Source organism: Roseateles sp. PN1, assembly GCF_038419725.1.
Taxonomy (GTDB): Bacteria; Pseudomonadota; Gammaproteobacteria; order Burkholderiales; family Burkholderiaceae_C; genus Paucibacter_A.
Genome location: NZ_JBCARA010000018.1, coordinates 1 through 91,281, shown reverse-complemented (window position 1 = coordinate 91,281; position 91,281 = coordinate 1). Strand labels below are relative to the sequence as shown.

The window sequence follows — 91,281 nt, the reverse complement described above, 5'->3', positions numbered from 1 at the left end:
AGCGTTTTAAGCCTCACCATGAATGTCACCCCCACCGCTTTGCCCGAAGTCCTGATCATCGAACCGCGCGTGTTCGGCGATGCCCGCGGCTTCTTCACTGAAAGCTGGAACGAGCAAACGTTCAACAAAGCGGTCGGCCACGAAATCCGCTTCGTGCAAGACAACCACTCGCGCTCGGCGCGCGGAGTACTGCGCGGCCTGCACTTCCAACTGCCCCCGCACACCCAGGGCAAGCTGGTGCGGGTGGTCAGCGGCGCGGTGTTTGATGTGGCCGTGGACATGCGCCGTAGCAGCGCCAACTTCGGCCGCTGGGTCGGCGTAGAACTGAGCGCCGATAACCATCGCCAACTCTGGGTGCCACCGGGCTTCGCGCACGGCTTCTTGGTGGTGAGCGAGACGGCTGACTTCCTCTACAAAACCACCGACTTCTACGCGCCGCAAGCCGAAGGCTGTGTGCGCTGGGATGACCCGACGATTGGCATTCAGTGGCCGGAGACGGGCGTGGCGCCGGTGCTGGCGGAGAAGGATGCCAAGGCTCCTTTGTTGACTGACTCGAAGAATTTCGACTAATTTCTGTTTGCCAAAATCGAAAACGCGTCTAAGCTCGTGAGTCGCTCCGAAGTTGAACTGGCCCCAAGAAGTTGGACGGGCTTCGAACGGGCCTATGGGGAGGTAAGAAACAGAGTTCAAGCTCAAGGTCGTTAAGAGCTCTCTGGCTGGGTCGGCGATGGCAAGTGCCGGAAGAGTAGTTATGCTCCTGGGTCAACAACCACCGATTGTCCGATGCAATATTGAAGTCAGGCCGTGAGCACTAGCTATCAAACGTTCTACGTCTTTGGGTCAGTTCAACTCGGGACGATTCACTTTTGCTACGGCCCCTGCATGCGAGCAATCATTTCCGCGTTGACGACATTCGCAGCACGGAATTCAGGAACAAGATAACTCAGCTGACGCAGAATTCCATCCCGGTCATTTTGCATGCAGGCGACCCGAAGTGAGTCCAGCATCTTTTCCAAAAGCGACGGCTCAATGTGGCGCTCTCGTGCGCACATCACCCGAGGGTGGCCACTACGGATGATGTCGTCACCGATTAACAGTTCTTCATACAGCTTTTCGCCAGGGCGAAGGCCAACTGCCTTAATCTCGATGTCGCCTTCGGGGTGTTGCTCGGTGCGCTCAGTCAGCCCTGACAGGCGGATCATAGATCGAGCCAAGTCGGCTATGCGCACGGGCTCACCCATGTCTAGAACGAACACTTCGCCTCCGGTCGTCATCGCACCTGCCTGGATCACAAGTTGTGCGGCCTCGGGGATAAGCATGAAGTACCGGATGATGTCTGGGTGCGTAATCGTAATTGGCCCCCCGTTCATGATCTGTTGGCGGAACAAAGGCACGACCGAACCGGAAGATCCCAACACATTGCCGAAGCGCACCATTGCAAACCGCGTTCGCGTACTAGTCAGGGCGGCGGCTTGGAAGATTAGCTCCGCGACACGTTTGGATGCACCCATAGCATTTGTCGGGCGCACTGCTTTGTCTGTCGAAATGAGGATGCAGGTCTCGACGCCTGCACGCGCGCAAGCTTGCGCGACTTGCAAGGATCCAAAAACGTTATTCTGAACACCTTGCTGGACGTTTTCCTCAACGATTGGTACGTGTTTGTAGGCCGCTGCGTGGTATACCGTTTGTACCCCCTCTAAATGGAGGATATGGTCCATCAGATCCGCGCTTAGGACAGAGCCCAGACGTGCCTGAATTTTGATGTCGTTACCGGAAACTTTACGCTTGAGCTCTTGCTCAATGCTGTATAGCGCGAACTCCGAGTGGTCTAGAAGCACTAGGCTGCTTGGCTTCTGTGCCAGCACTTGGCGGCAAAGTTCACTTCCGATTGAGCCACCTGCACCGGTGATCAGGACGACCTTGTCGGTTACGTTTAGACTGATTAGGCGAGGGTCGGGTGGAACGGCGTCGCGGCCGAGCAAGTCGGCCACGTCTAGGTCTCTGATGTTGACTAGGCTGTCGCCGCCGACCCAACCGTTAAGGCTTGGAAGTATCTTTACGGGTAAGCCGGTTTTGCCTGCCCGTTCAGCCATTTCGCGCTTCTGCTTGGGCGTAGCGGAGGGTACCGCGATTACGATTTCTTCTATGTCGTATCGGGCGGCAACTTCTAGGATGTCCTCCGGCGAATGCACTGGCAAGGCGCTCACTGATTTTCGCTTTAGTGACCGGGCGTCGTCGAAGAAGCAGACTGGGCGGTACTCTGTGCTGAATTGCATCGCGCGGGCGAGTTGAACACCGGCCTGACCCGCGCCGTAAATTGCTGAATTAACGCGGCGGCGACCGGCCAGATTGCGCCGTAGCATCGCGCGCACGATGAATCGCGAGCTCACTACGTAAGTGAACGCCACGAACCAGAAGCTAGGGAGCACTGAGCGCGGGAGGATCCTGAAGTCGCAAGCGAACGCCAAGCCGTAGGCGATCAGCACCGCGGATGCCAGTGCGACGCTGGCGGCCAGTAGGACCTTCAGATCGATATAGCGGACCACGGTTCTGTAGAGTCCTGCCACTGCTAGGATTGGGATTGCAAGCCAGGCTACGCCGATCTGCAGGGGCAACGCTGTTTCCAGGGCGGTTTCGAATGAGCCGAGACGCATGGTCATCGACAGCACCATACAGATGGGAAGGAAGACGGCATCTCCTCCGACCATCAGCGCGAATTTCGCATTGGATGGTAGTTCCAGGAATTTCGTGATGGTTTTGCTGGTCATTCGAAGCGTGGCGTAAGGTCAACTAACGCCGATAAGTGAGGTACTGTCCGAGCCGGATCACATTTGGTGGTGGGTCCAAGAGTGTCGCACGATAGACAGCCATGTCCATTCCTACTAACTCGTGGGGCGGAGTTCGCCAAGCATCTATTCATGATGTACAGGTTCGTATGCCTCGCATCGGTAAAATTTCGCCTTGAGGTAGCACTGCACCTTTCGTTACACGAGCGCCACCGCCCAGGCTAGCTGCGATGCCGACATGAGCAAAGCTATCAACTTGGCTGTCGTGGTCTAGTACCGCCCCAGCGTTGATCAGTGCGCCTTCGCCGATACGGCAGCCGTGGCTGACTATCACGCCCGCCATCAAAATGGCGCCTTCGCCGATCTCCACGTTGCCAGCAATGAAAGCATTTGGATGGATCACTGCGGGCAGTGCAAAACCGGCGGACCGGGCGCGGTCGAATATAGCCTCGCGCACTGCATTGTTTCCAATGGCTACTACGACGGCATCGGCGAGTGTTCGTAGGTCGGAAAGACAACTGACCGTGGCTAGTACAGGCCATGGTCCGGCTGTGGCCAAATCTGGCCAGCTGTCATCCACTAGGCCTACGATCTGCCAACGACACGTGGCCTCGAGCGCATCCGCTACCGCCAGCCCGAAGCCTCCTGCTCCTACGACAACGATCCGGCTGCAGCGTTCTATGGCGCCATTGCCCGTAAGTTGTATGGGGTGGGGCATTTGGTCAGAGCTCTTGAGCGGAGCGATCACCCGCCTTAAAGCGAAATGTCAACCCGACAATCGGCGCATAGGCGATGACCACACCTAATAGACCGTCCAGGTGACCGAAGGCTACGGCGGCCGCGATTGGCAGCAACCATACGGTATTTATGGCAACGACCCCGAGGGTTACCGGTCGATGCGATCGCAGCTTGCGCGATGCGTACTGGTAGGCGTGACTGCGATGTGCCTCCGAGAATCGTTCGCCGCGTCGCACGCGTCGCACGAGCGTTGTGGTGGCGTCGACCATGAAGCAACCTACGAGGATGAACCAACTCCAGAACATTTCCGGATGCGCCCGTCCGCACCACAGTGCAACCGCCGCAACGGTCAGGCCCAGAAAGCCGCTTCCGGCGTCACCCATGAAGATTCGCGCGGGCGGGAAATTCCACACCAAAAATCCGGTCACGCTGCAAGCAAGCAGTACGGCCGCAGCCCAGTCGCCGCCTGGGTCGCGCAGAGCCCACAACAGAGCGCCGAAGCCGGTCACTGTTACTGCTTCCATGCTAGCCAGTCCGTCGATTCCGTCCATAAAGTTGAATAGGTTGATCATCCAGACCAGAAAGAGTGCTGCCAAGGCAAAGCCGGTCAAACCCAGATTGACGGTGACGCCGAAGATCGGCACTGGTGGCACCGTATCTAGGAAGTATAGAAACCAGCAGGCCGCCAGAAGGTGCCCGACGAAGCGCGTGCGAGCCTTTAATCCACGTCGGTCGTCGATGAATCCGAGTACAGCAACCACCACAGCTGCACCTGTGCAACCCCACGTGAAGCTCGGCCCGATGCCCAGCATTGAATGCAAACTGACCAAGCCGATGAGGTAGGTCATCACGAAGGCGACACCGCCGCCGCGCGGCGTTGGCACCTTGTGGGAACTGCGCTCGTTGGGCTGGTCCATAAGGTTGACGGACAGCGCGTAGACGATCATGGCCCTAGTTAGGGCAATGGAGAGCAGCAGACAGCTTAGGGATGCGAAGAGAAGGATCATGGTTTTGAGGTGTCGGGCCAGTCTCGGAGGGTTTCAGCGATCGCTTGGGCCGTGGCTCGTGCCGGGATCCAGCCTGTGGCAACCTGGAATCCAGAACTGTCGACACGCAACGGGGCGAGTAGCTTGTCGACTTTTTTGCCATGACCAGTGAGGATGCCCAGCGCGCGCAATAGTGTTTCGGGAATAGCGAGGATTCGCCAACGTTCGCGCGCGAAACTCCTGGCGGCGATCCGTACGATCTCAGCGACTGAGGTGTCGCATCCATCGGCGACGACGAAGGCGCGCCGGGAAGCCGCTGGATGGGTCGCTGCGATGACGAGGGCTTCAACGAGGTGATCGATGTGGATGAAGGTGCGCGGAGCTCGGATACCGGCCAACGGAATTAGCGGTGCTTTGGCCGCGATAGTAACGAGACTGGCGAAATTTCCCGGGCTGCCTGGGCCATAGACTAGCGGCGGGCGCACGATGCAGTAATCGCAGCTGCCGTCTACCAGCACTTCCTTCACGCGCAGTTCGGCCCGTGCTTTGCTCACGGCGTAGGGGTCTAATGGAGCCAAGGAAGAGGCATCAGAAAAGGCTGTGTCGTCCGTGCGGTTGCCTAGCACGCCGATGGAGCTAACCATCACGAAACGCGCCACACCGTTCGAGGTGCACGCGCGCGCTACGGCCTCGGTCGGCGTTACGTTTGCGGCATGAAAGAGTGCCGCGTCGTCCGGGCCTACGCTGCGTTGATGAGCTCTTGCAGCGAGGTGAAAAACAGCCTGAGCGCCGCTTAGCGTCCGCCTAAGCAGAACTTCATCGGTGTAATCTCCCACGGCCACCTCGCTGTAGCCGACCTTTACCTTGCAGCCCGTGTCACCACGTGAAAGGCCTACAACCTCGTGGCCTTCTGCCACTAGGCGGTCTATTAATCGACGTGCCACATAGCCCCGGGCACCGGTTACGACGAACTTGCTCATGCGACTTCGGGGATCGGGGCTGCTGGCATAAGGACGAAAATAAGGCGCAGGGCCAGAACCTCGGGCAGGCTCCGGCGGAATTGGCTAGCGTGACCAATGAGCCAAAGCCTGTCTAACCAGCTCAGCCTTCGTAAGGCTCGTGCGCAGACGGGGTTGGCGCCGGTCAGCTCTGCAATGATCACGATGTCGTGGCGGTAGCGGCCTTCTTTCACCACTGCCAGGCGACGCTGAATGGCCTTTAGGCCGAAGTTCACGCCAATCTCATTTGATTGGTGCTGGCGGTAGCGCATGGTGGGCACGCCATCGATTATCCAGCGGTGGCCATGCGCGCGGGCGTAGGCATACAAAATCCAGTCGTGCACCCAGAGGCTCGAAAGCGTGGAGAAGTTCGCCGTAACCCACTCGCGAATCTCCAGGAAAAGTGCGCGTGTGAACACGAAAGTGCACCCAGGACCAGGCGAGCCGAACAAATGGTCGAACTGTTTTTGGGCGTGGGACTTTTTGATAATCCGCTTCCGACCGTCGGGCCAGAATGCTTCAACATCACTCGAGTAGGCGGCAGCTCCGTCTTCGCGCAGCCGTTCTATGGCACGCGACAGCTTGTCCGAGTGCCAAATGTCGTCCTGGTCCGCAAGCGCGACGAACTCAGCATTGCCTATGTCTGCGTCGCGGACTAGGCGCAGGAAGTTGCGGTTTGCGCTGCCAAAGCGCTCAGCTTGGGCCGGAAGAATTGAAAGCGGAAGCGTCGATGCATGTTCGAGCAAGACGCGCGTCGTGCCATCCGAGGATTGATCATCGCTGACGATGACGCGTAGGTCGACTCCTCGCTGAGCGTTTAGGCTGAAAAGTTGCTCGGGTAACCAGTGCTCGCCGTTGTAGGAAGCCAGTAGGACGGCGCAGGTGGGAAGCTTGTAGGTCATAAGGGGTGCGCTCGAAGCAGTGTGGCAGACATCCGGGTGGTCACAGTCGCAGTTTGCTGTTTCGACCCTCGACGTTGGCCCAGCCGTGAACCACCGCCTGTAGGACTAGGCGTGTGCGAAAGAGTTTTCGATCCTCGAATGCCGCGATCCCTACCAAGCGACGCAAAGAGCGAATGGTTTCTCTCAGCAGCGCAGACCTTCTGCGCTCGACGTGCCTGTGGATCAGCTTGAACTTATTGCGAATCTCGTAGTAAGAACGTTCCGGGCCGATGCCACTGCGCCAGGAACTCAATCCCAGCATTTGTATTCGTGCGAGACGCAGAAGCGGCTCAATCTTGCGGACAATAACGGTCGCCGGGGCGCGGAGTATAGTGTAGCCGGCCTTACGGATGCGCAGGCCATAGTCCCAGTCATCTCCATCCATATAGAAGTTTCGATAGGGTAGCCCGACGTCTTGCAATACCTCAATGGGCAGCAGGCAGCCCTCGAAGGTGATGGTGTCTACTGGTACTGGTTGGACTGTGACGGGTACATGCGCGGTTACCCGCGTGATGTCGGCTGCTGAGATTGTCGGCGCCCATGGAAACTCATTGCCGGACAGATAGCGGCGGCCGCCCAGAAGGACCGCCCTGGGCTGCTCCAGGGCCACTTCGAGAAGTCGATCCATACAATCGTCGGTTAACTCGATGTCGTCGTCGCAACAAAAAAAGTGGGATACCGGTTCGTCTAGGGCTGCGGCGAACAGGCTATTGAATCCACCGGAACTGCCAAAGTTGGAGTCGGTCTTTAAGTAGCGGAGTTGTGCAGTTGGCACGCACTCTCGCGCAATAGCCTCGGCCGAGCCGGCTGGATCGTTGTCGTAGACAATAATTCGATATGTCTGTGCGTCGGATTGGCGCATGAAGCTGTGCAGCAAGTCACGCAGCAACTCCGGCCGGCGATAGGTCAGTACTCCCATTGCGATGGAGATGTCATTCATGTTAGGTCCGGCCTTCTAGTTGTTGGAGATGTGCGGCGGCGTCAAAGTTGGTGAGGCGGTCGCCCGGTGCTGGCCGTGGTTCTCGCAGCGGTAAATCGAAGACAGGTGCTGCCTCTTCGCGATGGATGCGAACGCGCTGATTCGCGCCGTAAACTGAGCTCACACCGGGCCAGTTGGTGCTCAGTACTTGGCAGCCGCACAGGGCCGCTTCGGTCATGACATTGCTGAAGGTCTCGTAGCTTGAGGTGGAGATCAGAAGATCTGCCTGTTGATAGTACGCGCGCAGGTTGCCGACGTGTCCGGCGATGGTCGCGGGTAGATTCTGTTCGTCGATTCGGGCTTGTAGCTCCCCCCTCATAGGGCCCTCGCCACATAGCAGCAGATGGGCGCCGAGCCCGCGATTTGCGGTGACCCAGTCGAGTGCTAGGTGAGGCTGTTTTTCCGGACTTAGCGCGCCAACGAAGACCGTCCGTAGCGCGGTGCCCGCAGGCCAGTCTACTGGGAGAGATAGGGTGGTTGCGGGTGCTAGCACGATTGGGTTGGCGATTTGATCGATCGTCGTGCAGATATCCCCGAAATGGCGTTCAAGGTCTGAGCCGATGACAGAGCTCGGCGCTACCACTGCATCAGCCATGCGCAGCATGCCTGCGTACAGTGCTCGGATTAGTTGCCGACTCAGGCCGCTGCGACGCTCGTAATGCGTGTGTGGGACGCAGTGCTCCCACAAGATTAGGCGGGTGCGCGGACGGCCGAACAAGGCGCGCAAACGAGCTAGCGCAAAGGCCGCAAACGGAACCGCCATGTGTCCATTGACGTAGCATAGCGTCACGGATTGGCCGGCAGCTTGGCCTCGCGCGATCTCTACCAGCGCGGCCGAGATGGCTTCAGCTTTACTTTGGACGCAGCGCTCGTTAAGGCGCTCGCCCGTCACGTCAAAGGCTTTGCCCATCGAAACTACGGACAACCAATTGTCTGACGGTGCGTCGGTCAGAAGGTTACGCACAGCGCGCTCCGCGCCGCGCGGCCCGTCCCCGTGAGTGATGAAGATGATCATGAACGTGCGTACGCGTGATTGAAGTGCTCTGCCAGTTGGCGGCAGTCAGTTGCAACAAAGAACGGGTAGCCGGTGGGTAGTTCTATACCTTCGACAGCCTTTTCGGTGAGAAACAGCGGGACGCCATACTCCAGCGCGTTCAGGACCTTAATTTTTACGCCGGCGCCGTAGTTCAATGGCGCGACGAAGACGTCAATACCGTCGAAGAAGTCACCTAGATCGTCGACGAAGCCGAGCTTTTCGATCGACGGACCATCGGGTAGATGCTCTGAGCCAGGACCGGCTACACGTATGAGCAAACCATTGCGGACATCGGGTTCTAGCGCGCCTAGGAATGCCTGAGCTCCGCTGCTGTTCTCAGGGCGATTCCATGCGCCGAGCAGGCCGACGCGAACACCGGGTGCCAGCATGAGCGTTTGGCGTTCTGGCGTGCGGCGCTGGGCCGTGCTGCTTGCTAGTAGGGCGGGTAGATCTATTACACGGGTCTGGCACCGCACGCCTCGTGCCAGCATATCCCGGTCCTTCTCGGACAAGAAGACCAACGTTGAGTTGGCGGGGAGCCAGCACACGAAGCGTCGCTCCCAGAAACGGACGAGGCGCCAGAATGGTCGACGTAGCCCGGCATGAGAGCGCCACATATCATGCATCACATCGTGAACCACAATCTCGGAGATAAGCTCACGAGCCAGCAGTGGATAGATGAGTAACTGGTTGTAGTTGAAGACCACCTTCTGTCGCCCGAGCGAGCGTAGATACCTAAGCAGGCCGATCGAGAAGCGCGAGAAAAAGTCGAAGGGCAGCACGGGCAGGGCCAACTGCAGCAAAGCGAGTTTGAGCAGGCCAATCGACCGGAAGTGGCGTGTAGCTCTGGACGAAGGCTGACCACGATGGATCTCTATTACCTCCGAAGTCCCCGCTGCATGCTCCTTGCGCAGTAATGCCAGCATTACTGCGCCGCCACCATGGCGCTCATCGATTGGCTGGGGTGACAGGAAAAGACTTTTCATAGAGACGGACTATCAGTGCGGACATCATCAGATTAAGCGCGAACGAAGACATGTAGATGGTGTTCCAACCTCCCAACAAGGGGAGTCCGCCAGCTGCCGGCAGAATTCGGGCATAGAGAAATAGACGCCCGCGTGTCATGTGCCCCCGGTTATCAATCACCTTGTAGAGCACGCCTAACAAGAACAGGAAGGCTACGCCGAAGACTAGCATCAGGTCTGAAGACATCATCTCGGCCACGATGCCGACGATTCGGGTGATGTTCTCTTCGTCGAAGCCTGGTCCTGCTAATGCGGTGGCCTGGGTGTCCGACGAGTAGAGCTTGTCGACGAAAAGTCCGCGAGGTAGTAGGTTGTAGAGAAAGGGGATTGGCGGCAGCTGTAGTTGGTATAGGCTTGTTTCTGCGGCCTGCATCACGTCCAGGTAGTCCAACCGCTGAAGGATTAGGTCAAGCAACAGGCCGCTGACGTTGATGAGGTCCGGCGCTGCCCCGATGATCTCTTCCAGCGACTTTCCCGTCTGTGAGCTTAGCCTGACTACGCCTAGCGCGGCGATTAGAAGCAGGGCCACTGCCGCGAAGGTTAGAGCTGCCAGCGGGCTGAAGCCGCGTCGGCCGACCAGAAAACACTTGATCACGATAACGGTTAGCACGAAGTCCACCAGCGGCGCGCGGATCGACAACAGCGGAAACCAAGCCAAGCTAATCACCACTGCCAAGAGTCGATGGGCCAGTGGGGCCGGTGCAAAGAAGATATAAATAGAGGTGACTATAAGGACGTTGGTCCATAGTGTCTGAAGTAGGATGTTTCCACCGTTGCCGAGGGCCCAACGTGCCGAGATGGGATCAGCGATCGCGGAGATCGGCGTTTGCCCCACGAGTGCAAGATGCAGTGTCACCAGCGCCACCCCTGCCAGAGCAGGTAGATAGACGTTCGGCATCATCACCACTACCTCGGGCGGAGGGGGGGGAGCGACCAGCTCGTCACAGAGCAGTCTACCCAGCAGCGTGCCCAGCAGAAACACACAGAAGGCTCCAATCGCGTACTGCGGAACTTGCGTCCCTGACTGGAAGTACTCTGAGATGATGACTGGCTTTAGAAATGCGTACAGTGCGAAGTTCGCGCAAGCCAAGAAGGATAAAGTGAACGCGCGGCGCGTACCCAGCACCAGTCCGACTAGAAGCGCCAGTCCCACCAGTCGGTAAAGGTCTACGAAGTCCATTGCTAGTTCACGATTCCCTGGACAGGGCTTCGTAGCCGCTAATCAGGCTCTGGTTGCTCCAGAAGTAGTCCCATTCGCCGAATCGACCGCGGCTAAGGATGTTCTGGGCCTCGACGTGTTTCCGGACGATGTCGCGATCATCCTCCATGCCGCGATCAAATATCACATTGCCGTACGGTAGGCGCCTGTGGTCATAGAAGCGCACGGCGGCTGGATCGCAAAGTCCGAGCCGTTTAATCGTCAGGCGGGCGTTCTCGATCAGCGCTTCCTTCGTGTAACGCGGTTCGGTACCGCGCGAGTACACCTCGAGTTGTAGCGAGCTGCAGCCGGCTGGCACGTTGTCGGGCGACTTTTTCGACGGCGAGTAGATACGGCTTGCCAGCAGGTCTTCATCGTAGATGTAGAGCCAAAGCGGGAAGTCGACGGGGCTGTCAATGCCGACCGAGATCAGGTCGATGCTGGTCGCCTTCAGACGAGCTGCGGCTTCAAGCACTGTTGTGGGCGCATCCGTCAGACTCGCGAGCACTGGCAGTGGCAGCGTGCTGACCAGCCTGTCATAGCCAACGCAACTGCCGTCGCGGAATCTAACGATGCGTTCGACGGGATCCACGTTTACCGCTTCGTGGCCAGTGCGAATGTCCGATTCGTCGATCAGACCTTGTATGAAGGCTTTATAACCACCCTTTTGGGGATAGCGCATTTCCTTCGTGTAGTAAGTGTTGGGTGTTTCGTCAGTGAACGCGCCGAAGAGAATTTCGCCGAGCTCCGCGCGACGCATGCGGTTGCCTATCCATGTGGTCGATAGCCCGTCTGCTGGTGTGGCCCAATACTTGGCCGTGTACTTGATCGGGAATCTTTCTGCAATGGCGTCACCGTACTGATGTCGCAACCAGTGCTCGTAGTCTTCGCCGTCTAACTCGGCGGGCCGGGCCAGAAACGACTGAATCAAGTCCACCTTTTGCTGCGGTGGCAGGGGGTGCAAATTGTTCTGAACTGGGTGCTTCAGCCAGCGCCCGTCCTCAAAGCACGTGCTGTCAGCTGGATGGGTCAGGTACGGGGTGCGGTCGAAGATCTCTCGAACCCGCGGTTCGCTGGCGAAGCTCAGGTGCACCGCATGGTCAAAGCGGAAGCCGTCCACTTCGAAGTTGTCTAGCAACCCGCCAGCGCGATGTCGGGCTTCGAAGAGAACGGCGCGACGGCCTTGCTGTCGTGCGGCCAGCGCGGCGCCTAGGCCGGCGATTCCGGCACCGAGGATTACGATGTCAATATGTTCCATAGCGAGTTCAGCTAAGTGAAAGCAGTGTGACGACGTAGCGGTTCAGGCTGGTCTTCCAGTGCGGCATTGGGGCATAGCCCAATGCGTCAAAGCGCCAGTTCCACGCGCTTTCGTTCTGCGACACGCGGGCTACTCGCTTGAAGTCGCCAGTGGCCGGCACAGCTTTTAGGGCTAAGTTTGCTGCCTCGAAGATGGCCTGAACGTATTCGAGTCTGCTCGCATTACCAGCGTTCACGGCGTTGAAAACTCCAGACTCGTCGCGATCTAGCGCAACGAGTAGGCGGTCGGCAACATCCTGGGTACAGCTTGGATTTCCTCGTTGCAGTGGGTTCGCAGGCATTTCTGTGCGCCCCGCCCGCAGTGTCGCAGATGCCTCCTCAAGCCGACGTGCGACGAAGTTCTTGGGTTTCTGTGGACTACCGCCAAAGAGCCATCCGGTACGTAGCACCAGGTTTCGGCGCGAAAACGAAAGTACAGATTGTTCAGCTAGATATTTGGCTCGGTGGTGGTGTGTCGGGGGATCTGCCGCATCGTACTCAGCGTAAGGGTGTTCTTGGCGGGCGCCATAGACGCCGGTGCTGGAGATGAAAACCAGTTTGCGTGCTTCCAGTTGGCACGCCTCGGCTACCTTTTCACTGAGCAGTAAGTTGTCGCGGTAGCAGGTCGCCGGATCGAGTTCGCAGGTTTCGACGTTAGTGTTTGCGGCGGCATGGATCACGGCGTCCAGCCCGGCGACAGCTGCCCGCAGGCTAGTGCGGTCGCCGAGCAACTGCTCGCGCGTGATAGGGACAATCTGGTGACCGGCAGCGACCGCACGCGCAACTAAGGCCTCGCCGAGGATGCCAGACGCGCCAGTGAGAGCAATTCGCATGTCAGTCTGCCTCGTTGATGGGATAGGTTGCCAGTTCGACGTTGATTGCCTCGTCAGGGTCATGCTCGATGCTGGCGAGATTCAGGACTAGGCTGGGTTCATCGTCCCGCCCCCCGAACGCCATCCACAGGCCCGGTGGCACATGGAGCCGGCCATAGATGCCTGCGTCAGTTCCCAGCACGAAGGTCTCGGTGACGCCGCTCTTGTCGTTATGCACGTGGAATGCCACTTCGCCTTGGATGACCACTAGGTTCATATGCATTCGGCGATGCATCTTCCAGCCCTTGGTATGGTTGGGCAGAATCGTCGTGAAGTAGGCTTCGCCGAAACCATGGAAGGTAGCCTCTGACGCCTTTAGTGCGTGGCGAATGTCACCCTTTTCGTTCGCAATTACGCGCAGGGGTATGACGCTGGCGCTGTTTTCTCTCAATTCGTCCATGCGACCTCCCGATCGGTGGCAAGGGTTTCGTACTCCTGGATTTGCGCCAGAGTCAGGGCATACATGTCCGCATGCTTGCGATAATGGTCAAAGTACCATTGCCCTACCAGGCGCACCACTTCGTTGTAGTTCAGCGTTGCCTGCCACTGAAGATGGAATAGTGCTTTGTCGCAGTTCAGCTTAAGTAGGCCCGCCTCATGGAAGGGGATGTTGTCGGTCACGCGATAAGCATCTTCGGGCGTGGCAAAGTCCCAATGCTTGGAAAGGTCGGTCATCAGCTGAAGCACGGTGTGATTCTGTTCGGCGCGCGGACCGAAGTTGAAGGATTCACCGTGCAGCGACGGGTCTTTGCTCAGACGTTCGGCAAGCGCTAAATAGCCACTCAGAGGCTCAAGCACGTGCTGCCAGGGGCGCGTCGCACTAGGGCTGCGAAGTTCCACTGCCATGCCCTCTGACCAGTTGCGCATGCAGTCAACCACGATGCGATCCTTGGCCCAGTCGCCACCACCGATCACGTTGCCAGCGCGGCCGGTGGCCAATCGAACGCGACAATCGGCGTGCTTGAAGAAAGAGTGGTGATAGGCATGGAAGACGACCTCGGCTGCACCCTTGGACCCACTGTAGATATCACGGCCTCCGACAGCGTCGGTTTCCTTGTAGCCCCAAACCCACTCAACATTCTCGTAGCACTTGTCTGACGTGATGACAATGACGGTACACGTTGGGTTCAGCAGGCGAAGAGCCTCCAGTACATTCGCCGTGCCCATAACGTTGGTCGATAGGGTACCAATTGGGTCGGAGTAAGACAACGAGACGATGGGCTGAGCAGCCAGATGGAAAATGAAATCTGGCTTGGTTTCTTCGACCGTGCGCATGAGAAGAGGTAGGTCACGGACATCGCCAATTCGATGGTCTATTCGCGTGGCCAATCCGGCGGTCTCAAAGAGCGACGGTGTCGTTGGGATCTCGTTCGAGTAACCAACGATGTCAGCGCCTAGCTTGGCTAGCCAGATGGTCAGCCAACTACCTTTGAATCCGGTGTGACCAGTGATAAGAACCTTCTTGCCCCGGAATGTGTCGTTGAAGATCATTTTTCTTCCTTAGTTCGATTGGTGTTGTGCTGGAGCAGTGTCATAGTGATTAGCATGGCTGCAATTGCCCATTCGATGACAACCCAAGATACAGCTCCGCCCTGCACGCCTTGGCGCGTCATGAGGATCATGCATATAGGCACGTTGGCCGCAGCTGCGACTAAGACAACCCGGTTTAGTCTGCTGTCCTGCCCGTCGACAAGCAGGAAGTGAAAACTAATTGCGCTGCTTATAGCGATTGCTGGCACGACCATTGCCTGTATCCGAAGGATCTCGGCAGCCAACTCGTGAGTGTTGCCGAAGAGTATGCGCGATAGTGCCGGTGCAGCAAACCAGGTTATCGCAGCTCCAATTACTCCGAGAGACAACATGCCGGCGATTGCAATCAGCCGGGCCCCGGCCAAATTGCTATCGCCAGCCGCCCGCATGGCCACGAACTTGGGAAAGATCGCTGCCGATATTTGGCTGAAAAAACCTAGGCCGGCGCGCATTATGCGGTCCGCTGATGCATATGCGCCGATCTGAGTCGGACTGAAAAAGTGGCCCGCAAGGATCAGATTGAAGGATGTGTACAGACTGACATAGATCTGGAATTTGAAAAGCCCCAAACCCACCGACAGGCTGCGGCGTGCACTCGTGAATGAATAGGTGCCAATTCGCGAATCTCCTAGCAAGCGATGCATACGCGCAGTCAAATAACAAGTCGTGACCAATCGCGGAGCTAGGACAAGAAGCGGAAGCATTAAGGCTTGATTGGATTGGGTGACAAGCGACGCCACTAGGCCCAGCGTTGCGATGGCACTTACTAGTTCTGCGCTGGCAATGTCACGAAGTCGGTGCGTCCCTTGGAAGTAGTACTGCGGTACAAGTGCACTTAGCGCGCCGTAAGCCCAGGCCACGACAACCCACTGCGGCGCGGCTGCAAACTGCGGAGACCACAGCAGGAGACCGAGTGCAGGCAAGCTTGTCCCGGCCGCAAGTGTAAGACGCGCGTTCTGTGTGTCTGTGGCGATGAAGGCGATGGCGTTAGATGTGAGCGCCGATGAAACTTGCCGGGTCGCGGAAAGGTTGAAGCCAAACTCGATAAATAGGCCCAGCCACTGGGCGGTCGCCATGGCGTACATGTAAACGCCGTAGTCGGCCACATCCAGCCGGTGGGCCAGTACCGGCAGTAGCAGCAAAGGCATGACCAAGCGCGCCGCATACGCGACGTTGGCGACTAGGATGTTGACTGCTAGCGCGTCACGGGCCTTACCCACGAGTTATGACCAGACCTTCCAGGGCGCTTTCCCGGAATTCCACATCTCCTCTAGCTGTGTCTTGTCGCGCAGTGTGTCCATTGGTTGCCAGAAGCCCGTGTGGTGGAATGCTGCTAAATCGCCGCGTGATGCCAGCACCTCTAATGGCTCACGCTCCCACGTCGTATCGTCGCCGTCGATCAGGTCGATTACCGAAGGGGACAGCACAAAGAAGCCCGCATTCACCGAGGCGCCGTCACCCTTGGGCTTTTCCTTAAAAGACTGTACGAAATTGTTCTGAATGTCCAGCGCGCCAAAGCGGCCCGGTGGGTGGGCTGCGGTCAACGTCGCGGCCTTGCCGTGCGCGCGGTGGAAGGCTACAAGTTGGGTGATGTCGACGTCAGCAACGCCATCGCCGTAGGTGAAACAAAAATCTTGCTCGCCTTGGAGGTAGTCTCGTACCCGACGCAGGCGACCACCGGTCATCGAGTTCTCCCCTGTGTCCACCAGCGTCACTTTCCAAGGCTCCGCCTGATTCTGGTGGATTTCCATACTGTTTTTTTGCATGTCGAAAGTGACGTCTGACATGTGTAAAAAATAGTTGGCAAAGTACTCCTTAATAATGTATCCCTTGTATCCGCAGCATATGACAAACTCGTTGATGCCGTGGGTTGAGTAGATTTTCATGATATGCCAAAGAATAGGCTTTCCGCCAATCTCGACCATCGGCTTTGGCCGCGTTCCGGTTTCTTCGCTGAGTCGTGTGCCCAGCCCGCCTGCAAGTATGACAGCCTTCATTTCCGTTTGCTTTGGTTTAAATATTGTAGGAGTCCCTGCCGTCAAGCACGGTTTAGCGCGCTCAAGACGTCTTATGGTCTCTTGGGGAGATCTTGGATGGCGACGAAGGTTAGGAGGCCGCCGAGAGTAGTTAAAAACGCGAGAGCGACTATCAAGAATCGCTTGGGTTTACTTTTTTGCTCGGGAGGTACTGCTGGGTCGATTACTTGGATCAGTGCATTGTCGCGACTCTCGTCTAGACGTGCCAATTCGAACTGTTTGGCGTAGAGGTCGTATAGCGTTTCCTGGTACTTAAATTCCCGGTATTTCGCGACGTAGTCCATGCTGCCGTCCGCCACCGCAGGTTGCTTTATCCGGCCAAGTTGTTCCGTGAGCGCGGCGATTAGTGCTTTTTGCGATTGGATTTCCTGAGAGGAGTCGGCCAGACGACTCCGCAGCATTGATAGGTGAGATTGTGCAATGGCGAGCTGAGCTTGGATGCTTATTGACTGTTCAAGCGCTGCCTTGGGTTCAGTCTTCAAAGCATTTGGATTGATGCCGCTCTGCTGTAGTTGCAGTTGCGCATCGCTTAGCTTCCTATGTGTGGCGGCAAGTTCAGACTCGAATTGAATCCGGCGCTGCTTTGCATCCGTTAGTGCGAGGTCGCCAGCAATGCGGCGAAGTTCATCAACGTAGCGATTAGCTATTGCGGCAGCCAGCTCTGGCGTGGGCGCATCGCATTCGACGATAATGAGTCCATCTTTTTTGCCTGCAATTATGCGCGTATTATTATTTAGTTCCTTGCGGTTCTGAAATTTGAATTTATTGTCGTAAATTTTGTCGAGTGCCAATGCCGCGATAATCCGGTCTGATACGGTGTCGCTTTGCATCAGTGCTACGTATTGTTCGATAGGGTTCTTGCCTATCCCGCCACCGAAACCAGATAGCGCGCTGAGTGAGGCTAATGTGGAGGCTGCAGAATTCTGTTGCTGCTGTGGCGGCAGGAAGCTAGTTTTGGCTGTGTAACCCGGAGGCAATAGCAGGCATATGCTTGCTGCAATCGTTGCAGTAACTGCAGGCCCCCCGATCAACAGCCCGCGGCGGTGTTGGATTGCCCGCATAAAAGCGGAGAGACGCGAAGGTGCTTCGGATGAGTTCGATTGTGCACTATGTCCGGACAGGATCGACGAGGCTTGGTCGTTCACGTATGGTCCCTGATCAGTTCTTAATTGTTTTGAGTGCCGCAGCGCCCAAGCCGAATTGATAGAGGATCTGCGTCCAATCTTTGGCTTCTTGCATAAAAGTGGTCTTGTTCATTTCTTCCGGCACGAAGACGGTGTCGCCCGGGAGGGCGGTCACGCCATCAAGCGCGCCACCGGCAAGCAGCCAGCCTGATTTCTGGCGAGCGCTGACTACACTGCCATTGGCGCGCAAGACGAAGATGCTGGCCGTGTCGGCGCCTCGGGTGGGGCCTCCAGCAAGCTTCAAGAAGTCGTTGACCGAATTGCCGTCGCCATACAGATAGCTGCCGCCGTTGAATACGCTGCCAAAGACCCCGATGGTTTTGGGTGTTGCGGGGATCAGAAGGCGATCGCCGTCTTCCACGGCCAGTTCGGGCAGCGTCTTGGAGGAAGGGTTTAACTGCAAAACAATCCGACCTGTGGGTTTGATTGCGCGCAGGCGTTGGATCAGTTGATTGGTGCCCTGTGCTTTAGCGGCTTGCGCTGAGGCTTCATCGGCATTGGCGGTACGCTGGGAGGAGTTGCTGCGAGCGAACTCGGTCTCCATATCACGTAGCGCTCGTTCATAGTTCTCCTGTTGAGACAGGCGGGTGCTTTCGCGGCTGAACTCGGTGCCGAAAACATAGGCATCGGGCGTTAAGCCGCCGGCTGCGCGGATGGCGTCTGCCAAACTGCTATTGGCCGGAAGAATGAACTCGCCAGGACGTTGGACTTCGCCTTCAATCTTGACCCGTTTGCTTTGTTTGTGCTGGGGTAGCGAGGCGTCAACGGCGCTGAAGGCGCGCAAGAGGTCGCCGTCGCGAGGCTTTTGCTTGGCTTGCTGCGGCAGGCTCAATTCGGTGATGCGCGCGTCATTGCGGGCATCCAGATGTTCGACGGTGAATCGGCTGCGGTCGGCCACTGCGGTGAAGCCGCCCGCCATGGCGAGTACGTCTTCCAGTGTGTCTTGCGGCTTGAGCTCAAAAATGGCGGGCTTGTTGACGCTGCCGATGAGGGCGACTTGCGGGCCAACGGCGCCAATATGGATCACATCTTCTGCTTGTAGCGCGCGGTCGGCGGTTTTGTCGCCTTTGATCAGCAACTCGTAAAAATCAAAGTTGCTGATAGTTTTTCCGTTACGACGCAACTCGATTTGGCGGAAGCTGCCGGCAGACGATGGGCCGCCTGCTTGCATCAGGGCATTGACCAAGGTGGCCAGGCTGCTGACCGCGTAGGCGCCGGGGCGCTGGGTAAAACCGGTCACGTAGACGCGGATGCTGCGCAGTTTGCCCAGTGAGGCGCTGAGCTTGTAGTTCCGGAAGACTTGGGCCACGCGCTGATCGATGGCGGGTGCCAGGTCGGCGTAGCGCAGGCCGGCCACCATGACGGGGCCAACGCGGGGCAGGGTGATGCGCCCGCTGCGGTCAACGGCCAGGCGCAGATCAGCTTCGACCGAGCCCCATAGCGTGACCAGTACTTCGTCGCCCACGCTGATGACATAGTCTTGCGGGATCTGGCTGCTCGCCTCTTGGGCCATGCTCTGGCGGCCGGCGGTGCTCATCAACTCAGAGCCGAAGCGCCGAATTGGCGTTTCTATGCTGACGCTACGTTGCACATAACGCTCAAATTCGCTGGGCGAATAGCGCTCGCGCGGTTCTGTTGTAGCTGTAGCGCGCCCTGCTGGCTGTTTGTCTTCCGATACATCTTCGCTGGTTTGACTGGCCGGAATCGAGCTATAGCGCAGTCGAACGGGGCCGGCATCGCTATTTCCGCTGCCGCTCCCGATAGTGGTTTGCTCTGGCTCGACAGCGTAGCTGCTTGGTGCAATCAGAAGTGCTTGCGAGATGAGTAGCGAAACCAATGTAAGGCGAGCAAACGCTGGCGCCCGGCCACTGGAGTCAGGTGACTTCGTTGTATCGCTCTGATGACAATTTGGCGAGAAGCTCGTTTGAAACTCAGAAATGACCATGGGCGCTCACAGAGAGAATTTTCAAGCAGACGCAAACTGCGTCACTTATTGATCGTGCAGATTCTAGCTGTGTGTATGGTGGGCCTAGGTGGAACCCTAGCTTGGGCTGGCTAGACTGCCAGCCTGTTCGTAATCCATTCGTCGCGCGCCATGTGCATTTGTCTGCAGATGGCGATTTGTCTGGCTCGCAAAATCCCACTCTAGTCTGGTGCTGCGCATAGGTGGCGTGGGCTTGTTGGCTTGTGTCTTGATGGCATGGGGCGCAGGGCTTCGGGTGCTCGGCCGGACTTTTTTTTGCTGGTCTGCGGCCTGCCGGCGTTCGCTGCCGGACTGATTGAGGATCTGACCAAAAAGGTGTCTCCGGGCAAGTGTTTGCTGGCTGCCATGGCCTCCGCGGCGTTGGCTTTTCACATCTTGGACGGAATAATTACCCGCACCGACATCATCTGTTTGAACTGGATTGTTGGGACTAGTCTGCGGGCTTGATCTTCCTGGGTGATGGAGGTGCCTATTTCATCGGCTTCTTCCTGGCTGAGATCGGCATTTTGTTGATCGCCCGGCATTCCGAGGTCTCGCCTTTGTTCCCTTTGATGGTTTGCGTCTACCCGGTGTTTGAGACTTTGTTCTCCATCTGCCGTCGACGCTTCATTCGTGCGACGCCTCCGGGTTTGCCTGACGGGATTCATCTGCATTCCCTGATCTATCGGCGCCTGATGCGTTGGGCGGTTGGTGCGCGTGATGCGCGCGCCATGACGCAGCGCAACTCGATGACGGCACCTTACCTCTGGACTTTGTGCCTCACATCCTTGGTGCCCGCCTTGCTGTTCTGGAACTCGACCACCATGCTGGTGCTCTGCATGGTCTTGTTTGGCCTGATTTATGTGGGGCTGTACTGGCGCATCGTGCGCTTCCGTACACCCAAGTGGATGGTCTTCAGTGCGCAGATACGAAATGGCTCTGGCAGTGGTGCAGGGGCCGCCGATTCGGGCAAACCCGATTGAGATTCGCTTATAGCGGATAATCGGAGGATGACCGAAACCCAACACCCGGAAGTTGCCCCCTCGCGCTTCGACACATTACCTCTCGACGCCAAGCTGCTGCGCGCAGTAGCCGACTCTGGCTATGCCATGATGACGCCTATCCAGGCCAAGGCGATTCCGATTGTGTTGGAGGGGCGCGATGTGATGGGTGCCGCCCAGACCGGCACCGGCAAGACGGCCGCTTTTTCCATCCCGCTGTTGCAGCGCATGCTCAAGCATGAGAACGCCAGCGCCTCGCCGGCCCGCCACCCAGTGCGTGCACTGGTGTTGGCGCCGACGCGCGAGTTGGCAGACCAAGTCGCCAACAACATCAAAGCCTACGCCAAGCACACCAATCTGCGTGTGACCGTCGTTTTTGGCGGCATCGATATGAAGCCGCAGACCTTGGTGCTCAAGGGTGGCGTGGAAGTGTTGATCGCGACGCCCGGACGTCTGTTGGACCATATCGAAGCCAAGAACTGCGTGCTCAATCAAGTGGAGTACGTGGTGCTGGATGAGGCCGACCGCATGCTGGACATCGGCTTCTTGCCCGACTTGCAGCGCATCCTCAGCCATCTGCCCAAGGCACGCCAGACGCTGCTGTTCTCGGCCACGTTCTCGCCTGAGATCAAGCGCTTGTCGCAAAGCTATTTGCAGGATCCGGTCTTGGTGGAAGTGGCTCGTCCGAATGCCACGGCCACCAATGTCGAGCAGATTTTTTACAGCGTCGGCGACGACGACAAGCGTGGCGTGGTGCGCAAGGTCTTAAAGGATCGTGGCATCACACAATCCATCGTGTTCGTGAACTCCAAGCTGGGCGCAGCGCGCTTGGCGCGTTCTTTCGAACGTGATGGCTTGCGCACGGCTGCACTGCATGGCGACAAGTCGCAGGACGAGCGTCTTAAGTCGCTGGAATCCTTTAAGCGCGGCGAGGTTGACTTGCTGGTGGCTACCGATGTGGCCGCCCGTGGTCTGGACATTGCGGATTTGCCGGCGGTGTTTAACTTCGATGTGCCCTTCAATGCCGAAGACTATGTGCACCGCATCGGCCGTACCGGCCGCGCAGGTGCCTCGGGTATTGCGGTGACGCTGGTGACGCGCTCGGACGCGCGCTTGATTGGCGACATTGAAAAGCTGCTCAAGCGCACCATCGAGTTGCAGGCCGTTGAGCTTGAAGACGAGCGCCCAGCGCGTGCCGAGCGGGCGCCGCGCCCGCGCCGTGATTGGGATTCTGAGTCCGCACCAGCGGCTGCGGCCGATGTGGCTCGCCCTCCAGTAGCGGCGCCGCGGCCCAGCTACCGCGCGCCTGCCCGCGACGCCTTCTTTGACAAGCCTTATGAGCCCAATGCCTCGGCCGAGTTGCCGGCTTGGGACAAGGGGGCTGCAGGTGCTGCCGCCGCGCCCAAGGGCTTGTCGGCCAATATCAAGCCCAAGCGCAAGGTCGCAGCCTTGTTTGGTGCCAAGCAGGTTAGCGGCGCGACCGAATCCTGAGTCACAAGCGCCGCTGGTCGATAAGTCGACCCGCGGTCTTGCTTGATTAGGTGGTCGCCCTGGGCTTGCTCAGCCCAACAGTGCAAACACCGCCGGAATCTTGTCCGGCATGGACTCGCCCGAGCTGCGCCATTCCGCCACCGTCGCGCTGCGTGTCCAACCCTGTTCCAGACTCAGGCCGCAGCTGATCGACAGACGCGTCTGCGGCTTCAAGCTGCTCAGCAAGGCGTGCAGCAGGGCGCTATTGCGGTAGGGCGTTTCAATCATCAGCTGGGTTTGCTGCTGTCGCACCGACAGAGCCTCCAGCTCCCGAATGCGGGCCGTTCGGGCCGGCGCCTCAACCGGCAGATAGCCGACGAAGGCGAAGCTTTGCCCGTTCAGGCCGCTGGCCGACAAGGCCATCAGCAGGGCGCTCGGGCCGCTCATCGGCACCACTTCGATGTCGGCCTCGTGGGCGGCTGCCACCAGCAGCGCGCCGGGATCGGCCACGGCCGGCAGGCCTGCTTCTGAGTTCAGGCCCATATCGTGCCCCGCCAAGGCGGGCGCCAGCAGCGCGTTCCAGGCTTGATTCTGGTTCACCAGATCGGCGGCGCGGCCCTTGGGTGGGCGAGGTAATTCCTTCACTTGCAGGCTTTGCAACGGCTGTGCCAGTGGGCAGATGGCGTCCACGCGCTTGAGGAAAGCGCGCGTGGTCTTGGCGTTCTCGGCGGCCCAGTGCTCCAGGCGTGCGGCAGTTTGAATCACTTGCAAAGGCAGCACGGCTTGCAGATCCACCGCGGCGCCTTCGATGCCAAAGTCCAGGCTGTTGGGGATCAGGTAGAGGCGACCCTTTTTCATGCGGCAGATCCGGTTGGGGTGGAGGCCAGCGGGTCTAGCCCGGCTTGGCGAAGCAGTTCGCAAGTGCGAATCAAGGGCAGGCCAATCAGTGCGGTCGGGTCATCGGACTCGATGGCGGCTAGCAGGCTGATGCCCAGGCCTTCCGATTTGGCGCTGCCGGCGCAGTCGTAGGGTTGCTCGGCCAGCAGATAGGTTTCGATCTCGCTATCGCTCAAGTCGCGGAAGCGCACGCGCACGGGGGCCAGGTCTTGCTGGGCGAAGCCGCTGGCGCAGCAGACGACGGCAATGGCGGTTTGAAACACCACGCTTTGGCCGCTCATCAGGCGCAGCTGCGCGCGGGCGCGCTCATGGCTGCCGGGCTTGCCGATGGATTGACCATTCAGATCGGCGACCTGGTCTGAGCCGATCACGATGGCATTGGGATGTTGCTGTGCAACCGCCTGAGCCTTGGCCAGGGCTAAGCGCGTGGCCAGCGCTGCGGGCGCCTCGCCGGGCAGCGGTGTTTCGTCGACATCGGGAGCGCTTACCTCGAAGGGCAAGCGCAGTCGCTGCAAAAGCTCACGCCGGTAACGTGAGGTGGAGCCGAGGATCAGCCTGGGCTGCGGGACTGGCGGATTGGAGTTGTCATCATGCATGGCTTGATTTTCGCATTGCCTGTGTGTGGCCGGCATGGCCGGTGGCGAGGGGACCTACACTTGAGGCCATGAAAGAGCATGTATTCCTTCCTCGCAAACTCGATGTGGCTGCTTTTGCCCGCGATGGCGCGACATTGACTGGCGAATGGCCTGCGGCCGAGTTGCAGCGCTTGGCTGAATCAGGCGCGCCCGAGGCGCCTGCCGCGTCTTGGCCTGCGGTGCGTTGGACTCTCACGGGTGAGCGGCGCGAGCCGCGTGGCGCCGAAGCCCAGGTGTGGCTGCATCTGGAGGCTGAGGCGCAGGTGAGCCTGACTTGCCAGCGCTGCTTGCAGCCGGTGCAAGAGGCGCTGAGCCTGTCGCGCTGGTATCGCTTTGCGCGCAATGAGTCAGAGGCGGCTGAGTTGGATGCCGATAGCGAAGACGATGTGCTGGTGCTGTCGCGCAGCCTGGATGCGCTGGAGATGGTGGAGGACGAGTTGCTGCTGTCCTTGCCGCTTGTGCCCCGGCATGACGTGTGCACTCAGCCTTTGCTGGTGCCTCAGGGCGTGGTGGCTGAAGAGCCTGAGGCTGCCGAAGAGCGCCCCCATCCATTTGCCGCGCTGGCAGCGCTGAAAAAAGACAAATAAGTCGGCGCCAGAGCGGCGGGTGCTTGCCAGGGCTTTGAGAGATTTTTTCATCGTGCTACAATCGCGGGCTTTCCCCGGTTCGAGAATCAAAGTAGCCACGAAAATGCAGTTGCGCGGTTGCGTAAGGCTTGGTGTTAAGACCCCAAGTGCGAAGCAGCAGCTTGCAGAACAAGTGGCTTAGCGCATGGTGCGCATGAGGCTCGTGCACAGCAAACAGCGGCGTCCGGGGGTGTGAGTTGAGGTTGGGCATGGATCTGTCATAAGTCCTGATCTGCCACAGCTTCAGTCTCAAGCATCGGACCCTTAGGAGAATTTCATGGCCGTTCAGCAAAACAAGAAGTCGCCTTCCAAGCGTGGTATGCACCGTTCGCACAATGCCCTGGTTACCCCGGGTACTGCCATCGAGCCGACCACTGGTGAAGTGCATCTGCGTCATCACATCAGCCCCACCGGCTTCTACCGTGGCCGCAAGGTCCTGAAGACCAAGGCTGACGCTTAAATAGAGATTTGCTTCTTACTTGTTGCGCTGCGCAGTTCCATCAGGTTCGGCGCTGCGGATGAGTTAGACAATCTTGCGTTTCCACAAAATCCCGGCCTGTGCCTTGTTGCAGTGCCGGGTTTTTGTGTTTGTGGTGCCGATTTGCGATCAGCGGGCGGCGGCATTTTTCCGGTTCAACTGGCTTCGATCTGATGTCCTCTGAAGTAAGTAGCAGCATTTCCAGCCATCCAGTCGCGGCCGACCAACCCTTGGCCGTGGTCCGCTTGGCGGTGGATTGCATGGGCGGCGACCATGGCCCTTCGGTCACCCTGCCGGCCTGCAAGTCGTTCTTGGCCGCGCACCCACAGGCAGAGCTTTTGCTGGTGGGTTTGCCTGAGCATTTGACCGAGGCGGCCACCTGGCCGCGCTGCCGCATAGTCGCCGCCAGCGAGGTCGTGACCATGGACGACCCGGTCGAGGTTGCCCTGCGGCGCAAGAAGGATTCGTCCATGCGCGTGGCCATCAGCCAGCTGAAGGCGCAGGGCGAGCAAGCGCCTATGGCTGATGCCTGTGTGTCGGCCGGCAATACCGGGGCATTGATGGCGGTTTCACGCTATCTGCTCAAGACCCTGGAGGGCATTGACCGCCCGGCCATCGCCTCGGTGATGCCTAATCAGCTGGGCGGCTACACCACCATGCTGGACCTCGGCGCCAATGTCGATTGCACGGCCGAGCATTTGCTGCAATTCGCGGTGATGGGCAGCGCCCTGGTGCAGGCCGTTGACGGCAAGGCCGAGCCCAAGGTGGGCTTGCTGAACATCGGTGAAGAGGCCATCAAGGGCAGCGAAGTCATCAAGCAGGCCGGCGAATTGCTGCGCCAGGCTGCGGCGGCCGATCAGATCAATTTCTTCGGCAATGTCGAGGGCAATGACATCTTCAAGGGCACGGTCGACCTGGTGGTCTGCGATGGCTTTGTGGGCAATGTGGCGCTGAAGACGGCCGAAGGCCTGGCCACCATGATCATCACCATCATCCGCGAAGAATTTGGCCGCAACTGGCTCAGCAAGGCCGCGGCTTTGCTGGCCTTGCCGGTGCTCAAGCGCTTCAAGGGCAGGGTGGATCACCGCCGTTTCAACGGCGCTGCGCTGCTGGGTTTGCGCGGCTTGGTGTTCAAGAGCCACGGCTCGGCGGATGCCTTTGCCTTCGAGAATGCGCTGAACCGGGCTTATGATGCGGCCCGCAACCGGTTGTTGGACCGGGTTCACGACCGCATCATCGCCACCCTGCAGGCCATGCCTGCTGCAAGCGATGGCGCCTCAGGAGACAAGACGACGGACGTCGCCCAAGTTGCATGACCCAAACTGATCAGCATTCCTCGCCGCAGCCTGCGGCCCAAGCAGCGCGCTACTCCCGCATCATTGGCACCGGCAGCTTTCTGCCCCCTCAGCGACTGAGCAATCAGGATCTGGTGGCCCAGTTGGCGGCCGACGGCATCGAAACCTCGGATGAGTGGATTGTTGAGCGCACCGGCATTCGCGCCCGCCACTTTGCCGAAGTCGGCACGACCGCCAGCGAATTGGCGCTGCCGGCGGCCCGCGCCGCTATCGAGGCGGCCGGCATTGCGGCCAGCGAGATCGATCTGATCATCGTGGCGACTTCCACGCCGGATATGGTTTTTCCCTCCACCGCCTGTTTGCTGCAGCATAAGCTGGGCATCGCGGGCGGCGCGGCGTTTGATGTGCAAGCGGTCTGCTCCGGCTTTGTCTACGCCCTGACCGTGGCTGACTCGATGATTCGCACGGGTGCGGCGCGCAAGGCGCTGGTGGTCGGGGCCGAAGTGTTCTCGCGCCTGCTTGATTTCAAGGATCGCACCACCTGCGTGCTGTTTGGTGATGGCGCCGGCGCCGTGGTGCTGAGCGCCAGCGACACGCCGGGCATTCTGGCGACCGAGTTGCACGCCGATGGCCGCCACGCCGGCATCTTGTGCGTGCCCGGCAGCCTGCATGGTGGTCAGGTGACTGGCGACCCTTTGCTGAAGATGGATGGTCAGGCCGTGTTCAAGCTGGCGGTTGGCGTGCTGGACAAGGTGGCGCGCTCGGTGCTGGAGAAGGCCGGCCGCAGCGACGCCGACATCGACTGGCTGATTCCGCATCAGGCCAATATCCGCATCATGCATGGCACTTGCAAGAAGCTGAAGTTGCCGCTGGATAAATTGATCGTCACGGTGGATCAGCACGGCAATACATCTGCGGCTTCGATCCCGCTGGCGCTTGATGTGGCGGTGCGTGATGGTCGCATCAAGCCTGGTGACACGGTCATGCTCGAGGGCGTGGGCGGCGGCTTCACCTGGGGTGCGGTGCTGCTGGATCTGTAAGGCATTGAGAGGGTCAGGTCTTGCCGTGCCATGCAGGCGCTGACCTCAAACGATGAAGAGGCTTGAGGCTCGGGTCTTGGCTTGAGCTGGCTCCAACTGAGTGAAAGTTATGACACAAAAGTTCGCATTTGTTTTTCCTGGCCAAGGCTCGCAGGCTGTTGGCATGCTGGATGCCTGGGGTGAGCACCCCGAAGTGCAGCGCACCTTGGCCGAGGCCTCGGCCGCGCTGGGCGAAGACATCGGCGCCCTGATCAAGGCCGGCCCGAAAGAGCAGTTGGACCTCACCACCAATACCCAGCCCGTCATGCTGACCGCCGGCATTGCCTGCTACCGCGCCTGGATCGCTGAGACCGGCTTGGTGCCTGCCGCTGCGGCCGGCCATTCGCTGGGCGAGTACGCCGCGCTGGTGGCTGCCGGCGCGCTGACGCTGGCGCAGGCGCTGCCCCTGGTGCGTTTCCGTGCCCAGGCCATGCAAGAGGCTGTGCCCGTGGGCGTAGGCGCCATGGCCGCCATTCTGGGGCTGGACTCGCAAGCCGTGCGCGAAGGTTGTGCGGCGGCGGCCAGCGCCACCGGCGAGGCCGTCGAGGCGGTCAATTTCAATGACCCCAAGCAAACCGTCATCGCCGGCAGCAAGGCGGGTGTGGGCAAAGCTTGTGAGCTCTTGAAGGCTGCGGGCGCCAAGCGCGCCTTGTTGCTGCCGGTGTCGGCTCCTTTCCATTCCAGCCTGATGAAGCCTGCGGCCGAGCGTCTGCAAGAGCGCCTGGCGGCGACCGAATTCGCACCGCTGCAATTCCCGGTCATCAACAATATCGATGTGGCCTCGGTGGCTGACGCCGCTGGTCTGCGCGACGCGCTGTATCGCCAAGCTTTTGGCCCGGTTCGCTGGGTCGAGGTGGTGCAGGCCTTGAAGGCGCAAGGCCTCACCCACATCATCGAATGCGGCCCTGGCAAGGTGCTGGCCGGTATGGCCAAGCGCATTGATGGCGAGATCGTCAGCGCCACTATTTTTGACCCTGCCAGCCTGGCCGAAGCCCGCGCCCTGTTGGCTTGATAGACAAGAAGATAAGCATGACTGAAGCACAAGAATTCAAGGGCCAGGTCGCCCTGGTCACCGGCGCCAGCCGCGGCATTGGCCGCTCCATCGCCCTGAGCCTGGCCGAGCAAGGTCTGGTGGTCATCGGCACTGCCACGACCGAGTCGGGCGCTGCTGCCATTACCGAAGCCCTGGCGCCATTTGGCGGCCGTGGCATTGCGCTGAATGTGAATGACGCGGCGGCCGTTGAGGCAGCGGTGGACGGCATCGTCAAAGCCCAGGGCGGCTTGCAGGTGCTGGTCAACAATGCTGGCATCACCCGTGACACCTTGTCCATGCGCATGAAGGATGAGGATTGGGATGCTGTGATCGACACCAATCTGAAGGCTGTGTTCCGCATGAGCCGCGCCGTGATGCGGACCATGATGAAGCAGCGCTATGGCCGCATCATCAACATCACTTCGGTGGTGGGAGCCTCCGGCAATGCCGGCCAAGCCAACTACGCAGCGGCCAAGGCCGGTGTGGCGGGCATGACGCGCTCGCTGGCGCGTGAGTTGGGCAGCCGCGGCATCACGGTCAATTGCGTGGCGCCAGGTTTCATTGCCACCGACATGACCGAAGTGCTGCCAGAGGCGCAAAAGGCGGCCCTGCTGGCCCAGATCCCCGTGGGTCGCCTGGGTGAGGCGCGTGAGATCGCCGATGCGGTGGCTTTCCTGGCTTCGCCCAAGGCCGCCTACATTACGGGCAGTGAGCTGCACGTCAACGGCGGCATGTTTATGAATTGATTTGTGGCGTGGGCATCCTGCCCGCGCCCACCGGATTTGCCCGGCCGGTGAGGGCCTCTGAGCGTGATTTGTTCCGGTTTCCCGGGGCAAGACGCTGGAGGCCTTAGAATCCCGGGCTGTTCCTAGCAAACCCCTCCCGGAGGAGTCCATGAGCGATATCGAAGCACGTGTCAAGAAAATCATCGCCGAGCAACTCGGCGTCCCTGAGTCCGATGTGACCAACGACAAGGCCTTTGTGGCCGATTTGGGCGCTGACTCGCTCGACACCGTGGAATTGGTGATGGCACTCGAAGACGAGTTCGGCATCGAAATCCCCGATGAAGAAGCCGAGAAGATCACCAGCGTTCAGCTGGCGATTGACTACGCCATCAAGCACCAGAAGGCCTGAGCTCCAAGCTCACGCTTGTTCGTTTAACTGATCCCTGAACCGCATGAGCCGTCGTCGCGTTGTCGTCACCGGACTTGGTCTGATCAGCCCCGTGGGTAACACGGTGGCTGAAGGCTGGGCCAATATCCTGGCCGGTCAGTCCGGCATTGACCGCATCACTCGTTTTGATGCCTCGGCCTTCACTTGCCAATTCGCAGGTGAGGTGAAGGGCTTCGATATTGCTGACTACATCAGCAGTAAAGAGGCGCGCACGATGGACCGCTTCATCCATTACGGATTGGCGGCTTCCATGCAAGCGGTGCAGGACGCCGGTCTGCCGACCGGTGATCAGTTGAGCGAAGAGCAAGCCGAGCGCATCGGCGTGCTGGTGGGTTCGGGCATCGGCGGCTTGCCGCTGATCGAAGAAACCCATGCCGAATATGTGGCGCGTGGCCCGCGTCGCATTTCGCCTTTCTTTGTGCCGGCCTCGATCATCAACATGATCTCTGGCCATGTCTCGATCAAGTACGGCTTCCAAGGCCCGAACTTGGCTATCGTGACCGCTTGCACCACCGGCTTGCATGCCATTGGTCAGGCAGGGCGCTTGATTGAATACGGCGATGCCGATGTGATGATTGCTGGCGGCGCGGAGTCCACCGTGTCGCCCTTGGGTCTCGGAGGCTTTGCCTCGGCACGGGCTTTGTCCACGCGCAACGACGATCCCAAGACTGCTTCCCGTCCCTGGGACAAAGACCGCGATGGTTTTGTCTTGGGCGAGGGTGGCGGTGTGCTGGTGCTCGAAGAGTACGAGCATGCCAAGAAGCGTGGTGCCAAGATTTATGCTGAGCTCTCAGGCTTTGGCATGGGCGCCGACGCGTACCACATGACCGCGCCTAGCGTGGATGGTCCTAAGCGCTCCATGCGCGCTGCGCTGCGCAATGCCGGCGTGAACCCGGATCAGGTCAATTACATGAACGCTCACGGCACCTCGACGCCGCTGGGTGATTTGAACGAAACCAATGCCATCAAGCTGGCATTTGGTGCGCATGCCAAAGAGCTGGTGATCAGCTCCACCAAGTCCATGACCGGGCATTTGCTCGGTGGCGCGGGTGGCATCGAATCGGTTTTCACCGTGCTGGCTGTGCACAACCAGGTGGCGCCGCCCACCATCAATATCTTCAACCAGGATCCCGAGTGCGACCTGGACTACTGCGCCAATGAGGCGCGGCCAATGAAGATTGACTACGCCGCCAAGAACAACTTTGGCTTCGGTGGCACCAACGGCACGCTGATCTTCAAGAAGATCTAAGCGCGAGGCGGGGCTTGGGGTGATGGTGCTGAATTTCGTCGTCATCACCGCGCTGGTTTGTCCAGCTAGGCAAGCGCCGTTGCCATGAGCGCCGGCCACCGACATGCGCCACCCTTGCGGGTGGACATCCTGCCGCAGCCCCGGCTGCAGGCCTTAATCGCCGCCCTGGCTTGCCTGGCGGCGATTTGCTTTGTGCTGGCTGTTATGCAGCATCTGCCCCAGGCTTGGCCTTTGATGGCGTTGCTGCCGCTGGCGGCGGCCTTGGCTTGGCGCGCGGCGCGCGTGAGAGCGCGGCGCTTGCAGTGGGACGGGCAGTGCTGGCGCTTGTCGCAAAGCCTGGATGAGGAGGCGCATCAGGACGTGCGAGTGGCGGTGGCGATAGACCTCGATCGCTGGCTGCTGCTGCGCCTGCGTGAGCCGACATCGCCCTGGTTTCGGCCCGACCTGTACCTGCCGCTCAGCGCAGCGAAGCAAGGGGTGATGTGGGGCCCGTTGCGGGCCACGCTGTTTTCCGCCCGGCCACCCCATTGAGGGGATTGGGTCAATGCCCGGCAGTCGCATGGGGCTATGACTTTTGCTGCACCTGACCATCCGTGCGAACATCAGTTGGCACTATGTTGCAGTACGTAAACTGCGCTTGAATCTAGCTCGCTAGCCCCCAAACTGCCGACTTGGTTTAACCGAATCCTTTCTTGAGAGTCCTTGAGCAAATGATGATGAAGATGAGTTCTATGCCTGCTTTGTCCGCAACTCGTTCCGGCACATCGCCGATGACTCGCCTGACCGGCATGTCGCGTGTGCTCTTGTCGGCCTCGGTGCTGTCCCTCAGCTTGGCGCTCAGCCCGGCGCCGGTATTCGCGCAGCCGCAGGGCTTGCCGGACTTCACCGAGTTGGTGGAGAAGGTCGGCCCGGCCGTCGTCAATATCCGCACCTCGGAGCGCGCCAAGCAAGCCGCCGGCATGCCGGAGATGGACGAGCAGATGCAGGAGTTCCTGCGCCGCTTCGGCCTGCCGGTGCCGGGCCAGCGCCGCGGTGCACCGCGAGGTGGTGGCGAGGACGATGCGCCGCAGCGCCGCGGCATCGGCTCTGGCTTTGTGCTGAGCAATGATGGTTATGTGATGACCAACGCCCATGTAGTGAATGGCGCGGACGAGATCTTCGTCACCCTGACCGACAAGCGTGAGTTCAAGGCCAAGCTCATCGGCAGCGATGTGCGCACCGATGTGGCGGTGTTGAAGATTGAGGCCAGCGGCTTGCCGGCCGTGAAGATCGGTGATGTGGGGCGCTTGAAGGTCGGTGAGTGGGTGATGGCCATCGGCTCGCCCTTCGGCTTCGACAACAGCGTCACCGCCGGCATCGTCAGTGCCAAGGCGCGTGACACCGGCGACTTCCTGCCCTTTATTCAAACCGATGTGGCCATCAACCCCGGCAACTCCGGCGGCCCCTTGCTGAATATGCGCGGCGAGGTGGTTGGCATCAACTCGCAGATCTACAGCCAGTCGGGCGGCTTCATGGGCATCTCCTTTGCCATTCCGATCGATGAGGCCATTCGCGTGTCCGATCAGCTGCGCAGCAGCGGCAAGGTGGTGCGCGGCTTCATCGGCGTGGCGCCGGATGATCTGAGCAAGGAAGTGGCCGAATCGATCGGCCTGGGCAAGCCCACCGGTGCGGTGATCCGCAGCGTGACGGCGGGCGGAGCGGCCGATAAGGCGGGCATCGAGGGTGGTGACGTGATCACCAAATTCGACGGCAAGACGATTGAGAAGGCGAGCGATCTGCGCCGCGTGGTGGCTGCGCTCAAGCCTGGCGCCAAGGCCACGGTGCAGGTCTTCCGTCGGGGCGCTTACAAAGACTTGAGCATCGTCATCGCCGAGATGCCCAGCGACAAACAAGCGCGTGCCACCACCGAGCCCGAGGGCAAGTCCTCACCGAGTTCCGTCACGGCCCTGGGCCTGCAAATCTCCGAAGTGCCGGAGGCGCAGAAGAAAGAGCTGAAGCTGCGCTCCGGTGTGCGCATCGATGCCGCCACCGGTGTGGCCGCGCGCGCTGGTTTGCGTGAAGGTGACTTGGTGCTGTCGGTCGACAACGTGGAAGTCAGCAGCGTCAAGCAATTCCAGGCGCAGTTGGCCAAGCTAGAGAAGGCCAAGGTCATCAACCTGGTGGTGCGGCGTGATGATGTGGTGAGCTTTGTCTTGCTGCGTCCCGCGCGCTGAGGCTGCGCCGGCTAAGTGAGTGAGGATGGGCGCGGGCTTGATTGGGCCCGCGCACCCAAACTTGGCGGCGAATGGTGGACCTGGCTAGCGGGTCTTTTCTTATTGTGAAAATTTGACCCTAGCTTTGACTGCCAAGCCTGGTTTGAACTTTGTGCAAAAACTGGCGTCAGCGGACAAAACCAGTGCTGCTTGACGGTGCGTCGGCCGATCAAAATCGGCATTCTTGTCGCCGTCGGCTAGAATCAAGGCCTTGGCAGCAGTGTTTGTGGATCGTAGACAACATAAATGCGAGTCTATTGGCGAGGGCGCAACACCTTGAGCCCCGGCTCTTGTTGCTTTCTCGTAGTTATCGCTAGCTCATCAGTAGACTGCTGATGCTTTGTTGATAAGCTGTTGATAACTTCGATGTTGGCGGGCCGCAACGACCTTGATTCCAGCCTTGCCGCGGTTTCCAGGTCTAGGCTTTTCGCTACAATGGAAGCCCAACAAGCAGTTGCCATACGTTTTGTTGGAAGGCGCGTCACCGTTTCGACGTGCCTTTTTTTTAGCTTCAGCACGGCGCGTCGCGCCTTCACATCGCTACGCGATTTGAGCTTGCGCTGCAACGGCTTCGCCGTTGTGTCTTTCGGCACAGCGCATTTAAGAACAACATGAACCACATCCGTAATTTCTCCATCATCGCCCACATCGACCACGGCAAAAGCACGCTGGCGGATCGCATCATTCAACGTTGCGGCGGGCTCTCGGACCGCGAGATGGAAGCGCAGGTGCTGGACTCGATGGACATCGAGCGTGAACGCGGCATCACCATCAAGGCCCAGACTGCTTCGCTGCAGTACACGGCCAAGGATGGCAAGACCTACAACCTCAACCTGATCGACACGCCCGGACACGTCGACTTCTCTTATGAAGTCAGCCGCTCACTGTCGGCTTGCGAGGGCGCGTTGCTGGTGGTCGATGCCAGCCAGGGCGTGGAAGCGCAGACCGTTGCCAACTGCTACACCGCGCTGGATCTGGGCGTGGAAGTGGTGCCGGTCTTGAACAAGATGGACCTGCCCAGCGCAGACCCCGACAACGCCAAGGCCGAGATCGAAGATGTGATCGGCATTGATGCGACCGATGCGATTCCTTGCAGCGCCAAGACCGGCATGGGCATCGATGAAATCATCGAAGCAGTGATTGCGCGCATGCCGCCACCTCAGGGTGTGGTCGAAGCGCCCCTGCGCGCCATGATCATCGACAGCTGGTACGACGCCTATGTGGGCGTGGTGATGCTGGTGCGCGTGGTGGATGGCACCTTGAAGCGCGGTGAGCGCATTCGCATGATGGCGTCTGACGCCGTCTATCCGGCCGAGCATCTGGGTGTGTTCGCGCCTAAGTCCGAGAAGCGCGAGCAGCTCACTGCCGGTGAGGTGGGCTTCATCATTGCCGGCATCAAAGAGTTGCAGGCCGCCAAGGTCGGCGACACCATCACGCTGGAAAAGAAGCTGCCGAACAATCTGGGCCCGGCCGAAGAGGCGCTGCCCGGCTTCAAGGAAATTCAGCCGCAGGTCTTCGCCGGTTTGTATCCGACCGAAGCCAGCGAGTACGACCAGCTGCGCGACGCGCTGGAAAAGCTCAAGCTCAATGACTCTTCGCTGCGCTACGAGCCCGAGGTGTCGCAGGCGCTGGGCTTCGGCTTCCGCTGCGGCTTCCTCGGCCTGCTGCATATGGAGATCGTTCAAGAGCGCCTGGAGCGCGAGTTCGATCAAGACCTGATCACCACCGCGCCCAGCGTGGTCTACGAAGTGCTGCTGAATGACGGCACGGTGATCGAGGTCGAGAACCCCTCGAAGATGCCCGACCTGGGGCTGATGCAAGAGATCCGCGAGCCCATCGTGACCGTGCATCTCTACATGCCGCAAGACTATGTCGGCCCGGTGATGACACTGGCCAATCAGAAGCGCGGCAACCAGATCAATATGGCCTATCACGGCCGTCAGGTCATGCTGACCTATGAGATGCCGCTGGCCGAAATCGTGCTGGACTTCTTTGACAAGCTCAAGAGCGTCTCGCGCGGCTATGCCTCGATGGACTATGAGTTCAAGGAGTACCGCGCGTCCGATGTGGTCAAGGTCGACATCTTGATCAACGGCGACCGCGTCGATGCGCTGTCCCTGATCGTGCACCGCCAGCAGAGCCAGTTCCGTGGCCGCGGCGTGGCCGCCAAGATGCGCGAGCACATCCCGCGCCAGATGTATGACGTGGTGATTCAGGCCGCCATCGGCTCCAACATCATCGCCCGCGAGAACATCAAGGCCTTGCGTAAAAACGTGCTGGCAAAATGCTACGGCGGTGACGTGTCGCGTAAGCGCAAGCTGCTCGAGAAGCAGAAAGCCGGTAAGAAGCGCATGAAGCAGGTGGGCTCCGTCGAGGTGCCGCAGGAAGCCTTCCTGGCCATTCTGCAAGTGGACGATTAATTCAAAAAAGAGAAGACGAAGAACTGATGATGAGTGCTCTGACCGGAATTCTCTACGCCGTCCTCGCGGCTTACCTGGGCGGCTGGTACAGCGGCTACTGGAGTGGCAACTTCTCGCTCCTGCTCTTCATCCTGACGATGGTCACCTCGGCCTATTGGCTGGCGGAGCGCTTCCACTTCGCGCCCGCACGCGCCAAGGCCGCCGCCGACTTGCTGGAAAACGATGCCAAGCGCCGCCAAAATCTGGCTGCTCAGGGCATTGCGCGGGTTGATGGTGATGTGGAAGGCGCTCGTCAGCAAATCCTGCAGCAACCCTGGTGGATGGACTGGACAGCTGGTTTGTTCCCGGTCATCTTGATCGTTTTCTTGCTGCGCTCCTTCTTGTTCGAGCCCTTCAAGATTCCTTCCGGCTCCATGGTGCCGACCCTGCTGGTGGGCGACCTGATCCTGGTGAACAAGTTCCACTACGGCGTGCGCCTGCCGGTGATCAACAAAAAGATCATCGACAACAACGAGGTCAAGCGTGGCGACGTGATGGTGTTCCGCTTCCCGCCCGACCCCAGCATCGATTTCATCAAGCGCGTGGCCGCTGTGCCTGGCGACGAGGTGAGCTATCTGAACCAGAAGCTCTACATCAACGGCCAGCCCACCGCGGTGCAGCCGCAGGGTGATTTCTACGACGAAAGCTCGATGTCCTATCGCCCCTTGTTCGAAGAGAAGCTGGGTGAGAAGGCGCACAAGATGTTGGTGGACACGCAGCGCCATCCGTTGTTCCGCCCGGACACCGCATTCCCCTTCCAAGACAATTGCAAGTACAGCCCCGAAGGCGTGACCTGCAAAGTGCCCGCCGGTTATTACTACATGCTGGGCGACAACCGCGACAACTCGCGTGACTCGCGCTTCTGGGGCTTTGTGCCGGACGAGAACATCGTCGGCCGCGCCTTCTTTGTCTGGATGAACTTCGGCAATTTGGGGCGCATCGGCGCCTTCAACTGATAAGCTTTTGGCACACTCACTTCAAGAACAGAAAAGGATTCTCACCATGCCGGCATCGCGACCCTTCGCAGCACGCAAGTCATCGCTGTCCGGGCAGCGGGGCGTCAGCTTGTTTGGCTTGTTGTTCTGGGCGGTGGTGATTGCTTTTGGCGGCTTGGTCGCGGTCCGCGTGTTTCCGACCGTGCTGGAGTTCTATACCGTGCAACGCGTCGTCAACCGCATCGCCGCAGAGAACCCGGCCACGGTGCCGGTTGTGCGCGCCGAATTTGACCGCGCCCAGCAAATCGAATATTCCATCGTCAGCATCACCTCGCAAGACTTGCAAGTCAGCAAGGAAAATGACAAGGTGCAGATCAGCTTCGCCTACGACAAGCAAATCCCCGTCGCCGGCCCGGTGTACCTGTTGATCAAGTACGAGGGCAAGTCGCGTTAAGAATTGCTGAGGCTCCTGTTCAAGCTTTCATCCCGCGCAACTGCCCATTCGTTCAACGCCCATTGCCTTTTCCCGTCATGACTCCGCAGCTCGCCTCCCTTCAGCAACGCCTGGGTTACCGCTTCAGCAAGCCTGAGCTGCTGACCCGCGCGCTGACGCATCGCAGCTTTGGCGCCGACCATAACGAGCGCCTCGAGTTCTTAGGGGATGCGGTGCTGAGTCTGGCCGTGTCCAGCCTGCTGTACGAGCGTTTTGCTGGCTCGGACGAGGGCGATCTGACCCGCATCCGCGCGCACATGGTGCGCGAGGAAAGCTTGCACAAGCTGGCTTTGACGCTGGAACTGCCGCAGGTGGTGCGCCTGTCCGAAGGTGAAGCCAAGGGCGGTGGCGCGCAGCGCGCCTCGATCTTGGCCGATGCGGTGGAGGCCTTGATTGGCGCCACTTTTGTCGACGGTGGCTATGCCCCGGCCTTGGAGCTGGTGCGCAAGCTGCTGGCCGATGTGATTACCCAAGCCAGCAGTGGCGAGCAGTTTGGCAAAGACGCCAAGACCGCCTTGCAAGAATGGCTGCAGGCACGCCGCTTGGCGGTGCCGATTTACACCATCACCGAAACCCGCGGCCAGGCCCATGCCCAGACCTTTGAGGTCGAGTGCGCAGTGCCGCCCTTGAGCCTGAGTAAAAAAGGCGAGGGCCGCTCGCGCCGCGTGGCCGAACAAGATGCCGCCCGTCGTATGCTGGACGAATTGATCTTGCGCGACAAGCCAGGCTCCGGCCTGCGCGATTAATGAGCAGCCGAACCGCTGTTACCCCATGACCGAAAATACATTGCCGACTCCTTCTACCCCTGAGGGCGAAGGCCTGCCCCAACGCTGTGGCCTGATCGCCATCGTTGGCCGCCCGAACGTGGGTAAATCCACCTTGCTCAATGCCTTGGTGGGGCAGAAGGTCAGCATCACCTCGGACAAGGCGCAAACCACGCGCCACCGCATCACCGGCGTGCGCACGGTGGACGAGGCCCAGTTCGTGTTCGTGGACACGCCTGGCTTCCAGATGAAGTACAACGCCGCTCTGAACCGCAACCTCAACCGCACGGTGCACGGCGTGTTGGGCGATGTGGATCTGGTGCTCTATGTGGTGGAAGCTGGCCGCTTCGGCTTGGATGATGCCAAGGTGCTGTCCCTGCTGCCCGAGGACAAGCCGGTGGTCCTGATCGCCAACAAGCTCGACGCCGTGCAGCGCCGCGCTGAGCTCGCGCCCTGGCTCAAGAGCATGCAAGAGCGTCGCAACTTCAGCGAGTTCGTGCCGCTCTCCGCCAAGAAGGAGGCCGACGTCGCGCGCCTGTTCAAGATCCTCAAACCTTACCTGCCCGAGCAGGGCTGGTTCTACGAGGAAGACGCGCTGACCGATCGCTCCGAGAAGTTCCTGGCCAGCGAAATCATTCGCGAAAAGCTCTTCCGCCTGACCGGCGATGAGCTGCCCTACACCTCCACCGTCGTGATCGACAAATGGGAGGACGAGGGCGAGCTGCGCCGCATCTCCGCCTCCATCGTGGTGGAGCGCGATGCCCACAAGGGCATGATCATCGGCCAGGGCGGTGAGCGCCTCAAGCGCATCGGCTCCGAAGCACGCCAAGAGCTTGAGCATCTGATGGATGGCCGCGTGTTCTTGGAGTTATGGGTCAAAGTGCGCTCCGGCTGGGCCGATAGCGAAGAGCATCTGCGCAGCTACGGCTACGAATAAGCCCTCGACCCACCTTGTTCCCAATTCAGGCCTGATGGTCCGCGCTGCGCGCCCGCCTGCGGTCCAGCAGGCCTTTGTTTTGCACCAGTACGACTGGAGCGAAACCAGCCTGGTGCTGGACCTTTTCACCCGCGAGCAGGGCCGCCTGGCCGTGGTGGCCAAAGGCGCCAAGCGCCCTTACTCGCAGCTGCGCGCCGTGTTGCTGCCATTTCAGCGCATCCAGGTCACGCTCTCCAAACCGGGCAAGTCGGCCGATGGCTCTCCCGCTGAGGTTGTCACCTTGCGTGGCGCGGAATGGGTGGGCGGCGCTACCTTGCCGGTTGGCGCCGCGCTGTTCTCGGGCTACTACCTGAACGAGCTTTTGCTTAAGCTGCTGGCCCGGCAAGACCCGCACCCCCAGTTGTTCGACGCCTACGCGCAGACCCTTCCCGAGCTGCATGCCAATGACGATGCGGCCTCGCAAACGGCATTGCGCGCTTTTGAGTTGCGCTTGCTGCAGGAGCTGGGGCTGCTGCCGGACCTGAGCTTGTCCACCATCACTCAAGCGCCTTTGTCGCCCGAGCGCCTCTACATGCTCACGCCCGATGGCGGTGTGCTGCCGCATGCGGGCGATGCGGCGGGCTTTGCTGCAAGCAGCCTGGTGCATCTGCAGGCGGCGCTTCTGCATGGCAGCATGGCGGCCTTGCAGCACGCTTGTGCCAGCTGCTTGCTGGCCCTGCGCTCGGCCCTGCGCGCTTTGCTTCACTATCATCTGGGCCAAAAGCCTTTGCGCACCCGGCAGGTGATGCTGGACGTGCAAAAACTCATCGAATAGTTTTGTGCCGTTTTGAGAGAGAGCCATGAACCCCTTGGTCGCCCCTGAGTCTTCCCATGCGTCATCGGCTGGCCGCTGCGCCTTGTCGGTCAATGTCAACAAAGTGGCCTTGCTGCGCAACACCCGGCATCTGGGCATTCCCAGCGTGCTGCGGGCGGCCCAGGCCTGCTTGCTGGCCGGCGCGCAAGGCATCACCGTGCACCCGCGCCCTGATGCCCGCCATGTGCGCACGAACGATGTGCATGAACTCGCTGATTTGCTGAGCCGGGATTGGCCGCAGGCCGAGTACAACATCGAGGGCAACCCGACCCAGAATCTGATGGACTTTGTGCGTCAGCTGCGCCCCCATCAAGTCACTTTTGTGCCCGATAGCGAAGACCAGTTCACCTCCGACCACGGCTGGCAATTCCCTGCCGATCTGGAGCGCTTGCGGCCCTTGGTGGCCGAGGCCAAAGCCTTGGGCGTGCGCGTGAGCTTGTTCATGGACCCGCAGCCCGAAGCCATGGCTTTTGTGGCCGCGCTGGGAGCGGATCGGGTCGAGCTTTACACCGAGACCTTTGCCAGTGCCTTTGGTACCGAGCGCGAAGCCGAAGTGCTGGCGGGCTTCACTCGCACGGCCGAGGCTGCGCTGGCTGTGGGCCTGGGCGTGAATGCCGGTCATGATTTGAATCGCGACAACCTCACGGCCTTCTTGCGTGCCGTGCCCGGCGTGCAAGAGGTCTCCATCGGCCATGCCTTGATCGCTGATGCGCTGGAGCTGGGCTATACCGAGACCGTGCGCGAATACCAGCGCTGCATCCAGCGCGCCTACCAGCCGCTTTAATGGAGGCGCCGCATGGCACTTGAACTGCGCCTAGCCCGCCCGGATGACGCGGCCCGCATCGCGGCCTTGGCCCGCTGGGTCTGGCTCGACAGCTACGCCAGCGACGGCGTCAGCGAGGCCTTTGCCGGCTATCTGCGGCGCGAATTCGATGAGCAGGCGCTGCGCCGCGCCATCGACCTCAGCCCGCATTGGCTGCTGCAAGACGGCGAGATGCTGCAAGGCTGGGCTCAGCTGGATGCTGGCGCCGAATGCCCTGCGTTGCTGCCTGCGGGCGTTGAGCAAGCGGTGGAACTGCACCGGCTCTACATCGCGCCGCCTTGTGTTGGCCGAGGCCTCGGCGTGCGCTTGCTGCGGCAGGTGCGCCAGCAATGGCCGCAGCGAGCGCTGTGGCTGAGCGCCTGGGAAGGCAATGAGGGCGCCTTGCGCTTTTATCGCCGCGAGGGCGCGCAGTTCTGGGGCGAGACCTGGTTTGAACTCGATGGCCAGCGCCACCGCAACGAGGTGCTGGGTTGGCCTGCCTTGGAAACAGGCGATGAGTCAGGCCATGAGCAGGAGCAGTACCGATGATCTACGGCATAGGCACCGATATCTGCGACATCCGCCGCATCCGCGAAACCCTGGCCCGGCGCGGCGAGCGCTTTGCTGAAAAGGTGCTGGGCCCGCATGAGCTGGTGGTATTCCGCGAACGCAGTGAGCGCGTAGCCGCCCGCGGCATCAGCTATCTGGCCACCCGCTTTTCCGCCAAAGAGGCTTTTTCCAAGGCCATTGGTATGGGCATGCGCAGCCCCATGAATTGGCGCGATTGCGAGATCGTCAAGGCCGCCAGCGGCAAGCCGGAAATCCGCTTGCATGGGGAGTTAGCGCTCTGGTTCGAAGCCAAGGGCCTGAAGGCTCACGTCAGCGTGACGGACGAAACCGAATATGCGGCCGCCTTTGTGGTGGTCGAAAGCAAAGAGTAGGGAAGCAGCATATGCAAGACAAACACCACGCCCCCGTCGTCCTCGACGTTGCAGGCCTGAGCCTGAGCGCGGCCGAGGCCAAGCGCCTGAGCCACCCCTTGGTCGGCGGCCTGATCCTGTTTGCGCGCAATTTCGAGAGCCGCGCCCAATTGGTGGCGCTGACTTCCAGCATCAAGGCCATTCGCCCCGACATCCTGATTGCGGTGGACCACGAAGGCGGGCGCGTGCAGCGTTTCCGCACCGATGGCTTTACCCATCTGCCTGCCATGCGCGCGCTGGGTGAGTTGTGGATGGAAGACGCCATGCGCGCCACCGAGGCCGCCACGGCCAGCGGTTTTGTGCTGGCCGCCGAGCTGCGCGCCTGCGGCGTTGATTTCAGCTTCACCCCGGTGCTGGATTTGGATATCGGTAACACCAGCGTGATTGGTGAGCGCGCCTTCCACAGCGACCCGCGCGTCGTCAGCGTCTTGGCCAAGAGCCTGATGCAAGGCCTGCTGCTGGCGGGCATGAGCAGCTGCGGCAAACATTTCCCCGGCCATGGCTTCGTCAAGGCTGACAGCCATGTGGCGGTGCCGGTGGACAAGCGCAGCCTCAAGGCCATCTTGGCCGCAGACGCAAAGCCCTTCGAGTGGCTGAGCCTGAGCTTGTCGGCCGTGATGCCCGCGCATGTGATCTACCCGAAAGTGGACAGCCGCCCGGCCGGCTTCAGCGCCCGCTGGCTGCAAGAGATCTTGCGTGAGAAGCTGGGCTTCGGCGGCGCCATCTTCAGCGACGACCTCGGCATGGCCGGCGCCCGCGTGCTGGAAGGCCGCGCCATCGGCGACACCGAGGCGGCCTTGGCGGCTTTGCAGGCCGGCTGCGACCTGGTGCTGCTGTGCAATCAGTCGGCGGTGGATGGCGGCGCGGCGATTGATGAGTTGCTAGCGGGCCTGGATGCCGCCCAGCGCGATGGGCGCTGGACCCCTGAGCCCGACAGCGAATCACGCCGCCTGGATCTGCTGCCGCAGACCGTGCCGCTGACCTGGGATGAGCTGATGCGCAATGCGCGCTATCTGGCTGCGGTCGAACGCCTAGCCTGAGTTGTGTCGTCGGCGCTGCTAGCTGCAGGAAATCAAGCGCAGGCCATTGACTGGCCTGCCTTGCGATCGCGCTCCTGCCTCAGCTGCGCCGCTCGTCATCATGTCGCACTGCGGTAGTTCTCCTGCATCTCATAGCCGCGCGCATAGAGGCCAAACAGCAGGGCAGCCAGCAAAGCAAAGCCGGCGAAGAAGAACATCTGGAAGGCGGTGACGCTGGTGCCGGTGCTCTGGATATAGCTGGTGACTGCCGCGCCCTTGACGCTGGAGTTGGCCAGCAGCACCCACAGATTGCCGACCGTGACCGAGAGGTTCCAGAAGCTGGTGATCACGCCCTTCATGGCCAGCGGCGCCTGGCTGTAGGCGAATTCCAGGCCGGTGGCCGAGACCAGCACCTCGCCAAAGGTCAGCAAGGCATAGGGCAGGATCTGCCAGAGGATGGTGACGCGGTGGCCGTCGTCTAGCCAGAGCTGGAAGCCACCCACCACCAAGAAGGCGATGCTGGAGAAAGCAATGCCGGCAGCCATGCGGCGCAAGGCAGTGATCTGCAAGCCCATGCGGCGCAGCAGCGGGTACAGCACCATGTTGTTGAAAGGAATCAGCAGCATCACCAGCAAGGGGTTGAGCGCTTGCATCATCGAGGACTTGAACCATTCGGGCTTGGCCATCTGGTCTGCCTGCAGCACCCAGGTGGAGGCCTTTTGGTCAAACAGCGACCAGAAGGGCGTGACCAGGGCGAACAGCACCAGCAGGCGCAGCACGGTGCGCACGGCCGCCACGGCGGGTTCGCCATGCTTGGTGCTGGCGCGGTCCAGCTGCGCCCAGGCGCCGGCGCCACCAAAACCCATGATCAGCACCAGGGCCGAGCACAGGGCGGGCACGATGCCGATTTCTTTGTAGAAGCACAGGCTGGCAATGGCCAGGGCCACGCCGCTGAGGGCCAGCAGCAGGCCAGGGCGGCCGGCGCCGGGCTTAGTCGTGAGCAGGGCGGTGCGCACCACCTTGAGGAAGCTATTGGGGTCTTTGCCTGCAGTGGGTGCCACATGTACATACTTCTTGCGGCCCGACCAGAAGATCAGCGTGGCGATGAACATGAACACGCCCGGAATGCCGAAGGCCACGCTGGGGCCAAACTCGGCCAAGAAGATGGGCATCAGCAGCGAAGCGAAGAAGCTGCCGAAGTTGATGATCCAGTAGAAACCGTCGAATACCTTCTGCGCCAGGCTGCGATTGCTTTTGTCGAACTGGTCGCCGACGAATGAGCTGATCAGCGGCTTGATGCCGCCCGAGCCCAGGGCGATCAGGAAGAGGCCAAAGTAGAAGCCGCGCAGATTGTTTTCAAAAATCGCCAAGCAGGCGTGGCCGGCGCAGTACACCAGGCTGAGCCAAAGGATGGTGTTGTACTTGCCGAAAAAACGGTCGGCCAACCAGCCGCCCAGCAAGGGGAAGAAGTAGACGCCGATCACAAAGGTGTGAAAGACATCTTTGGCCTCGCCCTTGCGCAATTCCTCGGGGATGGACAGCAGCAAGCTGGTCATCAGGAACATGGTGAGGATGTTGCGCATGCCGTAGAAGCTGAAGCGCTCGCATCCTTCGTTGCCGATGATGTAGGGGATTTGCGGCGGCATCTTGGGTGCCGCTGCTGCCTGGATGGATGTGGTGTTCATGGTGGGGTGGCGTGTCGTACAGGGCGGCCAAGTTCAGCTGTGGGTGGGCTGCTGGCTTGGCCCGAATGAGAAACGCCGCCCGAGCTGTTGAGCCGGGCGGCGTTGGGGCTGGGGCCAGGTGTGGCCCTCAGCGTTCAGTCAAAAGCTTTGAGCCTTTAAACCTCGAAGGGCAGCTTGACCTGGCCCAGATCCTTGCGGGTCTCGACCAAGACCAGCGGGCCTTCTTCGATGCTCACCACGGGCTTAGGCTCGCGGGGCACGTGGACCGGCTTGGGTTCGGCGGCGATGGCTTCTTGCACGGCGCGGATCTTGTCGGCATCCGAGTTGACCCATTGCAGACCGCTGGCCGCGGCCACCGCTTGCAGCTCGTCAATCGCCAGCTTGAAGGCCGGGACTTGCGGCGCTGCGGCTGCGACAGGCGCTGCTGCAGGTGCTGCGGGTGCTGCTACTGGGGCGGGCGCTGCAACCGCAGCCACTGCCACTTCAGCGGCAGCTGCCACCGGCTCAGCAACTGCTGCGCTAGCGGCTGCGGGGGCGGCTTGCACCGGCTCGACCTGGGCGCTCAGTGCGGCAGGCGCTTGCTCGGCAGCTTCGGTTGCCATGGCGACTTGCTCGCCGGCCTCGCCGTTGCCGTTGCGCTCACCACGCTCGGCGCGGGGACCACGTTCACGGCCACGGTTGCGGCCACGACCACGGTTTTCACCGTTAGCGGCTTGCTGCTGTTGCGACTCGTCGCCGGCCTCGTTGCTACCTTCGGCGGTGGCGTTAGCCTCGCCTTCGACAGCTGCGGGCTGCGTATCGGCACCAGCATCACCAGCCTCGACAGGGCGGCCATCTTCACGGGCACCACCGTTGCGACGACGGCGGCGGCCACGGCCTTGACGCTCTTCGCTGCTGGCTTCGCTGTCAGCGTTGGCAATGCCATCGTTGCCGAAGGCAGGTGCCTGGCTGTCAACGAAGGCGTTCGGCTCTTGACCCGACTGGCTGGCCAGGTTGGCAGCGGCGATTTGCTCTTCGCTGCGCTCGGCACGCGGCGGACGCTCACCGCGCGGGCGGCGGCCACCGGCCTCGCCACGCTCGTTGTTGCCGCGCTCGGGGCGCTGCTGTTGCTGCTGCTCGCTATTGGCGTTCAGGCCTTCGGGCTTGGCTTCATTGCCGCGCTCGTTGCGCTCGCCACGGCGGCCGTTGCGGTCACCACCACGGTCACCACGCTCGCCACGTTCAGCGCGCTCGGGGCGCTGCTGGCCTTCCGGACGCTCACCGCGTGCTTCTTGCGGCTTGTTGGCGTCACCACGGCTGCCTTCACGCTTGGCGTTGCGGTCGCCGCCACGCTCAGTGCGCTCGCCGTTACGGCCACGGCCTTCGCGACCTTCACGACCCTCGCGTCCACCACGGCCTTCGCGGGCGCCATCACGGCCACCTTCGCGCTTGCTGCGCTCGCCATTGGCGGGCTTGGCGGGCGTGGCCGGTGCTTCCACCGGGGCCGGTGCGGGGGCGCCGAACAGGTTCTTGATCCAGCCGAAGAAGCCACCGCCAGCGGCGGGTGCGGCCACCGGTGCAGCGGCTGCTGCTGCTGCAGCAGGTGCGGCCTTGGGGGCTGCCGGCGTCGGCATGGGGGCGGGCAACTCGGGCAGGATGCCCTTGATCACCGGCTCTTGCTTGCTGCGGCCCTTGTCCGAGTCGCTGCGACGGGTGATGCCCACCTCGTCTTGCTGCTCTTCGATCATGGTGTAGCTGGCTTGCAGGTTTTCCAGACGGGGGTCGTCGTGGCGCAGGCGCTCCAGCTTGTAGTTGGGCGTTTCCAGATGCTTATTGGGCACCAGCAGCACGGTGACGCGCTGCTTCAACTCGATCTTGGTGATCTCGGTGCGCTTTTCATTCAGCAGGAAAGAAGTCACTTCCACCGGCACTTGCACGTGCACGGCGGCGGTGTTGTCCTTCATGGACTCTTCCTGAACCATGCGCAGGATCTGCAGCGCCGAGGACTCGGTGTCGCGGATGTGGCCGGTGCCGTTGCAACGCGGGCAGGTGATGTGATTGCCTTCGCTCAAAGAAGGGCGCAGGCGCTGGCGGCTCAGCTCCAGCAAGCCGAACTTGCTGATGGAAGCGAACTGCACGCGGGCGCGGTCTTGGCGCAGCGCGTCGCGCAGGCGTTGCTCGACTTCGCGGCGGTTCTTCGACTCTTCCATGTCGATGAAGTCGACCACGATCAGGCCGCCTAGGTCGCGCAGACGCATCTGGCGCGCGATTTCGTCGGCGGCTTCCAGATTGGTGCGGGTGGCGGTTTCCTCGATGTCGCCGCCACGGGTGGCGCGGGCCGAGTTGACGTCCACCGAAACCAGGGCTTCGGTGTGGTCGATCACGATGGCACCGCCCGAGGGCAGGTTGACCGTGCGGCTGAAGGCGGTTTCGATCTGGTGTTCGATCTGGAAACGGCTGAACAGCGGCGCGTCGTCGCGATAGCGCTTCACGCGATGGCCTTGATCGGGCATCACGTGGTTCATGAATTGGTGCGCCTGTTCGAACAGGTCGTCGGTGTCGATCAGGATTTCACCGACATCGGCGGTGAAGTAGTCACGGATCGCGCGGATCACCAGGCTGGATTCCTGATAGATCAGGTAGGCACCCTTGCCGCCCTTGGCCGCATCGTCGATGGCGGTCCAGAGCTTGAGCATGTAGTTCAAGTCCCACTGCAGTTCGGCGGCGGAGCGGCCGATGCCTGCGGTGCGAGCGATCAAGCTCATGCCCTTGGGGTACTCGAGCTGGTCGAGGTTTTCCTTCAGCTCTTCACGGTCTTCGCCCTCGATGCGGCGCGATACGCCACCACCGCGGGGGTTGTTAGGCATCAGCACCAGATAGCGGCCGGCCAGCGAGACGAAGGTGGTCAGGGCTGCGCCCTTGTTGCCACGCTCTTCTTTTTCGACCTGGACCAGCAGTTCCTGGCCTTCCTTGATCGCGTCTTGCACGCGTGCGGTGCGCACGTCCACGCCTTCGCGGAAGTATTGGCGGGCGATTTCCTTGAAGGGCAGGAAGCCGTGGCGGTCTTCGCCGTAGTCGACGAAACAGGCTTCGAGCGAAGGCTCGACGCGGGTCACGACGGCTTTGTAGATATTGCCTTTGCGCTGTTCGCGGCCTTCGATTTCGGTCTCGAAGTCCAGCAGCTTTTGGCCATCAACGATTGCGAGGCGCCGCTCTTCCGGCTGCGTCGCATTGATCAGCATGCGTTTCATTGACATCACTCCTCGCGCGCCACTCGTGATTGAAGTCGAGATGGCACGCAGCATCACGTCACCGCCGGGCTCAAAAACCCTGGCGGCAACACCAGATGCACGGGCAATGTGGAGGAACCGAGGAAGGAATCGCCCTGGACTGACCGTGGATGCGCTATCGAACAGTGGTTCGACGACGAATCAGGTGGTCAGCGTTGGCGCGTGCGGCTCGTCAGGCGGCGCTGCTGCCCGCTCCCATGAACGTGCTGCGGGGGCCCAGAAAGGCCCGGAACGCAACACGGCCCGGCCACGGCCGCGTGTCGCAGCCTCGCCGGCGTCTGGCCGGGGCTGCACACAGGTGCGGTGGGGGGTGATGAGGGGAGTGAAGGGAAACATCAGCGAGGACTGGGGGCAGCAGACACGAGGGCAGTAGGGATCATGGATCCACCAGCCTCATGCCTTTTGAATACCTTGTCTATACCTGGCAGCTTCACAAGCGAAGCTGCCCGGTGTGGTTCGTTCTACATCGCTCTGCCGCGCAACCCCGGCAACCGCCCTGTCACTTGGGGACAGGGCCCTTTGCCAAGAGCCGTGCGTTGCATCGCCTATTTTTTCTTGCCCAGGCAAACCCATCGTTCACCCCGGCTACCACCTGCTCACCGTTTGCATCTGCCTTTGCCGTCGTCGCCGGGCGATACCCCGCGGCGGGTAAAATCAGAAAAATCAAATACTTACGGCGGTTACGTGGTGAGCAACATTATAAGGGCGAAAGCCAAAGCGCCTTCCGCCGCAAAAACCCGCACAAAGCCTGGCAAACCTGCGGTAGTTTTCCCCGGCCAGGCGGCCAAGCGCAGTGAGCGGGCACCAACTTCAGTACGTCCGCAGGGCGCCCGCGCCGCGCGTCCCGCTGCTGCTGCTGCGCCGGTTCCGGCGCGAGCGCCAGCCGCAAAGGCTGCGGCAAAGCCCACAGCGGCGCCCGTGCCCGCACCTTCTCCGGTCGTGCGGCATGTGGTGATCGACGAAGGCTCGGCCGGGCAGCGCTTGGATAACTTCTTGCTTCGCGAACTCAAGGGCGTGCCCAAGACCCATGTCTACCGCGTCATCCGGGCCGGCGAGGTGCGGGTCAACAAGGGCCGCGCTCAGGCCGACACGCGGTTGGAGTTGGGTGATGATGTGCGCATACCGCCCGTGCGCCTGCCCGAGCGGGTCGAGGCGCCGCGCGAGTTTGTGCCGGCGCGCGAATTCCCCGTCTTGTTTGAAGACGATCATCTGCTGGCTGTCAACAAGCCCGCGGGCGTGGCCGTCCACGGCGGCTCGGGTGTCAGCTTTGGCGTGATTGAGCAACTGCGCCAGGCGCGGCCCGAGGCCAAGTTCCTGGAATTGGTGCACCGCCTGGACAAGGAAACTTCAGGCTTGCTGCTGATCGCTAAAAAGCGCAGCGCTCTGGTGGCCTTGCAAGAACAGTTCCGCGAGCGTGAAACGGGCAAGACCTACGCCGCCCTGGTCTGGGGCGACTGGGCCGAGAACAAGAAAGTCATCGACGTGGCCTTGCTCAAGTTCACCGGCAGCGATGGTGAGCGCTGGGTCAGGGCGGTGGAAAACTCGCACGACCCGCAGGCCGACCAAGCCAAGCGCTCGATCAGCTTGGTCAAGGTGGCCGAACGGCTGCAGGGCGCCAGCTTGCTGGACGTGACCATCAAGACTGGCCGCACCCACCAGATTCGTGTGCATTTGGCGCATGCCGGCCATTCCATCGTGGGCGACCCCAAATACGGTGACTTTGAAGCCAACCGGGCCATCGCGCGCGGCGCGCTGCGTTTCGATCGCATGTTCTTGCATGCCAAACGCCTGCGTTTTATCCATCCCGGCAGCAATGCCGAGATTGAGTTGCTGGCGCCTCTGCCGCCCGAATGTGCCAAGCTGGTTGCCGACTTAAGCCTTAGCTCTCAATAACCTCATGCGCCCGCAGCAATTTGATCTGATCGCCTTCGACTGGGATGGCACCCTTTTTGACTCCACCGCCCTGATCACCCGCAGCATCCAGGCGGCCGCCGTCGACGTGGGTGAACCACGGCCCAGCGACGAGGCCGCCAGCTATGTCATCGGCATGGGCTTGGCCGAGGCCTTGGCGCATGCGGTGCCGGGTTTGGCGCGCGAGCGCTACCCCGAGTTGGGCCAGCGTTACCGCCATCACTACTTTGCGGCTCAGCATGAGGTGGTTTTGTTCCAAGGCACGCTGGAGATGCTGGCGGCGCTGAAGGCGCGCCATCACTGGCTGACCGTGGCCACCGGCAAAAGCCGCCGCGGCCTGGATGAAGCCTTGCACGCGGTTGAGCTCAAAGGCATGTTCGACGGCAGCCGCACTGCGGATGAGACCGCCGGCAAGCCCGACCCGACCATGTTGCTGGAATTGATGCGCGAGTTCGGCGTGGAACCCGAGCGCACCTTGATGATTGGGGACACCACCCATGATCTGCAAATGGCCCTCAATGCCGGCGCCGCCAGCGTGGGCGTGAGCTACGGCGCCCATGATTACGAAACCTTTGCCGACCTCAATCCTCGGCATGTGGCTCATTCTGTGCCCGATCTGCATGAGTGGTTGCTTCGTAATGCTTGATGCCGCGCGCCCTTGCGCCCAGCACAAGCCAATGGGAGACCGCGTTGGCGGTAAGGCGGGGGTAGGTTTCAATCGGCCGCCAGTGAACGACCGTGATTTCTGAGAATATGCAAGAAGAACAACAAACGCCTGGCCTGCCTCTGTGCGCCTCCGAAGACCTGCAAGAGCGTGGCAAGGCCCATGGTTTTGACGTGCTGCAGTACCGCGAGCCGGCGCGCGCCTTTGCGCTGCGCTTTGACGGCCAGGTGGTGGCCTATCTGAACCGCTGCGCCCATGTGCCCACCGAGATGGATTGGCAAGAGGGCGAATTCCTCGACCGCGACAAGCAGTACATCATGTGCTCCATCCACGGCGCGGTGTATGACCCGCTGACTGGCCGCTGCGTCAGCGGCATGTGCGGCCGCATCGGCCTGACCAAGATTGAAGTGCAGGAGCGTGAGGGACGCGTCTATTGGTATCCTTCCCGCGACACCAAGCCTGCTTTCGAAGACTGATTGAGAAAAGAAATACAGCCACCGCCATGAGTTCAAACGACGATTTACCCCCTCCGATGCAGGACCCCTTGGTGTCGCCTGAGCCCCGCCTGACGCCGCCCGAGCCTAAGCTCGCCGGCTATGAGCCCATGCTGGCCCAGTTCGCCAAAGACTACTTGCAAGACCGGCGCAGCGAGCGCCGCTGGCGCACCTTCACCCGCCTGTGCTGGCTGGCTTTGCTGGCGTTCCTGGCCTGGGCCTTGTTCTGGCAGCAGCATCACCATTCGCCGGCCAATAGCGCGCCGCATACCGCCTTGGTGGAAGTGCGGGGTGAGATTGCGGCCGACAGCGAAGCCAGCGCGGAGCAAATCGTGGCGGCGCTGAAGTCGGCGTTTGAGGATCAGGGTTCGCAAGCCGTGGTGCTGCGCATCAACTCTCCCGGCGGCAGCCCGGTGCAAGCCGGCATCGTCTACGACGAGATCAAGCGCCTGAAGGCCAAGCACGGCAAAAAGGTCTATGCCGTGGTGGAAGAGATGTGCGCTTCGGGCGCCTATTACATCGCCGCCGGTGCCGATGAAATTTTTGTCGACAAGGCTTCCATCGTTGGCTCCATCGGCGTCTTGATGGACGGTTTTGGCTTCACCGGTTTGATGGGCAAACTGGGCGTCGAGCGTCGTTTGATGACGGCCGGCGAGAACAAGGGCATGCTCGATCCCTTCGCGCCCGTCAGCCCCAAACAGCAAGCCTATGCCCAGGCCATGCTGGACCAGATCCACCAGCAGTTCATCGCTGTGGTGCGTGAGGGCCGCGGCAAGCGCCTGCAAGAGACGCCTGAAACCTTCTCGGGCCTGTTCTGGAACGGTGAGCAAGCCGTCAAGCTGGGCCTGGCCGACCATTTCGGCAACCTCGACTTCGTCGCCCGCGAGGTCGTCAAGGCCGAAGAGGTGGTGGACTACACCCCGCGCGACAACGTGGCCGAGCGCCTGGCCAAGCGCTTTGGCGCCGCCATGGGTGAGGGCGCCGTCAAGGCCGTGCGCCAGTTGCCTGCGCTGCATTGAGCTGAGTCCCTTCAGTTTTCCGCGCCTGCCAGGGCCCGCTTCGCAAGAGGCGGGCCTTTTGTCTTTTTAAGGCGGTCTTTATGAAATCTTGATACCGGCCCGGCCAGCTTCTACAGCAATCTGAGGCGCCGATTTTTAAGCTTCCTGCATCTCAACATTTCGTGAGCATGCAATGGATTGGATTTATTTGGCAGTGAGCGCCGCGCTCTTTGCCCTGATGTTGGGCCTGGCGGTTTTGGGCGATCGCCTCGGTGATCGCCACGGTGAGGGAGCCAAGTCATGAGCGCGCTCTACCTCTTGAGTGGCCTGGCCGCAGCCGGCTTGTTTGTCTATCTGGTCTACGCCTTGCTGCGTGCCGAGGAGTTCTGAGATGAACGCCTTGGGATGGATCAATTTGGCCCTGTACATGGGCTTGCTGTTGGCAGCCGCCTGGCCGCTGTCACGCTGGCTGACGGCCGTGGCGCAAGGGCGCTTGCCGCGCTGGATGCAGGCCGTCGAGTCGGCCTTTTACAAGCTGGCGGGCGTCAAGGCCGAGGAGGGCATGCACTGGAAGCGCTATGCCCTGGGCCTGCTGCTGTTCAATTTCATTGGCGTGCTGGCGGCCTATGGCTTGCAGCGTTTTCAAGATGTGTTGCCGCTGAATCCGCAAGGCTTTGGCGCGGTGACGCCGGATTCGGCTTTCAACACCGCCATCAGTTTTGTCACCAACACCAACTGGCAGGGCTATGGCGGCGAGTCCACCATGAGCTATCTGACCCAGATGCTGGCGCTGACGGTGCAGAACTTCGTCTCCGCTGCCACCGGCATCGCCGTGGTGTTCGCGCTGATCCGCGGCTTTGCGGCCAAGAGCAGCCAGAGCATCGGCAACTTCTGGGCCGACCTTACCCGCATCACGCTGTGGATCTTGCTGCCGCTGTCGCTGCTGTTCGCGCTGTTCTTTGTTAGCCAGGGCGTGATTCAGAACTTTGACGCCTACAAGGACGCGACAACGCTGGAGCTGAATGCCTACCAAGCGCCCAAGCTGGGCGCCGATGGCCAGCCGCTGAAGGACGAAAAGGGTCAGGTCTTGACCGAAGACGCGACGAGCGCGACGCAGCAGCTGGCCATGGGCCCGGTCGCCTCTCAAGAAGCGATCAAGCTGCTGGGTACCAACGGCGGCGGCTTCTTCAATGCCAACTCGGCTCATCCTTTTGAGAACCCCACGCCGCTGTCCAATCTGGCGCAGATATTGGCCATCTTCCTGATCCCGGCGGCGCTGTGCTTCAGCTTCGGCCAGATGGTGGGTGATAGCCGCCAGGGTGTGACGATTCTGGCCGCCATGTGCTTGATGTTCATCGTCGGCGTGATCGCAGCGACCAGCGCGGAGCAAGCTGGCAACCCCAGCCTGAATGCCCTGGGCGTGGACCAGCAGATGAGCGAAGCCCAGGCCGGCGGCAATATGGAAGGCAAGGAGACCCGCTTCGGCATCAATGCCACCTCTTTGTTCGTGGTGGTGACCACCGGCGCTTCCTGCGGTGCGGTCAACGCCATGCATGACTCCATGACCCCGCTGGGCGGCATGGTGCCGCTGGTGATGATGCAGCTGGGCGAGGTGGTGTTCGGTGGTGTGGGCACCGGCCTTTACGGCATGTTGATCTTCGCCATGCTGGCTGTCTTCATTGCCGGCTTGATGATTGGCCGCACGCCCGAATACCTGGGCAAAAAGGTCGAGAGCTATGAGATGAAGATGGTGTCCATCGCCATCTTGGTCACACCCATGGTGGTGCTGATCGGCACGGCGATCGCTGTGGTCGCGGCAGCCGGCAAGGCCGGTGTGGCCAACCCCGGCGCCCATGGCTTCTCGGAAATTCTGTATGCGCTGACCTCGGCCGGCAATAACAACGGCTCGGCCTTCGCCGGTCTGTCGGCCAATACGCCCTTCTACAACACCTTGCTTGGCATCGTCATGTGGCTGGGGCGCTTCGGCGTCATCGTGCCGGTGCTGGCCATTGCCGGCAGCTTGGGCGCCAAGAAGCGCATCCCGGTGGGTGCCGGCACCTTGCCCACGCATGGCCCCTTGTTTGTCGGCCTGCTTGTCGGTGTGGTGCTGCTGGTCGGCCTCTTGAACTACGTCCCCTCGCTTGCCTTGGGTCCCATTGTTGAGCATCTGATGCTGTGGACTGCCTGAGGTCTGATCATGACTACGCAAACTAGCAATACGCAAGAACAACATTTGTCTCTGCTGGACCCGGCGCTGATCAAGCCCGCTCTGGTACAGAGCTTCGTCAAACTCAGTCCCAGTGCGCAGTGGCGCAACCCGGTGATGTTTGTGGTCTACGTCGGCAGCCTGCTGTGCACGGGGCTGTGGGTATGGAGCCTCAGCAACCGAGCCGTGGCCGGCAGCGAGGGCTCGGGCTTCATGCTCAGCATTGCGCTGTGGCTGTGGTTCACCGTGCTGTTCGCCAACTTCGCCGAGGCCCTGGCCGAAGGCCGCTCCAAGGCCCAAGCTGCCTCGTTGCGTGGCCTCAAGACCAAGACTTGGGCCAAGAAGTTGGAGCAGCCAAAGCATGGATCTAAATGGTTACCTGCTCAGTCTGACGAACTGCGCAAAGGCCATGTGGTGTTGGTGGAAGCCGGCGACCTGATCCCGCTGGACGGCGAAGTGATCGAGGGCGTGGCCTCGGTGGACGAGAGCGCCATCACCGGTGAATCGGCCCCGGTGATCCGCGAGTCCGGTGGCGACTTTTCCTCCGTCACCGGCGGCACCCGCGTGCTGTCCGACTGGCTGGTGGTGCGGGTGAGTGTCAACCCCGGCGAGTCCTTCCTGGACCGCATGATCGCCATGGTGGAAGGCGCCAAGCGCCAGAAGACGCCTAATGAGATCGCCTTGACGATTTTGCTGGTGGCGCTGACCTTGGTGTTCTTGGTTGTCACGGTGACCTTGCTGCCGTTCTCTATGTTCAGCGTGGAAGCCGCAGGCGCGGGCACGGTCGTGTCCATCACCGCCCTGGTTGCCTTGCTGGTCTGCCTGATCCCCACCACCATCGGCGGTCTGTTGTCAGCCATCGGCGTGGCCGGCATGAGTCGCATGATGGCGGCCAATGTGATCGCCACCTCCGGCCGTGCGGTGGAAGCCGCCGGCGACGTGGACGTGCTGATGCTGGACAAAACCGGAACCATCACCCTAGGCAACCGCCAAGCCAGCAGCTTCATTCCCGCCCCCGGCGTGACTGAAGCCCAGTTGGCCGACGCGGCCCAGCTGGCCTCGCTGGCCGACGAGACACCCGAAGGCCGCAGCATCGTCGTGCTGGCCAAAACCAAGCATGGCATCCGCGAGCGTGAGCTCTCCGCCCTGCAGGCCCACTTCGTGCCTTTCACCGCCCAGACGCGCATGAGTGGGGTGGATTTCGGTGATGTGCTCTCGCCCGTCCGCAGCATCCGCAAGGGTGCGGGCGATGCGATCCGCCGTCATGTGGAATTGCTGGGCGGCAAAGTGGCTCAGGAAGTGCAAGCCGCTGTGGACGAAGTGGCGCGCCGTGGCAGTACGCCGCTGGTGGTCGCCGAAGGCAATCGCGTTCTGGGCGTGGTGGAGCTCAAAGACATCGTCAAGGGCGGCATCAAAGAGCGCTTCGCCGAACTGCGCCGCATGGGCATCAAGACGGTGATGATCACCGGTGACAACAAGCTCACCGCAGCCGCCATCGCTGCGGAAGCCGGTGTGGACGACTTCTTGGCCGAAGCCACGCCCGAAGCCAAGTTGAAGCTGATCCGCGACTACCAGGCCGAGGGCCGCCTGGTCGCCATGACTGGCGACGGCACCAATGACGCGCCCGCCCTGGCGCAAGCCGATGTGGCGGTGGCCATGAACACCGGCACGCAGGCCGCCAAAGAGGCCGGCAATATGGTGGACCTGGACTCCAACCCCACCAAGCTGCTGGAGATCGTCGAGACCGGCAAGCAGCTTTTGATGACCCGTGGCTCGCTGACCACCTTCTCCATCGCCAACGATGTGGCCAAGTACTTCGCCATCATCCCGGCCATGTTTGTGGGCGTCTACCCGCAGCTGGGCGCGCTGAATGTGATGGGCTTGCACAGCCCTAGCTCGGCGATTCTGTCGGCCGTGGTCTTCAACGCTTTGATCATCATCGCCCTGATCCCGCTGGCGTTGAAGGGCGTGGCCTATCGCGCCATTGGTGCGGCCTCGCTGCTGCGCCGCAATTTGCTGATCTATGGCCTGGGCGGGCTGATCGTGCCCTTCATCGGCATCAAGGTGATCGACCTGATTTTGGTCGCTGCCCACTTGGTTTAAGGACTCCCTCATCATGAAAAATCTCTTGCGCCCCGCTGTCGCCAGCTTTGTGCTGCTAAGTGCCGTGACCGGCCTGCTCTATCCCATGGTGGTCACCAGCGTTTCCAAGGCTTTGTTCCCTGCGCAAGCCGAAGGCTCTTTGATTGAGCGTGATGGCAAGGTCGTGGGTTCGGCCCTGATCGGACAGAACTTCACTTCGCCCGACTATTTCTGGGGCCGCCCCTCGGCCACGGGCCCGATGAGCCAAAACGCCGCCGGCTCGTCCGGCAGCAACCAAGGCCCGCTCAATCCGGCTCTGGGAGATGCGGTGAAGGGCCGTGTGGAGGCCTTGCGCGCCGCCGACCCGGACAACAAGCAGCCCATTCCCGCTGACTTGGTGACGGCCTCCGGCAGCGGCCTGGACCCCGAAATCACCATGGCCGCGGCCCGCTACCAAGCGTCCCGTGTGGCACGCGAGCGGCAGCTTTCCCTCAAGGAAGTGGAGCGCTTGATTGCCGCCAACACCGTGGCGCGTGATCTGGCCGTCTTGGGTGAGCCGCGCGTCAATGTGCTCAAGCTCAATCTGGCGCTGGATGTTGCGGCACCGCGTGCGGTCAAGGCTGTGCCGGCTGCGCCCGCAGCTGCCTCCGCTGCCTCGGCCGGCTGAGCCTGAGCGGCGCGCCTCGTTTTCGGCGGCCAGGGGGCCTAGGCCTCGGGGCCGCCCGATGAGACCGGAGGAAAAGCTCTCAGGAAAGAAAACAGAGAGTTCCTGGACGGGAGGGGTCTCATCGTCTTTTATTTGTTTGGTTGTTTGTTTGACCCCAATGCCTCGTGCAATTTTTTGAATCACGCTGTTCCATTCCTATGAAAAACAAGAGTCTTTCCCTGAACGCCCTGTTCGCCCTGGCCACCCTGACATTGCTGAATGCCACAGCCTCTGCCCAAGCCACGGCGCCAGCTGCCACGCCCGAGCACACCCTGAGCGGCAATCTGAGCCTGAACAGCGACTACCGCTTCCGCGGCATTAGCCAGAGCTGGATGCTGCCCGCTGTGCAAGGCGGCTTTGACTATGCCCACAGCAGCGGCGCTTACGCCGGCGTGTGGGCCTCCAATGTTTCGGGCAATAGCTATAACAACGGCGCCGGGATGGAGACCGATGTTTACGGCGGCTTCAAATTCAACGCCGGCCAAGTGGCTGGGCAAGACCTGACCCTGGACCTCGGCGCCCTGGCCTACGTCTACCCCGGTGCCCGGCTGAACAGCGCGCCCGGTGTGGCCAGCGACAAGAAGTACGACAACCTGGATCTGTATTTGGGCTTGAGCTATGGCGCTTTCAGCGCCAAGCTCTCTGTCGCCGCCACCGACTACTTTGGCCTCAATAGCGACACCGCCGGCTACGCCTACTTCAGCAGCTTGGGCGCGAACGGCAGCAGCAAAGGCAGCGCCTATCTGGACCTGAACTACAACTTCGATCTGGGGCAGGGCGTCACTTTGGGCACTCATGTCGGCTACCTGAAGGTGCGCAATTACGGGGATCTGTCTTACACCGACGCCAAGGTCTCCATCGCCAAGGAAATCTTGGGTCTGAACTGGACAGCTGCCGTCGTCGGCACGAATGCCAAGAAGGAGTTCTACCAAGTCGGCAATGCTGCCGGTCAGGACGCCAAGCGCGTTGGTGGAACGGGCTTGGTGCTGAGCGTCGCCAAGGCTTTCTAAGCGCCCGAGCGACGCGATGCCTCCCGTATGAGCAAGTGACAATGCCAGCATGCTGATCAATTGCACAGCCTATCAAGCGGGTCAGAAGCTTGCCGACCTCTCGCCCACTCGCCCGGAGGAGTTGGCGACCTATCTGGAGCAGCCCGACTGCTTCATCTGGGTGGCCTTGCGCGACCCCGAAGCGGCCGAGCTGGAGCCCTGGCGCCGCCTCTTCAATCTCCACCCACTGGCGGTTGAAGACGCGCACAACGGCCATCAACGACCCAAGGTCGAAGAGTACGGGCAGGACTTGTTTGCCGTCATGCATCTGGTGGACTGGGTGGGTGGCGATCTGAGCCTGGGTGAGGTCTGCGTCTTCTGCGGCCACAACTATGTGCTCTCGGTGCGGCGTGAAAGCAAGCTGCACTTCCTGGGCGTGCGCGAGCGCTGCGAGCGCGAGCCCGAACTGCTGGCCCACGGCCCCAGCTTTGTGCTCTATGCCTTGATGGACGCGGTGGTGGATCGCTACTTCCCCATCGTGGACTTGCTGGGGTCGGAGCTGGAGGAGATCGAGCAAAGCATTTTTGTGCGCGGTGCCCAGCTGGACAATATCAAGCGCTTGTACGAACTCAAGCGCCGCCTGATGCTTTTGCGCCGGGCGGTGGCGCCGATGCTGGAGATGCTGTCCAAGTTGCACGGCGGGCGCATCCCACCGCTGTGCGCCCGCACGGGCGAGTATTTCCGCGACGTGGCCGACCATTTGGCTCGCATCGAGGCCGCCATCGAATCGGTGCGCGACACCTTGGCCACCGCCATCCAGGCCAATCTGTCCATGGTGGCGATTGAAGACAGCAACGTCACCAAACGCCTGGCTGCCTGGGCCGGCATTTTTGCTGCCGCCACCGCGTTTGCCGGCATCTGGGGCATGAATTTTGAGCACATGCCGGAGCTGAAGTGGCTGTTTGGCTACCCGATGGCCTTGGGCCTGATCGCCACGGTCTGCGTCGGCCTGTGGTGGCGCTTCCGCCGCGCCGGTTGGCTGTAGAACGTGAGCCCCTCGTCCAAGGAGTACCTTGGCCGGTCCCCCGAGGGGACGGCGATGTCTGCCGGATCGGCCGGCAAATACATCGCCTACGCGGGCCGGCTTGGGGCGGCCCGGCGCTCGGCCCGAGAGTCAATGCCGGCTAATGATGAATGGTTTTTGATCCTCCTATGACTGACGCAAGACCTGACCCCGACGCCTTGCTTGCCCAAATCACGCAAGCCCAGCAAAGCGAGGCGCGGGGCAAGCTGCGCATCTACTTTGGCTCCTCGGCCGGGGTGGGCAAAACATTTGCCATGCTGCAGGCGGCGCGCAAGCTGCAGGCCGAAGGGCAGGAGGTGCTGGCCGGCGTGGTGGTGACACATGGCCGCAGCGAAACCATGGCCATGCTGGAAGGCCTGCCCCAGCTGCCGCTGAAAAGCATCGAGTACCGCGGCAAGGCCTTGCCTGAGTTCGACCTGGATGCGGCGTTAGCACGCAGGCCTGCGCTCATCCTGATCGACGAGCTGGCGCATGCCAATGTGCCCGGCTCTCGCCACCCCAAGCGCTGGCAGGACGTGGAGGAGCTGCTGGCCCACGGCATCCATGTCTACTCCACGCTCAACGTCCAGCATCTGGAAAGCCTCAACGATGTGGTGGGCGGCATCACCGGCGTGCGGGTGCAGGAGACCTTGCCCGACACCTTTTTCGATCGCGCCGACGAAGTGGTGATGGTGGACACGCCAGCGGATGAGTTGCTGGCACGACTGGCCGCTGGCAAGGTCTATATGGGTGCGCAGGCCCAGCGCGCCGCGCACAATTTTTTCCGCAAAGGCAATCTGATGGCCTTGCGGGAGCTGGCCCTGCGCCGCACCGCTGACCGGGTGGAAGACGATGTGCAAGCCTGGCGCAGCAATGAGCGCATCGCCCAGGTCTGGAAGACCGAGGCCGCAATCCTCTGCGCCGTGGGCACCACGCCGGCTGCCGAGAGCGTGGTGCGCAATGCCGCGCAGCTGGCCCAGCAGCTCAATGTCAGCTGGCAGGCGGTGTATGTGGAAACCCCGGCCCTGCAGCGCCTGCCGGATGCGCAGCGCGAACGCATTTTGCGGGTGCTGCGCCTGGCGCATGAGTTGGGTGCCAGCACGGCGGTGCTGTCGGCGCAAGCCCTGGCGCCGGCCCTGATTCGCCATGCGCGCGAACACAATTTGTCCAAGCTGGTGCTGGGCCGCAGTGCTGAGCGCGGCCTGCTGGCCAGGCTCACCGGCCGGCGCGATCTGCAGCAGGAAATTGCCGCCGAAGCGCCGGAGTTGGACCTGATTTGCGCCGCCTCCACGCCCGCAGCCACGCAGCGCCGTGAAGCATTCACCGGCAGTGACAGCGCCGTCCAGGCTTCCAATGAACACTGGCAGCGCAGCGCCCGCCGCTACGGCCTGACGCTGGCGGCTTGTTGCCTGACGACGCTGATCAGCTGGCCGCTGCGCCTGGCGTTCGATCAGTCCAATATCGTCATGCTGTTCTTGCTGACGGTGGTAGGTGTGGCGCTCAAACTGGGCCGTGGCCCGGCGGTGGCGGCCAGCTTTTTGAGCGTGGGTTTGTTTGACTTCTTTTTCGTCGCGCCGCAGCTGAGTTTTGCCGTCAGCGATGTGCAGTACCTGCTCACCTTTGCGGTGATGTTGGCGGTGGGTTTGATCACCGGCCAGCTGACCGCCGGCCTGCGCTACCAGGCCCAGGTGGCGGCCGAGCGGGAAGGGCGCTCGCGCGCCCTGTTCGAGCTGACCAGCGATCTGGCCGGCGCCCTGCAGTCCGAGCAGGTGCTGCAGGTGGCCGAGTCCGCCCTGGCCCAAGAGGTGATGGGCGAGGCCTTGCTGTTTGTCTTGGACCTCGATGAGCAATTGCAGCCCTCGCCGCGTCAGCAGGCCTTGCCCCTGGCCGAGCAGCCCGACGCCGGCACCGCCCGCTGGGCCCTGGAGCACAAGCAGGCTGCGGGCTTGAGCACCGACACCCTGGCCGGCAGCGCCTGGTTCTATCTGCCCCTGGCCGCGCCCATGCGGGTGCGTGGTGTGCTGGCGCTGCGCCCGCGCTCCAGCCGCAGCCTGATGCAGCCTGAGCTGCGTGCGCAGCTGGAAACCTCGGCCCGCATCATCGGTCAGGCGCTGGAGCGGGTGCACTATGTGGAGGTGGCCCAGCAAGCCCTGGTGCAGATTGAGTCCGAGCGCTTGCGCAACTCCTTGCTGTCGGCGCTGTCGCATGATTTGCGCACGCCGCTGGCCGTGGTCTACGGCCTGGCCCAAACCCTGGACAGCATGGCCGACATGCCGCCCGCTGCTCGCGAACTGGCCGGCGGCCTCTTGCAACAGTCACAGCGCATCAGCGCCATGGTCAGCAATCTGCTGGACATGGCCCGCCTGCAAAGCGGCGCCGTGCGCCTGAACCTGCAGTGGCAGCCGGTGGATGAGGTGGTGGGTTCTTCCCTGCAAGCCCTGCAAAGGCTGATGCAGGATCACCAATTGCAAGTGGACATTCCCGCTGGCCTGCCCCTGCTGAATCTGGATGCCACCTTGATGGAGCGGGTGCTGTGCAATCTGCTGGAAAACGCGCTCAAGTACACGCCGCCAGGCAGCTGCATCGCCGTGGCCGCCCGCTTGGCGCCGGGCGCCTTGCAGGGTCAGGACGCGCTGCGTTTGAGTGTGAGTGATGATGGCCCTGGCCTGCCCGTCGGCCGTGAGGAACAGTTGTTTGCCAAGTTCAGCCGTGGTGAGCGCGAATCCAGCACCCCCGGCGTGGGCTTAGGCCTGGCCATTTGCCGCGCGATTGTGGAAGCGCATGGCGGCCGCATCTGGGCCGAGTCCGCCCAGCCGCAGGGTGCCGCTTTTGTGATGCTGCTGCCCCTAGGCCAAGCCCCGGCCATGCCGCTTTTGGAAGAAGACGTCGAAGATCATGAGTGAACCGCAACCCGTTGCCCTGATTGTTGAGGACGAGCCCAGCATCCGCCGCTTTGTGCGCATGGCCCTGGAGGCCGAAGGCTGGCTGGTGCATGAATGCGAGACCGTGCGCCAAGGCCTGGTGGACGCCGGCACGCGCCGGCCCGAGTTGGTGATTCTGGACCTGGGCCTGCCGGATGATGATGGCATCAACTATCTGAAGGATTTGCGTGCCTGGTCCGGGGTGCCGGTCATCGTACTTTCCGCCCGCACGAACGAGGCCGACAAGATTGCTGCGCTGGATGCTGGCGCCGATGACTACTTGACCAAGCCCTTCGGCGTGGGCGAGCTGATGGCGCGGGTGCGCGTGGCCCTGCGCCGCAGCCAACAAGCCGGACGCATGGGAGGCCATGCAGACGAGCCGGCGCAGACAGTGTTCCGCTTCGGTGACGTGGAGGTGGATCTGTCCGCCAGGCGTGTGTTGCGTGCGGGCGATGCCGTGCATCTGACCCCGATTGAGTACCGCTTGTTAACGCACCTCATTGCTAACGCCGGAAAAGTGCTGACGCACCGGCAGCTGCTCAAGGCGGTGTGGGGGCCATCGCATGTGGATGACAACCACTATCTGCGCGTTTACATGGGCAATCTGCGCCAGAAGCTGGAAGCGGTGCCGGCGGCGCCCAAGCATTTGTTGACGGAGACGGCGGTGGGATACCGCTTGATGGCCTGAGTCGCGATATTGCGATCGTTGGGCGGGTTTGAAATGGCCCCGCTCAGTTTCTATTGCTTGGTAATGTCCGTACGTCGTACTTGTCCTGGATCGCAGCCAGTTCGCCGCTGGAACGCAAGCGTTCGAGGGCGCGTTCTATGCGTAAGACGAGTTGCGGGTCCGCGGTTTTTGAGACCACGACACAGACATCCTCGCCATAAAAGCGGGCCGGCAGCAGCCGGACCTTGCCCTCTAGGCCATCTTCCTGAATGTACTTGCGCAGGACCGCGTCGCCGTAATAGACAAATCGAACGCGTCCGGCGATGAGTTTCTGAAGCGTGCTGCTGACCGAGGCGACACCGTCATCAACAGTCAGGCCGCCCAGGCCTTTGAGATGGGTGACATAGGCGGAGCCCCTGGGCACGCCGACGATGCCGGCGCTCCCCAATTGGCGGATCTCGTCGAATGTTTTGATATTGATCGGGTCTTCGCTGCGCACCGCCAACTGGGTGAACTGCCTGTACAAAGGCGGGGACAGCACCAGGTACTTGGCGGCACGCTCCGGGTTACGCACCAGGCCGAAGAAGACGTCAAGCTTGCCCGCCACCAGTTCCGCTTCCACGCGCCTGAGCGGTCGCAGGACTTCCTGGCCCACGAACTTCAGCGTCGGGTCGATTCGCTGCACCGCCTGCATGACCTCGAAACTCAAGCCCGGTGCGGCCACATTACCTGGGTGGAATTTGATGAAGTTGTCGGACTGCCCGCTGGTGCGAGCAGTCATGGATACGTCTTGGGCGTAACTCGAAAGCGGCATCCATGCCGAGCAGGCAAACACATAGGCGGCGAGAGGGCGAATCCAGCGGCGAGGCTTGATAGGCCTGTCATCAGTCATTTACTGGGCCCTTATTGGCGTCGAGAAGTCGAGCCTAGCGAGTCCACTTGCTTTGACGTGCTGGCATATGGGCATGAGGCTCAATCCGACCCTTCAGGTCGGCATTTCTACAGAGCATTCTCTCAGCGAATCAGCCTGGAAAATCTGCGTATTCGTACGGGCTGCCAGGCGCACTTCCAAGGTTTACCAATACAACTTCGCCCGCACCACACTCGTCCGTCGCAGGCCCAAAGTCCATTGGTGATAAACGCTGCGTGCCATGCGGTGCAGCTCATCGGTGCGGGACTGCAGATCACGCAGGATCTCCGCCTCGCTTTGCACGGCCGGGCTCTTTTGCACATGTTCCAACTCATGCTTGGACTCATGGCACCAGGCGCGCACGCTCTCTTCGGTCACTTCCAGATGGCATTGCAGCGCGACATGCTTGCCCATGGTGAATCCTTTGTTGATGCAGTGGGTGCCAAAAAGGCTGCGGCGGGCACCTGGCGGGATCTCGAAGGTGTCGTAGTGCCAGTTGAAGACCGTGGTCTGGGCGCGGCCGCCGAACAAGGCGCGGGCGTCCGGTGTCACCCACAGCTTGCTCCAGCCGATATTGGGCCAGGCATTGCGGGTGACGCGCGCGCCGCAACTCTTGGCCAGCAACTGGGCACCGAAGCAATGGCCCAGCACGGGCAGGTCGCGAGCCACGGCGTCTTGCACCAGGGCTTGCTCGTGGGCGATCCAGGGCTGTTCGTCATTGACGCTGTGGTTGCTGCCCAGCACGACCAAACCGCTGAACTCATCGGCACGGTGCGGCAGGGGCTGTTCTTTATCGGCCCGAAAGGTCTCGCAGGGGATACCTTGCTGGTGCAGGAACTCGGCCAGATAGCCGGGGCCTTGATTGGCTTCGTGCTGGAGGATGGCAACAGGTCTCATATCGGTGGCGCGCAGCACAGTGTTGAAGGCGCGCCGCTTGTTTCGAGGACTTCAATTTAGGACGGTGTGACTCAAGACCTCGCCAAGCTTTGGCCTGATGGCATCAAGAAGCTATCAAGCGCTTGGATGCGGGCTGACGCTTTGCCATGAAGCGCTATGACGATGGCTGCGGCCCTATGCCAACTTACAATCCGGCATCTCATTTGTCCTGTTTCAAGGCCCCCACCATGCCCGTCAATCTCAGCGCCCCCGATCCCGCTTCCCTGCACCCGGTTCCCGGTGTTCGCCTCGGTATCACCCAGGCCGGCATCCGCAAGGCGGACCGCCGTGATCTGAGCGTGATCGTGCTGGATGAAGGCGCCAGCGTGGCGGGCGTGTTCACCAAGAATCGCTTCTGCGCCGCGCCGGTGCAGATCTGCCGTGAGCATCTGGCGGCCGGCGCTGCGGTTCGCGCCATCCTCGTCAACACCGGCAATGCCAATGCCGGCACCGGCGCCGACGGCCTGGCCCGCGCCCATCAAAGCTGCGAAGCGCTGGCCGCTTTGCTGAACATCCAGCCGCAGCAGGTCTTGCCCTTCTCGACCGGCGTGATCATGGAAACCCTGCCGGTGGATCGCATCATCAAGGGCCTGCCCGCAGCCATCGCCGCGCTGCGCCCGGACGCCTGGGACGAAGCCGCGCTGGGCATCATGACCACCGACACCATCCCCAAGGCCGCCTCCACCCAGGTGCAGATTGGTGGCGTGACGGTGACGCTCACCGGCATCAGCAAGGGCGCCGGCATGATTCGCCCGAATATGGCCACCATGCTGGGCTATGTGGCGACCGATGCCAATATCAACCCGGCGCTGCTGCAGGCGCTGGTGACCGAAGCCGCTGACGCCTCATTCAACCGCATCACCATCGACGGCGATACCTCGACGAATGACTCCTTCGTGCTGATCGCCACCCATCAGGCCAAGCACGCCCGCATCGAATCGCTGAGCAGCGCGGAGGGTCAGGTCTTGCGCGCGGCCTTGATCGAGGTCTCGCAGCGCCTGGCGCAAGCCATCGTGCGCGACGGCGAGGGCGCCACCAAATTCATCACCGTGCAGATCGACGGTGGTCGCAATGAAGCTGAGTGCAAGCTGGCCGCTTATGCGATTGCCCACTCACCGCTGGTCAAGACCGCCTTCTTCGCCAGCGACCCAAATCTGGGCCGCATTCTGGCGGCGGTGGGTTACGCCGGCATTGATGATCTGGACCAGACCCTGATCGACCTGCATCTGGACGATGTGCATGTGGTGCGCGCCGGCGGCCGCCACCCCGACTACCGCGAGGAAGACGGCCAACGCGTGATGAAGCAAAGCGAAATCAGCGTGCGGGTGAATCTGAACCGCGGCGCAGCCAGCGCCACCGTGTGGACTTGCGACTTGAGCCACGACTACGTGACCATCAACGCCGACTACCGCTCCTGAGGATGCGCCTTGCGCTTCAATCGGGGCGAGCCCGTGCAAGCAAGCACGGGCCGGCCTGATGGGGATGGCGACTTAAAAGTCCACTGCCTTGGTCTTCATGCCGCGCGCGACCAGCGTGGCGTTGATCAGCTGGGCTTCCTGGCGGCTGTCAAAAGGCCAGACGGCGGCGCGCCAGCCTTGCGGCGTTTGCACCACGCTGGTGTTCAGGCCGTCTGGATGCAGAGGCTTGATGAAGGTCAGCATGCGGGCCAGCATGGCCTCGGCCTCGGCCTTGCTGGGCGCCACCGGGCCAACCAGGGCGACCACCGGGACGGCCTCGCCCGACTTGCCGGTCTTGGACTTGACGGCCGAATGAATCGTGCCGCCGGACTCCAGGCCGTCCAAGGGGCCGAGCTTTTCCACCAGGGGCTGGGTGGTTTTCTCGTCGGTGGCCTTGCCTGCCTTGTTCGCTTTTTCCGCTTTGTCGGATTTGTCCGCCTTGTCCGCTTTGTCCGATTTGGCAGGGACGTCCCCCTTGCCTTCGCCCGCTTTGGCCTTCTCTGGGCTTGGGCCTGACTTCTGCGTGTCGCTGCCCGGCTTTTGACCGTCCGCCTTGCTGGCGCCTTCGCTGCCCGCTGCAAACGGAGTCCGTTTGGGGAGTGGCTTGACCAGTTGGGGGCGGATATCGGGCTGTTCTTCCTTGTCGCCCGGAGCCGCCGAAGCGGCGCTGGCGCTGGCGCTTGCACTGGCGTTGGCACTCGCCGGCGTTGATGCCGGGTCGCCCGCGGCGCCGAGGGTGTCGCTCAAATTTGCGCCGGCGGCCGAAGCGGATGTCGATGCAGCCGAAGCCGCCGATGCCGCTTCTAGCGCTGCCGCTGCTGCACTGGCCGCAGCGGCGGACTCGGCCGCGCTCGCGGCAGCTGTCGCGGTGGCCGCGCTGGATGATGAAGCCGCAGCCGAGGCGGGGGCCGATGCTGCCGAAGCGGCATCTACGGCATGCTCGCCCGATTTGCCATGGGGCATCAGCAGGGCCACCACGACGGCCAGCAGGCCCAGCACCACCATGGCCGCAAAGGCGAGTCGGCGGCGGCTGCCGCAGCGTGCGCCCAGGATTTGCGGCTTGCGGCCCATGCCGATCAGCACGCGGGTGCGCGAGTTGCCGGCGTCGATGGCGGCGGTCAGCAAATAAAGCTCGAAGGGCCAGGCGCCGTTGTGCTTGGCCAGCATGGCCTCGTCGATGGGTACCACCCGCTGCGGCCAGCTGGCATCACCGGGTGGGTTCAAAAAGCCCTGGCTTTGCGCAAACGCCGCAATCTTGCGCGGGGCAATCGGGATGAATTTCTCGCTGAAGGCGGGCCAGCTGCTGGCGGCCTTGCGCTTGCCTTGATGTTTCCAGAAGGCCAAAGCGCCCAGCACTTGCGCCAAACGCTGGCGCCAGCCCATGCGGGCCAGGGCATGCGCGGGTGGCTCCTCCTGGTCGGCCAGGGCATCGAGGTGCTGGGCGGTGGTGTTGGCGTGGGCGTCGAGGGTGCTCTCTCCCAGGCCGCCGAGTGGCGCGTCGCCCATGGTCGGCTCAATCGCCTCCCCGCCAGCGCCGCCGCCGCCCGACTGATGCGCACTGCGCAGAAATGGCAAAGCCACAACGCCCATGGTGTGGACGTCGTAGATAGTGATTTTCTTTGCGAGCGGATGGCGGTTATGCCAAGCCACCACATGCTCGACCAAACGATCCATGCTTTGTTTCAGTGAGGACAAGGGCGCTGCGGAGTCAGCATCAGAAGTATCGGCCAGGCTGGCGCTAACCTTTGGCCTCATGTGCGGATTCGATAACCAGATAAGCGAGGATTTGGCGCAAGTGATCCGCTGGGCAAGGCCTGACCCTTGGTTTCTCCCTGTTTGGCCGCACAGCTCGACGCAGGCGGCCGGGCTTCCCGGCTGGCTCGCTTTGGTGCAAGCTCACCAAATTGGTGCTATTTTGAAGAGGGGATGCGGCGGGGTGAGGTCAATACTTGGCACGGCCCTTGCTCAGACTCTCTCACCCAAATTGCAAATGCTGCTTTACCGAGATTGGCGAGATTCCCTCATGAGCCCTTTGATCAACACCGATGGACCCGCCGGGGCGTTTGTCCTGCTGGTGGTCAAGACCGAACAGCCGGGCGCCGCCCATGTGCTGCAAGAGGTGTTGGAAGAGTCGGGCTACAACGTGCAGCGCCTGGCGGTGGCTGGGCTCACCGAGCCGGCGGGGCCGCGGCCGGCCGTGATCTTGCTGGAGTTGGCGCAGGGCAGCGATCTTGCCCAGGCCTGTGAATGGGCGCGGCAGTTGCTGGCCCGGCCCGGCTGGGCGGCCGTGCCTTTGCTGATGCTGGGCCTGGATGGCAGCGCCGAGCAGCGCGACGCGGCCCTGGCTGCCGGCGCGATGGATGGCCTGAGCCGGCCCATGCGCGCACTGGAGCTGCTGCCGCGATTGGCCTTGCTGATGCAGGGCGCAGCTAGTGCCGGGGCAGAGGATGCCTCGGGGACTGCATCAAACATGACGTTGCCCAGCGTGGACGTGCTGGGCCACGCCAGCTTGCTGGTGCATGAGCACAGCGGCCGTTGCATCTGGCACACGGCGCGCGCCCGCAGCCTGATGGCCGACTATTTCAGTGGCGGGCACTTCGAGCGCGGCCGTTTGCCGCCGGAGCTGATGCTGTGGCTGCACCGCGAGTTGCTGCGCAGCCGCGCCGGTGGTGCCGGCCAAGGCTTGACCGTGCTGCCCCAAGCGCGCCCCGGCGCTGGCCGCAGCCGTGGGCCGGCCGAAGGGCAGGGCAGTCGGCGCCTGAACTTTGATTTGCATGGGGTGGATGCCGATTTGGTGGGCGAGGGCCATTGCCTGATCGTGCTGCGCGAAACCGATGACTGGCGCTTGCTGCAAGCCCTGGTGCGGGCACTGAGCTTGAGCACGATCCAAGCCCAGCTGCTGCTGTGGCTGACGCGCGGCAGCTCGCCCACGGCCATGGCCACCCGCCAAGGCCGCAGCCAGGCGGAGTTGCAGCAGCAACTCGATGAGCTGCTCAAACATCTGGCCCTGGATTCGCTGGAGGCCGCTGCATCGCTGGGCCGCAGCAGCTTGCAAGGTCTGGATGGCCGGACCGGCTGATCGCCTGAAGCATGATGGCCTGCAGGGACTAGCCTGCGTTCGCCTTTGCCTCGAGCTTGCATTCGTTCCGGCCTTGGTGGCCGCGCACGTCTTCGCCCATGCCCATGCTCTCGCTCTCTTCCCCGCACATTGGACGAGATTTCCCTCTGCAGGTCACAGCCGTGACAGGCTCCCACGCCGCCCGCGGCGATGATAGCCGCCATGGGCAATGTCTATCTTGTGCGTCACGGCCAGGCCTCGCTGGGGGCTGCGGACTACGATCAACTCAGTGAGCTGGGCCAGCGCCAATGCGTGGCTTTGGGCACTTACTGGCGCGAACGCGGCCAGCAGTTTGACCTGGTGCTGCGCGGCTCACTCAAGCGCCATGCGCAGTCGCTGGCCGGCATTGCCGAGGGCCTGGGCCAGAACCTGCCAGCGGAAGTTTGGCCTGGGTTGAATGAATACGACAGCGCCGCGCTGATCCAAGCCATACACCCTGGCGCGCTGCATGCGCCGCAGACGGCCGAGGCCGCGCGCCAGCACTTTCGCCTGCTGCGTGAAGGCTTGCAAGCCTGGATGGATGGCGCCAGCGAGCCCCGGGGCATGCCGAGTTATGCCGAGTTCTCCGCCGGCGTGGCCGCCACCCTGGCCCATGTGCAAGCGCAGGCGCTGAGCCGGCCGGATCTGCGGGTGTTGGTCGTCTCCAGCGGCGGGCCCATCTCCACCGCCATCGGCCAGGTGCTGGGCGTGAATGCGCAGACGGCCATCGAGCTGAATCTGCGCATCCGCAATGGCTCGGTCAGCGAGTTCGCCTTGACGCCCAAACGCATGGCGCTGCTGGGCTTCAACAATGTGGCGCATCTGGAGCTGCTCAGCGTGCCGGGGCTGGTGAGCTACGCCTGAGGCCCGCCGGGCGGTTCTTCCTGCTGCGGATGCGCCAGGCCCAAGCGCCGGCAATCGGATAGCTGTTTGAGTCAGGATGGCGAATTTTGCTGTCTCAAGCCGGCTGTTCTCTTTGCGAACGCCGCAGTAACGGCGTGTAAAAGTCAAAGTACACGGAAGTTACAAGAGGGTACCTTCCCCATAATCGCGCCCTCATTTACAGCGGGGCAACCATGCATTTCATGCTCAAAAAAGAGCGCCAGATCCTGGCGCTGATCGCCGGACTGGCGCTCAGTGCTCAGGCTTTTGCACATGGCTATATCAGCGCACCGGAGTCGCGCAATGCGCTGTGCCGCTCCGGCGGCAATAGCGCTTGCGGCGCGATTCAGTGGGAGCCGCAAAGCCTGGAGGCCCCCTCGGGCTACCCCGACCGCGGCCCGGCCGATGGCCAAATTGCCAGTGCCGGGCTGGTGCAGTTCTCGCCCCTGGACGAGCAGACCGCTTCGCGCTGGAGCAAGCGCGCGGTCAGCGCCGGTCCGATGAGCTTCAGCTGGACCTTCACCGCCAACCATGTCACCAAGGGCTGGCGCTACTACATCACCAAGCCGGGTTGGAACCCCAATGTGCGCCTGAGCCGCGCCTCCTTTGAAGCCCAGCCTTTCTGCCAGGCCGACGGTGGCATGCGCCAGCCGCCCAAGCTGGTGACGCATCAATGCCAGTTGCCGGCGCGTACCGGCTATCAGCTGGTGTTGGGCGTTTGGGAAGTGGGCGACACGCCCAATAGCTTCTACAACCTGGTGGACCTGATGTTTGCCGATGTTGGCGGCAACCCGAACCCGCCGGCCTCGGTGTGGGCCGTGCGCGGCAGCATCTACCCCTCGGTGGATTTGCAGCCGGGCGACAAGGTGGCCACGCGCGTCTTTGATGCCAAGGGTGAGCGCGCCGACCTGCAGACGCGCTTGACCATTGCCAATCAGGCTGACGGCCAACGCAACACCTGGCCCTATCTGCTGGCCACCCGCGTCAACGCCCAGCAAAGCCTGCTGCGTGCTGGCCAATTGGCGGCAGACGGCACGATCTCGCCGGTGCAAGGCCAGAACGAGGTCTTCGCCCGCCAAGACAGCGGCTTGAACCGTGTGGAGGTGCAGATCGAGAAGGCCGCGACGCCGCCCGGTGCCGATCTATTGGTGAATGGCCTGGCTGCACAGCAAACCATTGTGGGAGGGCAGCTAACTTTGCAGTTCGGCGTCACCGCGGTGGGTGAGGTGGACTTGAATGCCAGCGTCTTCGACCATGGCGGCCAGACCAAGGGTGTGGCCACGGCCTCGCTGAATAACTCGGGCCAGAACCTGCGCATCGTCATCGACAAGCCAGCGGCCGGCCATCACCAGCTGGTGCTCAAGGGCGTGGTCAAGGGCAGCGGTGTCTTGATTCAGAAGACTTTTGATCTGATGTTTGTGGCCGACCCCGCCGCGGGCGGCAACTTCCAGTACCGCTTCCCGGATGGGCTGAAGAGCTACAAGGCCGGCACCCGGGTTCTGCAGCCTAAGAACGGTCGTGTCTATGAATGCCGTCCTTGGCCCAATAGCGGCTATTGCGTGCAGTGGGCGCCGTCGACGCCGCAGTTTGAGCCGGGCATCGGTAGCCACTGGCAAGAGGCCTGGATCGCGCGCTGATCTAGCGCTCAAGGCATCAGGCCTTTGGGCCTGATGCGGAGTCGCCTAAGCCGCTTGAGACCTGCTGGTTCCGCTCGATATGCAGTTCATCGAGTCAGGGGCCGGTCGGTCGCAGGCGGCTTTTAACTTGGAGCCGCCCCATCTAGAGTGCTGTGCAGAGTTCGGGGCGGGCCCGGGCTCACCCCAAAACTTGAGATCGAACGCGATCTCGACGAAAGGTCTGCGGTGAAGCTCTTGTTGTGGTTGCTGCTGTTCGTGCTTTGTTGGCCGCTGGCCTTGCTGGCGCTGCTGCTGTGGCCGGTGGTTTGGCTCTTGTCTTTGCCATTTCGCCTGATTGGCATCAGCGTGGAGGCGGTGTTTGCCTTGCTGCGCGCCCTGCTATTTCTGCCCGCGCGGCTGCTGGGGCATAAGGACGCTTGATGGCGAGAAGCCAGCCCGGTGTTGCGGGCTGGCTTTGCGGCCTGCGCTTAGATTTTCATCACCACCCGGCCATCGATATGGCCTTGCTTCATCTGGTCGAAGATGTTGTTGATGGATTCCAGCTTGTCGCTGCTGTAGTGGGTTTGGATCTTGCCATCAGCGGCAAAGGCCAGGGCTTCTTCCAGGTCCTTGCGGGTGCCGACGATGGAGCCGCGAATGGTCTTGGCATTGAGCACCACATCAAAGATCGGCAAGGCAAAGTCGCCCGGCGGCAGGCCCACCAGTGACATGGTGCCGCGCTTGTGCAGCATGCCTACGCCTTGCTTGAAGGCGCTATTGGACACGGCCGTGACCAGCACGCCATGGGCGCCGCGCACATGTTTTTGCACTTCAGCCACCGGGTCTTGCGTCAACGCATTGATGCAGACCTCGGCGCCCAGCTCGCGCGCCAGGGCCAGTTTGTCCTCGGCAATGTCCACCGCGATGACGTGATAACCCATGGCCTGCGCGTACTGCACCGCCATATGGCCCAGACCCCCGATGCCGGAGATGGCCACCCAGTCGCCGGGCTTGCAGTCCAGCACCTTGAGCCCCTTGTAGACGGTGACGCCGGCGCAGAGCAGGGGCGCAGCGGGGTCGAAGTCCAGCTTGTCAGGCAGGCGGCCCACATAGCTGGGGTCGGCCAAAACATATTCGGCATAGCCACCGTTGACGGTGTAGCCGGTCATCTGCTGTTCGCCGCACAAGGTTTCCCAGCCGGTGATGCAGTGCTCGCAGTGGCCGCAGGCGGTGTGCAACCAAGGCACGCCGACCCGGTCACCTTCCTTCACATGCTTGACGCCGCGGCCCAGCGCGGCCACAAAGCCCACGCCCTCATGGCCGGGGATGAAGGGCAGGCTGGGCTTGACCGGCCAGTCGCCATTGGCCGCATGCAGGTCGGTGTGGCACACGCCTGAGGCCACCACCTTGACCAAAACCTGGCCGTCCGCCACTTCGGGCACGTCCACTTCTTCAATTTGCAACGGCGCGCCAAATTCGTGGACGACCGCGGCCTTCATTTTTTGAGCCATGACACTCCTCTCCTGGTTGGCGGGCCGAGTGGGGCCCGGAGTCAGAAGTATGTCGATTCATGGCTAGAGGTCAATGAGCTAGATCAAGCCAGCCATGCGGCTTGTCCGCATAGCGGCGCGGGGCTGTCACCTTCTTGCGGCTCAGACCTTCATCTCCAGGCGCAATTGCCATTGGGTGAAGCTGCGCCCGCCGGTGTCGGTGGTGATGATTTGATCGGTGGTGCTGATGACGCTGCCGTTGCTATAGCTCAAGGGGTTCAGATTGCTGGCCGACAAGCGCAGCTGGGTGTTCAGATTGACGGACCACAGCGCGAACGCATCCAGCACCACCTTGCGGGAGTTGTGCACCTCGGTCAGCAAGCTTTGCTGCACCGTGACTGAAGGCGTCCAGTTCAGCCCCGCACCAAGCGACAGCGGCAAGCTGCGCAGCTTGTAGTCGGCGCCCAGATTGGCGGTGGCCTTGGGCTGTTGGTCCAGGCGATTGTTGGGGCCGGGAATGCCATCCACCGAGGAGCGGAACAGGCTTAGATTGCTGCGCACCGACACCGGCCAGGCCTCGGGCAGGAATTCGTCCAGGCGGAACTTGGCCTCCAACTCCAGGCCCATCGTGCTGGCATTGCCGATGTTCTGTGGCCGTGCCACCCAGCGCGGCACGCCGGCCCAGCTGACAGTTTCCAGGCTGGTGACGGTGCGCATCAGATCGCTGATGCGGCGGTAGAACAGATTGGCGCTAAGCACGCCGCCCTTGCTCAAATAGCTCTCGAAGGCGATGTCAATGCCGGTTGCCAGCTCGGGTTTGAGGTTGGGGTTGCCGCTGCGGTCGGGGTAGTTGGCGGCGTTGGGGCCGCAAGGCTGAGCGTCGGGGCAGGGGTATTGCGAGTTGATGGTGGGCTGGGCGATCAGATCTTGCAGATTGGGGCTGCGGTAGCTGCGGGTCAGGCTGGCGCGGATCTGATCGCGGCTGGGTTTGCCGTCTTGGTCGAGCATTTTCCAAACCCCGTGCAAGAGCGGGGTCCAGACCGTGGCGCGGTTGTTCACCGCATAGTTGGCGGCGGTGCTGCGGGTGGCGATGGTCTCGCCGCGCAGGCCGGCGTAAAAGGCCCATTGCTTGCCCACGCTCCATTCGTCTTGGGCGTAGAGCGCAATGCGCTGGGTGGCGGCGTCAAGGTCGTCGCCGAAGTCCAGCAGATTGCGGCAGGACTGTCCGTTTTGCAGGCAGACGCGGTTCTGCTGGCGCTGGGTGCCTTCGCCTTCCAGGCCGCCCACCAAGCTGTGTTCGTTTTCCAGCGTGTGCGAGTATTTGCCGTTCAGGCTCCAGGACTTGTCTTCGCTGCTGACGGTGTCGTCCTGGCTGCGGCTCAAGGCGGACTGGCGGTATTCCTGCCTCAGCGTATGGCTGTCATTGCGGGCCAGGCCGATGCCGCCGCGCAGCTCCAAGCGGGTGTCGGCATCAAAGCGGTGCTGCCACTGCGAGTTGACGCGCAGCATATTGAATTTGCTATCGCCGGTGCTCTGGGCCTGATCAAAGTCGCCGGGCGTGGGGCTGCTACGGGTCTGCGTGATCAGGCTGCTATTGCTGCCGCGCGAAGCCACCACAAAAGGCTGAACGCTCAGCGAATCACCCTCGGCCAGCTTCCACTGCAGGCGCAGGCTCAGGTTTAGGCTGCGGCGCTCGTCCTCCGTCTGGCTGTGGCTGTTCAGCAGGCTGTCGCCACTGCCGTCCAAGTTGTGGGTTAGCGCCCGGCTGTCCAGCGCGTCGCTGCGCTTGACTTGCTGGGTGTTCAGGCTCAGGTTGTAGGCGCCGCCGTTCTCGTCCAGCTTGTCATTGCGCGTCCAGCCCAGGCTGGGCGACCACAGGCCGTTTTCTTCGCTCAGGCCCACGCGCCAGTCGTTCAGGCGCTTTTGCAAGGCTTCACGCAAGACCACATTGATGGTGCCGGCGACGGCGCGGGCGCCGAACTCGGCCGAGGGTGCGCGCAGGATCTCGATCCGCTCGACCTGATCGGGCGGCAATTGGTCCAGTGAAAAGCCCGGTGCCATACGCTCGCCATTGACCAGGATCTGCGTATAGCCGCCGCCCATGCCGCGCATGCGAATCTCGCCACCGCGCCCGGGCCGCCCGCCGGTGCTGACGCCCGGCAGGCGTTTGAGCACCTCGCCCAGCGAGTTATCGCCAAAGCGTTCGATTTCTTCGCGGCCGATGATGATCTTGGCGGCGGTGGCGCTGCGCCGCTGCGCTTCATCGGAGGCGCGGCCGCTGACCTCGACCCGGTCCAGCTGAGCCGGTGTCGTGGCCTGGCTGGCCTCGGCCTTGGGGGCAGTTTTTTTGGCAGCTTGTTGCTGCTGTGGCCCGCTGGCCGCTGTGCTGGGCGCGGCCGGCGCTTCCTGGGCTTGGCTGGGCAAGCTGGCCAGGCAGCTCAGGGCAAAGCTCAGGGCGAGTGGGCAGCGCGATTCGTTGGCGGGGACGAGTTTTGGCTTGCGGAACATGGGCGGGCAGGGCAGCGAAAGAGCTGGCGTGATGTTGGCTATGGGTCGAGGCTGCGAAGCATCGCATGCCTGAGCGTTCAGCTATGCGCCGCAGGCCCTGTACGGGCGCTGTTTCAACTTTCTTTACCTGCCAGCATTGTTCAATGTTGCATGCGGCCCCACAAAGCAAAAAGGCCACAACCCAATGGTCGTAGCCCTTTTGACATCCGGACACCTATGCAGGAGACGGATTCTTGGCGCTGGTGACGGGTTCCAGTGATCTGCCCAATCTGCAGCCGGTTTGTCGCCTCGAATGCTTTGCAGTATGCCTATGATTTATGAAGCTGGCGTGACGATGAAAGGTGAATCGTTCGCCTATTTGCGTTGCGTCAAATTTTCGTCCTGGCTGCCCACTTCACGGCGGCGCAAGAGCGCTGCGGCGGCTGCAACACCCAAGACCCAGAAGGGCGCTGCCGCGCCACCACCGCCGCCACTGGGGGCGGGCTCAGGTGCTGGCGTGGGAGTTGGTGCTGGCGTTGGGGTCGGTGTCGGAGTCGGAGTCGGAGTAGGCGTCGGCGTCGGCGTAGGAGCTGGTGTTGGGTCCACCGGCGCTGTGCCTTGTTTGATGCCGCACTGATCCAAGGCCGCACTGCTCAGGCTGACCGGGCTGCGGCTGGGCGGCGCATAACTGCTGGGCGCAGCGGCAAAGCGCAGCGCCTCTTCGGCGTCCAGCAAACCACTGCCGCAGGTGCTGGTCGTGCAACTGCAGCGCTGGGCGTTGCTGGCGCTGCTGCACGCACCCAAAGCGGCGGCGGCCACATGGGGGCGGGCGCTGATCTTCAAGCCAGCTTCCACCTGGGCCAGGGTCAGTGCTGGGTTGGCGGCCCACATCAAGGAGGCCACGCCGGCCACTTGCGGCGCGGCGAAGCTAGTGCCGGTGCCCGCGGCGTAGTCTTCGCCCGTCGGTGAGGCGGCGGCGGCGGGGCCGCTGGTGGAGAAGATGCCCTCATCGGGGATGCCGGCGAGGTCATCGCAAGTGCGCTTGTAGTTGGCATCGCCACCGGTGGCCGCCAAGGCCAGCTGCGGGCCCATATTGGCGTAGGTGGCTTTGAAGCCTTGGCGGTTGACGGCAGTCACGCCGAGGACGCCGGCGCAATTGGCCGGGCGGCCCACGGCGCCGCGGGTATTGCCGGCGGCCGCCACGATCAGCACATTCCTGGCGCGCAACTCAGCAATGGCATCTTGATAGAGCTTGGCCGCGCGGGCTACCTCGGGGTTGGGATCTGCTGTGTCGCAGCTGGCCATACCGGCGAAGCCGATCACGAGAATCTTGGCCGGATGGGTGTTGAGCGGCACGCCGCTGACGGGCAGGCCGGCCGCCCAGCGCATGCCGTCCACCATATCTTGCACCGCAGCCCCACATTTGCCCGACACCCGCACCGGCAGGATCTGCGCATTCCAGTTGATGCCCGCCACGCCCTTGCCGTTGTTGGTGACGGCGCCGAGTTGGCCCGCCACCAAGGTGCCGTGCCAGCTGGGGCTGGCTTGCACGGGGCAGCCGTCCCACAGTGCCAGATTGGCGTCCTTCTCGGCCTGGGTCAGCGCGTCGCCGGTGTCGGTGGGATCGTTGTTGCGGCCGACGCCGCCGTTGTTGGCGTATTCGGCCTTGCTGATGAAGTTGTAGCCGGGCAGGATGAGATTGGCGCGCAGATCGGGGTGGTCACGCACGCCGGTGTCGAGCACGGCGATGACGGGTGCAGCGCCCGACACAGGGCTGCCCTTATTCAAATCCCAGGCCTTGGGGAAGTTGGCCAAGCCGGCGTTGGCGCTGCTGTCGCGGCTGCTCAGCCACCATTGTTTGCTGGTGTAGAGGCTGTCGTCCGGGGTGGCGGCGCGCAGCATATCGGTGCCGAGAAGGGCGAGTACGGCGAGAGCCGTGGCGCGCCGGCGTGGTGTGTTGAGCTTAGACATGCGCCGCAGGCTAGTGGGGGCGGGTGAAACTGGCGTGACAAAGCCGTGGCGCCGGAACGGCATGTCCGCCGGCTTGTGGTGCTGTAGTCCGAACGGCCTACGGTCTTTGCACATCTTCAAACACTGGTCACATGTCGCACATATTCTGCGGCTCGGGTCTGAATCTGCTTGAGCGTTATTTTTCTGGGTCGCTTGAGGAGTAAGACCCATCGAATACTGACTTGAACGCCGCTGCCCCGCCCTTGCCTGATGTTTCGGGTGCAACGGAATCCGCCACAAGCGGCACACAAAATAAAAAGGTACAAGCTCTATGCATGCTTTGCCCGAACCGGGAGAGCCTGGCGGATTGCTGGGCGCAGCAACTCAGGTGGAACTGACGCGGCCCTTGGGCGAGATGATCAAGGAGGCTTTGAGCCATGGGGGTCAAGCCTTGCCGCGCGGCATTGTCGAACCCGTCAATGCGGACCAGGTCGAGGCCATGGTGCGCGCCGTTGAAGCCGCGCTGGACGTGCGCCGGCGCTACCAGTTCTTTGTCTGGAGCCAAAGCCATCTGCAGGCCTTGTTGCCGCATCAACTCGCAGTATGTGGCGCCTATGTGCGCCAGCGCCGTGAGGTGGCGTTTGAGGCCTTCAACAGTGTTGCCGTCGGCGCTGATGTGCTGGAATGTCTGGCCGATGGTCGTGGTGCGCTGATGCAGCAACTGCAGGGACGCTGGATCGACCAGCGCGGCAAGCCTTTGGCCGTGGCGGTGCAAAGCCTGGAAGGGCAAGCCCTGGCCCCGATTCGGCAGGCCTTGCTGGAAGCTGGCTTTGCCGAGTTGCTGGTGCACGGGGTGGCGCGGCCGCAGCGCCCCACCGAGATCGAGAGCTTTTTCGTGTTCTCTAGCCAGGCCCGCATCAGCGGCCCGCAGCAGCGCCTGATGATGGAGTTGCTCATGCCTTATCTGCACGGCACCTGGCTGCGCGTGCAAACGGTGGAGCGCGACATCAGCGAAGCCCCGCGCACGGTGGGCGTGCGCCAGGCGCAGGGCAATGCCATCACCGAGCGCGAGCGCGAGATCCTGTCCTGGCTGCGCGAGGGCATGAGCAATCAGCAGATCGGCGAGCAGCTCAGCATCAGCGCCCTGACGGTGAAAAACCATGTGCAGAAAATTCTGCGCAAGCTCGGCGCGGCCAATCGTGCGCAGGCAGTGGCCCGAGCCATGTCGATGAATTTGCTCGGGCGCTCCAGCACGGACGGCGGACGCGACGGGGCCTGAGTCGATAGGCCGAAAAGGTCTCAGGGTTTGCCCGCAATGTCCCTGAAATTTGCCGGCCGACATGGGTCAATCGGACTATTCGGCGCGGTGTGCAAGGTGAATTTTTTCACGTAGTTCTGACAATATTCCGGAGTCGATGCACAACGCATTCGGTCTTCAGCTCTTTTCCCTTGTGCAGGTGGGCTCTTCCACCTGCCCCGCCCGAAAGTGGCCGCCGCAACGCTCCCCTTGTGGAACTGACGAACAGTTCCAGACATTGAGCGCTTCGCCAGTGGTTGCTCCTTAGGCGGCGCCGATCAGCCAAAAGGCCTTCAAACGCCTTGGTCGGCACCTGTCCTTTTGAGTTTTCTCTCAAGCAACCATTCGGAGTTAAGCATCATGTTGATGATCAAGAAAATTGCTGCCGCGGCAGCTCTGTTGGCCGCTGTTCCGGCATTCGCTGCCATTCAAGGCGACAAGTCCAGCCAGCAAGATGGCGAGTTGTATTTCACCGTGTTTGACGCCTCGCGCAACATCTCCTACACCAAGGACTTGGGTCTTTCCCTCAATGCCTTCAAGGCGACTGCTGATGGCGCGGACGCCGGTTTCACCAAGAGCTTCAGCCTGGCTGGTGATGCCAACTGGACTTCGTTCGTGGCTCAGGCCGATGCCAGCCAAATGGTCTGGAACGTCACTGCTCAAGTCTTGTTCGGTGGCTCTGCTGCCGGTAAGGTGAAGTTGTTGACGACCATCAAGAACGGTGATGAAAGCCTGGTCGCTGACTGGACGAATCAACTGTTCTCATTTGCAGTCCAGGCCGGAACGACCGGTACCTTCATCGGGGCGGTCAATGCCACGGGCACCCATGGCGTGTCCGGCGTTGCTCCCAACTATGCAGCGAACGGCTCCAGTGTCAACAAGTTGTCCGAAGGCTCGGGCAATGCCTACTTTGGCAAGAAGATTGGTGAGTACTTCAATGGCACGGCCGCCTTCTCCAACTCTAATGCCATCGGTGCTTCCGCGTCGTTTGACATGATTACCCGCTCCGGCACCAACCAGTTGGCTCTGGTGAATGTGGATCCTTTTGCCAATGCCCAGAAGACTGGCAAGTGGACCTTTGTGAACGGCGCCAACGGTCCCGTTCTGGACTACACCTTGGCTGCTGTGGCCGCGGTGCCGGAACCAAGCAGCTACGCCCTGCTGATCGCTGGCTTGCTCGCCGTTGGCTTTGTGGCGCGTCGCCGCAACGAAGCCTGAGCCTTCTCGGCGGCTTGATGCCGCCTTGATAGCGCTTTTCTCCGCGTACTAATTTCGCAAGTTGCTGCATCGCCAGGCTTTTGCCTGGCGGTGGTTGCCTGCGCCTTCATTGAACAAGGTTGATCATGAAAATCCGTTCCATCGCCCTCGCCGCCGCCGCTGTGGCCGCGTCTTCCGCTTTCGCTGCTCCCATCGATGTGGATGCACCGAACACCGTGCGTATCTACATGAGCGGCGCTTCCGCTGTGCGCGCCGCCCTGGGCAGCGTGGTGCTGAACGATGTGTGCGGCGGCTTCGCCAACAGCTCGGCCACCGTCTACAACGCCACCTATGACGCCGCTGGTGGCTTCAAGACTTTGAACAATTTCTGGGCTGTGACTTGCAAGCTGCCCGCACCCAAGCTGGGTCTGGCTGCCGGCACCGATGTCGCCTTCTTCAAGAGCGACGCGGGTGGTTCCGCCCAAGGCGTGTTCCCCGTGTACTTCGGAACGGCCCGTCCCTTCGCCGAAGTGAAGGCCTGCACCACGGGTTCCGGCCAGGCTTTCAGCGGCTGCCCGTCCACCCGCACGGCCGTGCCTACCTTGGGCATGTCTGATGTGGAACCCGCCATGTTCAAGGGCGTCAACGTTCCTACTGACCCCTTGGATGCGGATGATGACAACTACCCCGCCGATGGCCTGAGCACGGCACAGCTTTCCGCATTGAAAGTGACGTCGGTGATCCAGACCGTGTTCGGCGTGGCCGTCAACACCAATCTGTACAACGATATGTTCGCCAAGCAAGGCTTGAGCGCCGTGAAGGACAACGCTGGCGTTGCCTGTTCGGTGGCATCCACTGATGAGCAGTGCATTCCGTCCATTGGCAAGGCTGAAGCCCGCACCTTCTTCTCGGGCAATGCCGAGGACTGGAAGCTGATCTCCAGCAATGCCGCCAAGAATGCCACCCAAGTCAATATCTGCCGCCGTGTCAACGGCTCCGGCACCCAGGCCGCCGCCAATCTGATGTTCGGCGATGCGCCTTGCGGCTCTGCCAGCACAACTCCTGCAGCTTGGGATGCCTCCGGCTCGGCAGCGCCGGACGATATGTCGGCCTCCGCCAACACGACCGCTGGCGGTCTGTCGGTTGCCAACTATCTGGTTGCCAATATGGGTGGTGCCGCCACAGGCCCGATGCCCAGTGGCAGCAAGTTCATCTTTGAAGGTCCGGGCACTGGCGATGTGGTCAGCTGCATGAACCAGGCGCAAAAGGCTGACGGCTATGCCATCGGCCACATCTCCAAGGAAAACGCGCCTGGCTCGAACAGCTGGAAGCATGTGCGACTCGAAGGCGCCGTGCCTAACGGCACGAACGCCAAGCAAGGCCGTTATGACTACTTGTTCGAGTCCACGATTCAGTACAAGAAGAGTGCCTATGCCGCCCTGACCTCGGCACAGCAGGCTTTCATCACTGGCTTCACCGCTGAAATTGCCAAGCCTTCGGCTTTGAACACCTTGTCCTCCGCCAACAAGGCCGGCGTCTTGGCTATGCCCACCAGCTACTCCGGTGCTTTCGGTACGGGTACTGCCGCCGAAATCGCCTTCGGTTCGCGCGTGAACCGCGGCGGCAATAGCTGCAGCCCGCTGGCTGCCGTCAAGTAAGTTTTGGGTTGCGAGGTCATACCAGCACCCTGCTGGATGACCATGCTCCGAGGAGGCTCAACTGAGCCTCCTCGTTTCTTCACTGGTGATTGACTATGCGTGAAACATTTGCTGCCCTTAGCGCGCTTCCCTCTAGCGGGCTCCCCCTTGGCTCGATGTCATTTTTGAAGCTGACCAAGCTGGCCTTGCTGGGGTCGCTGATGTTTGTCAATCACGCGCAGGCCACCATCTCCGGTGGTGTGGCCAACCCTGTCGGCCCCAATGCAAGCTTCTACAAGGGCAATGGCGAGTTGGCCTTTGTCGTCTCGGACTCAGAAGCCAAAGTGTCTTACACGCTGGACCTGGGCCTGGACATGAATGCCTTTTTCATATCCTCCCAGCAAGAAACGTTTACTCAGCTCTTCATTCCCATCACCGATGCGCAATGGGCAAGCTTTTTGCCTCTGGTCACTGTCGCCAATCTGCGCTGGACCGTTTTTGCGACTCAGGCCAGCACCAGCAGTGCGTCAGGTGTCAACCGAATTTTTACGACGGCTCAGCAAGGTACCGAGGCTCAAATTGCCACGATGACGAATCAGCAGCTTTCGAAAGGCAATTCCGCCTCCACGGTGCTGAGTTTCTTCGGGTCAGTGAACGCCACGGGCACCCATGGCGGGCCAGCCAACTTTCCGGTCAATGGCAGTAGCTCCAATGTTCAAGCCGATAAGCCAGGCGCCTATTTCGGCGAGAACAGCGCCAATTGGACTGACACGATGAATGGCAATGCGCCGTTCACGATGAGCAATAAGCTGGGTGATTCATCCTGGTTCTATTACCTGACTCGCTCCAGTACGGATCAACTGAGCACCATCCTCGTTGACGAATTCGACAACGTCGGCCACGACGGCTACTGGGGTTTCACCAAGGTCGACGACAACGCCAACTCGCCCTACAAGGGGCAGTACCTGCTGAGCTACACCTTGCAGGCCAGCACGCCGAAAGCATCCACCGTGCTGGGCCAGGCGCGCATCAATATGACGGACTTCAGCGCCGGTTTCATGGCCCGCGCCTATCTGCCTGCGTCCACCGAATTTGCGGGTTATCGGCCAGGCAGCTTGGTCATGCCCGGTGTGAGCGTCAGTGCTGTGCCTGAGCCTGCGAGCTGGGGTCTGATGGCGCTGGGCTTGCTGGCGCTGGGCGGCCGGGCCGCGCGTATGCGGCGCGCTAAGCACATGGCTCCTTGATGGTCTGAGCCGCAAGCCCGCTAGCGTTTGAATCGGCGCCTGAGGCCTGAACTCGGGCGGCCGGTCACCGCTGACGTGGCCCCTTCGGCCCAGCTCTTCGTTTGCGGCACTAGTCCGAACGGCTCACGCCGCAACGGCGCCTCTTCATCGCCGCTTCACTGCGGCTTCCGATACTGCTTTCACTATGAAATCGTGCGCCTCTCTTCTGGCCGCAGGCCGGGGCCTGTGCGCTACCGCGGTCACTGCTGTGGGCTTGGCCAGTGGCTTGTTGCTGGCATCAAAGCCGACCCTGGCCGCCAGCCTGCAAGTGCCGCCGGAGCGCTCAGCGCTTGCCGAACCTGCTTCGCCGCGCTTTGCCATTCTCGAGTTCGAGATCAGCGGCAACACCGTCTTGCCCGTGGCAGCGGTGGAGCAGGTGGTGCTGCCCTTCATGGGCGAAGACAAAGACATGGCCGATGTGGAGGCCGCCCGCGAAGCGCTGGAGAAGCGTTACCAGCAGGCCGGCTTTCTGACCGTGTTTGTGGATATTCCTGAGCAGCGAGTGGAGGGCGGCGTGCTGCGCCTGCATGTGACCGAGGGCCGCGTTGAGCGCCTGCGCGTGACCGGCTCACGGTACTACGACCAGGGTGTGATTCGCGAACGCGTCAGCCAACTGGCCCCCGGCCAAGTGCCTGACTTCAATCAGGCCGCCGCGCAGATCGCCGGCCTGAACCGTGAGGAACGCCAACTGCAGCAAATCCTGCGCCCTGGCCTGACGCCTGGCACGGTGGAAGTGGAGCTGCGCGTCAATGACAAATTGCCCGCCGGCGCCAGCCTGGAAATCAATAACCGCCACGCCGCCGACACCGACCCCTGGCGTGCCTCCGTGGCCCTGCATCACGACAACCTCTGGCAGCGTGATCACAGTCTGACGCTGAGCCTGATCACGGCGCCGCGCAACACCAAGCAGTCCAGCGTGCTGGTGGGCAACTACAGCTGGCCGCTGAGTACGGAGCCGGGTCGCCCGCAAAGCTTGCTGGCCACGGTGGTGCTCTCAAACAGCAATGTGGCGCCCTTGGGTGCCGGCACGGTGATCGGCAAGGGCGCCACTTACGGCCTGCGCTGGAACCGCAGCGTGCCGCATGCGTCGAGCGAGGGCGACTCGCTGCACAGCTTCAGCGTGGGCGGCGACTACAAAGACGTGCAGGAGCAGCAGCTCAGCGCCGGCGGCGAGCTGTCCACCCCTTTGCGCTACCTGCCATTTCAAGCGGCCTATACCGGCATCTGGTTTTCGGGCGGTGTGCAAAGCAGCCTCAGCAGCAGCATCACCTTCGGCTGGCGCAATTGGTTGCAACGGGATGTCGCCTGCCCGGGCAACGTCGGCGCGGTGGACCAGTTTCAGTGCAAGCGCGATGGCGCCGATGGCAGCTTTGCCTACTGGCGCGGTGAGTTGCGCGATGCCCGGCCCTTGCGCACCCTGGGCTTGCCCGCGCCGTTTGGTGGCAGCCTGAATACACGCTTCGCCTGGCAACTGGCCACCCAGCCATTGGTGTCGGGTGAGCAATACGCGCTGGGTGGTGTGGACACGGTGCGCGGCTATCTGGAAGCCGAGGCTGCGGGCGACAACGCCATGCTGGCGGGGCTGGAATGGCGCAGCCCCAATTTTCTGGCGGCCCCCGTTGTTGCTGGCACTGCCGCCAAAGCGCAAGCCTCGTGGTGGCGTGAGTTGACGCTGCTGGGCTATGCCGAAGGTGGCCGCGTGCAAACGCTCAGCCCCTTGCCTGAGCAGGCCGAGCACACCTGGCTGGCCGGTGCCGGCCTGGGCTTGCGCCTGCGTGCCGGGGCCGGTTTGTCGGCCGACCTGGACCTGGCCTGGCCGCTCAAAAGCACCCGCATCAGCCCCAAGAACGAACCTCGTTTGCACTTGCGCCTGAGCGCGCAGCTTTGACCCCGATTGCCACCATGTCAGCCACAGCCCGCCTTCACCCCACGCCCGCTTCATTCGCGCTCAGCCCGATGGCGAGTTTCGCGACAGCGCCCTTGCTGGTGGCGATGCTGGCTATCTGGCCTCTGCAGTCGCTGGCGCAGGCCGGTGCTCGCCCCGCCGCGCCGGCCGCCCAGGTGCTGCCCGCCGGTATGCGGGTGATCACCGGCAACGCGGCCTCGCGCATCAATACCGACAACGGCCGTGGCGGCCAAGACATGGTCATCGACCAAGCCACCGCCCGCGCCATTTATCAGTGGCAAAGCTTCAATATCGGCGCCAATAGCAGCGTGGAATACCGCATGCCCAGCGTCGGCAGCGCGGCGTTGAATCGGGTGGACAAAGGGGCGGCGCCCAGCGCCATCTTCGGCACGCTCAAGTCCACTGTGCCCAATCCGGCTTTTGTGGCCGGCGGCAGCAAGCCCGAGCGCATCAGCGGCGGCGACATCTTCTTGCTCAACGGCAACGGCATTCTCTTTGGCCCGAACGCCAAGGTCGATGTGGGCGCGTTGATTGCTTCGACCCTCAACGTCGACAACGACGACTTTCTGCTCGGCCTGACCAAGTCCATTTACGCCACCAACCCCAGCTTCAAACGCGATGCCGATGTGCTCGGCATGCCTGATGTGGGCCGCGGCTTTGTGGAGGTCAGCAAGGGGGCAGCCATCACCACGCCTTCCGGCGGCCGGGTGTTCTTGTTCGCCGAGGATGTGATCAACGCCGGCAGCATCGCCACCCCGCAGGGGCAGACGGTGCTGGCCGCAGGCGAGCAGGTCTATCTGCAAACACCCACGGTTGAGCGGCTGTATGCCTCCGAGGTCAACGCGGCCGTGCCGGCCGTGCGCGGCTTGTTGGTGGAGGTGGGCACGGGTGCCGGCCGGGTCGATCAGCTGGGTGATATTGCCAGCAACCGGGGCAACACCACCTTGGTGGGCATGGCCGTCAACCAGATGGGCCGCATCAGTGCCAGCACCAGCGTCAGTGAAAACGGCTCGGTGTTTTTATTGGCGCGGGGCCAGTCTCAGGGCATCAGCTCGGGCGGTGTGATCGTCAAGCGCGCTGCCGAGGGCGGCACGCTGACCCTGGGTGCCGCCAGCCGCATCGAGATGGCGCCGGATGCCGCCGGCGGCAGTGCCACCGGCGACCAGTTCACCGCCTCGCGCGTGGAAATGAACGGCCTGAACATTCAGCTGCAAGGCCGTGACGCAGCCGGCAATGCCGGCGCGCAAATCAATGCCCCCGCCGCCCAAGTGCGCTTGCGCGCCGAGGCCAAGCCGAACTATGAAAAGGTCGAGCCCCAGGCCAATGCCATGGCCAGCCCCAATCTCGAAGCGGGCACGCGCCCCTTCGACGCCCGCGCCACCATCGTGGTGGGTGAGGGCGCTGGCATTGATCTTTCCGGTACCCGCAGCACGGAGGTGTCGGCTGCGCGCAATTTCGTCACCACCGAACTGCTGGGCGGCAATGATCTGAAAGACGCACCGCTGCAAAAAGAGGGGCCGTTGTACCGCGCCAAGGTGACCTTTGATGTGCGCGCCCCCGCGCCTATCCTGGGCGACACCAGCAGCTACCGGAAGAATATCGAGAGGTCGGCCGAAGAGCGCATGGCCAAGGGCGGCAACCTGATGCTGGAGAGTACCGGCACCGTGGCGACCCTGGCGGGATCCAAGCTGGCTTTGAGCGGCGGGCAAGTGGCCTACACCGAGGCCTTGGTGCGACCCAGCCGCCTGACAGCCGAGGACGGCAGCCAAGCCACGCTCAACACCGCCAGCGCCGATCTGCGCTATGTGGGGCTGAGCGATGCCAGCTATGGCTTGTACGACCGCTGGGGCAAGGTCACGGGCTTCCGTGCCAGCAGCCAGGGCCAAGTAGCCAGCGCCTATGTGGACGGCCAAGCGGCGGGTAGCCTGCGTGTGCTGGCCCAGCAAGCCGATCTGGCGGGCAGCATGGCGGCCAACACCTTGGCCGGCAGCCGTCAGCTGGCTGGGCTGGATGCTTTGGCCGCGGCCGGGAGCTTTCAGCTTGGCGAGGCGCAGGTCAAGGGCACCGGGGTGGACAGCAAGCTGCTCTTGAGCACGCAAACGCCGCCTTCCTCAACCGGCGGCGCGGCCACGGCCGCGCTTGACGCCAGCACCAGCCTCTTGAATGTGGGCCTGCTGCAAGCGGCCGGTTTCGGCCGCATCAGCCTGGCCAGTGACCGTGGCATTGCCAGCGCGGCCGGTGCCGCGCTGCAGCTCGCGGATCGCAGCACGCTAACGCTTTACTCACGTGGCGCCGATGGCATCAGCCTGGGCGCAGACATCGTCAGCGCCGGCGGCAGCCTGTCGGCTCAGACGGTGGAGAACACCGACCGCAGCAGCGCGCCCGGCGTTATCAGCGTGGCGGATGGCGTCAAGCTCGATATGGCCGGCCGCTTGCTGAACCAGGAGCGCGATGGCACTAGCGTTCAGCGTGCCGTCCAGGGCGGCAGCGTCACGCTGAACTCAGGTGCGGGCCTGCTTTTGGGCAGGGGCTCGGTGCTGGATGTTTCCGGTGGTGCCACGGTGCGCAGCAATGGCAGCGTGCAAGCGGGCAGCGCAGGCAGCCTGGATTTGAGCAGCAGCTTGGTCGCGGGCCAGGCGCAGGCTTTTGACTTGGGCGGCAGCCTGCTCGGTGTCGGCGTGGACAAGGGCGGCAGCCTCAAGTTGCGCGCCGCCACGGTGCAGATCGGCGGCAATGGTCCGGCGCTCGACAAGGCCAGCGGCGGGCTGAATCTGGGCACCGAGTTTTTCTCACAAGGTGGCTTTGAGCGTTTTGATGTGGACGGCATGCTGTCGCTGCAGCTCGCAGACGGCGCGGTGCTGCGCCCGCAGCTGCTGTCGCGCCGGGGCGGTGAGGTCTTGCGCGGTGGGCTCAGCGGCAGCCGGCTGGCCGATCTGAGTGGGGTCTTGCTGCAAGACGCCGCGCTGCGTCGGCCGGTCAACTTGACTTTGCAATCCAGCGGCAATGCCGTCGCCGCGCAGAGCGGCGCGCTGCGCATTGCTGACAGCGCCCAGATTCTGCTGGACCCGAATGCCAATTTGACGCTGACGGCCGGCCGCAGCTTGCAGATGTTGGGCCAGCTGAGCGCTCCCGGCGGCACGGTCAGCCTGACGCAAAAGCCCGGCCTCGGCGGTGACGCGACGGAAGACGCGCTGCGCCTGGGCGCTGCCAGCCGCATCGACGTGTCTGGCCTGGCCCTGCTGCAGCCTAATGGGGATGGCCTTCTGCGTGGCCGTGTGCTGGAGGGCGGGGTGGTGAGGCTCAATGCCGTCAGCGCACAGTTGGATGCCGGTGCGCTCATTAAGGCTGATGGGGCCCAGGCCCAGCTGGACGCCGCCCCCACGGGTGCTGCCTTTGCCGAAGGCCGCCAATCGGTGGCCAGCGCGGCGGGTGCACTCAATATCGCTATCGACGTGGCCGGCCGACAAGACAGCGTGCTGAATGCCAGCTTCCAGGCCAAGGCCGGCGGCAGCCGCCAAGCGGACGGACGCCTGAGCGTCAAGATGAGCAAGAGCGGCGACGCCGCGCAAATCCCCGCGCACCGCTTGCTGCTGCAAGCGGCACCAGCCCAGGGCGAGCCGCTGTTGCCGCAGACCCAAGCCGGAGTGAAGACGGTGCAGCTGGCGCAAAGCCTGCTCGGCGCGCCAAGCAGCCTGGCCGACATCAGCCTGGCCTCAATGGACAGCCTGGTGCTGGCCGGCGACTTGCAGCTGGAAGCCGCCCGCCGCCTCAGCCTGGACACGCCCTTGCTGCAACTGGGCCAGGACGCCAAGGTGCAGCTGCGCGGCAGCTCGGTACAGCTGAGCAATAGCTCGGCCTTTGCTGCGCCCACGGTGGCTCAAGCTGGCAAGGGCCAGTTGCTGGTGCAAGCGGCACCGCGCAGCGGCGCTGTAGCGGATGGCACCAGCCTTGATCTGGTGGGCCAGCTACAAATCGCTGGTGCCTCGGCCATCACTCTGGCCGCCCAAGGCGATTTACGCCTGCACGGTGTGCTGAACAGTGCGGGCGCCAGCGCCGGCCAGCTGCGCAGCGATGCGGACCTGACCCTGACCGCCGCGCAAATCTACGGCAGCAGCGCGACGAACTTTTTGGTCGATGTCAGCGGCCACAAGCTCACGATGCAGCGGGCCGAAGGCAATGCGGCGAGCAAACCTGCCGCGCCACTCTCGGGCGGCGCTGCGCTCACCTTCAAGGCGCAAGACATCGTGCAAGACGGTGTGCTGCGCGCGCCGCTGGGCAGCCTGACGCTGCAGGCCGAACGCGAGCTAACGCTCACGCCCACCAGCCTGACGTCGGTCTCGGGTGATGGCCTGCTGCTGCCCTTCGGCGGCACGACAGGCGGCGCGGCCTGGTATTACGGCTCGCCGTCCAATCAACTCAAAGGCCTGCCGGCCAAACAGATTTCTCTCAGTGCGGCCAATTTGAATTTGGCGGCCAGTGGCAAGCTGCAGGCCCAGCTCGATATGAGCGGCGGCGGTGCCCTGCAAGGCCTGGAGTTTGTGGCCGGGCCCGGTGGCTCCAGCGATGTGTTCGCGGGTGCTGCGGGCGGGGCTTTTGCCATCGTGCCGGGTGCTGCCATGTTGGCGCCGCTCGATCTGCACATCGCTTTGCAAAACGACGCCAGTGGCGCGGTGGTGGATATTCCCGCCGGCCGGCAGCTGCTGCTGAGCCGTGATTTGCAGTTCGGCGACCAGGTGCTGAAGGCCGGCCGCTACGCCGTCATGCCGGCGCGTTATGCCGTTTTGCCAGGCAGCTTCCTGGTCAAACCGGCAGCGGCCAGCACGACCGTCTCGGCCAACACTGCCGTCACCCAGGCCAATGGTGCCGTCTTGGCCGGTGCCAGCTTCGCCACGGCCGGTACCGATTTACAAGACACACGGCCCTCGGCCTTCACCATCACGCCGAGCGCCGTGGCGCGCAAGTCCTCGGAGATCCGTACCAGCCAGGCCGACAGCTATTACGGCCAGCAAGCCACGCGCGAGGGCAAGGCCCTGCCGCCCCTGGCCATCGACGCCGGCAGCCTTAATCTCAGCGCGCCGCGGATGACGATGCAGGCCGCCTTGAATTACGCCCACGCGGCGCAAGCCGGCGCGGGCGAACTCAATATCGGCGCGGCCCGCTTGGTCGTGTCCGAGCATGCTGATCGGTTCCCTGATGCCCTGGTGCTCTCGCCCCAGGCGCTGTCGAGCAGCGGTGCCGGCAGCATCATGCTGGGCGGCACGCGCGCGCAGGATGCCAATGGCCAGCGTCAAGCCATGGTCAGCGCGCAGACGGTGCAGATCGATGCCGGTGTCAAGCTGCAGGCGGCTGACCTGGTGCTGATGGCGCAGCAATCGGTGGAGGTGGGGGCGGGCGCGCAGTTGAGCGCTGCAGCTTCCAGCACCGCTGCTGCTTCGGCCACCCCTGCCAAGGCAGCGGACACTTTGTATGTCAATGGCGACGGTGCATCGCTACGCCTGTCAGCCACGCCAACGGCGGTGCAGCGCAGCGGGGTTCCCGCTCAAGCGATAGCACAGGGCCAGGTGCGCCTGGCCGCCGGCAGCGAACTCAAGGCCGGCGCGCAAGGCAGCTTGAGCCTGGAAGCCGCGGCGCGTACCTTGGTCGATGAGCAAGCTGCCTTGGACGCCGGCCGCTTGGTCTTGGGCGCCGGGCGGATTGTGGTGGGCGGTGCAGGCGCGACTGGCAATACCTCGGCCAGCGACAGCTTGCGGCTGACGGCTGGCCAACTGGGTGGCTTGAGTCAGGCCGCTGAGCTGCAGCTGCGCAGCTACAGCGACATCTTCTTTGAGAGCGGCGCACAACTCGGTGGCAAAGACTTGCGCTCGCTGACCCTGGATGCCGCCAACCTGACGGTGGCCGATGGTGGCCAGGCGACGGCCAGTGCGCAGGCCTTGCAACTGAGCAATAGCGCCGGCCAGTCAGCTGCTGCCAGCACGCCAAGCGGATCAGCCGGCAATGCGCGGCTTGATTTACAAGCCACTGCCGGTGATTTGCAGATCGGCCCCGGCAGCGTCAGCACCAAGGCCGTGGGGCAACTCACGCTCAGCGCGGCCCGCGATATTGTTTTTGCAGGCGAGGGCGCTTTGAACAGCGCGGGTGATGTTCAGCTGCGCTCGGACCGTGTGCTGGCCACCGCTTCGGCTAAACAAGGCTTGACGGCAGGCGGCAGCTTGCAGCTGAGTCATGTGGACGCCGTAGCGCCTAGCGCAGGTGTGAGTGCTGCGGTGACGCAGCCCGGCGCAGGGGCGCGTTTGAACCTGAGCGGCCGCGAGTTGCTGCAGGGCGGGCAGATCGATTTGCCCTCGGGTCAGCTGAATCTGCGCGCCAGTCAGAACCTGGTGTTCGCGGCCGGTTCGCTGAGCTCGGTGCAAGGTTTCACAAAGACCTTGGACGGCCAAACCATCGCGACAGCGGGGGGGCGTATCGATGCCGGCAGCAGTGGCGGCGACGTTCAAGTGGCGGCTGGTTCGCGCGTGAATGTGTCCGGCGCCGCCAATGCGGGCGGCGGTCAGTTAGTGCTGGCCGCGCCGCAAGGTGTTTTGCAATTGGCCGGTGACTTGCAAGGCCAGGGCACCAGCTCGGCCGGCGCCAGCCTGCAGTTGGACAGTCGCCAGGCTGTCAATCTGAGCCAGTTGGCTGGGCAGCTGCCGACAGGTCAGTTCAGCCAATCGATCTCGGTGCGCAACCGCCAGGGCGATCAAACGCTGGCGGCCGGCACCGTGCTGCGCTCGGCCAGTCTGGCCCTCATCAGTGACGCCGGCACTTTGACGCTTGCCGGCGAACTGCAAGCCACAGCGGAGCGCGGCGCGCAAATTCTGCTGGCCAGTGGTGGGGACCTGACGCTGCGCCCAGGCGCCGTGCTGTCCGCCCGCAACATGGCCGCCGGCGCCGATGGCGGAGACATCCGTTTAATGAGCGGCACCGGCCAGCTGAGCCTTGAAGCCGCCTCGATCTTGTCTACCCAAGGCGGCCCTTCCGGCCGCGACGGCAGCGTGCTGCTGCGCGCCGCCCGCACAGGCGTCAGTGACGCCACACCCGGCGGCACCGGTGTTGCCATCAGCAACGCAGGCGCTCAGTTCGACGCTGTGCGCTCGGTGCAGGTCGAGGCAGTTCGCGTTTACGACGGGGTTGAGTTGATCAGCGAGACGGGCGTGCCTGCACCTATGCCTACGCCTACGCCTACTCCGACGCCTACGCCTACGCCTACGCCTACGCCCACGCCCACGCCCACGCCCACGCCGACGCCGACGCCCACGCCCACGCCGACGCCGACGCCCACGCCGACGCCGACGCCGACGCCGACGCCGACGCCCACGCCGACGCCGACGCCGACGCCCACGCCCACGCCGACGCCGACGCCGACGCCGACGCCCACGCCGACGCCGACGCCGACGCCCACGCCCACGCCCACGCCCACGCCGACGCCGACGCCAACGCCAACGCC

Annotated in this window: 72 protein-coding genes and 2 pseudogenes; 46 read left to right on the top strand and 28 right to left on the bottom strand. The window is 62.3% G+C overall.

All coding sequences use genetic code 11. The features are described 5' to 3' along the window. The first annotated feature begins 18 nt into the window (after positions 1-18). Entirely contained in the window at positions 19-570 is a 552-nt protein-coding gene (gene rfbC, locus AABB87_RS21625) for a dTDP-4-dehydrorhamnose 3,5-epimerase (RefSeq protein WP_341973381.1), read from the top strand. Between the two features lie 299 nt (positions 571-869). Here the strand turns inward: rfbC and AABB87_RS21620 are convergent, their stop codons facing one another. The 18 genes and pseudogenes from AABB87_RS21620 to AABB87_RS21540 form a co-directional block, all read right to left on the bottom strand. After that, positions 870-2,768 carry a polysaccharide biosynthesis protein gene (locus tag AABB87_RS21620; protein ID WP_341973375.1) on the bottom strand — a complete coding sequence of 633 codons (1,899 nt, stop codon included), beginning with the start codon at positions 2,766-2,768 and terminating at the stop codon, positions 870-872. 148 nt (positions 2,769-2,916) lie between these two features. Continuing rightward, entirely contained in the window at positions 2,917-3,189 is a 273-nt protein-coding gene (locus AABB87_RS21615; protein WP_341973374.1) for a hypothetical protein, read from the bottom strand. A gap of 42 nt (positions 3,190-3,231) precedes the next feature. Beyond that, positions 3,232-3,504 (bottom strand): annotated as a pseudogene (locus AABB87_RS23135) (PglD-related sugar-binding protein); the annotation flags it as partial. A 4-nt stretch (positions 3,505-3,508) separates the two neighbouring features. After that, positions 3,509-4,531 carry an MraY family glycosyltransferase gene (locus tag AABB87_RS21610; RefSeq protein ID WP_341973373.1) on the bottom strand — a complete coding sequence of 341 codons (1,023 nt, stop codon included), beginning with the start codon at positions 4,529-4,531 and terminating at the stop codon, positions 3,509-3,511. Continuing rightward, entirely contained in the window at positions 4,528-5,490 is a 963-nt protein-coding gene (locus AABB87_RS21605; protein WP_341973372.1) for an NAD-dependent epimerase/dehydratase family protein, read from the bottom strand. The genes AABB87_RS21610 and AABB87_RS21605 overlap by 4 nt, the downstream gene beginning before the upstream one ends. Continuing rightward, positions 5,487-6,410 carry a glycosyltransferase gene (locus tag AABB87_RS21600; protein WP_341973371.1) on the bottom strand — a complete coding sequence of 308 codons (924 nt, stop codon included), beginning with the start codon at positions 6,408-6,410 and terminating at the stop codon, positions 5,487-5,489. The genes AABB87_RS21605 and AABB87_RS21600 overlap by 4 nt, the downstream gene beginning before the upstream one ends. Before the next feature lie 40 nt (positions 6,411-6,450). Beyond that, positions 6,451-7,389 (bottom strand): glycosyltransferase family 2 protein, encoded by a 939-nt coding sequence (locus AABB87_RS21595; protein ID WP_341973370.1) that lies wholly within the window; start codon positions 7,387-7,389, stop codon positions 6,451-6,453. Position 7,390: 1 nt separating this feature from the next. Then, entirely contained in the window at positions 7,391-8,443 is a 1,053-nt protein-coding gene (locus tag AABB87_RS21590) for a glycosyltransferase (RefSeq protein ID WP_341973369.1), read from the bottom strand. Further along, complete coding sequence (locus AABB87_RS21585) at positions 8,440-9,450, bottom strand: glycosyltransferase family 4 protein (protein WP_341973368.1); 1,011 nt, start codon at positions 9,448-9,450, stop codon at positions 8,440-8,442. The genes AABB87_RS21590 and AABB87_RS21585 overlap by 4 nt, the downstream gene beginning before the upstream one ends. After that, positions 9,413-10,669: a hypothetical protein gene (locus AABB87_RS21580; protein WP_341973367.1), complete on the bottom strand. Its 1,257-nt coding sequence runs from the start codon at positions 10,667-10,669 to the stop codon at positions 9,413-9,415. The genes AABB87_RS21585 and AABB87_RS21580 overlap by 38 nt, the downstream gene beginning before the upstream one ends. Positions 10,670-10,676: 7 nt before the next feature. After that, positions 10,677-11,945, bottom strand: a complete 1,269-nt coding sequence (locus AABB87_RS21575) for a protoporphyrinogen/coproporphyrinogen oxidase (protein ID WP_341973366.1) — start codon at positions 11,943-11,945, stop codon at positions 10,677-10,679. A 7-nt stretch (positions 11,946-11,952) separates the two neighbouring features. Then, positions 11,953-12,816 (bottom strand): SDR family oxidoreductase, encoded by an 864-nt coding sequence (locus tag AABB87_RS21570; protein ID WP_341973365.1) that lies wholly within the window; start codon positions 12,814-12,816, stop codon positions 11,953-11,955. A 1-nt stretch (position 12,817) separates the two neighbouring features. Beyond that, positions 12,818-13,255, bottom strand: a complete 438-nt coding sequence (locus tag AABB87_RS21565; protein WP_341973364.1) for a WxcM-like domain-containing protein — start codon at positions 13,253-13,255, stop codon at positions 12,818-12,820. Continuing rightward, entirely contained in the window at positions 13,243-14,346 is a 1,104-nt protein-coding gene (gene rfbG, locus AABB87_RS21560) for a CDP-glucose 4,6-dehydratase (RefSeq protein WP_341973363.1), read from the bottom strand. The genes AABB87_RS21565 and rfbG overlap by 13 nt, the downstream gene beginning before the upstream one ends. Then, positions 14,343-15,605 (bottom strand): oligosaccharide flippase family protein, encoded by a 1,263-nt coding sequence (locus AABB87_RS21555; protein WP_341973362.1) that lies wholly within the window; start codon positions 15,603-15,605, stop codon positions 14,343-14,345. Before AABB87_RS21555 ends, rfbG begins: the two co-directional genes overlap by 4 nt. 3 nt (positions 15,606-15,608) lie before the next feature. Further along, complete coding sequence (gene rfbF, locus AABB87_RS21550) at positions 15,609-16,382, bottom strand: glucose-1-phosphate cytidylyltransferase (RefSeq protein WP_341973361.1); 774 nt, start codon at positions 16,380-16,382, stop codon at positions 15,609-15,611. Between the two features lie 71 nt (positions 16,383-16,453). After that, positions 16,454-17,566 carry a Wzz/FepE/Etk N-terminal domain-containing protein gene (locus AABB87_RS21545; protein ID WP_341973360.1) on the bottom strand — a complete coding sequence of 371 codons (1,113 nt, stop codon included), beginning with the start codon at positions 17,564-17,566 and terminating at the stop codon, positions 16,454-16,456. Positions 17,567-17,579: 13 nt separating this feature from the next. Further along, positions 17,580-19,142: an SLBB domain-containing protein gene (locus AABB87_RS21540; RefSeq protein ID WP_341973359.1), complete on the bottom strand. Its 1,563-nt coding sequence runs from the start codon at positions 19,140-19,142 to the stop codon at positions 17,580-17,582. Positions 19,143-19,651: 509 nt separating this feature from the next. On the opposite strand from AABB87_RS21540, the pseudogene AABB87_RS23130 reads away from it, so the two are divergent. Then, positions 19,652-20,551: pseudogene (locus AABB87_RS23130) on the top strand (glycosyl transferase). Between the two features lie 27 nt (positions 20,552-20,578). Continuing rightward, entirely contained in the window at positions 20,579-22,060 is a 1,482-nt protein-coding gene (locus AABB87_RS21530) for a DEAD/DEAH box helicase (RefSeq protein WP_341973357.1), read from the top strand. A gap of 69 nt (positions 22,061-22,129) precedes the next feature. On the opposite strand, the gene AABB87_RS21525 is transcribed toward AABB87_RS21530, so the two are convergent. Together AABB87_RS21525 and AABB87_RS21520 are read right to left on the bottom strand one after the other, a co-directional pair. Continuing rightward, positions 22,130-22,897 carry an SAM-dependent methyltransferase gene (locus AABB87_RS21525; protein WP_341973356.1) on the bottom strand — a complete coding sequence of 256 codons (768 nt, stop codon included), beginning with the start codon at positions 22,895-22,897 and terminating at the stop codon, positions 22,130-22,132. Then, complete coding sequence (locus tag AABB87_RS21520) at positions 22,894-23,532, bottom strand: Maf family nucleotide pyrophosphatase (protein WP_341973355.1); 639 nt, start codon at positions 23,530-23,532, stop codon at positions 22,894-22,896. Before AABB87_RS21520 ends, AABB87_RS21525 begins: the two co-directional genes overlap by 4 nt. A gap of 68 nt (positions 23,533-23,600) precedes the next feature. Between AABB87_RS21520 and AABB87_RS21515 the strand changes: the two genes are divergently transcribed. The 20 genes from AABB87_RS21515 to nagZ all read left to right on the top strand — a co-directional run bounded on the left by AABB87_RS21515 (position 23,601) and on the right by nagZ (position 42,019). Then, positions 23,601-24,158, top strand: coding sequence for a YceD family protein (locus AABB87_RS21515; RefSeq protein WP_341973354.1), 558 nt, complete (start codon positions 23,601-23,603; stop codon positions 24,156-24,158). A 316-nt stretch (positions 24,159-24,474) separates the two neighbouring features. Beyond that, a complete protein-coding gene (rpmF, locus tag AABB87_RS21510) occupies positions 24,475-24,657 on the top strand; it encodes a 50S ribosomal protein L32 (RefSeq protein WP_009552540.1) in 183 nt (60 codons plus the stop codon). 254 nt (positions 24,658-24,911) lie between these two features. Beyond that, on the top strand, positions 24,912-25,991 hold the full coding sequence (plsX, locus tag AABB87_RS21505) for a phosphate acyltransferase PlsX (RefSeq protein WP_341973380.1): 1,080 nt from the start codon (positions 24,912-24,914) through the stop codon (positions 25,989-25,991). After that, positions 25,988-27,010, top strand: coding sequence for a beta-ketoacyl-ACP synthase III (locus tag AABB87_RS21500; RefSeq protein ID WP_341973353.1), 1,023 nt, complete (start codon positions 25,988-25,990; stop codon positions 27,008-27,010). Before plsX ends, AABB87_RS21500 begins: the two co-directional genes overlap by 4 nt. Before the next feature lie 109 nt (positions 27,011-27,119). Next, positions 27,120-28,061: an ACP S-malonyltransferase gene (fabD, locus tag AABB87_RS21495; protein WP_341973352.1), complete on the top strand. Its 942-nt coding sequence runs from the start codon at positions 27,120-27,122 to the stop codon at positions 28,059-28,061. 17 nt (positions 28,062-28,078) lie between these two features. Next, the gene (gene fabG, locus AABB87_RS21490; protein WP_295084672.1) at positions 28,079-28,828 is read left to right on the top strand and encodes a 3-oxoacyl-ACP reductase FabG; all 750 of its coding nucleotides are present in this window, start codon (positions 28,079-28,081) and stop codon (positions 28,826-28,828) included. A gap of 148 nt (positions 28,829-28,976) precedes the next feature. Continuing rightward, positions 28,977-29,216 carry an acyl carrier protein gene (acpP, locus tag AABB87_RS21485; protein ID WP_341973351.1) on the top strand — a complete coding sequence of 80 codons (240 nt, stop codon included), beginning with the start codon at positions 28,977-28,979 and terminating at the stop codon, positions 29,214-29,216. 43 nt (positions 29,217-29,259) lie between these two features. Further along, positions 29,260-30,504: a beta-ketoacyl-ACP synthase II gene (gene fabF, locus AABB87_RS21480; RefSeq protein WP_341973350.1), complete on the top strand. Its 1,245-nt coding sequence runs from the start codon at positions 29,260-29,262 to the stop codon at positions 30,502-30,504. A gap of 84 nt (positions 30,505-30,588) precedes the next feature. Beyond that, positions 30,589-31,035 carry a hypothetical protein gene (locus tag AABB87_RS21475; RefSeq protein ID WP_341973349.1) on the top strand — a complete coding sequence of 149 codons (447 nt, stop codon included), beginning with the start codon at positions 30,589-30,591 and terminating at the stop codon, positions 31,033-31,035. Positions 31,036-31,235: 200 nt separating this feature from the next. Beyond that, positions 31,236-32,717 carry a DegQ family serine endoprotease gene (locus tag AABB87_RS21470; RefSeq protein ID WP_445944899.1) on the top strand — a complete coding sequence of 494 codons (1,482 nt, stop codon included), beginning with the start codon at positions 31,236-31,238 and terminating at the stop codon, positions 32,715-32,717. A gap of 650 nt (positions 32,718-33,367) precedes the next feature. Beyond that, the gene (gene lepA / locus AABB87_RS21465) at positions 33,368-35,176 is read left to right on the top strand and encodes a translation elongation factor 4 (protein WP_341973347.1); all 1,809 of its coding nucleotides are present in this window, start codon (positions 33,368-33,370) and stop codon (positions 35,174-35,176) included. 29 nt (positions 35,177-35,205) lie between these two features. Beyond that, on the top strand, positions 35,206-36,171 hold the full coding sequence (lepB, locus tag AABB87_RS21460) for a signal peptidase I (protein ID WP_341973379.1): 966 nt from the start codon (positions 35,206-35,208) through the stop codon (positions 36,169-36,171). Between the two features lie 46 nt (positions 36,172-36,217). Next, a complete protein-coding gene (locus tag AABB87_RS21455) occupies positions 36,218-36,604 on the top strand; it encodes a DUF4845 domain-containing protein (RefSeq protein ID WP_058718731.1) in 387 nt (128 codons plus the stop codon). 77 nt (positions 36,605-36,681) lie between these two features. After that, positions 36,682-37,389, top strand: coding sequence for a ribonuclease III (gene rnc, locus AABB87_RS21450; protein WP_341973346.1), 708 nt, complete (start codon positions 36,682-36,684; stop codon positions 37,387-37,389). Positions 37,390-37,414: 25 nt separating this feature from the next. Then, complete coding sequence (gene era, locus AABB87_RS21445) at positions 37,415-38,344, top strand: GTPase Era (protein ID WP_058718733.1); 930 nt, start codon at positions 37,415-37,417, stop codon at positions 38,342-38,344. Positions 38,345-38,378: 34 nt separating this feature from the next. After that, entirely contained in the window at positions 38,379-39,158 is a 780-nt protein-coding gene (recO, locus tag AABB87_RS21440; protein WP_341973345.1) for a DNA repair protein RecO, read from the top strand. Positions 39,159-39,183: 25 nt separating this feature from the next. Then, complete coding sequence (locus tag AABB87_RS21435) at positions 39,184-39,981, top strand: pyridoxine 5'-phosphate synthase (RefSeq protein WP_341973344.1); 798 nt, start codon at positions 39,184-39,186, stop codon at positions 39,979-39,981. Between the two features lie 12 nt (positions 39,982-39,993). Beyond that, positions 39,994-40,548 (top strand): GNAT family N-acetyltransferase, encoded by a 555-nt coding sequence (locus tag AABB87_RS21430; protein WP_341973343.1) that lies wholly within the window; start codon positions 39,994-39,996, stop codon positions 40,546-40,548. Next, positions 40,545-40,940 (top strand): holo-ACP synthase, encoded by a 396-nt coding sequence (gene acpS, locus AABB87_RS21425; RefSeq protein ID WP_341973342.1) that lies wholly within the window; start codon positions 40,545-40,547, stop codon positions 40,938-40,940. Before AABB87_RS21430 ends, acpS begins: the two co-directional genes overlap by 4 nt. A gap of 11 nt (positions 40,941-40,951) precedes the next feature. Then, entirely contained in the window at positions 40,952-42,019 is a 1,068-nt protein-coding gene (gene nagZ / locus AABB87_RS21420; RefSeq protein ID WP_341973341.1) for a beta-N-acetylhexosaminidase, read from the top strand. Between the two features lie 98 nt (positions 42,020-42,117). Here the strand turns inward: nagZ and AABB87_RS21415 are convergent, their stop codons facing one another. Together AABB87_RS21415 and AABB87_RS21410 are read right to left on the bottom strand one after the other, a co-directional pair. Beyond that, a complete protein-coding gene (locus AABB87_RS21415; RefSeq protein WP_341973340.1) occupies positions 42,118-43,683 on the bottom strand; it encodes a POT-type proton-dependent oligopeptide transporter in 1,566 nt (521 codons plus the stop codon). A gap of 155 nt (positions 43,684-43,838) precedes the next feature. Further along, positions 43,839-46,913: an Rne/Rng family ribonuclease gene (locus AABB87_RS21410; protein WP_341973339.1), complete on the bottom strand. Its 3,075-nt coding sequence runs from the start codon at positions 46,911-46,913 to the stop codon at positions 43,839-43,841. Positions 46,914-47,891: 978 nt separating this feature from the next. Between AABB87_RS21410 and AABB87_RS21405 the strand changes: the two genes are divergently transcribed. From AABB87_RS21405 to kdpE, 12 genes are all read left to right on the top strand, one after another. After that, entirely contained in the window at positions 47,892-48,845 is a 954-nt protein-coding gene (locus AABB87_RS21405) for an RluA family pseudouridine synthase (RefSeq protein WP_341973377.1), read from the top strand. 4 nt (positions 48,846-48,849) lie between these two features. After that, positions 48,850-49,509, top strand: a complete 660-nt coding sequence (locus AABB87_RS21400; protein WP_341973338.1) for an HAD family hydrolase — start codon at positions 48,850-48,852, stop codon at positions 49,507-49,509. A 107-nt stretch (positions 49,510-49,616) separates the two neighbouring features. After that, positions 49,617-50,003: a Rieske (2Fe-2S) protein gene (locus AABB87_RS21395; RefSeq protein ID WP_341973337.1), complete on the top strand. Its 387-nt coding sequence runs from the start codon at positions 49,617-49,619 to the stop codon at positions 50,001-50,003. A gap of 26 nt (positions 50,004-50,029) precedes the next feature. Beyond that, positions 50,030-51,040, top strand: a complete 1,011-nt coding sequence (locus AABB87_RS21390) for a S49 family peptidase (protein ID WP_445944898.1) — start codon at positions 50,030-50,032, stop codon at positions 51,038-51,040. 279 nt (positions 51,041-51,319) lie between these two features. Continuing rightward, on the top strand, positions 51,320-51,409 hold the full coding sequence (kdpF, locus tag AABB87_RS21385) for a K(+)-transporting ATPase subunit F (RefSeq protein WP_082679719.1): 90 nt from the start codon (positions 51,320-51,322) through the stop codon (positions 51,407-51,409). Position 51,410: 1 nt separating this feature from the next. Continuing rightward, a complete protein-coding gene (gene kdpA / locus AABB87_RS21380; RefSeq protein ID WP_341973335.1) occupies positions 51,411-53,207 on the top strand; it encodes a potassium-transporting ATPase subunit KdpA in 1,797 nt (598 codons plus the stop codon). A gap of 9 nt (positions 53,208-53,216) precedes the next feature. Further along, positions 53,217-55,328 (top strand): potassium-transporting ATPase subunit KdpB, encoded by a 2,112-nt coding sequence (kdpB, locus tag AABB87_RS21375; RefSeq protein WP_341973334.1) that lies wholly within the window; start codon positions 53,217-53,219, stop codon positions 55,326-55,328. 13 nt (positions 55,329-55,341) lie between these two features. Continuing rightward, positions 55,342-55,974, top strand: coding sequence for a potassium-transporting ATPase subunit KdpC (gene kdpC, locus AABB87_RS21370; protein ID WP_341973333.1), 633 nt, complete (start codon positions 55,342-55,344; stop codon positions 55,972-55,974). 197 nt (positions 55,975-56,171) lie between these two features. Next, a complete protein-coding gene (locus AABB87_RS21365; protein WP_341973332.1) occupies positions 56,172-57,023 on the top strand; it encodes a TorF family putative porin in 852 nt (283 codons plus the stop codon). 49 nt (positions 57,024-57,072) lie between these two features. Beyond that, on the top strand, positions 57,073-58,047 hold the full coding sequence (locus AABB87_RS21360) for a magnesium and cobalt transport protein CorA (RefSeq protein ID WP_341973331.1): 975 nt from the start codon (positions 57,073-57,075) through the stop codon (positions 58,045-58,047). Positions 58,048-58,214: 167 nt separating this feature from the next. After that, positions 58,215-60,968 (top strand): DUF4118 domain-containing protein, encoded by a 2,754-nt coding sequence (locus AABB87_RS21355; RefSeq protein ID WP_341973330.1) that lies wholly within the window; start codon positions 58,215-58,217, stop codon positions 60,966-60,968. Further along, positions 60,961-61,674 (top strand): two-component system response regulator KdpE, encoded by a 714-nt coding sequence (gene kdpE / locus AABB87_RS21350; RefSeq protein ID WP_341973329.1) that lies wholly within the window; start codon positions 60,961-60,963, stop codon positions 61,672-61,674. Before AABB87_RS21355 ends, kdpE begins: the two co-directional genes overlap by 8 nt. 43 nt (positions 61,675-61,717) lie before the next feature. Here the strand turns inward: kdpE and AABB87_RS21345 are convergent, their stop codons facing one another. Both AABB87_RS21345 and AABB87_RS21340 read right to left on the bottom strand, forming a co-directional pair. Next, positions 61,718-62,434 (bottom strand): substrate-binding periplasmic protein, encoded by a 717-nt coding sequence (locus AABB87_RS21345; protein ID WP_341973328.1) that lies wholly within the window; start codon positions 62,432-62,434, stop codon positions 61,718-61,720. A 294-nt stretch (positions 62,435-62,728) separates the two neighbouring features. Further along, the gene (locus AABB87_RS21340) at positions 62,729-63,460 is read right to left on the bottom strand and encodes a type 1 glutamine amidotransferase (protein ID WP_341973327.1); all 732 of its coding nucleotides are present in this window, start codon (positions 63,458-63,460) and stop codon (positions 62,729-62,731) included. A gap of 227 nt (positions 63,461-63,687) precedes the next feature. Here AABB87_RS21340 and argJ point away from each other — a divergent pair, with 227 nt between their 5' ends. Continuing rightward, the gene (gene argJ, locus AABB87_RS21335) at positions 63,688-64,917 is read left to right on the top strand and encodes a bifunctional glutamate N-acetyltransferase/amino-acid acetyltransferase ArgJ (RefSeq protein WP_341973325.1); all 1,230 of its coding nucleotides are present in this window, start codon (positions 63,688-63,690) and stop codon (positions 64,915-64,917) included. Positions 64,918-64,989: 72 nt separating this feature from the next. On the opposite strand, the gene AABB87_RS21330 is transcribed toward argJ, so the two are convergent. Further along, entirely contained in the window at positions 64,990-66,630 is a 1,641-nt protein-coding gene (locus AABB87_RS21330; RefSeq protein ID WP_341973324.1) for a hypothetical protein, read from the bottom strand. 349 nt (positions 66,631-66,979) lie between these two features. On the opposite strand from AABB87_RS21330, the gene AABB87_RS21325 reads away from it, so the two are divergent. From AABB87_RS21325 to AABB87_RS21310, 4 genes are all read left to right on the top strand, one after another. Further along, a complete protein-coding gene (locus AABB87_RS21325; RefSeq protein WP_341973323.1) occupies positions 66,980-68,035 on the top strand; it encodes a hypothetical protein in 1,056 nt (351 codons plus the stop codon). 201 nt (positions 68,036-68,236) lie between these two features. After that, complete coding sequence (locus AABB87_RS21320; protein ID WP_341973322.1) at positions 68,237-68,917, top strand: histidine phosphatase family protein; 681 nt, start codon at positions 68,237-68,239, stop codon at positions 68,915-68,917. A gap of 212 nt (positions 68,918-69,129) precedes the next feature. Further along, positions 69,130-70,572: an N-acetylglucosamine-binding protein GbpA gene (gbpA, locus tag AABB87_RS21315; RefSeq protein WP_341973321.1), complete on the top strand. Its 1,443-nt coding sequence runs from the start codon at positions 69,130-69,132 to the stop codon at positions 70,570-70,572. 225 nt (positions 70,573-70,797) lie between these two features. Further along, positions 70,798-70,992: a hypothetical protein gene (locus tag AABB87_RS21310; RefSeq protein WP_341973320.1), complete on the top strand. Its 195-nt coding sequence runs from the start codon at positions 70,798-70,800 to the stop codon at positions 70,990-70,992. Positions 70,993-71,039: 47 nt separating this feature from the next. Here AABB87_RS21310 and adhP read toward each other — a convergent pair whose 3' ends face one another. The 3 genes from adhP to AABB87_RS21295 form a co-directional block, all read right to left on the bottom strand. Next, entirely contained in the window at positions 71,040-72,062 is a 1,023-nt protein-coding gene (gene adhP, locus AABB87_RS21305) for an alcohol dehydrogenase AdhP (RefSeq protein WP_058718755.1), read from the bottom strand. 141 nt (positions 72,063-72,203) lie between these two features. Continuing rightward, the gene (locus AABB87_RS21300; protein WP_341973319.1) at positions 72,204-74,549 is read right to left on the bottom strand and encodes a TonB-dependent receptor plug domain-containing protein; all 2,346 of its coding nucleotides are present in this window, start codon (positions 74,547-74,549) and stop codon (positions 72,204-72,206) included. Between the two features lie 354 nt (positions 74,550-74,903). Continuing rightward, a complete protein-coding gene (locus tag AABB87_RS21295) occupies positions 74,904-76,499 on the bottom strand; it encodes a S8 family serine peptidase (protein ID WP_341973318.1) in 1,596 nt (531 codons plus the stop codon). A gap of 310 nt (positions 76,500-76,809) precedes the next feature. Between AABB87_RS21295 and epsA the strand changes: the two genes are divergently transcribed. From epsA to AABB87_RS21265, 6 genes are all read left to right on the top strand, one after another. After that, positions 76,810-77,757, top strand: coding sequence for an XrtB/PEP-CTERM-associated transcriptional regulator EpsA (gene epsA / locus AABB87_RS21290; RefSeq protein ID WP_341973317.1), 948 nt, complete (start codon positions 76,810-76,812; stop codon positions 77,755-77,757). Positions 77,758-78,135: 378 nt separating this feature from the next. Beyond that, on the top strand, positions 78,136-78,993 hold the full coding sequence (locus AABB87_RS21285) for a PEP-CTERM sorting domain-containing protein (protein WP_341973316.1): 858 nt from the start codon (positions 78,136-78,138) through the stop codon (positions 78,991-78,993). Positions 78,994-79,118: 125 nt separating this feature from the next. Continuing rightward, entirely contained in the window at positions 79,119-80,630 is a 1,512-nt protein-coding gene (locus tag AABB87_RS21280; protein ID WP_341973315.1) for a hypothetical protein, read from the top strand. 155 nt (positions 80,631-80,785) lie between these two features. Further along, positions 80,786-81,853 (top strand): PEP-CTERM sorting domain-containing protein, encoded by a 1,068-nt coding sequence (locus tag AABB87_RS21275; protein WP_341973314.1) that lies wholly within the window; start codon positions 80,786-80,788, stop codon positions 81,851-81,853. Between the two features lie 184 nt (positions 81,854-82,037). Continuing rightward, the gene (locus tag AABB87_RS21270) at positions 82,038-83,780 is read left to right on the top strand and encodes a ShlB/FhaC/HecB family hemolysin secretion/activation protein (protein ID WP_341973313.1); all 1,743 of its coding nucleotides are present in this window, start codon (positions 82,038-82,040) and stop codon (positions 83,778-83,780) included. A gap of 14 nt (positions 83,781-83,794) precedes the next feature. Beyond that, on the top strand, positions 83,795-91,281 hold a 7,487-nt coding region (locus AABB87_RS21265), incomplete at its 3' end, for a two-partner secretion domain-containing protein (protein WP_341973312.1).

Bases quoted from the DNA above. Each gene is read 5' to 3' on its own strand.
- AABB87_RS21395 (WP_341973337.1), top strand. From the start codon at position 49,617: ATGCAAGAAGAACAACAAACGCCTGGCCTGCCTCTGTGCGCCTCCGAA.
- rnc (WP_341973346.1), top strand. From the start codon at position 36,682: ATGACTCCGCAGCTCGCCTCCCTTCAGCAACGCCTGGGTTACCGCTTC.
- AABB87_RS21365 (WP_341973332.1), top strand. From the start codon at position 56,172: ATGAAAAACAAGAGTCTTTCCCTGAACGCCCTGTTCGCCCTGGCCACC.
- kdpE (WP_341973329.1), top strand. From the start codon at position 60,961: ATGAGTGAACCGCAACCCGTTGCCCTGATTGTTGAGGACGAGCCCAGC.
- AABB87_RS21270 (WP_341973313.1), top strand. From the start codon at position 82,038: ATGAAATCGTGCGCCTCTCTTCTGGCCGCAGGCCGGGGCCTGTGCGCT.
- AABB87_RS21435 (WP_341973344.1), top strand. From the start codon at position 39,184: ATGAACCCCTTGGTCGCCCCTGAGTCTTCCCATGCGTCATCGGCTGGC.
- AABB87_RS21355 (WP_341973330.1), top strand. From the start codon at position 58,215: ATGACTGACGCAAGACCTGACCCCGACGCCTTGCTTGCCCAAATCACG.
- AABB87_RS21500 (WP_341973353.1), top strand. From the start codon at position 25,988: ATGACCCAAACTGATCAGCATTCCTCGCCGCAGCCTGCGGCCCAAGCA.
- AABB87_RS21280 (WP_341973315.1), top strand. From the start codon at position 79,119: ATGAAAATCCGTTCCATCGCCCTCGCCGCCGCCGCTGTGGCCGCGTCT.
- AABB87_RS21325 (WP_341973323.1), top strand. From the start codon at position 66,980: ATGAGCCCTTTGATCAACACCGATGGACCCGCCGGGGCGTTTGTCCTG.
- fabF (WP_341973350.1), top strand. From the start codon at position 29,260: ATGAGCCGTCGTCGCGTTGTCGTCACCGGACTTGGTCTGATCAGCCCC.
- AABB87_RS21520 (WP_341973355.1), bottom strand. From the start codon at position 23,532: ATGCATGATGACAACTCCAATCCGCCAGTCCCGCAGCCCAGGCTGATC.
- AABB87_RS21470 (WP_445944899.1), top strand. From the start codon at position 31,236: ATGCCTGCTTTGTCCGCAACTCGTTCCGGCACATCGCCGATGACTCGC.
- AABB87_RS21600 (WP_341973371.1), bottom strand. From the start codon at position 6,410: ATGACCTACAAGCTTCCCACCTGCGCCGTCCTACTGGCTTCCTACAAC.
- AABB87_RS21595 (WP_341973370.1), bottom strand. From the start codon at position 7,389: ATGAATGACATCTCCATCGCAATGGGAGTACTGACCTATCGCCGGCCG.
- kdpC (WP_341973333.1), top strand. From the start codon at position 55,342: ATGAAAAATCTCTTGCGCCCCGCTGTCGCCAGCTTTGTGCTGCTAAGT.
- AABB87_RS21330 (WP_341973324.1), bottom strand. From the start codon at position 66,630: ATGGATCGTTTGGTCGAGCATGTGGTGGCTTGGCATAACCGCCATCCG.
- AABB87_RS21340 (WP_341973327.1), bottom strand. From the start codon at position 63,460: ATGAGACCTGTTGCCATCCTCCAGCACGAAGCCAATCAAGGCCCCGGC.
- AABB87_RS21530 (WP_341973357.1), top strand. From the start codon at position 20,579: ATGACCGAAACCCAACACCCGGAAGTTGCCCCCTCGCGCTTCGACACA.
- AABB87_RS21565 (WP_341973364.1), bottom strand. From the start codon at position 13,255: ATGGACGAATTGAGAGAAAACAGCGCCAGCGTCATACCCCTGCGCGTA.
- kdpB (WP_341973334.1), top strand. From the start codon at position 53,217: ATGACTACGCAAACTAGCAATACGCAAGAACAACATTTGTCTCTGCTG.
- epsA (WP_341973317.1), top strand. From the start codon at position 76,810: ATGCATGCTTTGCCCGAACCGGGAGAGCCTGGCGGATTGCTGGGCGCA.
- AABB87_RS21275 (WP_341973314.1), top strand. From the start codon at position 80,786: ATGTCATTTTTGAAGCTGACCAAGCTGGCCTTGCTGGGGTCGCTGATG.
- lepB (WP_341973379.1), top strand. From the start codon at position 35,206: ATGAGTGCTCTGACCGGAATTCTCTACGCCGTCCTCGCGGCTTACCTG.
- AABB87_RS21585 (WP_341973368.1), bottom strand. From the start codon at position 9,450: ATGAAAAGTCTTTTCCTGTCACCCCAGCCAATCGATGAGCGCCATGGT.
- acpP (WP_341973351.1), top strand. From the start codon at position 28,977: ATGAGCGATATCGAAGCACGTGTCAAGAAAATCATCGCCGAGCAACTC.
- AABB87_RS21390 (WP_445944898.1), top strand. From the start codon at position 50,030: ATGAGTTCAAACGACGATTTACCCCCTCCGATGCAGGACCCCTTGGTG.
- AABB87_RS21570 (WP_341973365.1), bottom strand. From the start codon at position 12,816: ATGCGAATTGCTCTCACTGGCGCGTCTGGCATCCTCGGCGAGGCCTTA.
- AABB87_RS21610 (WP_341973373.1), bottom strand. From the start codon at position 4,531: ATGATCCTTCTCTTCGCATCCCTAAGCTGTCTGCTGCTCTCCATTGCC.
- kdpA (WP_341973335.1), top strand. From the start codon at position 51,411: ATGAACGCCTTGGGATGGATCAATTTGGCCCTGTACATGGGCTTGCTG.
- rfbG (WP_341973363.1), bottom strand. From the start codon at position 14,346: ATGATCTTCAACGACACATTCCGGGGCAAGAAGGTTCTTATCACTGGT.
- AABB87_RS21430 (WP_341973343.1), top strand. From the start codon at position 39,994: ATGGCACTTGAACTGCGCCTAGCCCGCCCGGATGACGCGGCCCGCATC.
- fabG (WP_295084672.1), top strand. From the start codon at position 28,079: ATGACTGAAGCACAAGAATTCAAGGGCCAGGTCGCCCTGGTCACCGGC.
- AABB87_RS21515 (WP_341973354.1), top strand. From the start codon at position 23,601: ATGAAAGAGCATGTATTCCTTCCTCGCAAACTCGATGTGGCTGCTTTT.
- kdpF (WP_082679719.1), top strand. From the start codon at position 51,320: ATGAGCGCGCTCTACCTCTTGAGTGGCCTGGCCGCAGCCGGCTTGTTT.
- AABB87_RS21590 (WP_341973369.1), bottom strand. From the start codon at position 8,443: ATGATCATCTTCATCACTCACGGGGACGGGCCGCGCGGCGCGGAGCGC.
- AABB87_RS21575 (WP_341973366.1), bottom strand. From the start codon at position 11,945: ATGGAACATATTGACATCGTAATCCTCGGTGCCGGAATCGCCGGCCTA.
- AABB87_RS21285 (WP_341973316.1), top strand. From the start codon at position 78,136: ATGTTGATGATCAAGAAAATTGCTGCCGCGGCAGCTCTGTTGGCCGCT.
- AABB87_RS21475 (WP_341973349.1), top strand. From the start codon at position 30,589: ATGAGCGCCGGCCACCGACATGCGCCACCCTTGCGGGTGGACATCCTG.
- AABB87_RS21540 (WP_341973359.1), bottom strand. From the start codon at position 19,142: ATGAGCACCGCCGGCCGCCAGAGCATGGCCCAAGAGGCGAGCAGCCAG.
- gbpA (WP_341973321.1), top strand. From the start codon at position 69,130: ATGCATTTCATGCTCAAAAAAGAGCGCCAGATCCTGGCGCTGATCGCC.
- AABB87_RS21300 (WP_341973319.1), bottom strand. From the start codon at position 74,549: ATGTTCCGCAAGCCAAAACTCGTCCCCGCCAACGAATCGCGCTGCCCA.
- fabD (WP_341973352.1), top strand. From the start codon at position 27,120: ATGACACAAAAGTTCGCATTTGTTTTTCCTGGCCAAGGCTCGCAGGCT.
- AABB87_RS21455 (WP_058718731.1), top strand. From the start codon at position 36,218: ATGCCGGCATCGCGACCCTTCGCAGCACGCAAGTCATCGCTGTCCGGG.
- nagZ (WP_341973341.1), top strand. From the start codon at position 40,952: ATGCAAGACAAACACCACGCCCCCGTCGTCCTCGACGTTGCAGGCCTG.
- era (WP_058718733.1), top strand. From the start codon at position 37,415: ATGACCGAAAATACATTGCCGACTCCTTCTACCCCTGAGGGCGAAGGC.
- rfbF (WP_341973361.1), bottom strand. From the start codon at position 16,382: ATGAAGGCTGTCATACTTGCAGGCGGGCTGGGCACACGACTCAGCGAA.
- AABB87_RS21605 (WP_341973372.1), bottom strand. From the start codon at position 5,490: ATGAGCAAGTTCGTCGTAACCGGTGCCCGGGGCTATGTGGCACGTCGA.
- AABB87_RS21320 (WP_341973322.1), top strand. From the start codon at position 68,237: ATGGGCAATGTCTATCTTGTGCGTCACGGCCAGGCCTCGCTGGGGGCT.
- AABB87_RS21525 (WP_341973356.1), bottom strand. From the start codon at position 22,897: ATGAAAAAGGGTCGCCTCTACCTGATCCCCAACAGCCTGGACTTTGGC.
- adhP (WP_058718755.1), bottom strand. From the start codon at position 72,062: ATGGCTCAAAAAATGAAGGCCGCGGTCGTCCACGAATTTGGCGCGCCG.
- AABB87_RS21345 (WP_341973328.1), bottom strand. From the start codon at position 62,434: ATGACTGCTCGCACCAGCGGGCAGTCCGACAACTTCATCAAATTCCAC.
- AABB87_RS21620 (WP_341973375.1), bottom strand. From the start codon at position 2,768: ATGACCAGCAAAACCATCACGAAATTCCTGGAACTACCATCCAATGCG.
- lepA (WP_341973347.1), top strand. From the start codon at position 33,368: ATGAACCACATCCGTAATTTCTCCATCATCGCCCACATCGACCACGGC.
- AABB87_RS21400 (WP_341973338.1), top strand. From the start codon at position 48,850: ATGCGCCCGCAGCAATTTGATCTGATCGCCTTCGACTGGGATGGCACC.
- AABB87_RS21410 (WP_341973339.1), bottom strand. From the start codon at position 46,913: ATGAAACGCATGCTGATCAATGCGACGCAGCCGGAAGAGCGGCGCCTC.
- argJ (WP_341973325.1), top strand. From the start codon at position 63,688: ATGCCCGTCAATCTCAGCGCCCCCGATCCCGCTTCCCTGCACCCGGTT.
- acpS (WP_341973342.1), top strand. From the start codon at position 40,545: ATGATCTACGGCATAGGCACCGATATCTGCGACATCCGCCGCATCCGC.
- AABB87_RS21580 (WP_341973367.1), bottom strand. From the start codon at position 10,669: ATGGACTTCGTAGACCTTTACCGACTGGTGGGACTGGCGCTTCTAGTC.
- rfbC (WP_341973381.1), top strand. From the start codon at position 19: ATGAATGTCACCCCCACCGCTTTGCCCGAAGTCCTGATCATCGAACCG.
- rpmF (WP_009552540.1), top strand. From the start codon at position 24,475: ATGGCCGTTCAGCAAAACAAGAAGTCGCCTTCCAAGCGTGGTATGCAC.
- AABB87_RS21415 (WP_341973340.1), bottom strand. From the start codon at position 43,683: ATGAACACCACATCCATCCAGGCAGCAGCGGCACCCAAGATGCCGCCG.
- recO (WP_341973345.1), top strand. From the start codon at position 38,379: ATGGTCCGCGCTGCGCGCCCGCCTGCGGTCCAGCAGGCCTTTGTTTTG.
- AABB87_RS21360 (WP_341973331.1), top strand. From the start codon at position 57,073: ATGCTGATCAATTGCACAGCCTATCAAGCGGGTCAGAAGCTTGCCGAC.
- AABB87_RS21295 (WP_341973318.1), bottom strand. From the start codon at position 76,499: ATGTCTAAGCTCAACACACCACGCCGGCGCGCCACGGCTCTCGCCGTA.